Source organism: Trinickia sp., from assembly GCF_036503415.1.
Classification (GTDB): domain Bacteria; phylum Pseudomonadota; class Gammaproteobacteria; order Burkholderiales; family Burkholderiaceae; genus Trinickia.
In genome coordinates this window covers 1-113,841 of the sequence record NZ_DASXWY010000088.1, presented here as the reverse complement: position 1 = coordinate 113,841, position 113,841 = coordinate 1, and the positions used below count along the sequence as shown (strand labels likewise).

Here is a 113,841-nt window from a genome sequence, read left to right as displayed (position 1 = left end):
GTCGGCATCGGAGCATGCTGGCGCATCGTTCCGATATTCAGCGTTCAGCACGTCGCTCGTTGAACGCGATTGCCGCGCCCGCGCTGAGCAGGCAACAGGGCACGACATACCAGGCGACCGACATCGGGTTGGCCGTCCATTTCATCAACGCGGCCACGGCGAGTTGCGCGGTGCCACCGAACATCCCCGCGCCGAGCGCATAGGTCGAGCCGTGTCCCGTTGCACGCACGTTGTGCGGCAAGGCTTCCAAAACCAATACGGTGGCGGCACATCCGCCGAGCACGATCAACGCGGTGATCGAAGCAATGCCTATCAAGAGCCGTGCCGCAGTGGCGGCGGGCGTCATGGCGACGAAGAGCAGATAGACGCCGATCGCGGTCCCGCAGGCGGTGGCGAAAAGCAGAGGTTTGCGCCGCGGCAGCTTGTCGATGACGATGCCGGCCGCCGGAGACAATGCGATCAGCAGCACGGCCGAAAGTGTCGATGCGAGAAAGCCGTTCACCATTGGCTGGTGTATGACGTGCGCCATATACGTGGGCAGGAAATAGACGACCGCGTAAAGCGGTACGGTACGAAAGCCCATCAGCAATGTCGCCATTGCAATGATCCGGCGATGATGCTGAAAGAGCTGCGCGACCGGGCGGCGTCGTGCGTCGCCCGTGGCGGTCCTGTCGGAGATGCCGCCTTCCCGTAGTTTGCGGCGCAGATAGTAGGCGATGCCGATCAGCGGTAGTCCCATGGCGAACGCGACGCGCCAGCCCCAATCGAAGAGCTGGGTGGGCGTCAGCATGCCGCTCAGCAGCGCGCCGAGCGATGCGCCGAAGAGCGGTGCAATGCCGTGGCCGGCCAGTTGGCAACCGATGACGAAGCCGCGTTTCGACGGCGGCGCCGCTTCCATCGCAAGCGCCGCGGCGGGACCGATTTCACCGCCAACGGCAAGGCCCTGCAGCACGCGCGACACGACGACGAGCAGTGGCGCGGCAATGCCGATTTGCTCGTAGGTCGGGGAGAGGGCAATCGCCGCCGTGCCGAGCGTGGCGAACCAGCAGCTCAAGAACAGCGCCGGCTGCCGTCCGCGGCGATCGGCATAGGCGCCCAGCAGCAAGCCGCCTAGCGGGCGCGCGAGAAGACCGACGCCGAACGTCGCCGCGGCGAGTAGCAGCGAAGTCATCGGTTGGGTGAACGGAAAGAATCGATCTCCCATAATTGCACCGAAAAAGGCAAATACGGTGAAGTCGAAGAGTTCGAGGCCATTGAGGAGCGAAGTCGCGAAAACGGCCTTCAGCAGGCGCGCATCGATGCGGCCGTTGCCGGGCGAGGGCGGTCGTTCCCGAGCCGCAACGCTGGCAGGGGGCGGGCTGGCTGTGTTCGGGCGGTTGTCGCGTTCATGAGGGTCCAAAGCGCGCATGTCGTGGTCCCCGAGATTCTCGATAAGTTCGACGTGCAAGTATCCAAAATAAAAATCCAACAAGAAATAAGCACGCGCCGGTTATGACGATTCGTCACGAGCAAAGCTGAAATCAATCGTTCACGCCGAGCGAATCGTTTTCTAGACTGGCTCTTCCGGTTGCGCTCGCAACGGTGCCCTTGTTCCGATCAATTTGCACACCTGAATATTTTGACTGGCGCGTAAAAACGCTCCTTGGGGAATCTATGTCTTCAGAAAACGACGACCAACACGTGGCGGCCCGCCGCCGCTGGCTCAAAGCCGCGGCGGTAGGCGGTGCGATGCTCGCGTCGGGGGCGGCTGCCATCGGCTTCGGTCCCGCCGCATTCGCGCAGAAACCCGCGAAAACATTGCGGATCGGTTATCAGAAATACGGCACCCTGGTACTGCTGAAAGCCCGCGGCACGCTCGAAAAACGCGTCGCGAGCGAGGGCGTCACAGTGAAATGGCTCGAGTTCCCCGCCGGGCCGCAATTGCTCGAGGGCCTCAACGCGGGAGCCATCGATTTCGGCACGGTGGGCGAAACGCCGCCTATCTTCGCGCAAGCGGCAGGGGTCGATTTCGTCTATGTCGCCAACGAGCCGCCGGCTCCGACGTCCGAAGCCGTCGTCGTCCCGCGCAATTCGCCGATCAAGACGGTTGCCGATCTACGCGGCAAGAAAGTCGCGCTGAACCGGGGCTCCAACGTGCACTACCTGCTCGTACGTGCGCTGCGGCATGCCGGTCTCGATTACGCCGACATTCAGCCCGCCTACCTGGCGCCGGCGGATGCGCGCGCGGCCTTCACGCAAGGCAGTGTCGATGCCTGGGTGATCTGGGACCCGTATTTTGCGGCTATCCAGCGACAGGCCGACGCGCGCGTGCTCGTGGACGGAACGGGCCTCGTCGACAACACGCAGTTCTATCTCGCCGCGCGCAAGTTCGCGGCGACCGAGCCGAAGCTCGTGCATGCGGTCCTCGAAGAGCTCGCCAAGGCGGATGCGTGGGCCAAGGCGCACCCGGCGGAAGTGGCGCGAGAGCTTGCGCCGCTCGTCGGCCTGGACGCGTCCACGGTCGAACTCGCGGCTCGCCGCGCGGCTTATGGCGCGACGCCGGTCACCGCTCAGGTGCTGGCCTCGCAGCAGACGATCGCCGATACGTTCGGCGAACTCAAATTGATTCCGAAGCGCATCGCCGTGCATGACGCACAGTGGCTTGCATGAAACCGTGAGACGAGAAGGAGAACGATGATGCGGGTGTTCTGGTTCATTCCGACGCATGGCGATACGCGTTACCTGGGGACGTCCGACGGCGCGAGGGCGGCGACCTACGATTACTTCAAACAAGTCGCGGTGGCGGCCGACACGCTCGGCTACGACGGCGTGCTGCTGCCGACCGGGCGCTCCTGCGAGGATGCATGGGTCGTCGCATCGAGCTTGATCGCGGTCACGCAGCGCCTGAAGTTTCTCGTCGCGATACGGCCGGGGTTGAGTTCGCCGGCGCTCTCGGCGCGCATGGCGGCAACGTTCGATCGCCTCTCGAACGGGCGATTGCTCATCAACGTCGTCACGGGTGGCGACCCGGCGGAACTCGAGGGCGACGGTGTCTTTGCCGATCACGACACACGTTACGAGATCACGGACGAGTTTCTGACGATCTGGCGAGAACAGCTTCGGACGGCCCACGAAGGCGGCACAGTCGACTATCAAGGCGCGCATCTCGCTTCGAAGGGCGGCAAGCTGCTCTACCCGAGCGTGCAGCGCCCGCATCCGCCGCTCTGGTTCGGCGGTTCCTCGCCGGCCGCTCACACTATCGCTGCCTCGCACGTCGACACTTACCTTACTTGGGGCGAGCCGCCGCAAGCCGTCGAAAAAAAGATCGCCGAGGTGCGCGCCAAGGCGCGGGAGCAAGGCCGCGATCTTCAATTCGGCATTCGCTTGCACGTGATCGTGCGCGAGACGGCCGACGAGGCGTGGGCTGCAGCCGACAGGCTCATCAGCCGCCTGGACGACGAAACGATCGGCCGCGCGCAAACGGCCTTTTCGAAGATGGATTCCGAGGGGCAGCGCCGCATGGCGGCACTGCATGGCGGCAAGGGGCGTACAAGGGCGGACCTCGAGATCTATCCCAATCTCTGGGCGGGCGTCGGACTTGTGCGAGGCGGAGCGGGGACGGCACTCGTCGGAGACGCGAAGCAAGTTGCGGCACGCATGAGCGAGTACGCCGAGCTCGGCATCGGGACATTCATTCTGTCCGGCTATCCCCATCTCGAGGAGGCCTATCGCTTCGCGGAGCTCGTCTTTCCGCGGTTGCCCGGGCGCGTTCGGGAACGTATCGAGGCGCCATTGTCCGGCCCATTCGGCGAGGTGGTGGGTAACAGCTATTTGCCGAACGTTTCGCAAAGCTGATGACGGGCCGATAACCGCAACTGCAAACCTGGGAGAAAGCATCGTGAAATGGCAAGGAGTCCTGATCAAACGCGTTGCGCCATGGATCGTGCCGGCGCTGATCGTTGCGCTATGGGAGGCGAGCGCACGCGCCGGGTGGCTCGCTGCGCGCGTGTTGCCCGAGCCGCTTGCAGTGGCCGATGCGGCATGGAGGCTCTGGCGCAGCGGAGAGATATCGGCCGACGTGAAAGTCAGCGCGTGGCGCGCGCTCACGGGGTTCGCGATCGGCGGCGGTGCCGGATTCGTATGCGGCCTGGCCTGCGGACTCTTCAAGCCGGTCGAGGCGGCGCTCGATTCGACCGTCCAGATGATTCGCAACATTCCCGCGCTGGCAATGATTCCGCTCGTCATACTCTGGTTCGGCATCGAAGAGCAGGCAAAGCTTTTTCTCGTCGCGCTCGGCGTATTTTTCCCGATCTACGTGAATACGTTTCATGGCATCCGTTCGGTCGACGCGAATCTCGTCGAAATGGCGAAGAGCTACGATGTCCACGGATTCGCGCTCTATCGCGACGTGATTTTGCCGGGCGCGTTGCCGACGATACTGCTCGGCGTACGGTTTGCGTTGGGTCTCATGTGGACGATGCTGATCGTCGCCGAGACCATTTCGGCGCAGTCCGGTATCGGCTACATGACGATGAATGCGCGCGAATTCATGCAAACCGATGTCGTCGTATTGGGCATCCTGCTCTACGCGGTGCTGGGCAAGCTGGCCGATGTGCTCGCCCGTTGGCTCGAGCGGCAGTTGATGCCGTGGCATCCCGCATTCGCCGCATCGGCGCGCAGTGCCGGCACGCGGCGCCGTGTGTTGCACTGGGCGAGAGCGATCCGGCGGCCATCGGGCGCGTTCAAGGGAGCGAAGGCATGACGGCGACCGCACTGGAAGCCGCCGTCCGGTTGCGCGCGGTGACGAAGCGCTACGGATCGCGCACGGTTCTCGACCATCTCGATCTGACGATCGACAAAGGCAGTTTCATAGCGGTCATCGGCCGTAGCGGATGTGGAAAGTCGACGCTGCTGCGGCTCGTGGCCGGGCTCGACACAGCCGACGACGGCGAAGTCGATATCGGTGCGCGCGCGCAGGACTCGGCGCGCGACGAGGACGGGGCGCCGCCGCGTACCCGGATCATGTACCAGGACGCACGCCTGCTGCCGTGGAAGAGCGTGCTCGGCAACGTGATGCTCGGTTTGCCTCGCGCCGCGCGCGACGATGCGCGCGCGGCGCTCCAGGAAGTCGGGCTGGGCGCGCGCGAACACGATTGGCCGGCGCAGCTTTCCGGCGGACAGCGTCAACGCGTGGCGCTCGCGCGCGCACTCGTTCACCGCCCCGACCTGCTGTTACTCGACGAACCGCTCGGCGCGCTCGATGCGCTGACGCGCATCGAAATGCATGAACTCATCGAGCGGCTTTGGCGCGAATACGGGTTCACCGCGCTGCTCGTCACGCACGATGTTCATGAGGCGGTGGCATTGGCGCAGCGCATCGTGCTCATCGAGCACGGGCGCGTGGCACTCGAGCGAGCAGTCGACCTACCGCGACCGCGGGCGCGCGGCGCCGCCGCTTTCGCCGCGATCGAAAACGATGTGTTGCAGCGTGTGCTGCATCCGGCATTCAAGAGGACATGAGCGATGACGAAGCAATTGAAATTGGTTGCCGTATCCGGCGGACTTCAGCGGCCTTCGCGCACACTGGTGCTCGTCGAAGAGATCGTGGCGGCGTTGAGTGCGGTCGTCGCGCTCGACGTTCGGCTCGTCGAGCTTGGCGAAATCGCTCCCGCGCTGGGACGGACCGTGTATCGCAACCAATTGCCACCGGAGGCGAGGGCGCATGTCGAAGCGATCGAAGGGGCCGATGCGCTCGTGGTGGCGAGTCCCGTGTTCCGCGGCTCTTTCACGGGGCTTTTCAAGCACCTGTTCGATCTGGTCGGCCAGGATGCACTCGTCGATAAGCCGGTGTTGCTTGCCGCCACCGGCGGAAGCGAGCGTCATTCGCTCGTCATCGAACATCAGCTGCGGCCGCTTTTCGCGTTCTTTCAAGCGCTGACGCTGCCCCTCGGGGTCTATGCCTCGGAGCGTGACTTCGATCACTACGAAATAGCGAGCACAGCCCTGCGGCAACGGATTGCGCTGGCCGTGGAGCGCGCCGCGCCGTGGCTCGAAGGAAGGCCCGCGTTGGCTGCGGCCGCGCGCGAAACTGTCGCGGCCTGACGAGTCCCTCTCCAATTCGGCGATCGATTTTTTGCCGCCTCCGGGAGGTAAGCTACTACTTAAATCGATCTAAACGTTCCTTTAGCGCATCGCTATGCCGGCATTGAATGGCAAAGGGCGCGCTATCCAAAAGGATCGATATCGCTATAATGCGGAGCGTTCATTCATATTATGTTTCATGCTCCGAACCCTCCGAATCCTTTGCGCATCGCTGCTTTTGTTCGGCTCTTTCACGCACGCGATTGCTGAGGAGCCCGAAACGATTCGCGCTATCGCCGCTTCGTCGCCCAAGGCACCGGGCGATGCGCTCGCGTCTGCCCCGGCCGCTGCAAGCGATTCGGCCGCCGACAGCGAAACGCACAAGCTATCGGGCATGCTCGTGCGCAAATTCGGTCTTGCGCGAGCCAAGGCGGAGCAGATCGCTCGGGCCGTCATGGCTTCGGCCTCGAAGTACTCGCTGCCTCCGGCACTGGTGCTGTCGATCATCTCGATCGAATCGAGGTTCAAGGAGACGGCCCGCGGCGCGCATGGCGCGACGGGCCTCATGCAGGTCGTTCCCGCGGCGCACCGTCGGCTCGTGCAGCATATCGATCTCACGCAGCCGGCCGCCAATATCGATGCGGGCTCGGCCATCCTGCGCGGCTATATCGAATCCGCTCAGGGAGATGTGGTCGCTGCACTCAAGAACTATGGCGGCTCGACGGCTTATGCCCGCAAAGTGAGCCTGCATGCGCATGATTTCGAATTGAACGCCGGCGCGAGTGCCACAACCGCAAGCGCCGACCGCTAAAACGGCTTTGCGCCGTGGCATTGCCGCGCTTCGCGTTTCGTGTGAATTTCTCGTATCCCTGGATGTCGTGGCAGACCGCTCTGCTAGAATCGGTCGACGTCGTGCGCCGCGCGCATAAGCGAAAAGCAGTAAAAACAATAATTCAATCGACGTACCTGGGCCAATTTCGCACAATCGGAACCACCAATGAAATTGCTCCGTCGATTGCTCGTCTGTCTGATGCCCATGGGCGCCATGGTTCATGCGGAAGCCACGCAGTGGAGCTACCTGTCGGGCGAACGCGATCTCTCCTATGCAGTGGATACCGATAGTGTCGCCACCGACGCCGACGGCTACATCGAATACATCGGAAAGACGACGTGGAAAGTCCCGGAGAAGGTGCAGGGCGCCGCTCAGCCCGTCGCCGTTTCGCTCACCCGCTATCAGATCGATTGCAGCCACAAGCGATGGCGCGCGGTCGATACGCATTATCTCGCCGCGGACGGCACCCCCGCAGGCTTCGTCCATCCCACCAGCCCCGAGTGGACTGCAATCGGTCCCGGCACCGTCGTCGACATCATGTTCCGCAAAGTCTGTTGAGGCGCAGCGCGAACCGTCGGACGGTCTAAGGGCCTAAGCGCGTCGAGAAATGTTTCGGGGTATGGCCTACTATGTGGACACCGCTTCGCGGGCGCGTCGTTCCGGCGTGGGCGGCATCCACTGACAGGAGAACAAGATGGGACTTATGCGCAAACTGAGCATGGCCGTCCTGCTTTCGGCCGCGGCGACGAGCGCCGTGTATGCCGAGGAAGTCGCATATAAGGCGACGCTGACGGGTTCGGCCGAGGTGCCGCCGACAACGAGCCCGGGCAAGGGTTCGGTCGACGCTACACTCGACACGTCGACAAAAGCGTTCAAATGGACGATCAGCTATGAAGGACTGACCGGGCCCGCGACGGCGGCGCACTTTCACGGGCCGGCGGCGGTCGGACAAAACGCAGCGCCCGTGGTCCCGGTGAAAGTGCCGGAGGCGGCATCCGGCAACGTGTCCGGAACGCAGACGCTGACCGATGCGCAGATCGCCGACCTTGAAAACGGCAAGTGGTACTTCAACGTGCATACGGCGAAGAACAAAGGTGGCGAGATCCGCGGTCAACTGCAGCCGTCGCACTGAGCGGTGAATCCTTGAGCTGGCAAAGCCGGGTCGCCTGCTGGCTTCTCGAGCGGCAGTTTCGTCCGGAGACCGAAAACCCGCATGCGAGCGTGGAGCGCGCGCGGGCCAGGACGGCCGCGCGGATATGGTCGCCGCGCGTGCCGGCCGGGTGGCGCTTCATCGACAGCAGCGGGCGCAACCACGCGCCGCTTGCTGGCGAATGGCTCGAGCCGATCGCCGATATGGCCCGCGCGGCACCGGTGCGCACACTGCTTTACCTGCACGGCGGAGGTTATTACTTCTGCTCGCCCAAGTCGCATCGGTCGCTCGTCTTTCCGCTCGCGGTGCACACGGGCGCCCGCACGTTTTCTCTCGACTATCGGCTGGCGCCGGAGCACCCGTTTCCGGCAGCGCTCGACGACGCGCTGGCAGCCTATCGGCAATTGGTCCGGGACGGCATACCGCCGGAATCCATCGTCGTGGCCGGCGATTCGGCCGGCGGCGGCCTCGCGCTGGCGCTGCTCGTGGCGCTGCGCGATGCCGGCGATGCGTTGCCCGCGGCGGGCTTGCTGTTTTCCCCGTGGACCGACCTCGCCGCGACGGGCGCGACGCTCGTCAGCAACGATGGTCTGGATCCGATGTTCCGGGGCGCTGCCATTGCGCGCGCGGCCCGGTTCTATCTCGGCACCACGAGCACCACGCATCCTTACGCCTCGCCGCTCTACGCCGATCTGAAGGGCCTGCCGCCCTTGCTGATCCAGGCCGGCAGCACGGAAGTGCTGCTCGATGATGCGCGGCGGGTGGCCGAGCGGGCGCGCGCGGTGCAGGTCGAAGTGGATTTCGAAATCTGGCCGAAGATGCCGCATGTCTGGCAATTGTTCGTGCCGTTCATCCCGGAGGGGCGCGCGGCGCTCGAGCGGGCCGCCGCGTTCGCGTGCCGCCACGCGAAGGCGTGCCGTGTTCAGCTGCGTGCCGAGCGCTCGATCGCCTCATAGGCGAGGCGCACCGCATCGGAGCCGTATTGCCGTTCGAGGCGGCGCACCGTGAAATGACCGTGGGCGGTCTGCTGAAAGTGATCGATGAAGGCCGTATTGGCGAGTGCGCCGAGCACTGCGCCGATGGCCGGAATCGATTTGGCCGCCACCTGTTCACTGACCTGCACCGAAAAGCGCGCCGCAATGGCGTTGGTGAGCCTCATTAGCGCGGACGCGCCGTGCGCCGCAACCCCTTTCGACGCGAGCTCGGACGACGCTTTCGAGATCGCCTGTGCGAGCGCGCCGCGTGCGATGAAATAGCCGAAATCGGCATCCTCGTCGGTGCTGGCATGCCGCGCCGCACCGCCGCCCAGCCCGAAAACCGATAAGCATTGAAGCCGTGTTTCGGCCGAGTTCAGGTCTTCGCCTTCGCTGCGCGCGATGTCGCAGATCGAGCGAAACATGAGGGCCGTCGTCACCGGCAGTTCCGCTGGCAGCGCCATCAGCCCGAATGCGCCTCCTGCCGCACCGGTCGTCGCTACGGCCACCTTGTGCCAGATGTCCCGCGCGGGCCGGAGTGGACCGGGCGCACCCCGCCCCGATTTGGGGACGCTCGCGAGCGCCACATGAAGGCATTTTTCGAGCGCAACGCGCGTCGCGGCGGCGACCGTATCGTGCGCTGCCGCCGGCAGACGCTCGATCAGCCGCTCGATCGGGGCACCGACGGCAGCGGCAAGCTTCATGGCAAGCGGCTGGCGCTCCAACGCTTCCTTCGCGCGCGCCAAAGCGGCGCGGTCGTCTTCAGTCAGCGCTGTGGTAGCGATTGGAATCGTTTTCATCGTCAGAAAAACTCTTTCGAATACGAGATGGCCTGCGCAAGCGGTGGTCCGCGCGCTCGCAGCGCCGTCGCCTGTCTCATGCTAGCATTACGATATCTTTGACGGATCAACGATTGTATCGACAAAAAATGGCTGTCCATACCGCCGCTCAACATTCACGTGCGCAGGTACTGCCGTTTCGTGAGTCGCTGCTCGCGATGCTCGGCATCTCTTTCGTGACAATGCTCGTCGCGTTCGATCAGACCGTGGTCGGCACGGCTTTGCCTACCATCGTGGCCGAACTCAAAGGCTTCGAGCTCTACGCGTGGGTGGCCACGTCGTATCTGCTCACCTCGGTCATTACCGTCCCGATCTTCGGCCGGCTCGGCGACTATTACGGGCGCAAGCCTTTCGTCCTCGTATCGATCGCGCTTTTCACCGGCGCGTCGGCGCTATGCGGCGCGGCCAACAGCATGCTGTTCCTCGTGCTCGCGCGGGGGCTGCAGGGCATTGGCGGCGGCATGCTCGTCGGCACCGCGTTCGCCTGTATCGCCGATCTTTTCCCCGATTCGGTCGTGCGCCTGCGCTGGCAGGTCATGATGAGTTCGGCCTTCGGCATTGCGAATGCCATCGGTCCTTCGCTCGGTGGTTTTCTCACGCAGTACTGGGGATGGCGGTGGGCATTCTTCGTGAATCTGCCCGTCGGGTTGCTCTCGCTCGTCTTCGTGTGGCGTTATCTGCCGCATCTCCGGCATATCGCGCATACCGTGCGCGTACGGCTCGACTGGGTCGGGGCGCTTTTGATCGCCGTGGCGCTCAGCGCGCTGCAGCTTTTCGTCGAATGGGTCGCGCACGACGGATTCACGCCCAGCGTCGTTGCGCTGGCCGTGGTCGGCCTCGGCTGCGCGTTTGGCCTGCTGAAGTGGGAACGCTCGAACGCCCAACCGATCCTTCCGCTCGACATGTTTCGCAATCGCTCGCTGGCCGCACTGTTCTCGCTTTCGGTGCTCGGCGGTTTTTCGATGTTTTCGCTGCTGTTCTATGCGCCGCTATTGCTGCAAGGCGGCTTCGGCCTTTCGCCGCGCGATGCCGGCCTCGTCGTCACGCCGTTGGTCGTGTTCATCACGATCGGCAGCATCGTGAATGGGCGGATCGTCACGCGCGTTCGCAATCCGAATACGATGCTCTACGTCGGCTTCACGCTCGTTGCGCTGGCGTGTTCGGGCACTGTGCTCGCCACGCGCACCATGCCGCACGCAGTCCTGATGGCATTCATGATGGCCGGCGGGCTCGGCCTGGGCTTCGTGCTGCCGAATCTGACGGTGTTCGCGCAACAGACCGCGGGCCGCGAGCATCTCGGAATCGCGACGGCGCTTTTGCAGTCGTTGCGCATGATCGGGGGTATGATCGGGACCGCGTTTACGGGGACGCTCGTCACGCGGATGTACGAGCATGGCGTGCGCGACGCGCTTGCGACGGACCGTGCCACGGCATGGATCGCCCGATTTCGCGATCCGCAGATCCTCGTGAATATCGATGCTCAGCGCGCGCTCGCGCGAGAGCTGGCCGTTCGAGGCTTCGACGGCGCCGCGTTGATCGAAGCTTCGCGCGAGGCACTCGTCGCGGCCATCCATGCCGGCATCGCCGTCGCAATGGTGGTCGCCGTATTTTCGATCTGGCAGTGCCGGCGCGTGCCGCGCATCAAGATCACGAGGGCCGCCGAGCCGGTGCCCGCCGCAGAATGAATTTGGAAGTCAGCCACCACGCTCCATGGAAGAACACGATTACGTCGCCACCGTCCAGCAATTCGGGCGGACCTACCGCGCATTCATGTCCGCGTTCGAAGCGCAAGTCGGGCATCCGATGACGCGCTGGCGCATCTTGCGCGCGCTGGCTTCGGACGAGGGGGAGTGGTCGCAAAAGCGGCTCGTCGAGCAACTCCGTATCGATCCGGGCGCGCTCACGCGGCAATTGAAGGCGCTCGAACTGCTCGGCTGGGTGGCGCGCAGCACCGATACGCGCGACAACCGTATCACCAACGTCGTGCTGACGCGCGCGGGCGCCGCCGCCGTCGAAGAGAGCCTGCCGCGGCGCAACGCGTTCTTGCGCGAGACGATGGGGGCCCTACCCGCCGATGCGCGGGCCGCATTGTCATCAGCGTTGTGCCAGCTCGAAACGCGCATCGCGCAAACCGTCGAACCGGCTCAGAAGCAGGTCTCCACGACCTCCGTCACACGATAGTCGGCATCGACGACGAGGATTTGCCGCCATTTGTCGAACGTCAGGCACGGATGCGAGATGTCGAATGCAAGCATGTCGCCCACTTTGAGGTCGGTACCCGGCGCAATGCGCAGGTAGGCATGCTGATCCATCATGTTCGTGACTTCGAAGCCTTCCTCGGGCGCGATATCGCGCGGCGCCTGTGTTCCCGGACGGTAGTGGCGCGCGGCAACGGGGGCGCCCGCATCGAACGCCGTATCGCGTTTGCCGAAGCCGACGATCGCGCGATCCGGTTCGGGAATCGATTGCACGTAGGCCCACAGTTGCAGCGCGGGCAGCAACGCTTCCCCCATTTTGCGGGCGATCGGGTTGCGCGCGAGCACACCCGCCTGGGCTTTCGCGTAGACGCCGGCATCGTGCGTCAGATAGCAGCCGGGGCGCAACACCACTTCGACGCGCCCGCTGGCCGATTCGTGGGCGAATTCTTCGGCCACGACGTCGTACCATGCGGAGCCCGCGCCCGAGAGAATGGCCGGCGTGCGGGCGAACCGTCCTTGCGCCGCGAGCAGGCGGGTGGTATCGAGCGCTCGGCGCAAGAACGCGCGCACGGCCTGCTCGTCGGCAAGAATGCCCTCGTAGAGTTCGACGCCCGCGAGCTTGACCGTGTCGGCGTTGCGCTCGAGCGCGGACAATACGGCGTCGCGCTGTGCGTCGTCACGCACGCCCGTACGTCCACGGGGTATGCCCAGCTCCAGCAGCACCGGGAGCGGCTTGCGCACGGAACGGAAGAACGCGCCCAACTGATCGACACCGTCAGCTGAATCGACGAGGCAGAAAAACTCGAAATCCGGATCGGTCAACAGCTCGGCGATCATGGCCATATTGCGTCGTCCGACCAGCTGGTTCGCCATCAGCACGCGCTGCACACCGGCCGCATAGGCCGCGCGCGTCTGGTGCGCGGTGGCGAGCGTAATGCCCCAGGCGCCCGCCGCGAGCTGGCGGCGAAAGAGCTGCGGCGCCATCGTCGTTTTGCCGTGCGGCGCGAGCTTCACGCCGTACTCGGCCATGAAGGCCTGCATCCATCTGAGGTTGTGCTCCATGCGGTCGGCGCGCAACACCGCCGCGGGCAGGCTCACGTCCTCGGCCAACAGATTCCACTCGAGGTTGACGGCCTGGTTCAGCGGCACGCTGGCGCTCGGCACGGAGCCCAGCCCCTTGCCGTAAGGGTCGATCGTGGCGGTTTGGTAGGCGATTTTCATGGCGATCCTGGTGGAGCGTTCGAACGCGGCGCTGGCATGGCTCGAGGCACGCCGCTCAGACGACGATGGTACGAGGCCGGCCGGCGATCCGCCAGCGGAAAAGGGCGCATTGCGTGCATCGGGCGTAATGGTCGAGTACGATCGTGCGCATGGCGCGCCCGTGTCCCTGCCGGCGCCGCATCCGCCGTAGGAGCTCGTTCATGCATTCCCATCCAGAAGCCGCAGATACGCTGATCCTCGGCGCGATGCTTTACGACGGCACCGGCAACCCGCCCGTCGAGCGCGACGTGGCCGTGCGCGACGGCCGCGTTGCCGCGATCGGCAACCTGTCGAACTGGGTTGCCGAGGAGTTCGTCGAGGCCGAAGGGCGCGCACTGGCGCCCGGTTTCATCGACGTGCACACGCACGACGACATCCACGCGATCCGCTCGCCGCAGATGCTGCCCAAGCTGACGCAGGGCGTGACGACGGTGATCGTCGGCAATTGCGGCATCAGCGCTTCGCCCGTCACGCTCGCGGGCGATCCGCCGGACCCGATGAATCTGCTCGGCGGCGCCGACGCCTTTTGCTATCCGAGTTTCGCGGCCTACCGCGCCGCCGTCGATGCGGCGCGGCCGGCGGTCAATGTCGCGGCGCTGGTCGGTCATACCGCGCTGCGCAACAATCACATGGACCGGCTCGATCGCGCCGCAACGCAAGAAGAGCTCGCGGCGATGCGCGCGCAGCTCGAAGAAGCGCTTGCGCATGGCGCACTCGGCCTGAGTTCGGGGCTTGCGTATGGATCGGCCAATGCGGCCCCGACCGAAGAGGTGATGGCGCTCGCCGGACCGCTCGCGGCGGCCGGCGGGATCTATACGACGCATATGCGCAGCGAGTTCGACGCGATCCTCGAGGCATTCGACGAAGCCTGCCGCATCGGCCGGCATGCGCGCGTGCCGGTGGTCATCTCGCACCTGAAATGCGCGGGCCCGCGCAACTGGGGCCGCAGCAAAGAAGTCCTCGCTTCGTTCGACTCCGCACGGCGCTTGCAGCCGATCGGTTGCGACTGCTATCCCTACGATCGCAGCTCCACGACGCTCGACCTCGCGCAGGTGACGGGCGATATCGAGATCACGGTGACGTGGTCGACGCCGCATCCGGAGCAGGCGGGCAAGCGCGTGTCGGCAATCGCGCGCGAATGGGGCGTCAGCGAACGGGAAGCGGCTGCGCGCCTGCAACCGGCGGGCGCCGTGTATCACAACATGTCGGAGGACGACGTACGCCGGATTCTGTCGCATCCCGCGACGATGATCGGCTCGGACGGGTTGCCGAACGATCCGCTGCCGCATCCGCGTCTATGGGGCGCATTTCCGCGCGTGCTCGGCCATTACGCGCGCGACGAGCAGCTGCTGCCGCTCGAGGAGGCCGTTCGCAAGATGACCGGTCTTCCGGCTCGGCGCTTCGGCTTGGAGGGGCGCGGCGAGGTGCGGCGCGGCGCGCACGCCGATCTCGTGTTGTTCGATCCCGCGCGCGTGCTCGATGCGGCGACGTTCGAGCGCCCGCAGCAGGCTGCCGTCGGTATCGATGCCGTCTGGGTCAACGGCGTTGCGAGCTATCGTGGCGGCGAGCCGACCGGGGAGCGGGCCGGCTGCTTCGTCGCACGTGGCCCGCGGGCGACCGGCGACGACGCGCCGCAGGCCTTCTAAACGCCGCGCGCGTCACTGGCGCGCAGTGCGCGCATTGTCCGGCATCGGCTGGTTGTAGTTGGTGCGAAACGGATTGATGTCGAGCCCGCCGCGGCGCGTGTAGCGCGCATAGACGGCGAGCTTGACGGGCCGGCATTCGCGCACGATATCGACGAAGATGCGCTCGACGCACTGCTCGTGAAACCCCGTGTGATTGCGATACGAGATGATGTAGCGCAAGAGCCCGGCGTGATCGATCTGAGGTCCGACGTAATGAATCTGGAGGCTGCCCCAGTCCGGCTGGCCCGTGACCGGGCAATTCGATTTCAGCAGATTCGAGACGAGCGTCTCTTCGACCGGCGCTTCGCCATGCGCCGCCGTCAGCAGCGCGGGCTCGGGATGATAGACGTCGGCTTCGAGATCGAGCCTGTCCAGCGAGAGCCCGTCGAGTTCGTCCATCGCGAGCTTGTGGAACTCCGCCGGTGTGGCGAGACGCACGGACACGCTCGCGCCGCAGGCCGCCGAAACGTCGCGCTTGAGCATGTCGCGCAGCGCATCGGCGGACTCGATGCGGGTTTGCGCGAACGATCCCAGATAGAGCTTGAACGACTTCGATTCGACGATGTTCGGCGATTCGGCCGGCACGAGGAACGTCGCGATGGCGATCTGCGGCTTGCCGCGCGCGTTGAGCCACGAAAGCTCGTAGGCGTTCCAGATGTCCGTGCCGAAAAACGGCAACTGCGCGCCGATGCCGATCGCCTCGCGCGCGAGCGCGCGAGCGATCGGAAACAACAGCGACGAATCGTATTGTTCGGTATAGGCGGCCGGTTTGCCCAGCGGCGATTGGTCGGGAGTCATGACGATGCTCGATACGCGGTGCCCGGCACGCGAAAGCGCGCTCAGGCCAGAAACAGGCGATAAACGGGGTTGCTACTCTCGTCCCAATACGGATACCCGAGCGTCGACAAAAAGCGCACGAACGCCTCGTTGTCCGCAACGGGTACCTGGATACCGACCAGGATCGAGCTGTAGTCCGCGCCCTGGTTCCGGTAGTGGAAAAGGCTGATGTTCCAGTCCGGCGCCATCGACGACAAAAAGCGCATCAATGCGCCCGGGCGCTCCGGGAACTCGAAGCGAAAGAGGCGCTCGTCGTGTGCCAGAGGCGAGCGCCCACCCACCATATAGCGGATGTGCTGCTTCGAGAGCTCGTCGCTGGTCAGGTCGACGGTGGCGAAGCCGTGCGCCTCGAACGCGCGTGCAATGGCGGCCGATTCGTCGCGGCTCTTGATTTGCACGCCGACGAAGATATGAGCTGCGCTCGCGTCGGCGATGCGGTAGTTGAATTCGGTGACGCTGCGCTCGCCGACGAGTTCGCAAAAGCGCTTGAAGCTGCCGCGTTCTTCGGGAATCGTGACGGCGAAGACGGCTTCGCGCGCCTCGCCGACTTCGGCACGCTCGGCGACGAAACGCATGCGGTCGAAGTTCATGTTCGCGCCCGACGTGACGGCGACGAGCGTTTCGTTTTCGATGCCGGTGCGCTCGGCGTATTGCTTGGCGCCCGCAACGGCGAGGGCGCCAGCCGGCTCGAGCAGGCTGCGGGTATCCTGGAAGACGTCTTTGATGGCGGCGCAAAGCGCGTCGGTGTTCACGATGAGAACGTCGTCGAGATACTCGCGGCACATCCGGAACGTCTCCGTTCCGACGAGCTTGACGGCGGTGCCGTCCGAAAAGAGTCCGACTTCGGCGAGCGTGACGCGCTCGGACGCCTTGATCGACTGCGCCATGGCGCACGAATCCTCGGTCTGCACGCCGATCACCTTGATTTCGGGGCGTACGGCTTTGACATAGGCCGCCACGCCGGCCGCGAGGCCGCCGCCGCCGATCGGCACGAAGATCGCATGAATGGGTGCCTGGTGCTGGCTCAGGATTTCCATCGCGATCGTGCCCTGGCCTGCGATCACATACGGGTCGTCGAACGGATGGACGAACGTCAGTCCGCGCGCTTCCTGAAGCTCGAGCGCATGCGCGTAGGCATCGCTATACGATTCGCCGGTTTGCACCACCTCGACGGTCGGGCCCCCGTGGGCGCGCACCGCGTCGACCTTCACCTGCGGCGTCGTCACCGGCACGACGATGACGGCCTTCACGCCGAGGCGCGCGGCCGAGTAGGCCACGCCTTGCGCATGGTTGCCGGCCGAGGCCGTAATGACGCCGCGCGCGATCGCGTCGGTCGGAATATGGACCATCTTGTTGTAGGCGCCGCGCAGCTTGAACGAAAAGACCGGCTGGTTGTCCTCGCGCTTCAGATAGACGCGGTTCGCCAAGCGTGCCGAAAGATTGCGCGCGGGTTCGAGTTCCGTTTCGCGCGCAACGTCGTAGACGCGGGCCGTGAGGATTTTTTTGAGGTAATCGTGGGACGAGGAGGTCATGGGACGGTGCGCGCAAAGCGCTTGCAGTGCCGGCAGAGGCGGAAATAGTCAATGATAGCGCCAACGGCGGTGTTTTCGGCTCTCGGCGCCCCGTCATCTGCCGGCCGTCCGGTCGGTCGAGCAATGCGTGGCGCGGCGCCCGGCGGCGCCGGCCGACACGAGCAGCGGCCCGTTTCATGCGGTAGAATCCTAGTTTGAGACCAGGACCGGAAAATGCGCTGGCAGCCTCGGACCGCCCACTTGATCCCCGCTCCGCGAGAAGCGCGTCCCGCGGCGGAGAAGTATGTCCGTCACGCGCGATCGCGTCACGCATGAGCCTCTGCCCGTGAAGGCTTGCCGGCGCCGCATCGAGCGGCGGCCAACCGCCTTGAAGCCCAGTTTCCAAACATTGCGCGTGACGCGCGCCGCCGTTTGCGTAATCGATCCGATGCGCAAGCCGGCCCATCGATCCGTCCGACCATGAACGCACCACAAGTATTCGACCCGCACGGCGCCCCCGCCGCATTGGCCGCCGATCCCGAACCGCGGCTGCGCGAGATTCCCTACAACTACACGTCGTTTTCCGATCGCGAAATCGTCATCCGGCTGCTTGGCACCGAAGCCTGGAGCATCCTCGACGAGCTGCGCAACGAGCGCCGCACCGGCCGCTCGGCCCGCATGCTCTACGAAGTGCTGGGCGACATCTGGGTCGTGCGCCGCAATCCGTATCTGCAAGACGATCTGCTCGACAATCCGAGGCGCCGCACGCTGCTCATCGAGGCGCTCGAGCATCGGCTCAATGAAATCGAGAAGCGGCGGCACGCCGATCTCGCCGAGCATCGCGACGACGCGGGACGCGAGCGGGCCGCGCGCGTGGAAACATTGGTCGCTGCCGCGCGCCGCGCGGTGGACGCGTTTGCCGGCGAATTCGCGGCGCTCGCCGAGTTGCGCCGCCGTGCGCTGAAGGTGCTCGGACGCTGCACGCAGAAAGACAACATCCGCTTCGACGGCTTGTCGCGCGTCTCGCACGTGACCGATGCGACCGACTGGCGCGTCGAATATCCGTTCGTCGTGCTCACGCCGGACACCGAGCAGGAAATCGCGCGTCTCGTGAAGGCGTGCTTCGAACTGGGCCTGACGGTGATCCCGCGTGGCGGCGGCACCGGCTATACGGGCGGAGCCGTGCCGCTCACGCCGTTTGCGGCCGTCATCAATACGGAAAAGCTCGAGCAGCTGGGCGCAATCGAGCTCACGGAACTCCCCGGGCTCGCACTCAAGGTGCCGACCATCTTCTCGGGCGCGGGCGTCGTCACGCGTCGCGTCACGGAAGCGGCCGAGGCCGGCGGCTATGTGTTCGCGGTGGATCCGACTTCGCTCGACGCCTCCTGCATCGGCGGCAACATCGCGATGAATGCGGGCGGCAAGAAGGCCGTGCTCTGGGGCACCGCGCTCGACAATCTCGCCTGGTGGCGCATGGTCGATCCGGAGGGCAACTGGCTCGAAGTGACGCGGCTCGGCCACAACCTCGGCAAGATCCACGATGCCGACATGGCGCGCTTCGAGCTGAAGTGGTTCGACGGCGAGCACGCTCCGGGCGAGCGCTTTTTGCGTACGGAAACATTGGCGATCGAAGGCCGGCGCTTTCGCAAGGAAGGGCTCGGCAAGGACGTCACCGATAAGTTCCTGTCCGGGTTGCCCGGCGTGCAAAAGGAGGGTTGCGACGGCCTCATCACGTCGGCGCGCTGGGTGCTGCACAAGATGCCCGCGCACACGCGCACGGTCTGCCTCGAATTTTTTGGCCAGGCGCGCGAGGCGATACCGAGCATCGTCGAAATCAAGAACTACCTGTTCGAGACGGCGAAGCGAGGCGGCGCGATCCTGGCGGGGCTCGAGCATCTGGACGAACGCTATTTGCGCGCGGTCGGTTACGCGACCAAATCGAAGCGCAATGCCTTCCCGAAGATGGTGTTGATCGGCGACATCGTCGGTGACGATGCCGACGCCGTGGCCTCGGCCACCTCCGAAGTGGTGCGCATGGCCAACGGCAAGAGCGGCGAGGGGTTCGTGGCCGTGAGCGCCGAGGCGCGCAAGCGTTTTTGGCTCGACCGCAGCCGCACGGCGGCGATCGCCAAGCATACGAACGCGTTCAAGATCAACGAAGACGTGGTGATCCCGCTCGATCGCATGGGCGAATACACGGACGGCATCGAGCGGATCAACATCGAGCTGTCGATCAAGAACAAGCTGCAGCTCGTCGATGCGCTCGAAGCGTTTTTCAAGGCCGGCAAGCTGCCGCTCGGCAAAAGCGACGATGCCAACGAGATTCCTAGCGCGGAGCTGCTCGAAGACCGTGTCCAGCAGGCGCTGGCATTGCTCGCGCATGTGCGTGAGCGCTGGGTCTTCCTGCGCGAGAACCTCGATATGCCGCTTCGCGAGGCGCAGCATACGCTCGTTCAGCTAGGCTACGAGGGGCTTGCCGAGAAGTTCGCCGACCGCGTCGATGGCCAGCCCGATGCAACGGTCTTTGACGTGACGCAGGATCGCACGGTGCGCGTGTCGTGGAAGCAGGAAATCCGCGCCGAGCTGAGGCAGATCTTCAACGGCGGAGAGTTCAAGCCGATCCTCGAAGAGGCGCAGGCCATCCATAAGCAGGTGCTGCGCGGCCGTGTCTTCGTCGCGCTCCATATGCACGCGGGCGATGGCAACGTGCATACGAATATTCCGGTGAACTCGGACAACTACGCGATGCTGCAGGATGCGCACGCGGCGGTCGAGCGCATCATGAAGCTCGCGCGCTCGCTCGACGGCGTGATTTCGGGCGAACACGGCATCGGCATCACCAAGCTCGAATTCCTGACCGATGACGAGATTGCCGAATTCCGCGCCTACAAGGAGCGGATCGACCCGCAAGGCCGTTTCAACAAGGGCAAGCTGCTGCCTGGGGCGGACTTGCGCAACGCCTATACGCCGAGCTTCGGCCTCATGGGTTACGAGTCGCTCATCATGCAGCAGTCCGACATCGGCGCGATCGCCGATTCCGTGAAGGACTGTCTGCGCTGCGGCAAGTGCAAGCCGGTGTGCGCGACCCACGTGCCGCGGGCAAACCTGCTCTACAGCCCGCGCAACAAGATTCTCGCGACGTCGCTGCTGATCGAGGCGTTTCTCTACGAAGAGCAGACGCGTCGCGGCGTGTCGATCAAGCATTGGGACGAGTTCAACGATGTCGCGGACCATTGCACCGTCTGCCACAAGTGCGTGACGCCGTGTCCGGTGAAGATCGACTTCGGCGACGTGTCGATGAACATGCGCAACCTTCTGCGCAAGATGGGCAAGAAGAAGTTCAACCCGGGCACGACCGCGGGCATGTTCTTCCTGAACGCGACGAACCCGCGCACGATCAATCTGGCGCGCACGGCGATGATGGGCGTCGGCTACAAGGCGCAGCGGCTCGGCAACGACCTGCTCAAGCAGTTCGCGAGAAAACAGACCGCGCATCCGCCGGCGACGACGGGCAAGCCGCCTGTCGTCGAGCAGGTGATCCATTTCATCAACAAGAAGATGCCGGGCGATCTGCCGAAGAAGACGGCGCGCGCGCTGCTCGACATCGAAGACAACAAGATCGTGCCGATCATTCGCAATCCGAAGACGACGACGGTCGATTCGGAAGCGGTGTTCTACTTCCCGGGCTGCGGCTCCGAGCGCCTGTTCTCGCAAGTAGGCCTCGCGACGCAGGCGATGCTGTGGGAGGCGGGCGTGCAGACGGTGCTGCCGCCAGGCTATCTATGCTGCGGTTATCCGCAGCGCGGTGCTGGGCAGTACGACAAGGCCGAGAAGATCGTGACCGACAACCGCGTGCTGTTTCACCGGGTGGCGAACACATTGAACTATCTCGACATCAAGACCGTGGTCGTCTCGTGCGGCACCTGCTACGACCAACTGGCCGGCTATGAATTCGAGAAGATCTTCCCGGGCTGCCGGATTATCGACATCCACGAATTCCTATTGGAAAAGGGCATGAAGCTCGACGGCGTGAAGGGCACGCGGTACATGTACCACGATCCCTGCCATACGCCGATCAAGACGATGGATCCGGTCAAGCTCGTCAACGAGCTGATGGGCGCCGAGAAGGACGGGTACAAAATCGAGAAGAACGACCGCTGCTGCGGCGAATCGGGCACGTTCGCCGTGAGCCGCCCCGACATCTCCACGCAAGTGCGCTTTCGCAAGGAAGAGGAGATCAGAAAGGGTGCGGCCAAATTGCGCGCGCTGCCGATCGTCGATGCGAACGCCGGGGCCGCTGCGAACGGCGAAACCAACGTCAAGATTCTCACGAGCTGTCCTTCCTGCCTGCAAGGGCTGAAGCGCTACAACGAGGATGCCGACATCGAGGCTGACTACATCGTCGTCGAAATCGCGCGGCGCACGCTCGGCGAGGACTGGATGGTGAACTACGTGCGCCAGGCCAACGATGGCGGGATCGAGCGCGTGCTGGTGTAATAGCGGCCATCGCCGGCTCGATCGGTGACGATCGGGCCGCAACGACGCGAAAGGACGACCATGGACTGCGTATTTTGCCGTGAGGAAGGGGGAACGGTGCTTTGGCAGGATGACGCCATGCGCGTCGTGCTGACCGACGAGATCGACTATCCGGGCTTTTGCCGGGTGATTTGGAATGCGCATGTCGCCGAATTCTCCGATCTTTCCGCCGCTCACCGCGAGCGTTTGATGCGCGTGGTCTATGCTGTCGAACGAGCATTGCGCACAGTCATGCAGCCGGCCAAGGTCAATCTCGCAAGCCTGGGCAATCAGGTGCCGCACCTGCATTGGCACGCGATCCCGCGTTTCACGAACGACGCGCATTTCCCCTTGCCGATCTGGGCGCCGCGGCAGCGCACCGTGTCCGAGGCGCTGCTCGCATCGCGCCGCGCACAGGCCACGCTGCTGGGCGATGCGGTGCGCCGCGAGGTCGTGCAGGCGTTTGCCTGATACCTGCGGTCCGGGGCGCGCTGCGGGTGCCGGCGGCACTGAACACAACGAATATCGAGGCAGTCATGAGCGGACTCACTCCCGATACCCCGGTTCCGACCGGCGTCGTCGTCCATGCGAAATCGCGTGTACTGGAATTGCAATATGCGGACGGGCAGAGCTACCGGGTCCCGTTCGAGCTGCTACGCGTCTCTTCGCCGTCAGCCGAGGTGCGCGGGCACGGGCCGGGCCAGGAAACGCTCCAGACCGGCAAGCGCGACGTCACGATCGTTTCGATCGCGCCGGTCGGCAACTACGCACTGCAGCCGACATTCTCGGATGGGCACTCCACGGGTCTTTACTCATGGGACTTGCTCCACGATCTGGCCACTCGCCAGGACGCATACTGGAGCGAATACCTGGGCAAGCTCGCCGCGGCAGGAGTGGACCGCGATGCGCCGATGAGCGAGCCCGGCGCTTCCGGTGCGCCGCACGGCCATTGCCACTGAAACCATTGAATAAAAAGCGGAGGATATTCGCGATGAGCAAGACCCACTTCGGCTTCGAAACGGTCGACGAGCGGGACAAGGCCAGGAAGGTCGCGGGCGTGTTCCACTCCGTCGCGTCGAATTACGACTTGATGAACGACCTGATGTCGGGGGGGCTGCACCGGGTCTGGAAGCAGTTCACCATCGCGCAGGCGAACGTGCGTCCGGGCGCGAAAGTGCTCGATATCGCAGGCGGCACGGGCGATCTGTCCAAGGCATTCGCGAAGCGGGCCGGTCCGACGGGCGAAGTGTGGCATACCGACATCAACGAATCGATGTTGCGGGTGGGGCGGGACCGGCTCCTCGATGAAGGTGTCATCACGCCGGCCCTGCTGTGCGACGCGGAGAAGATTCCGTTTCCCGACAATTACTTCGACGTAGTCACGGTCGCTTTCGGGCTGCGCAACATGACGCGCAAGGAAGTCGCGCTTGCCGAGATGCGGCGCGTGCTGAAGCCGGGCGGGCGGCTGCTCGTGCTCGAGTTTTCGAAAGTTTGGGAGCCGCTGAAAAAAGCGTACGACCTGTATTCGTTCAAGGTCTTGCCCTGGCTCGGCAACAAATTCGCCCGCGATGCCGAAAGCTACCGCTACTTGGCCGAATCGATCCGCATGCACCCGGATCAGGAAACACTGAAAACAATGATGGAACAAGCAGGCCTCGACGCCGTCAAATATTACAATTTGTCAGCTGGCGTGGTAGCCTTGCACGTGGCGACTAAATATTAGCGCCGCTAACCGCTTGTTTTTCGTGAGGAATTTCGAGATGTCCGATCCCCTTCCTGTTGCTTCCAAAAACCTTTCTAAGCCCCTTGCGAGGCGGATCGGCTCCGTTGCGCTGGTCGCGGTGCTTGCGGTGACCACCGTTGCTTCGCTCGATGCAGAAGCGAAGCGGTTGGGGGGCGGACGCACGTTCGGGCGCCAGGCCCAGACCACGCAAACGGCACCGTCCACGGCCACGCAGTCGCAGTCGCAGTCGTCGACGCAGCAGAACTCGCTGCAGTCGGCGCAACCGGCCGCCGCCGCGCGCACGCCATCGAGCCCGGCGCAGCCGGCGCCCGCGCGTTCGCGCTGGCTCGGCCCCATCGCCGGGTTGGCCGCCGGCCTCGGCATCGCGGCGTTGCTTTCGCACTTCGGGCTCGGCGGCGCGTTTGCCAGCATGATGGCAAACGTCATCGTGATCGCGTTGTTGGCGATGGCGGGCATCTGGCTCGTGCGTAAATTCATGTCGCGTCGTCGGGAGCCGGTGCCGGCTTATGGCGCCGCAGCGGCGGGGGCCGGTGGCGCGCCGATGCGGGACTTCGGGGTGTCGCGTATGCAGACGGCCGAGCCGGCCGCTTCGAGCGGAGCGATGCCGGGCGCCGCGATGGGCGCTGCGTCAGGCGCGGCGCTGCCAGCCGGTTTCGACACCGAAACCTTCCTGCGCCACGCGAAGGTCAACTTCGTTCGGTTGCAGGCGGCGTGGGACGAGGGCAATCTCGCCGACATCCGCGAATTCACGACCCCCGAAATGTTCGCTGAACTGAAGGTCGATATCGATGCGCGGGGCCGCGAACGCGATCAGACCGACGTCGTGCAGCTCAACGCCGAGCTCATCGGCGTCGAAGATCGCGGCAGCGAATATCTGGCGAGCGTGAGGTTCAGCGGCTTGATTCGCGAGTCGGCCGGTGAGTCGGCCGGGCCGTTCGTCGAGGTCTGGAATCTCTCCAAGGCGGCCCGCACGGGCGAGGGCTGGCTGCTGGCCGGCATCCAGCAGATCGCGCAGCACTGAGTGCGGCGCGTGGTTCGGGTGCGGCGTCGCGGCCGCACCATGGCGCGCGATGCGGCGGCGGCCGTGCGCGAACCGACGTTACAATAGTGGCCCGCGCAGGCAGCCGCCTCGCGCGGGCTTTTTTGTCGACCGCAGTTGCTGCTTCAGCTGTTACTGCGGTCCCGAGCCATGTCGAGCCCGATGATCCTTGCCGCCAAGCCCTTTGCCGCAGCCGTCAATCACCTGCTTGCCCGCGAAGCTTGGGCGCGAGAGCGGCTCGTGCCATATTCCGGGAAAACGGCACGTCTCGTCTTCTCTTCGCTTTCCATCACGTTGGCGGTGCAGCCCGAGGGCTATCTCAATGCGCTCGACGAGCATGAGGGCGCGCTGCCCGATGTCTCCATCGCGGTGCCGGCCGAAGCGGTATCGGCATTCGTGCAGGGTGGGCAGGCTGCGGTCATGAAACATGTAAGGATCGAAGGCGACGCCGAATTCGCGACGCAGCTCGGCAAACTGGCCGAGCACTTGCGCTGGGAGCCGGAAGAGGATCTCGCGCGGCTGATCGGAGACGCCAGTGCTTACCGGATGTCGGCGCTCGTGCGCACGGCCGGCGAGCGGGCGCTGCGTGCGGGACGCAATTTGCGCGACGCGGCGGCCGAGTATTTGCTCGACGAGAACCCCCAGCTCGTGCGGCGCACGTTGCTCGAAAGTTTCAACAGCGAGCTCGCGCGGGCGCGCGATGCCCTTGCGCGCGTGGAAAAGCGTATCGAGCGCATCGAGGCCCAAGCCGGCGCCGGCGGCGCTTCGATTTCGCGCGGCACCCGCTAGCGAGGCCACGGACTTTTCCATGCGTTTTCTGCGCTTTATCAAGATCGTCTATACGGTCATCCGGTTCGGCCTCGACGAAATGATGCTGGCCCGCATCAACGACCGCCGCGTGCGGTTCCTGCTGCGCATCGGCACGATTGGGCGTCGCTTCAAGTCGCCGCCGGCGGTGCGGCTAAGACTTGCGCTGGAGAGCCTGGGACCGATTTTCGTCAAGTTCGGTCAAGTGCTGTCGACTCGGCGAGATCTGCTTTCGCTCGACGTGGCGATCGAGCTCGCGAAGCTGCAGGATCAGGTGCCACCATTCGATTCGGATGTCGCCATCGATATCATCGAAAAATCGCTCGGCGCCAAGGTCGACGCGCTGTTCGACGAATTCGAGCGCGTGCCGGTGGCGAGCGCATCGATCGCGCAAGTGCACTTCGCGAAGGTCAAGGCGGGGCAGCATGCCGGCAAGCCCGTCGCCATCAAGGTGCTGCGGCCGAACATGCTGCCCGTCATCGATTCCGATCTGGCGCTTTTGCGCGACATCGCGGTCTGGGCGGAGCGGCTGTGGGCCGACGGCAAGCGCCTCAAACCACGCGAAGTCGTCGCCGAATTCGACAAATACCTCCACGACGAACTCGACTTGATGCGCGAGGCCGCCAACGGCAGCCAGTTGCGCCGCAACTTCATCGGGCTCGATCTGTTGCTCGTCCCGGAGATGTACTGGGAGTTCTGTACGCAGAATGTGCTCGTCATGGAGCGCATGGTCGGCGTTCCCATCAGCCAGGTCGAGACGCTGCGCGAGGCGGGCGTGGATATTCCAAAGCTCGCGCGCGAAGGTGTGGAGATTTTCTTCACACAAGTTTTCCGCGACGGCTTTTTTCATGCCGATATGCACCCGGGCAACATTCAGGTCAGCCTCGATCCAGCACATTTCGGGCGCTATATCGCGCTCGATTTCGGCATCATCGGCGCGCTGTCGGACTTCGACAAAAACTATCTGGCGCAAAACTTCCTGGCGTTTTTCAAACGCGACTATCACCGCGTGGCGACGCTTCATCTGGAATCGGGCTGGGTTCCGCCCACCACTCGCGTCGAAGAACTCGAAAGTGCGATTCGCGCCGTGTGCGAGCCCTATTTCGACCGGGCCCTGAAAGACATCTCGCTCGGGCAGGTGTTGCTCAGGCTGTTTTCGACCTCGCGGCGCTTCAATGTCGAGATTCAGCCGCAGCTCGTGTTGTTGCAAAAGACGATGCTCAATGTCGAGGGACTCGGCCGCTCGCTCGATCCGGAGCTCGATCTGTGGAAGACGGCGAAGCCTTACCTCGAACGCTGGATGAACGAACAGATCGGCATACGGGGCTGGCTGGACCGGCTGCGCGTCGAAGCGCCGCAGTGGAGCAAGACGCTGCCGCAGTTGCCGCGCCTCGTGCACAACGTGCTGGCCGGCCGCCACGATGGCGCGCGCGGGGCGCAGGACACGGTGATTCAGATGCTGCTCGTCGAACAGCGCCGTACGAATCGGCTGTTGCAGGCGCTGCTACTGTTCGGCGTGGCAATGGGCGTCGGCGCGGTGGCTGCGCGGTTCTGGCTCGTGCTGGCATACGGTGGGTGAGACCGGAGCCTCTCTATGAGCGATTCGACGCAGCCCGGCAGCGAGCCGACCTTCGATTCCCGCGATCCCGGCTCGGCCCACTTCTGGGACGAGCGTTTTCGCAAGGGCTTCACGCCCTGGGATCAGGCGGGGGTGCAGCATGCGTTTCTCGCTTTCATGGCGCGCACCGAACGGCGCCCCGTCTTGATCCCGGGTTGCGGTAGCGCGTATGAGGCACTCGCGCTCGCTCGAGCCGGCTGGACCGTGCGCGCCATCGATTTTTCGGCCGATGCGGTGGCGGCCGCCCGTGCGCAGCTCGGAGAATTCGGCGCGCTGGTCGAGCAGGCCGATTTTTTCAGCTACATGCCGCCGTTCGAGCCGGGGTGGATCTACGAGCGGGCGTTTTTCTGCGCGCTGCCGCCGGCACGCCGCGCCGATTACGTCCAACGCATGGCGCAACTGCTGGCGCCGGGCGGCTTGCTCGCCGGCTTCTTTTTCCTCGGCTCGACACCCAAGGGGCCGCCGTTCGGTGTCGAGCGTGCCCAACTCGAGGCGCTCTTCGCACCGTCGTTCGAGCTCGTCGAAGACGCGCCGGTCGACGACTCCCTACCCGTCTTCACCGGGCGCGAGCGCTGGCTCACGTGGCGCCGCCGCTGAGGCCCTTTCCGGGGCCTTGAATTTCGCGCCGACGCCCCCATCTCGGAACGGCCCGGCCCCCGGCTGCCTGAAATCAGACCGGGGGCCGGTTGCGGTTATAATTCAACGCTTTGTACGCACCGAACCGTTTTGTCGGAATTGCCGGGAAGAGAATCATGCCCATCTACGCTTATCGCTGCGAATCGTGCGGATTCGAAAAAGACGTGCTTCAGAAAATGAGCGACGCACCGCTCACGCAGTGTCCGGAGTGCAAGAGCGAGGCATTTCGGAAGCAAGTGACGGCCGCGGGCTTTCAATTGAAGGGCTCGGGTTGGTACGTCACCGATTTCCGTGGCGGCTCCAAGGGCGCCGGTGCCGCGGCGAATGGCCAGAAAGACAGCGGCGAATCGAAGACGGCGTCGGGTGATTCTGGAACCGCTACGGGAACCGCTTCGTCGGCTTCCGCGACGTCCGCGGCTTCGACGGGCGGGAGCGGCGCGGGCGGCTCGAGCGGCTCCGGTACGACGGCCCCCAGCACGACGGACGCCTGATCCGCTGCATCGCGCCGATCGGTGACCGGGCAGGCAGCCGGGCGGCTTCCGGCGCGCTCGAGGCTGGCCGTCCTCGAATGCGCTTTCGGACGCCGCGCCGAACCTTTTCCGCGGTTTTCTGACGGTATACATGAAAAACACGACGTTCAAATCCGTATTCCTGACCGGTCTGTTGGTTCTCGTGCCCCTGGCGATCACGCTATGGGTGCTCGGGCTCATCATCGGTACGATGGACCAGACGCTGCTCTTGCTGCCGGCTTCGTGGCAGCCCGAAAAGCTCTTCGGCTTCCATCTGCCGGGCATCGGCGCGCTGCTGACGCTGGCGTTCATCTTCATCGTCGGTCTGTTCACGCAGAACTTCGTCGGTCAGAAGCTCGTGACCTGGTGGGACGCCATCGTGCGTCACATCCCGATCGTGGGCCCGCTGTATACGAGCGTGAAACAGGTCTCGGACACGCTGTTGTCGAGCAGCGGCAATGCGTTTCGAAAAGCGCTTCTGATCGAATACCCGCGGCGCGGCTCTTACACGATCGCTTTTTTGACGGGTGTGCCGGGCGGCGATGTCCTCAACCACCTGAACACCGAGCACGTGAGCGTCTACGTGCCGACAACGCCCAACCCCACCTCCGGTTTTTTCCTGATGGTGCCGAAAAGCGAAGTCATCGAGCTCGATATGAGCGTCGATGCGGCGCTCAAGTACATCGTCTCGATGGGTGTGGTCGCCCCCGCGGCGCCGCCCGCGGCCGCCGTGGCGCGCCGGCCCGTCGAACCGCCTCTTTAAATACCGGGCGAAACGCGTAGCGTTCATCGCTCAATCATGCAAACGATAGACGAACACCATGTCGATGAGATCTGAATACTGCGGTCTGGTGACCGAACACCTGCTGGGTCAAACCGTTGCGCTCTGCGGGTGGGTGCATCGCCGGCGCGACCACGGCGGCGTCATTTTCATCGACCTGCGCGACCGCGAAGGCCTGGTCCAGGTCGTTTGCGATCCCGATCGTGCCGACATGTTCAAAGCCGCCGAGGGTGTGCGCAACGAGTTCTGCGTGCGCGTTGTCGGCGTCGTGCGCAACCGCCCCGAGGGAACGATCAACGCGGGCCTGCAGAGCGGCAAGATCGAAGTGCTCTGCCATGAGCTCACCGTGCTCAACGCATCGGTCACGCCGCCCTTCCAGCTCGACGACGACAATCTCTCGGAAACCACGCGCCTGACGCACCGTGTGCTCGATCTGCGCCGTCCGCAAATGCAGCACAACCTGCGTTTGCGTTACCGCGTGGCGATCGAAGTGCGCAAGTACCTCGACGCGCAAGGCTTCATCGATATCGAAACGCCGATGCTCACGAAGAGCACGCCCGAAGGCGCGCGCGACTACCTCGTGCCGTCGCGTGTGAACGCCGGGCAGTTCTTCGCGCTGCCGCAGTCGCCCCAGCTTTTCAAGCAGCTTTTGATGGTGGCGAACTTCGATCGCTACTATCAGATCGTCAAGTGCTTCCGCGACGAGGACCTGCGGGCCGACCGTCAGCCCGAATTCACGCAGATCGACTGCGAAACGTCGTTCCTCTCGGAACAGGAAATCCGCGATCTTTTCGAAAAGATGATCCGGCACGTGTTCAAGGAAACGATCGATGTCACGCTCGACGATCCGTTCCCGGTCATGCAGTACGCCGAAGCGATGGCGCGTTTCGGTTCGGACAAGCCCGACCTGCGGGTGAAGCTCGAGTTCACCGAGCTGACCGATGCCATGAAGGACGTCGAGTTCAAGGTATTCAGCGCACCTGCCAATACGAAGGACGGCCGTGTCGCGGCGCTGCGCGTGCCCAAGGGCAGCGAGCTCTCGCGCGGCGACATCGACGGGTATACGGAGTTCGTGCGCATTTACGGCGCGAAAGGCCTCGCCTGGATCAAGGTCAACGATGCCGCGAAGGGGCGCGACGGTCTGCAAAGCCCGATCGTCAAGAACCTGCACGATGCGGCGATTGCGGCGATCCTCGAGCGCACCGGCGCACAGGACGGCGACATCGTTTTCTTTGCCGCCGATCGCGCGAAGGTGGTCAACGACAGCCTCGGCGCATTGCGTCTGAAGATCGGCCATTCGGAATTCGGCAAGGCGAACGGCCTCGTCGAGCAAGGCTGGAAGCCGCTGTGGGTCGTCGATTTCCCGATGTTCGAATACGACGAGGAAGAGGCGCGCCACGTCGCCGCTCACCATCCGTTCACGAGCCCGAAGGATGAGCACCTCGAGTATCTCGAGACGGACCCGGGCCGTTGCCTCGCCAAAGCTTACGATATGGTGCTCAACGGCTGGGAGATCGGCGGCGGGTCCGTGCGGATCCATCGCGAAGAGGTGCAAAGCAAGGTCTTCCGCGCGCTGAAGATCGGTCCGGACGAGGCGCGTGCGAAGTTCGGCTTCCTGCTCGACGCGTTGCAGTACGGCGCGCCGCCGCATGGCGGGATTGCGTTCGGGCTCGACCGCATCGTGACGATGATGGCGGGTGCCGATTCGATCCGCGATGTCATTGCGTTCCCGAAGACGCAGCGTGCGCAATGTCTGCTGACGCAAGCGCCGAGCCCCGTCGACGAGCGCCAACTGCGCGAGCTGCACATCCGACTGCGCCAGCCCGAGCAGCCGAAGGCGTAAGCTGTTGCTCTCGCGCGGCGTGCCGCGCGGATCATCGGAAAAGGCGCTTCGGCGCCTTTTGTCAAAGCCATGCAAAAACCGCCGAAGATCCCGGAGTCCGTTCTCGTCGTCATTTACACGCCGGAGCTCGACGTGCTCGTCATCGAGCGCGCCGACCGGCCTGGGTTCTGGCAATCCGTGACCGGATCGAAGGACAGCCTCGACGAACCGCTGGCGCAGACCGCGATGCGCGAGGTGGCGGAGGAAACGGGCATCGCCATCGGCAGTGCCGACGTGCCGGCGAGCGCGCTCGTCGATTGGGGCCAGCACATCGAGTACGACATCTATCCGGTCTGGCGCCATCGCTATGCCGAAGGCGTCACTCGCAACCTGGAGCACTGGTTCGGGCTCGAAGTGCCGCGGCGGCTCGAGGTGAAGCTCGCACCGCGCGAGCACACCGCTTACCTCTGGCTGCCCTACGAGCAAGCGGCGGCCCGGTGCTTTTCGTCGTCCAACCGCGACGCGATCCTGCAGTTGCCGCGTCGCTTGCAAGCGCGCGGCGAATGAGCCGTCACGGCGCGCGCCGGTTGGCGCGCTTCGGCGCGGCGCTGGTATCGCGGCGTCGTTCGATCCGCCTTGCCTTCACCCCCGGCAATCGCGTGCGGCTTTTCGGCACCGGCGATGCCTATTTTGCGGCGCTCATTGCCCGCATCGACGCGGCGCAGCACGACGTGGCGCTCGAAACGTATATCTATTGCGACGATGCAGCCGGCCGTCCGGTATCGGAGGCGCTGACGCGCGCGGCCGCGCGCGGCGTGCGCGTGCGCGTGATCACCGACGGCATCGGCACGGGCCGGCTTCCGCTCTTCGACGCGTGGCGTGAAGCCGGCGTCGAACACCGCATCTACAATCCGCACCTGTTCGGCCGGTTCGGCTTTTCGCGCACGCATCGGAAGATCGCTTTCGTCGACGGAATCGCCGCGTTTTGCGGCGGCATCAATATCGTCGACGATTACGATGCCGGCGCTTTGCGCCTGCCGTTCCCGCGTTGGGATTTTGCCGTGGAATTGAACGGGCCCGTCGTTGCGCAGGTACGAGCGGCGTTCGACATCCAATGGCGCCGTCTGGAGATCGGCCATCGGCCGAATCCGCTCGACGCGCTGCGCGCGGGCATGCGGGGTATTTCGTCAGCCCCCGGCGTGCGTGCGCGGCGCGCCGCGCCTTTGACGGCCGGCGAGCCAGCTGTCGCATTCATCGCGCGCGACAATCTCGTGAACCGCCGCGCGATCGAAAAGGCCTACCTCGTGGCGATCGGCCGCGCGCGCCGCGAAATCCTCGTCGCCAACCCCTACTTCATGCCGGGACGCCGAATGCGTCGCGCGCTCGTGCGCGCGGCAAGGCGCGGCGTGGATGTGCGCCTGCTCGTCGGCAGAAAGGAATTCGTCGTACTCGATCATGCCGTGCGCTACCTCTATCGAACATTGTTGATGGCGGGCGTGCGTATCGGGGAGTATGAAAAGACGATGCTGCATGCCAAGGTGGCGGTCATCGATTCGAGCTGGGCGACGATCGGTTCGTCCAATCTCGATGCGCTCAGCCTGGTGCTCAACAATGAAGCGAATGTCGTGCTCGTCGAGCACGACGAAATCGGTCTTTTGCGCCGCGCGATTCTCGCCGCCTTCGACGACGGGAGACCGATCGACGCCGTCCGCTATGCGGCCCGCCCCTGGTACGAGCGGGTCGTGAACCGGGTGGCCTATGTGGTCTACCGAATGGCGATGAAACTGCTCACGATCGGCGGCTACGACTGAGGGCAATCCGCGAAAGCCCTCTATCCCGATACCGGCGAATGCGGCAATACTCCGATCATCGAAACTGTGCCCGGTTAGATCGGGTTTTCTAATAAAGTCCTTGTTTCGACGACGGCTGCGCTCAATAATAGTACGGCCGTTCGTTTTTGGATGGAATCCTATAAGAACGGTATTTGGCCATGCGAAAAGGTGAACAGACGCGCGCCGCGATTCTCGATGCTGCGCTTGACCTGGCGAGCCGCGATGGGCTCGAGGGTCTGACGATCGGGCTTTTGGCCGAGCGTATGCAGATGAGCAAGAGCGGCGTGTTCGCGCACTTTGGCTCGCGCGAGGATTTGCAGGTGGAAGTGGTGCGCGAGTACCACCGCCGCTTCGAGGAAGAAGTGTTCTTCCCGAGCCTGCGCGAGCCGCGCGGGTTGCCGCGTTTGCGTGCAATGCTGAGCCGCTGGATCGAGAAGCGCATCCAGGAAGTGACGACGGGATGCATCTATATCAGCGGCGCGGTCGAGTACGACGATCGCGGCGACAATCCGGTCCGCGAAGAGCTCGTCGCGAGTGTGTCGACCTGGCGTGCGGCATTGCTGCGCGCGATTTCGCAGGCGTTGGCGGAGGGGCATTTGCGTCCGGATACCGATCCGAATCTGATGCTTTTCGAACTGTATAGCTTCACGCTCGGTCTGCATCATGATGCACGCTTTCTGCACCTGCCGGATGCGGTGCGACTGACGTGGGCCGCGTTGGAAAAGACGATCGTCTTGTATCAAAGTCAGAGCGAAAGCCGTTAGCGGGCGCGCGGGCCATCGATACCCGCCCGCGCGACGGCCGAGCTGGTCGCTGCATATCTTGGGAGGGGAGTCATGGGTCAGTACGCCGCGCCGTTGCGGGACATGCAGTTCGTCATGCACGAGCTGCTCGATGTCGAAGCCGAACTGAAAGGCATGCCGAAACATGCCGATCTGGATGCCGATACGATCAACCAGGTGCTCGAGGAGGCCGGCAAATTCTGCTCGGAGGTGCTCTTCCCGCTGAACCAGACCGGCGACCGCGAAGGCTGCGTCTATCACGGCGACGGTGTCGTCACGACGCCGAAGGGTTTCAAGGAGGCCTACGCGCAATACGTCGCGGCAGGTTGGCCCGCGCTCGGCTGCGACCCTGAATACGGCGGCCAGGGCCTGCCCGCATTCGTCAATAACGCGCTGTATGAAATGGCCAACTCGGCCAATCAGGCCTGGACGATGTATCCGGGGCTCTCTCATGGCGCCTACGAATGTTTGCGGGAGCACGGCACGCCGGAGCAGCAGCGCGTCTATCTGCCGAGGCTGGTGGCCGGCACCTGGACGGGCACGATGTGCCTGACCGAGCCCCATTGCGGTACGGACCTCGGCATTCTGCGCACGAAAGCCGAGCCTGCGCTCGACGGCTCCTACTCGATCACCGGCACCAAGATCTTCATTTCGAGCGGCGAGCACGATCTCGCCGAAAACATCGTGCACCTCGTGCTTGCCCGGCTGCCCGACGCGCCTCCGGGAACGAAGGGCATTTCGCTTTTCATCGTGCCGAAATTCGTGCCGAACGCGAGCGGCGAGATCGGCGAGCGCAATGGCGTCAAGTGCGGCTCGATTGAGCACAAGATGGGCATCCACGGCAACGCCACCTGCGTCATGAATCTCGACAACGCGAAGGGTTGGCTCGTGGGCGAGCCGAACCGCGGGCTGCAGGCCATGTTCGTCATGATGAACGCGGCGCGGCTCGGCGTCGGCATGCAAGGGCTCGGCCTCACGGAAGTCGCGTACCAGAACTCGCTCGCCTATGCGAAGGAGCGCTTGCAGATGCGCTCGCTGACCGGGCCCAAAGCACCGGACAAGCCGGCGGACCCGATCATCGTGCATCCGGACGTTCGCCGCCTGCTGCTGACGCAAAAGGCCTATGCCGAGGGCGGGCGTGCATTCACGTACTGGTCGGCACTGCAGATCGACAAGGAACTCTCCCATGCCGACGAATCGGTGCGCAAGGAAGCGGCCGATCTCGTCGCTCTGCTGACGCCGATCATCAAGGCGTTCCTGACCGACAACGCATTCGAGTGCACGAATCACGCCATGCAGGTCTTCGGCGGTCATGGCTTCATTTCCGAATGGGGAATGGAGCAGTACGTGCGCGACGCGCGCATCAACATGATCTACGAAGGCACGAACGCCGTGCAAGCACTCGATCTGCTGGGCCGCAAGGTGCTCGGCGACATGGGCGCGAAACTCAAGAAATTCGGCAAGCTCGTGTCGGATTTCGTCGAAGAGCAAGGCGTGAAACCCGAGATGCAGGAGTTCGTCAATCCGCTGGCCGACATCGGCGAGAAGGTGCAGAAGCTGACGATGGAAATCGGCATGAAGGCCATGCAGAACCCGGACGAGGTCGGGGCGGCGGCCGTGCCCTATCTGCGCACCGTGGGGCACCTCGTGTTTTCGTATTTCTGGGCCCGCATGGCGCGCATCGCGCTCGACAAAGAGGCGTCGGGCGATCCGTTCTATAAGTCGAAACTTGCCACCGCGCGTTTTTACTTCGCCAAACTCCTGCCCGAGACGGCCGCCACGATTCGTATGGCGCGTGCCGGTGCAAAGCCATTGATGGACATCGACGAGGCGCTTTTTTGAACGATGACGGGATTCGCCGACGTCTTCGTTCGACGCGTCCGTTTCATATCGGCCGGCTGCCGCAGGGTGCGCCCGGTGCGCCCACGCGGGGGCCGGCAAACCGCATGACTCCGAGGGAGAATTGACGTGAGCAACCTGATCATTCGCAAGGTGGCCGTGCTCGGTGCCGGCGTGATGGGTGCGCAGATCGCGGCGCATCTGATCAACGCCAAAGTTCCGGTGCTGCTCTTCGATCTGCCGGCCAAGGAAGGCCCCAAAAACGGGATCGCCCTGAAAGCGATCGAGAATCTCAAGAAGCTCTCGCCCGCGCCGTTCGGCGTCAAGGACGACGCGCGCTTTCTCGAGCCGGCCAATTATGAAGACGACATCGCCCGGCTGGGCGAGTGCGATCTCGTCATCGAAGCCATCGCCGAGCGCATGGACTGGAAGCATGACCTCTACAAGAAGGTCTCGCCGCATCTCGCGCCGCATGCGATTTTCGCCACGAATACTTCGGGGCTGTCGATCGGCAAGCTGTCGGACGGATTCTCCGACGAACTCAAAGCGCGCTTTTGCGGCGTGCATTTCTTCAATCCGCCGCGCTACATGCATCTCGTCGAGCTGATTCCGACGCCGCATACACGTGCGCAGATTCTCGACGATCTCGAGACGTTCTTGACGAGCGTCGTCGGCAAGGGCGTCGTGCGGGCCAAGGATACGCCGAACTTCATCGCCAATCGCGTCGGCGTGTTCTCGATCCTGGCCGTGATCGCGGAAGCGCAGAAGTTCGGTCTGCGCTTCGACGAGGTCGACGATCTGACCGGCGCGCGGCTCGGCCGCGCCAAATCGGCGACGTTCCGTACCGCCGATGTCGTCGGCCTGGACACGATGGCCCATGTCATCAAGACGATGCAGGACAATCTCGCCGACGATCCGTTTGCGCCCGTGTATGAAACGCCGGCCGTACTGGCGGAACTCGTGAAGCAGGGCGCGCTCGGCCAGAAGACCGGGGCCGGCTTTTACAGGAAGGAAGGCAAGACCATCAAGGTGCTCGACCCGAAATCGGGTACCTATATCGAAGGCGGCGCCAAGGCGGACGAGCTCGTCGGCCGCATTCTCAAACGCCCGGCCGCGGAGCGGTTGAAGCTGCTGCGCGAATCGGAGCACCCGCAGGCCCAGTTCCTCTGGGCGATTTTCCGCGACGTATTCCACTACATCGCCGTGCATCTCGAGTCGATCGCCGATAACGCGCGTGACGTCGATCTGGCGATCCGTTGGGGCTTCGGCTGGAACGATGGACCTTTCGAAGGTTGGCAGGCGGCCGGCTGGAAGCAGGTCGCCGAATGGGTGCAGGAAGACGTCAGCGCGGGCAAGGCGCTTTCGAAGGCGCCGCTGCCGTCGTGGGTGTTCGAAGGTGCGGTGGCCGAAAGCGGTGGCGTGCATACGAACGAGGGCTCGTGGTCGCCCGCCGCGGGCAAGTTCGTGCCGCGCCCGGCGCTTCCCGTCTACGACAAGCAGGTGTTCCGCGCACCGCTCGTCGGCGAAACCGGGATCGATCCGAAGACCTACGGCAAGACGCTTTTCGAAACCGATGCGGTGCGCGCCTGGGTCGATCCGCGCGCAGGTGAAGACGACGTCGTCATCGTGTCGTTCAAGAGCAAGATGAACACGATCGGCCCGAGCGTGATCGACGGGATCGTGCAGGCGATCGAGCTCGCCGAGAAGGCGTACAAGGCCGTGGTCGTCTGGCAGCCGACCTCGCTCAAGCTCGGGACGCCGGGCGGTCCGTTTTCAGCCGGTGCCAATCTCGAGGAGGCCATGCCCGCTTTCATGATGGGCGGCGCCAAGGGCATCGAGCCGTTCGTAAAGAAATTCCAGCAGGGGATGTTGCGGATCAAGTATGCGAACGTCCCCGTCGTCGCGGCGGTCTCGGGCATCGCGCTCGGTGGCGGTTGCGAGCTGGTTCTGCACAGTGCGAAGCGCGTCGCGCACATCGAAAGCTACATCGGCCTCGTCGAAGTGGGTGTCGGGCTCGTGCCGGCCGGGGGCGGGCTCAAGGAAGCGGCATTGCGGGCCGCCGACGCGGCCGCGGCGATCGGCGCGCCGACGGGCGAACTGTTGAAGTTCATCGGCAAATCGTTCGAGAACGCGGCGATGGCCAAAGTCTCCGGCTCGGCGCTCGAGGCGCGTGCAATGGGGTATCTCAAGCCGTCCGACACGATCGTCTTCAACGTGTTCGAGCTGCTCGATACCGCGAAGAAGGAGGCGCGCGCGCTGGCGGCGGCAGGCTACCGTCCGCCGTTGCGTGCCACGCAGATTCCGGTGGCGGGCCGCTCCGCGATCTCGACGATCAAGGCTCAACTGGTCAATATGCGCGACGGCAACTTCATCAGCGCTCACGATTTCCTGATCGCTTCGCGTATTGCCGAGGTGATCTGCGGTGGCGACGTGGAAGCCGGCAGTCTCGTCGACGAGGAATGGCTGCTGACGCTCGAGCGGCGCGCTTTCGTCGAATTGCTCGGCACGCAAAAGACGCAGGAGCGGATCATGGGCATGCTGCAGACCGGCAAGCCGGTGCGCAATTAACGAGAGTCGCATTCAGGAGCTGCAAATGAGCAAACAGTTGCAAGACGCATATATCGTCGCGGCGAGCCGTACGCCGATCGGCAAGGCGCCGCGCGGCGCATTCCGGAACACGCGGCCCGACGAGCTGCTCGTCCATGCGATCAAGGCGGCCGTGGCGCAGGTACCGGGGCTCGATACGAAAGTGATCGAGGATGCGATCGTCGGCTGCGCGATCCCCGAAGCGGAGCAAGGGCTCAACGTCGCGCGGATCGGTGCGCTGCTGGCGGGCTTGCCGCAATCGGTCGGCGGCGTGACCGTCAACCGGTTTTGCGCATCGGGCGTGACGGCGCTGGCCATGGCTGCCGATCGCATTCGCGTCGGCGAGGCCGATGCGATGATCGCGGGCGGTTGCGAATCGATGAGCATGGTGCCGATGATGGGCAACACGCCGTCGATGTCGCCGCACATTTTCGATCGCGACGAAAATATCGGCATCGCCTACGGCATGGGGCTTACCGCCGAGCGCGTCGCCGAACGGTGGAAGGTGAGCCGCGAGGATCAGGACAAGTTTTCTCTCGAATCGCACCGCAAGGCGATCGCGGGACAGCAGGCGGGCGAGTTCCGCGATGAGATCGCACCGTTTCAAATCGTCGAGCGCGTGCCCGATCTCGCGAGCGGCGAGGTCAGGACCAAAACGCGCGAGATCGCGCTCGACGAGGGGCCGCGTCCCGATACGTCGCTCGAAGGACTGGCGAAGCTGCGTGCGGTGTTCGCCAACAAGGGCTCGGTCACGGCGGGCAACAGCTCGCAAACGTCCGACGGTGCGGGTGCGCTGATCGTCGTCTCCGAAAAGATTCTCAAGCAGTTCGGGCTGACGCCGCTCGCTCGCTTCGTGAGCTTCGCCGTGCGCGGCGTGCCGCCCGAAGTCATGGGCATCGGCCCGAAAGAGGCGATTCCGGCGGCGCTGAAGGCTGCGGGGTTGAAGCAGGACGATCTGGACTGGATCGAACTCAATGAAGCATTCGCCGCGCAATCGCTGGCGGTGATTCGTGAATTGGGCCTCGATCCGGCCAAGATCAATCCGTTGGGCGGTGCGATTGCGCTTGGCCATCCGCTCGGTGCGACGGGCGCGATCCGCGCGGCCACGGTCGTCCATGGTCTGCGTCGGCGCAATCTGAAGTACGGCATGGTGACGATGTGCGTCGGCACGGGTATGGGCGCTGCGGGCATCATCGAGCGGCTTTGAGGGCCGGCACCTGGCCGTATACGGAGTTCGCGGGCTGACGACCGGGTGCTCGCCGCCCGCCCGCGAACTGTTTGTCCGGTAACAATCTTCGAGGAGACGCAGGCAATGGATATTCTGGTCGAGCGCGCCGAAGGCGTCATGACGATAACGTTCAACCGGCCGGAGAAGAAAAACGCGATTACGTCCTCGATGTATCGTGCGATGACCGACGCGCTTGCGCAGGCGCATGACGACGCCAGCGTGCGTGCGATTCTGATTCGCGGCGGCGCGGCAGCGTTCAGCGCGGGCAACGACCTCGAAGACTTCATGAAATCGCCGCCGACGGATGCCGATGCGCCGGTCCTGCAGTTCCTGCGGAGCATCAGCACGGTCGACAAGCCGGTGGTCGCGTCGGTCGCGGGCGTCGCGATCGGCATCGGCACGACGCTGCTGCTTCACTGCGATATCGTCTACGCCGCTGAATCGGCGGTTTTTTCGCTGCCGTTTGCGCAACTGGGGCTGTGCCCTGAGGCCGCCTCGAGCTTGCTGCTGCCGCGTCTTTGCGGCCATCAGCTCGCGGCCGAGAAGCTGTTGCTCGGTGAGCCGTTCGACGCCGACGAAGCGCACAGAATGGGGATCGTGAATCGGTTGCTACCGGCTGCCGAACTCGAAGCCTTTGCGTTCGGGCAGGCGACGAAGCTGGCTTCGTTGCCCGCTTCGTCGCTGCGCGTCACGAAGATGCTGATGAAGCGCGCGCACACGCATGAAGTCGCCGAGCGCATGAACGACGAAGTCGTCCACTTCGGCAAGATGCTGCTTTCGCCGGAGGCGCGCGAGGCGATGACCGCGTTTTTCCAAAAGCGCAGACCCGATTTCAGGCAGTTCGATTGAACAGGTCCTAGGCCGTCGTGTAGTCCACGTAGCCCGCTTCGCGGCAGAAACTGAGCAGGCGAATTCCGGCTTGCCGGGCGATCGAAACCGCCAGCGACGAAGGTGCCGAGATCGTCGCGACCATCGGGATGCCGACACGTGCCGCTTTTCGTACGAGCTCATAGCTCGCGCGGCTCGACAGGAAGACGAACCCGTCCGTCGTATCGGCGCGCTGCAGTATGAGATGGCCGATCAGCTTGTCCAACGCGTTGTGGCGTCCCACGTCCTCGAACGCCGCGACGATCGATCCCTCGCTGTCGCACCAGGCGGCGGCGTGCAAGCCGCCCGTGAGCCTCGTCAGGACTTGATGCTCGGGCAGCTCGCGCGCCGCGCGCGCGATCGCATCGGGAGCCAGCCGCGCGAGAAAACCATGCTCGGGTACTCGTTCGGGGGTGAGGTCGAGCAAGTCGATGCTTTCGATGCCGCAGACGCCGCAGCCCGTACGGCCCGCCAGCGCGCGGCGGCGGTCCTTGAGCGCGACGAATGCCTGCTGAACGACCGTCAGCGCCACCTCGGCGTAGGGAATGGGTGCCGCGTCGGCATGGATGGCAACCTCGATGTCATGGATATCGCTACCGCGCTCGACGATGCCCTCGGAAATCGAAAACCCGACGGCGAACGCCTCCAGATCGCGCGGGGTGCACATCATCACCGCATGCGAAATCCCATTGAATACGAGGGCGACGGGCCATTCCTGGCCGATGCGGTCGGTCACGGACTCGACCGCGCCCGCTCGGTGCCGGCGCACCGGTTGTTCGATGGCGCCGGCTTGCTCGGCGTAGTCCAGTGGGTCGTTCAAGGTCGCTCCTCGGCATGTTCCAGGTGACCGGACGGTGCGTTGCGCCGTTGCCGGTCGAATAAGGTTCTAAAATACCCGAAGCCAGCTCGGCCTGCCGGACGAGGCATTGCCGCCTCGAAACACGAGGACTCGGTCATGGGATTGCACGAATCGCCGCTGATGTTCGATTTCGAAGCCGTATCGTCGGAAAACCTCAAATTCATGCCGATGTCGGTCCGCTTCAATCTGGATCGCTTCGGACTGCGTATTTCCCTCGCCCAGTGGCAGTGCCTGCCCCATGCCGATCGCGTATTGCTGGCGCGGTTTCCCGTCGACGAGGACACGGCCATCGAGCCGAACTTCGACCATGCGCTGTTCGAAATGATGCGTACTCACGCCAACGTCGAGCCCGATTGGTTCGCGCCGGAGCCGAACCCGGCGTGGCGCGAGACGTCGGTCGTGCCCGACGGCGTGCAAAATCAGTGCCGGATTGCCGGACTCGAGCCTGTCGAGGCGCAGCGCTGGGCCGGGCTCGATCCATTCAAGCGGTATGTCCTGACGAAGCTTTCGCGCAAACCCGAGGGCAATCACGATTTCGTGCCTGCGATGCGCGAGTTCGGGCTCGCGGACCTCGCCCGACCGTAGCGCCGGACCTCCTCTGGGGCCGTTTTTTGCGCGCGCCCCTCAAGTTTTCGCGATCGCTGCCGTTATCGATAGGTTGGCACGTCAAAAATTCGATTCACTCGCGGTGCCACCCTATAGGTTGGCGAGCCCGGCGCCGTCGGCGATCGAGGCATGCTCAGCCCCCGTCCGAACGGCGTTCCGAATCCATGACTTCCTTTTTATCGAAGCGGCTGCTGATCAACCTGGTAGTCGTGGCTGCCGCGGTGGGCGCGAATGCGTTCGTCGCCTATACCCAAATTCGCAGCGAGCGTGCGACGAACGAGCGTACGCTGCGCTCGATGAGCGTCAAACGCGATCTCGACGCGTACCGCATGACGCTTGGGGCGGGCCTGGCCGCGCTTGGACGGTTCGAAATCTCCGGCTCGGCCGTGTCGCCGACGCTCGGCGCCGCCCAGGAAGCCCGCCTTGTCGACATCAAGGGGCGGCTTGTAGCCGAACTGGCCGACGAACCGGCGATGAGCACCGCGCTCGAGACGCTTTTCGCAGCTGGCGACGCCGCCGAAGCGGGAACGCTTGCCGCTCTGGAACGCGCGGCGGCCGATGACGATTCCGAAGCGCATGGGTGGGCGACATCGGCGTACGCCCGGCTGGGGGCCAGATTCGATCAGGTGGACGATGCGCTCGCCACGCTGCGGATTCGCGAGGACGAGGCGCTCGAGGCATCGCTTGCCGAATCGACGCGCTCGGCTCGTCTTGCGACATTGCTCGTCGTCCTCACGATGGTCCTCGGCTGCGGCCTGCTCATCTACATGTTCGGCGCGCGTGAAAGCGCCGCACGCGCGAAGCTGCGCGTTGCCCGGGCCATGCGGCGCAGCGACGAGCGGTTTCGCGAGCTCTTCGACGCGCACCCGGTGCCGATGTGGATTTACGACCGGGAAACGCTGCGGTTTTTGGCGGTGAACGCCGCGGCGCTCGAGCAGTACGGCTATACCGAGAGCGAGCTGCTTTCGATGACGATCCGGGATATCCATCCTTCCGACGAACTGCCCCGCCTAGAGACGTATCTCGACCGCAGCGCCACGTTGCCGAGGCGTGGCCGCGTCATGGCGGGTGTCTGGCACCATCAGCGTCGCAACGGCTCGCAGCTGTCGGCCGATATTTCGAATCATGCGCTGAGCTTCATGGGCCGCTCCGCAATGTTCGTGTTGGCCGATGACGTGACCGAGCAGATTCAGGCCGAAGCGGAGGCGCAGCGTTCCAATCAGATGCTCGAAAGCATCATCGACAATATTCCTCAGCGCATTTTCTGGAAGGACCGCGAATCGCGCTATCTCGGCTGCAACATGGCCTTCGCCCGGGACGCGGGGCTCGCCTATACGGAGCAGGTCGTCGGCAAGACCGATTACGACTTGCCGTGGAAGAACATGGCCGAGGCGCTCCAGCGCTCCGACCTCGAGGTGATGGAAACCGGCGTGCCGAAAATGAACGCCGAGTTCGAAGTGATGATCGACGGCGCGCACCGCGCCGGTATCACGAGCAAGATTCCGCTGACGAACGGCGATGGCAAGGTCATCGGCGTACTGGGCTCCTATACGGATGTCACCGATCGCAAGCGCTCCGATCTCGCGCTGCGATTGCAAAGCCGGGCGCTCGACGCGAGCGTCAATGCGATCTTGATCACGGGCGCGGCCGAACGCGGGCACTTGATCGAATACGTGAACCCCGCGTTCAAGCGGATCACGGGCTACGATCCTGCCGAGGTGGTCGGCCAGGATTGCCGTTTTCTCCAACGCAACGACCGCGACCAGGAAGGTCTCGCCGAAATACGCGAAGCCCTGGCGGCAAATCGCGAGGTGAGCGCTGTGCTGCGCAACTATCGCAAGGATGGCGCGCTGTTCTGGAATCAGCTGTTCATCGCGCCGGTGCCGGATCCCGACGGCAAGACGACCCACCATATCGGCGTCATCAACGATGTGACCGAGTTGATCCGCTACCAGGAGCAGCTCGAGTATCAGGCGAACTACGACAGCCTGACGAGGCTGCCCAATCGCAATCTGTTGCGCGAACGTCTGCAGCAATCGATCGCCCGAGGCTTGAGCCTCGCTGTCGTCTTCATCGATCTCGACGGCTTCAAGAACGTCAATGACAGCCTGGGCCACAGCGTCGGCGACCGCCTGCTCGCCGTCGTCGCCGAGCGGCTCGCGCGCAGCGCGCGCCCGGGCGATACCGTCGCACGTCATGGTGGGGACGAGTTCGTGATCGTATTGGCCGACCTCGTCGAAAAAGATGCGCTGATCCATTGGATGGAGCGCGTGCGCGCGACGATCTCCGAGCCCGTCATGCTGGACGGCACGGAGCTCTTTGTCGGATGCAGCATGGGGGCGAGCCTTTACCCGCAGGACGGCGAGGATGTGGAAACCTTGCTGAAAAAGGCCGACCTCGCCATGTATCGCGCAAAGGACATGGGCCGCAATACGTTCCAGTTCTATCAGCCCGAAATGAACACGAGCGTCGGCGCCCGGCTGAACCTCGAAAGACGGCTTCGCCGCGCGTTGCGCGACGGCGAGTTTCTGCTGCATTACCAGCCGCAGGTCGATATCGAAACAGGCCGCATCGTCGGCATGGAAGCGCTCGTGCGCTGGCTGGACCCCGAAGTCGGGCTCGTGCCGCCTTCCGCCTTCATTCCCGTGGCGGAGGAGAGCGGGCTCATCGGCCCGCTTTCGGAGTGGGTGCTGCGCGAGGCGTGCCGGCAGAACAAGGCCTGGCAGGACGACGGGCTGCCGCCTGCGCGCGTCTCGGTGAATCTTTCGGCCCGGCAGTTCCAGCAGCGCGACATCGCGCGGCTCGTCATGTCGGTTCTCGAGGAGACTGGCCTCGAGCCTCAGTACCTCGAGCTCGAGTTGACCGAAAGCGCGATCATGCGAAACGCCGAGGAGGCCGTCGTGATGCTCAATGAGCTGCACGCGCTCGGCATCGGGCTCGCGATCGACGATTTCGGCACGGGCTATTCGAGCCTCAGCTACTTGAAGCGCTTTCCCGTCGATCGCTTGAAGATCGACCGCTCGTTCGTATCGGACATCGGCGCGTCGAGCGACGACGAGACCATCACCTCCGCGATCATCGCGCTCGCCCATTCGCTCGATCTGCAGGTGATCGCCGAGGGCGTCGAGACGGCCGCGCAACTCGACTTCCTGAAAGAGCGCGCGTGCCACGAGATGCAGGGGTATTTCTTTGCGCGCCCGATGCCGCACGACGCGATTTCGCATCTGCTGCAAGCGGAGCGCTCGGGCGCCGCGGTAATCTGAGCGTTCCGCGCGGGGCCCGTTGCGCTACTTGAGATCGGGCAGCTTGCGCGGACGGCGTTCGTGATCGGTCGCCACATAAGTGAGCGTGGCCTCGGTCACCTTGACGACTTCTTCGGCCAGACTCATGCGCTGCGCAAACACTTCCACATCCACGGTGACGGACGTGTTCCCCGTCTTGACGATGTCGGCATAAAAGCTCAGCAAGTCACCGACGAACACGGGCTGCTTGAAGACGAACGAGTTGACGGCGACCGTCGCCACGCGGCCGTTGGCGCGCCGGCTGGCCGGAATGGAGCCCGCGATATCGACTTGCGCCATGATCCAGCCGCCGAAGACGTCGCCGTGGACGTTCGCGTCGGCGGGCTGCGGCACGACGCGTAGCGTGCAAACCTTTTGCGGAAGCAGAGGTGAAGTCATAAAAATACCGTGAAAAAGGAAAAAGGCGCGGCCGTGGACGGCGCCAACGCGCCCGATGCGCTTCTGCGACAATACTCGGTGCGCTGAGTCGAGCGTAGGAATTGTACAGATAACCGCCGTCCCCACGGCCCCCGATACTGCCATGCGCCGTTATTCCGCTTCGAGTGAACTCGCCCCGCCTTCGAGCGCGCCGCGGCGCGATTGGCAAACCATTCGCTCGCTGTTGCCTTATCTGGCCGGCTACAAGGCACGCGTCGCGCTGGCGCTCACTTGCCTGATCGGTGCCAAGGTCGCCAACCTGGGCGTGCCGATCGTCATGAAGCGCATCGTCGATGGGCTGGTCTCCATGCGGCAACTGACCGCCCTCGGCCGCGCGGCGAACGATCCTGCGATCGTGCTGGCGGGAGGAATCGGGTTGCTGGTCGTCGCCTATGCCGTCGTGCGGCTATCGACTTCGCTTTTCACCGAGTTGCGCGAGATTCTCTTTTCGAAGGTCACCGAAAGCGCTGTGCGGGACCTTGCGCTCAAGGTCTTTCGCCATCTGCATTCGCTCTCGCTGCGCTTTCACCTCGAACGGCAAACGGGCGGGATGTCGCGCGATATCGAGCGCGGCACGCGCGGCATTCAGCAACTGATCTCCTATTCGCTGTACAGCATCTTGCCGACACTGGTCGAAGTCGGGCTCGTCCTCGGGTTTTTCATCGTCAAGTACGAGGCCTATTACGCCATCGTTGCGCTCGTTGCCCTCGTCGTCTACATCGTCTTCACCGTGAAAGTGACCGAGTGGCGCACGCATTTGCGCCGCGCGATGAACGAACTCGATTCGCGCGCGAATTCGAGAGCGATCGATTCGCTGCTCAACTACGAGACGGTCAAGTACTTCGGCAACGAAGCGTGGGAAGCACAGCGGTACGACGAAAACCTCAAGCGGTTTCGCGCAGCGGCGATCAAATCGCAGAACTCGCTGTCGCTATTGAATTTCGGCCAGCAAACGGTCATCGGCACCGCGCTGGTTTTCATCCTATGGCGCGCGACGTCGGGCGTGATGGCGGGGCGGCTCACGCTCGGGGACCTCGTGCTCATCAACACGTTCATGCTGCAGCTCTATATTCCGCTGAACTTCCTGGGCGTCGTCTATCGCGAGCTCAAGCAGGCACTTACCGATATGGACCGCATGTTCACGCTGCTCGGCGCGGAGCGCGAGATTCCGGACGAGCCGGGCGCACAGGCGCTCGTGGTGCGTGGGGCCGAGCTCGAATTCCGGCACGTGTCGTTCGGCTACGAGGGCGCGCGGCAGATTCTGTATGACGTGAGCTTTACGATTGCGGCCGGTACGACGACCGCAGTCGTCGGCGCGAGCGGCGCCGGCAAGTCGACGCTCGCGCGGCTCCTGTTTCGCTTTTACGATCTGGACCGGGCGTCGGGCGGTTCCATTCGTATCGATGGGCAGGACATTCGCGATGTAACGCAGGACTCGCTGCGTCAGGCGATCGGCATCGTGCCGCAGGATACGGTGTTGTTCAACGACACGATCTACTACAACATCGCTTACGGCCGGCCGACGGCAACGCGCGAGGAAGTCGTCGCGGCCGCGCGCGCGGCGCACATTCACGATTTCATCGAGGGGCTGCCCAAAGGATACGAGACGCCCGTCGGCGAGCGCGGGCTCAAGCTGTCGGGCGGCGAAAAGCAACGCGTGGCGATTGCGCGCACGTTGCTCAAGAACCCGCCGATACTCGTGTTCGACGAGGCGACTTCGGCGCTCGATTCGCGCTCGGAGCGTGCCATCCAGGCGGAACTCGATCAGATCGCGCGAGGGCGCACGACGCTCGTGATCGCGCATCGCTTGTCGACCGTCGTTCACGCGCATCAGATCATCGTCATGGAGCACGGCCGGATCGTCGAGCGCGGAACGCACGCGCAATTGCTGGCTGCGGGCGGGGCGTTCGCGCAGATGTGGGCGTTGCAGCAGCAGCGCGCGGTTCGCGATGCGGGTTCAGGTGAGCAGCATGACGGGGTGCTTCGACAGGCAGCGGACTAGATCTGCAAGCGTGCGACGCGCTGACACGTCCGGATTCCTTGGGAGGGCCGGCCCGACAGTCCCGTAGGGGACTGCGGGCCGCACGCACGCTGGGTGAATCGACGCATGCCGATCAGTGCTTGCTTGCCGCTGCCGTCTTCTACACTTCCCGCGCGTGGGTGGCGCCCGGCCAGACGCCGCTCATTTCGATCTCGCGACGTCCCGTCAGCCATTGCCCCAACGGGGTGGCCCAATGGAAGGTGTAGTTGTCGTCATTGACCACGCCTTTGAATTTCACTTCGACATGGATGTCCGTCGCATGCAGCGGGATGTTGCTGACGGTCTTCGAAATGCCGCCCGAGAGCGTAAATTCGTTGTCTTGCCGTCCGTGCGGTGTGTCGTAAGCCAGCTTGATATGTGTGATGTAAGTGCAGCCGGGCTTGTTGTTGAAGAAGATCTCGAACGCGCTGAGGCGCGTGATCCAGTTGGGAATCAGCAGTTGTCCATCGAACGATGCGACCGTATAGGCGATCGGTACGGCATCGGGCGCAATCTCTCCCGGCTTGAACGGCCACAGGTGCTGGTCGACGCTTTTATGCTGGTTGACCGAGAGGAACGAACCCTTGCCGTTGACCCCGCCGAGCATGTCCTGCACCGCGCTCGCCGAACCCGTCAGAGCAAGCGACGAGCTGCTGTCCTGGGAACCTGCGTTCACGCCGCTGTGCGCGTAGATCGCACTGGTGATGACGCCGAAGCCCTGCGAGATCTTCCCGTCGGAGCCCATGCTCACCGATTTGGCCTGTTCGGCGAGCCACTTCAGCGTTTCAGGCTTCGTCAGTGAGGTCAGGTCGTTGATGTACTTTTCCGTCTCGATGCTGAATTCCGATGCGATTGCGCCCGCGGACGAAAACTCCCACTTCACTTCGAGGCCGGCCTTGACCTTCGTTCCGGTCTCCGGATCGGTACCCGATCCGTCGAGGTTGACCTGCGTTTCCGAGCGGTGAACGTTGCTCGACGACAGCTTCCACTGATTCGGAATGGTGCGGCTGCTGTGGGCAACGCCCGGAGTTGCCTCCCTGACGAGCGTGAAGTCGCCCGTGTCCGGGGTAATGATGCCGACGGCGCCCGGGGCGAGTTTAGGTGAAAGCGTCCAGTTGCCCCAGTAGGCCGGGCGACCGTTGCGGATCAAATCGGTAAAGGCGCGATTCCAGTTCACAATTAGTTCTCCTAATTAATTTCGAAAGCTCTCGACGAGAAATGCAGTCGCCGTCTCGAACAAAAACTGCTGTTCGATCGCAGGTCCTCGCGCCGGCTCGTGACACTGGGCCGCGCGAAACCATTCTGCAGAGGAATCGGGATCGGCCGCTATACGGCAAATGAGGTATGGGGACGAACGTGCATCGCCGGACGGCCGCGCAGCCGATGGCCAGCGCGTGATTTACGCCCGTGGTGTATGAAGCGGGGGAGCGCTCGAATCTACGGTGTCTGCTATCCGGCGCCGATTGGCAGCTTTTCCGATGGCCGAATTCGCCCGGCGCGGCCCGTTATCGGACGGATCCGCGCTCCCTTAGCCGCCGATCGAGCGCGTCGAGCTGCGCCGGCGTGCCGACGTTCTCCCACAAGCCATCGAAGACTTCGCCGCTTGCGCGCCCGGCGGCAATGGTCTCGCGATAGTAAGGCCTCAGCGCGCGCCGCTCGCCGCGCGCCAGTCCCCGAAACATTCGCGTGTCGTAAAGCCCGATATTGCCGAACGTATAACGTGGCGAACCGTCGAGCGAGAGCGCCCCGTCGACGAGCGCGAAGTCGCCCTCGGGATGAAACGCTGGATTCGGCACCATCACGAGATGCATGCCGGGCTCCTCCATCGCCGCCAATCGCGCCGCGGGCCCGGCGAGCCGTTCGTAGCCGAAGTCGCAGTAGACGTCGCCGCTGACCGCGGCGAAGACCGCGGGCGCTCCGTCCTCTTCGAGCAGCGGCAACGCCTGAGCGATGCCGCCGGCTGTCTCGAGCGCGGCCCCTTCCGCCGAGTAGGCGATGCGTACGCCCCAGCGCGAACCGTTGCCGAGCGCGGCTTCGATCCGGTCGCCGAGCCACGCATGGTTGATGACGATCGTTTCGAAACCGGCCCTGGCCAGCCGCTCCAGTTGCCAGACGATGAGCGGTTTGCCGCCCGTTTCGAGCAACGGTTTGGGACAGGTATCGGTGAGCGGGCGCATTCTCTCGCCGCGCCCGGCCGCGAAGATCATCGCGTGGGTCAAAAGTGGATTCAGCTTCATCGTGCGCGGGGCGTCAAAATGTATAGCCGACTTCGCTCGCACGTCCTTCGAGCTCGTCGAGCAATCGTGCGAATGGCGCAAGCGGCCGGTAGCGCTCGCTTACCTTGCGCGCGTAGCCCATGAAACGCGGTAAGTCGGCGAGATAGCGCGATTTGCCATCGCGATGGTAAAGCCGTGCAAAAAGCCCCAGGACCTTGATGTGCCGCTGCAACCCCATCCACTCGATCTGCCGGTAGAACTCGCCGAAGTCCGCATCGACAGGCAGCCCCGCTTTTTTCGCGCGCTCCCAGTAGTAGACGAAGCAATCGAGCTCGAACTCCTCGTCCCAGCTCAGGAACGCATCGCGCAGCAGCGACGCGACATCGTACGTGATCGGGCCATGGACCGCGTCCTGAAAATCGAGCACGCCGGGATTCGGCTCGCAGACCATCAGGTTGCGCGGCATGAAGTCGCGCAGCATATAGACCTGCGGCTGCGCGCGAGCGCTGGCGATCAACAGCGCGTAGGTGCGGTCGAGGACGCCGCGTATGTTCTCGTCGACGGTGCGTCCGAGGTGCCGCTCGATGAACCATTCGGGCATCAGTTCCATCTCGCGGCGCAAGAACGCCTCGTCGAAAGCCGGCAGTACGCCCTCGCGCGAGCCGGCCTGCCAGCGGATCAACGCGTCGAGCGCGTCACGCATGAGCGGCCGCGCGGCTTGCGGGTCGCCGGGGTCGAGCACTTCGATGTAGGGCGTCGTGCCCAGATCGGTGACGAGCATGAAGCCCTGCTCGAAATCGCACTCGAGTACCCGCGGCACGTGGACGTCCGCACTCGCGAGCAGACCTGCGATCTGAGCGAACTCGCGGCATTTTTCCGGCGGCGGGGCATCGACGGCAATCAGTGTCGGGCCATGCGTGCCCGAGCTTTCGAGGCGAAAGTAACGGCGAAAACTCGCATCGGCGGATGCAGGGGCGAGCGTTGAGAGGTTCAGGCCATAATGAGCCTGGTGTGCGCGCAGCCAGTTGGCAAGCGCGTCGATACGGGCATCGGCCGGACAAGTATTCGTCATAACGGGGGGAGGCAAAACGTCTTGCCATATAATACCCGACGACTTTTCACGATGCGCCCCGTGTCGGCCTTTGCACGGTCCAGTTTGACCGCCCGTCGTCCCGTGCGTCGAGCACGCCGCTCGTGCGCGACGAGACCGCCACCGGATACCGGCGGTGCACGTCGTGCGACGGCGCCGTGCCTGGCTGCCGGGCCGATTCGCCAATCGATACATGCCGCCCAGACAGTTTCTTCGAACGAATTTCTCCGGCGATAGCGCGCCGCGCATGAAACGCCTCGCGGCTGCGCTGATCGCCATGCCGGGCCTGATGCCGTCGGTCTCGCACGCGCAACTGACGGGCGCGGCCGCCCAAGCGCAGCAGCTCGACGCGCCATGGGGCCTGAGACTCGCTCCGCAGATCGAAGAGCATCCGGTCGCGGCCGGCGGCTCGCCTGCCACGTTCGCGCTGGGCGACGACGCGATCGGCACCGCCGATCGCGATGTCGCGGCCAAAGGGTCGGCCGAGATTCGGCGGCCGGCCAACGTCATCAAGGGCGATGCCCTTCACTACGACGAGGATACCGATCACGCCGATGCCTACGGCAACGTGCGCCTGATCGGCAATGGCGTGTCGTTTGCCGGCCCTGAGGCGCATTTGTGGGTCGAGGCGAACGCGGGATACATGCCCGTACCGAAATATCGCTTCACGCTGCGTGGCGGATCGGGCAGCGCCAAGCGCGTCGAACTGCTCGACCGCGAGCGCTCGGTGTTCACCGATGGCACTTATACGGGCTGCCAATGCGAGACGAGGCCCGCGTGGTATATCCGTGGCAGCGAGTTCGATTTCGATACCGGCTCGGATGAAGGCGTGGCCCGCAATGCGGTGCTGTTTTTCCAGGGTGTGCCGATCTTCGCGAGCCCCTGGCTCTCGTTTCCGCTGAGCGGCGAAAGGCGCAGCGGTCTGCTGCCGCCGCTTTTCTCGGTGAGCTCGACCAACGGCATCGAATTCTCGCAGCCGTACTACTTCAACATTGCGCCGAATCGCGATTTCACGCTCACGCCACGCATCATTTCGAAACGCGGCGTGCAAACGCAAGGGTCGTTTCGATATCTTTCGCCGACATACACCGGCACGTTCACGGCCGAGTATTTGCCGAACGATGCGATCAAGCGCAAGGATCGCTACGCGATCTACTGGCAGCACAACCAGAACCTGGGCGGCGGCTTCGGCGCGTACGTGAACTACAACCGGGTATCGGACGACACCTACTCGCAGGATCTCGCGACCGTCGGCAATCAGTTCCTGGTCGGCACGCAGATCATCTACGACCAGGAAGCGGGGATCACGTACAACAACGGGCCCTGGTCCGTGCTGGCGCGCGAGCAGCACTGGCAGACCTACAACGACGCCGCGGCGCCCTACGGCCGCGAACCGCAGTTGAACGTGAAATACACGCGGTACAACGTCGGCGGGTTCGATTACGGCGTGGAAGCCGACTACACCCGCTTCCACATCACGGCCGCCGATGCGACGCAGGGCAACCGGCTCATGTTCAACCCGTACCTTTCGTACGGCTTGATCGGGCCCGGCTATTTCGTCGTGCCGAAAGTGCAGATGCACTTCGCGTCGTACAACCTGACGACGCTCGGCTCGACGGCCCCCGCTGGCCAGCCGAAAAACTTCACCGAGTCGATTCCGACTTTCAGCTTCGACACGGGCCTCATCTTCGAGCGCTCGCTGCGGCTTTTCGGCGAAGACTATATCCAGACGCTGGAGCCGCGGCTTTACTACGTCTATACGCCCTATCGCAATCAGAACTTCGCGCCGCTGTTCGATACCGCGGAGTCCGACTTCGGGCTTGCCGAAATCTTCACGCCCAATACGTTCGTCGGTAACGACCGGATTGCCGATGCGAACCGCCTCACGGCTGGCCTCACGACGCGCTTCATCAACGCGGCGACGGGCGACGAGCGCGCGCGGTTCGTCATCGCGCAGCAGTATTACTTCCGCGATCAACGCGTGAGACTCACATCGAGCGACCCGATTCCGGCCACGAGCCATTCGGACCTGATCGCGGGCGCGTCGATCAAGCTCGGCGCAGGTTTCGCCTCGGAAACGGCGTTCCAATATAATGCCGACAACAACCAGCTGGTGCGTTCGAGCGTCGGCTTCGGCTTCAGCCCGGAGGCGCGCAAGGTCGTGAACGTGGCCTATCGTTACACGCGGGCCAACGACACGCTCGACAATGAGCCGATCAACCAGTTCGTGGTATCGGGCGAATGGCCGATCACGCGCCGGCTCTACGGCGTGGGGCGGTTCAACTACGACCTGGCCGGTCACCGCATCGTCGACGGGCTGGTCGGCTTCCAGTACGATGCCGATTGCTGGACGCTCGGCGTCGGCGTCCAGCGTTACGCCAACGGCATCAATTCGGCAGGCGGAGCCCGCTCGTCGACGCGTATGCTCGCGCAGTTGACGCTGAAAGGCTTGTCGAATGTCGACAACGGACTCACGGCAGCATTCAGGGCCAGCGTGGCGGGGTATACACCGCCGCCGCCCCCGCCGCTGCCGGTTTCGCGTTATTCGAACTATGAATGAAGCGCGACGATGCGGGGCTCGCATGCGCGCAATCGATTTTCGCAAAACGGGGCAGGGCTCGATTTCGGCGGCCCGATATGAATGGAGTAGCTGTGGCAATTTCGAATAAGCTTCGCTGGGCAACGCTCGCGGCCGGTATCGGGGCCGCTCTGGTCTTCATGCCGGCGGGGCCGGCCGCGGCCCAGGCAGTGGCTGCTCCGAGCGGGCAGTCGGTCGACTCCGTCGCGGCCGTGGTCAACGACGATGTCATCACGGAGCGCGAGCTGCAATTGCGGGTCGATCTCGTGGCGCGCCGCTTGCAGCAGCAAAACGCGCCGGTGCCGCCCTCCGACCAGCTGACGCGCCAGGTGCTCGATCAGATGATCCTCGAGCGCATTCAACTGCAGCGCGCGAAGGAAGACGGGATCACCGTGGACGACGCGGCTGTCGACGCGGCGGTGCAGCGTCTCGCGAAGGCGAACAACATGTCGCTCGAGATCTACCGCGCGCGCATCGAGGCGCAGGGCGTGCCGTGGTCGGTGTTTACGCGCGATGCGCGTACCGAGTTGACGCTTTCCAAGCTGCGGGAGCGTGAGGTGGACAGCAAGGTCACCGTGTCCGATGCCGAAGTGGCGAACTACATCGCGAGCCAGCGCGGGCCGGACGCGAAGGTGCAGCAGGACCTGCGCATCGAGCACATTCTCGTCAAGGTGCCGGAGGGCGCGTCGCAGGATGTGCTGGCGGACGCGCAGAAGAAGGCGCAGTCGATCCTCGATCGCGCCAAGAGCGGCACGAAATTCGAGTCGCTCGCGAAAGAGCAGTCACAGGCGGCCGACGCCAAAAAGGGCGGCGACCTCGGTTTCCTGCCGCCTTCCCGGCTACCCGAAGAGCTCGTCAAGGCGACCTCGGCGCTGCGTCCGGGCGAGGTGAGCCCCGATCTCGTGCGCACGGCGGACGGCTTCGAGATCGTGCGACTCGTCGATCGCCGCACCGGTGTCGGCGGTACCGCAAGCGATGCACCGAAGCTCGTCCAGACGCACGTGCGGCATATCCTGCTGCGCGTGGGACCGGGCGGAGTCACCGAACAACAGGCGCGCCAGCAGGAGCTCGATATCCGTCAGCAGATCGAGGCGGGCGGCGACTTCGGCAAATTTGCGCGGACCTACTCGCAAGACGGTTCGGCGTCGCAGGGCGGCGATCTCGGCTGGATCAGCCCGGGCGAGACCGTGCCGGAGTTCGAGCGCGCGATGAACAATCTCAAGGACGGCGAGATCAGCCAACCGATTCGCACCGAATACGGCTACCACCTCGTACAGGTACTTGGCCGGCGCGAGGCGCAAGGCTCGGTTCAGCAGCAAATGGACCTTGCGCGGCAGGCGATCGGCCAGCGCAAGGCCGAGCAAGCCTACGCGGACTGGCTGCGCCAGTTGCGCGATTCCGCCTACATCGAATACAAGCTCGGCGGCTCGCTCGCGCAGCAATGAGTCATTGAGCCATGGTGCGCGCCCCTCACTCCCCGCTGCGGATCGCGATTACAACCGGTGAGCCCGCCGGTGTCGGTCCTGAGTTGACGGCGATGGCGCTCGCCGGTGCCGCGGCGCACTGGCCCGATGCAAACTTCACCGTGTTCGGCGACGCCACGTTGCTCGCTGCGCGCGCGCGTGCGGTGGGCGTCGATTGGGTGTCGCTCGTTGCCGAGGCCGCGCCGGGTCGGGTGGCGTCCGTGTGCGTCGAACACCGGCCGCTCGCCAAGCCGGCGGTGGAGGGGCGGCTCGATGCGGCGAATGGCCCTTATGTGCTGCGATTGCTGGATGACGCCATCGACGGCGCGCTGGCCGGCACGCTCGACGCCATCGTCACCGCTCCGCTGCAAAAGAGCACGATCAACGACGCCGGCGTGCCTTTCACGGGCCACACCGAATATCTCGCCGAGAGGACGAATACGCCGCGCGTCGTCATGATGCTCGCAGGCACGGGTGTGCGGCCGCTACGGGTCGCGCTGGCTACCACGCACTTGCCGCTGAAGGATGTACCGGGTGCGTTGACGATCGATGGCCTCGTCGAAACGCTCGTCATCATCGAGCGGGATCTGCGCCGCGATTTTGGACTGCCGGTACCGCGCATTCTCGTGACCGGATTGAACCCGCATGCAGGCGAGAGCGGCTATCTGGGGCGCGAGGAAATCGATGTGATTTCACCGGCGCTGGCGATTGCGGCGCAGCGGGGGATCGATGCGCGCGGTCCTTATCCGGCCGATACGCTGTTTCAGCCGCGTTATCTCGATCAAGCCGATTGCGTGCTGGCGATGTTCCACGATCAAGGTCTACCGGTACTCAAGTACGCGACATTCGGCGAGGGCATCAATGTGACGCTCGGTTTGCCGATCATTCGAACGTCCGTCGATCACGGCACGGCGCTCGATCTGGCAGGCACCGGCCGCGCCGACGCGGGCAGTCTCATTGCCGCGATCGATACGGCCGTCACGATGGCGCGCAACCGGCGCGGCGGCTGATCGCTTCGGCGGTCCATCCGTCCGGTATCCCCTCGCAATTCATCGTCTTTCATTCGGCGCTTCAACGACGCAATGTCCAACAGCAGCAAACAGCATCAAGGCCATTTCGCACGCAAGCGTTTCGGCCAGAACTTCCTCGTCGATCTGGGCGTGATCGACTCGATCGTTGCGGTCATTCGGCCGTTGCCCGGCGAGCGGATGGTCGAGATCGGCCCGGGGCTCGGTGCGCTGACCGAGCCGCTGATCGAGCACGTGGCCGCGCCCGGTTCGCCGCTTCACGCCGTCGAGCTCGACCGCGATCTCATCGCGCGGCTGAAGAACAAGTTCGGAGACCGCCTGGCGCTGCACGCCGGGGATGCGCTGGCATTCGATTTCGCGACGCTCGTCGACACGCAAGCGCGTCCAACGCTGCGTATCGTCGGCAATCTGCCCTATAACATCTCGAGTCCGCTGCTCTTTCACTTGATGGCATGGGCGCCGATCGTCGTCGATCAGCATTTCATGCTGCAAAGCGAGGTGGTCGAGCGCATGGTGGCCGAGCCTGGGACGAAGGCGTTCGGACGGCTTTCGGTGATGCTGCAGTACCGGTATGCGATGGACAAGCTGCTCGATGTGCCGCCCGAATCGTTCCAGCCCCCGCCGAAAGTCGATTCCGCGATCGTGCGAATGATTCCCTACCGACCGGACGAGCTCGTGCCCGTTGACGAGCGGGCCTTTGGCGAGCTGGTCACCGCGGCTTTTTCGCAGCGCCGCAAGATGCTGCGGAACACGCTTGCAGCCTATCGCGACCGAATCGACTTCGAGGCGCTCGGCTTCGATCTCGCGCGCCGTGCGGAAGACGTTCCGGTCGAGGAATACGTGCGTGCGACGCAGGCGCTGACGTCTTCCTAGGCGGATGTAGTAGGAGCAGCGCCGTTCCGGCGAGCCGGCGCGTTCACGAGTACGATGCCGGCCAAAACTAGCGCCGATGCGGCCAGAAAGCGGGCGCTGAACGACTCCCCCAGCAATACCACGCCAAAGGTCACCCCGAACAGCGGGGTGAGGAACGAGAACACGGACAGGCGCGACGCCATATAGCGCGTCAAGAGCCAGAACCACGTCAGATAGCTCACGAAGGCCACGATGACCGCCTGGTAGGCGAGGCTCGCCACGGCCAGCGCCGTGATATGGATCGTGTGCGTCTCGCCGCGCAGGAGCGCCAGCGCGAACAGTACGACGGCGGAAACGGAGAGCTGATAAAAGAGCGTCTTGCTGGCGCTCGTGTGCGACAGCGACGTAGCTCTCACGACGACCGTCGTCGCGGCCCAAAGGGCCCCGGCCAGTACGCCGAGCGCGTCGCCGGCGAGGCCCGTGAGCACCGCGCCGGCAGCGGGTGCGCGTGCGAAGCCGTCGGCGAACGCGAGCGCCATGCCTGCGAAGGCGACGACGATGCCCAGCCATTGCACGGCCCGCATGCGCTCGCCCGGTACGAAAAAATGGAGCCCCAGCGCGGTGAAACAGGGCGCCGTATAGAGGAAGACCGCCATACGGGACGCGCTCGTCAAAGTCAGGCCGAGAAAGATGCAGACGAATTCGCCGGCAAACAGCAGACCGGCAACGAGCCCGGCACCGAGCGTGCCGTCCGCCGCAAAAAGCCGCGTGCCGCGGGCGCGTGTCCAGCCCCAGACGAGCGCTGTGGCGATCGCCGAGCGCAGGGCGGCCTGCAGCATCGGCCCGATCAATCCGTTCGTCGATTTGATCGCGACTTGCTGGAATCCCCAGATCGCGCAGAGCACGACCATCGTCAGAATTGCGAAGGTATCCGGTGCGCGGCGCAGCGGCGGCGAAGCGGAGGCAGCGAGGCGGGAGGCGGCTGTGTTCATTATGTCCTGTCTGGGCAGGCGCGACGGATCGGCGGCGCGTGCCGGGTAACATATCAAAATGCCGTGGCCGCCGCACTGCGGCCGGCGAGTAACCGTACGCCCCAAAGGGGCAAGGCATGGCCGCCGCATTGTTGCTAGAGTCGCTTTTTTTCAGAGGAGCATGCTATGCGCTTGCTGCACACGATGCTACGCGTCGGCGATCTCGATCGTTCGATCGCGTTTTACACGGAATTGCTGGGCATGAAAGTCCTGCGTCGGCAGGACTACCCGGAAGGCCGTTTCACGCTGGCGTTCGTGGGCTATACGGACGAGAGCGAAGGGACGGTGCTCGAGCTCACCCACAACTGGGATACGAAAGCGTATGACCTGGGCAACGCGTTCGGCCATCTCGCGATCGAAGTCGACGATGCCTATGCGGCTTGCGAAAAGATCAAGGCGCAAGGCGGCACCGTCGTGCGTGAGGCGGGCCCGATGAAGCATGGAACGACCGTGATCGCGTTCATCGCCGATCCCGACGGCTACAAGATCGAGTTCATCCAGAAAAAGCGCTGACGGACGCGCGCCTGAGCGGTGCCGAGGCCCGGGCTAGAGAGCGGGGAGCAGCTCGGGCGGGTGATGCTTGAGCGTGTGCCGCGCTTCGCGAAACTCGGGAAAGATCGATTCGACCGTCTGCCAGAAGCGCGGGCTGTGGTTCATTTCGCGCAGGTGCGCCAGTTCGTGCGCCACGACGTAGTCGACGATCGACAGCGGAAAGTGAATCAGTCGCCAGTTCAGGCGGATGCGCCCGTCGCTCGAACAACTGCCCCAGCGCGTTGCGGCCGACGAGAGTGCGTAACCCTTGAACGAGACGCCGAGTTTTTGCGCATAGACATCGAGCCGCTCGCCGAACACGCGCTTGGCCTCGTTTTGCAGCCAACCCTGCACGCGATCCTTGATCTGCTGGGCATCGACATGGGCCGGCAACGCGAGCGCCAGCACGGCCGCCTCCGGATCGAAGCGAAGCGCGCCGTGCGATGAGCCGAGCGCGACGGTGACCGGTTTGCCGAGAAAGGGGATCTGCGCTCCATCGCGCCACTCGATGTGCGGCAGCGCGCGCTGTTCGGCGCGGGTTTGCCATTCGGACAGCTTCGCGAAGATCCAGCGCTGCTTGCCGGCAATGGCGGCTTCGATATCGGCGAGCGTAACCCAGCGCGGCGCCGTGATGGTCAGGCCGCTGCCGTCGATCGTGAAGCCGATGGTGCGGCGCGTCGAGCGCTTGAGTCCATATTCGAGCGTACGGCCGTCGAGCGCCAGCCGGCGAAGCTTGACGCCGGGGGCAAATTTCGTGGGATCGGGCGATTGAAGGGAGGCGGGCGCCGGTGGCGCTTCGAGGGGCGGTTCGGCGAACAGCGGCAAGTCGAGTTGCCGATTGTCGAGCGCTTTAGCGCGGCTGGGTGGAGCAGGTTTGGGCATCGCTATAGTAAGCATCCGGATCGATACGGCGCATCTCGGTTTCGATCCATGTCTCGACGCGCGTGTTGATCTCATCCGCCGAGAGCCCGACGGTATCGATCGGTTTGCCGATCGACACCGTAACGATACCAGGGTATTTGATGAACGAGTTGCGAGGCCAGACACGCCCCGCATTGTGTGCGATCGGCACGACGCACGCGCCCGCATCCATCGCGAAACGCGCACCACCCGTTTTGTACTTGCCCTGCGTGCCGACCGCCGTACGCGTGCCTTCGGGAAACATGATGACCCACGCACCTTCGCTCAAGCGCTGCCGGCCCTGCTTCACCACCGATACGAAAGCATATTTGCCTTCCTTGCGATCGATCTGAATCATTTTCAGCATGCCGAGCGCCCAGCCGAAAAACGGCACGTAAAGCAGTTCGCGCTTGAACACGTAGCAAAGCGGGCGCGGCATGATCGCCGGCAACGCGACCGTTTCCCATGCCGATTGGTGTTTGGGGAGGAGGACCGCGGGACCGTCGGGCAGGTTCTCCATGCCCTCGACGCGATAGCGAATGCCGTTCAAGTGACGCGCGACGAAGAGCGTCGTCCGGCACCAGCCAACAGCCATCCAGTAGCGCTTGTCGGCCCGCATGAACGGGAATGCGACGAAGCAGGCCGTGGCGTACGGGATCGTGAAGACGATCAAGAAGCAAAAAAGGAAGAGCGAGCGAAGAAAGCGCATCGGAATCGGAGTCTACTCGTCGCGCTCGGCGAGGTAATCGAGCGCGAAATGTTTCAAGTCTTCATGCACCTTGGTGCCCTCCGGCAGGCCGCCCGCGGCAAGCGTTTTCGCGCCTTTGCCCGTCAGCACGAGGTGCAGGTCGAAGCCGAGTACCGCACCGGCCTGGAGGTCGCGTAGCGCATCGCCGACGACGGGCGTCGCCGAAGGATCGATCTCGAAGCGGTCCATGATCATCTTGAGCAGCCCCGGTTTCGGCTTGCGACATTCGCATTGGTCGTCCGCCGTATGCGGGCAGAAGAACACGGCATCGATGCGGCCGCCCACCGCGGCCGCGGCGCGCTGCATTTTCGCATGCATGGCGTTGAGCGCCGCCATGTCGAACAGGCCGCGCCCGATACCCGACTGGTTCGATGCAACCACGACGCGGTAGCCGGCTTGATTGAGCCGGGCAATGGCCTCGAGGCTGCCGGGAATGGCGATCCACTCGTCGGGCGACTTGATGAACGCGTCCGAATCGACGTTGATGACCCCGTCGCGATCGAGGATGACGAGCTTCTTGCTGAAGGTCATGGCGAGCGCTCCCGGCGTCAGGCAGCGAGCTTCGAAATGTCGGCGACGCAGTTCATCTGCGCATGAAGCGCCGCGAGCAAGGCGAGCCGGTTTCTGCGCAGCGCGTCGTCCTCGGCGTTCACCATGACATCGTTGAAGAACGTGTCGACCGGTGCGCGCAGCGCGGCAAGCGCCGAAAGCGCGCGCGTGTAATCGCGCTGGGCGAGCTGCGATTGCACCGTGGGCGCGACCGCGACGAGCGCGTCGCTCAGCGCTCTTTCGGCATCCTCGACGAGCAGGCGCGACTCGATTCCGCTGCCCGACGGCTTCGCGTCGAGTTCGGACTTCTTGAGGATGTTCGAGATCCGCTTGTTGGCCGCAGCCAGTGCTTCCGCCTCGGGCAGTGCCGTGAATTCGCGCACGGCGTCCAGGCGCGCAATGACATCGTCGATGCGCCGCGGCTCGAGGCTCAGCACGGCCTCGATCTCCCCGGCCGAGTAGCCGCGCTCGCGCAGCAGACCGCGCAGGCGGTCCATGAAGAATGCGTAGAGCGGCTTCGACGAATCGGCGACCTGCGGTTCGGCCGCAAAGACGCCGCATGCAGCCTCGACGAGCTCGACGAGATCGATCGGCAACGCGTTCTCGATGAGAATGCGCAACACGCCGAGCGCGTGGCGGCGCAATGCGAACGGGTCCTTTTCGCCGGTGGGCACGAGGCCGATGCCCCAGATTCCGGCAAGCGTCTCGAGTTTGTCGGCGAGCGCGACCGCCGTACCGACGCGCGTGGAAGGCAGCGCATCGCCGGAAAAGCGCGGCTGATAGTGCTCGCTGCAAGCGAGCGCGACATCCTCGGGCTCGCCGTCATGGCGCGCGTAGTAGGTGCCCATTGTGCCTTGCAGCTCGGGGAACTCGCCCACCATATCGGTCAGCAAGTCCGCCTTGGCGAGGTACGCGGCACGCTCGGCCTCGGCGATGTTCGCGTCGACGAACGGAGCGATTTTGCCGGCCAGCGCGACGAGGCGCTCGACGCGCTTGAACTGCGAGCCCAGCTTGTTGTGATAGACGACGTTCGCGAGTAGGGGCACGCGCTCCGCCAGCGGCTTTTTCTTGTCCTGCTCGAAGAAGAACTTGGCATCGGCCAGCCGCGGCCGCACGACGCGCTCGTTGCCCTCGACGATCTCACCGGGCGTTTTCGTTTCGATATTGGAGACGATCAGAAACCGCGAGCGCAATTTGCTTTCGCTATCGGTCAACGCGAAATACTTCTGGTTCGTCTGCATCGTCAGGATCAGGCATTCCTGCGGGACCTGCAGAAACTCGTCTTCGAAACGGCAGGCGTAGACCACGGGCCATTCGACCAGCGCGGTCACTTCGTCGAGCAGTGCATCGGGCATCACCACGACATCGCCGCCCGCATGCGCGCGCAATTGCGTCACGATGCTCGCGCGGCGATCGGCGAAGTTCGCCACCACGTGCCCTTTCGAGCGCAGCGTGGCCGCATACTCGTCGGCATGGAGGATGGCCACGAGACCGTCCGACAGAAACCGGTGGCCGATCGTGGTGTCGCCCGCGTCGATGCCGAACGCGGTGACCGGCACGACTTCTTCGCCATGCAGTACGGTGAGCCGCTGAACCGGGCGAACGAACTGCACGCTCGTGCCGTCGGGACGCTGGTAGGTCATCACCTTCGGGATCGGCAGCTTTGCAAGCGTTTCGTCGAGCGCCGCCTGCAACCCCGCAACGAGCGTGGCACCGGGCGCCGAGTAGCGCAGAAACAGCGCTTCGGCCTTACCGTCTTGCGCACGCTCGAGTTGATCGACGGCGATGTCGGGAAAGCCGAGCGCCGCGAGCTTCTTGGCGAGCGGCGCGCTCGGACGCCCGTTCGCATCGAATGCAACCGACACCGGCAGGACTTTCTCGCGCACGTCCTTGGCCGGTGCGACGCTGCGCACATGCTTGATCGCGACGGCCAGGCGTCGTGGCGTCGCAAAACGCTCGAACGAGGGTTCGCCGGCGATGAGATCGCGAGCGGCCAGCCGCTCCACGAGGCCGGTGGCAAAGGCTTCACCGAGGCGCGCGAGTGCTTTGGGCGGCAGTTCTTCGGTCAGCAATTCGACGAGGAGCGTGGCTTGTTCGATTTGATTCATGTTCTGGGACTAGCTCTGTTCCTGGGTTGGGTCACTGCTCGTCGATCGTACGCTCAACCTTGAGCGGCGGCGCCCAGGCGGGCAGCGCGGCTTCTTGCGCGTCGGTCGTGAGACCGCGCACGCCGTGCACGGGATTGCCGAGCATGGGGAAGCCGAGCTTTTCGCGCGAATCGTAGTAGGCCTGGGCGACGAGGCGCGACAGCGCGCGGATGCGGCCGATATAGGCGGCACGCTCGGTCACCGAGATGGCCCCTCGCGCATCGAGCAGATTGAACGTATGGGCCGCTTTGAGCACGAGCTCGTAGCCGGGCAGCGCCAATTGCGTTTCGATCATGCGCTTCGCTTCCGACTCGTAGCTGGAGAAAAGCGTGAAGAGCAGTTCGACGTTCGCGTGCTCGAAGTTGTAAGTGGACTGTTCGACTTCGTTCTGATGGTAGACGTCGCCATACGTCAGGCGGCGCATCTCGGGGCCGCTCGGGCCCGCTTCTTCCCACTCCGTCCAGACGAGGTCGTAGACGTTCTCGACCTTTTGCAGGTACATGGCGAGCCGTTCGAGCCCATAGGTGATTTCGCCGAGCACGGGCTTGCAATCGAGGCCGCCGACCTGCTGGAAGTACGTGAACTGCGTGACTTCCATGCCATTGAGCCAGACTTCCCAGCCGAGGCCCCATGCGCCGAGCGTGGGGTTTTCCCAATCGTCCTCGACGAAGCGCACGTCGTTTTGCTTCAGATCGAAACCGAGCGCCTCCAGCGAGCCGAGGTAGAGATCGAGGATATTCTCGGGCGCGGGTTTCAGCACCACCTGATACTGATAGTAGTGCTGCAGGCGGTTCGGATTGTCGCCGTAGCGGCCATCCTTCGGGCGGCGCGACGGCTGGACGTAGGCGGCGCGCCACGGCTCGGGACCGACGGCCCGCAAGAACGTGTGCACGTGCGACGTCCCGGCGCCGACTTCCATGTCGATGGGCTGAAGCAGCGCGCAGCCCTGTTGGTCCCAATAGGATTGCAGCGTCAGGATGATTTGCTGAAACGTGAGCATGTCGTGCCTTTTGCGGCGCGCGGCGGACAAGCCGCGGATCGCGCCGATGATTGGCCGCGCGAATGGGATCGGGCGCGGCCGGGGGCGCGGGATGGCGCATCGTTCGCCGCTTCCCGCCTGCTAAAACGATGAATTTTACCGGATTGGGATGCGCGTGCGACTTTCGGGGGGGCGGCAGTGCGCGGATCAGTCTCGCCGGCGCCGCGCGAACGCGACGCAAAGCGCGAGCAGCAGGAGCGAGACGGCCAGCACGACGAGGTTGCCCGTTGCGATGTAGGGCGTCGTGCCCGTCATGCCCTGCACCTGTACGTCGAGCGCGCCGGCCGCGAGCACCGGTAGCTGGGCGATGACGCGCCCCCTCGAGTCGATCGACGCGGTGGCCCCGGTGTTCGTTGCCGCGAGCAGCGGCCGTCCGGTCTCGAGCGTGCGCATGCGCGCCATCTGCAGATGCTGATCGAGCGCGATCGTCTTGCCGAACCATGCGAGGTTCGACACATTGACGAGCACACTGGCCGGTGTCGCCGCTTCGCGCAATCGGCGCGCGATCTCTTCACCGAAAATGTCCTCGTAGCAGATGTCGACATCGACGGTCTGATGACCCACCTGGAACGGCGGCTGCACGGGCTTTCCGTTCGCCAGATCGCCGAGCGGAATGTTCATGAGCCGCACGAACCAGTGAAAGCCCCACGGCACGAATTCGCCGAACGGCACGAGGTGATGTTTGTCGTAACGGTAGAGCACGCCCGAGCGGGGTGTCACGCCGAACAGGCTGTTCGTCGGTTCGGTGATCTGCCCGTCGGGCGCGATCTTCGCGCCGAACGCCCCGAGCAGAACCGATGAGCCCGTGCTGTCGGCGAATTGGCGCACGGCACGGACGAAGGGCTCGGGGAACTGCTGCGGCAGCAGCGGAACCGCCGTTTCGGGCGTGATGACGAGATCGGCCGGCTTGGCCGTGATCATTTTCTCGTAGAGCGCGATCGCCGCCGTGACCCCTGCTTCGTCGAACTTCATTTCCTGCTTGACGTTGCCCTGCAGGATTCGCGCGGAGATCGGTGCGCCGTCGGCGCGGGTCCAGGCGAGTTGCGAAAGCGCTATGCCGCCCGCGACGAGCGCGAGTACAGCGAGCGCGGGCAAGAGAGCCCGCGCTCGCTGCGCCGGCCGTGCCGCGAGCCCTGCGACCGCTTGCACCGCGAGCGCGGCAGCCAGTGCAACGGCCCAACCGACGCCGTAGACGCCCACGAGCGGCGCGAAGCCCGCGAGCGGTCCATCGACTTGGGCGTAGCCGCTCGCAAGCCACGGAAAGCCCGTGAACACCGTCCCACGCAGCCATTCGCCAAGCGCCCATGCGCAGGCGAACGCGAACGCCCCCTGCCAGCCCGGCACGAATCCGCGCTGCGCGCGGGCGCGATTCGAATGGCCCTCGCCCACCGACCAGAGACCGGCGGCGAGCGCCGGATACGACGCCAGATAGATCGAGAACAGCACCAGCGCGGCAATCGCGAGTGGCGCGGGCATGCCGCCGTAGTCGTGCATGCTGACGTAGAGCCACCATACGCCCGTGACGAAGTTGCCAAAGCCGAATGCGGCGCCGGTCAATGCCGCGCTTTTCCAGTGATGCGTGCGCGCGAGGCAGACGTAAAAGAGCATGAAGAGCGCCAGCTCGACCCAGCCGCCCGCGCGCGTCGGCGCGAACGACAGGGTGTTGGCCGCGCCGAGCGCGAGCGCGGCCAGATAGTGCCAATGTGGTATGCCGCGCACGGCCGCGAGCGCTGAGCGATCGGCGTCGCCATGCGTGCGGTACGCGGCGCGCGCGGGGTGTCGCGCGCGAGAGGAAATCGGTTCTGCCATGAACGAGGAGGCGAAAGTGGTGCGGCTCAGGTCTGAACGTGCTGGGCTTCGCGTTCGCGCTGACCGGCCAGCGGATCGCGCCGCACGAGCAGCACATGGATCTGGCGTGCGTCGCCGCGCAGGATTTCGAAGATCAGATCGTCGATGCGAACGCGCTCGCCGCGATGCGGCACGCGTCCGAAGTGATGGGTGACGAGCCCGCCGATCGTATCGACTTCTTCATCCGAGAACCGGGTGCCGAACGTCTCGTTGAACTGTTCGATCTCGGTCAGCGCGCGCACGCGATAGCGGCCGTCGGGCGAGGCAATGATGTTGCCGCTTTCCTCGTCGAAATCGAACTCGTCTTCGATATCGCCCACGATCTGCTCGAGCACGTCTTCGATCGTGATGAGACCGGCCACGCCGCCGTACTCGTCGACGACGATGGCGATATGGTTGCGGTTCACGCGAAAGTCGTGCAGCAGCACATTGAGGCGCTTCGCTTCGGGGATGAAGACGGCGGGGCGCAGCATGCCGCGCACATCGAACTCGTCCTCGGCGTAGTAGCGCAGCAGATCCTTCGCCAGCAGCACACCGATGACGTTGTCGCGATTGCCTTCGTAGACCGGGTAGCGCGAGTGCGCTTTTTCGAGGACGAAGGGGATGAATTGCTCGGGGCTGTCGGCGATGTTGATCGCGTCGATCTGCGCGCGCGGGATCATGATGTCGCGCGCACAAAGCTCGGATACCTGGAACACGCCCTCGATCATCGACAGTGAATCCGCGTCGATCAGGTTGCGCTCGTGCGCGTCTTGCAGGATGTCGAGCAGTTCGGCGCGCGAATCGGGCTCGGGCGAGATGAAATCGGTCAAACGCTCGAGCAGCGAACGCTTTTCGTGCGGCTTGTCGGTCTGTCGTCGACTGGGATAGGAGTCGTTCATGGCGGGGCGCCCGGAGACGGCCGGGCGCGTGGTACACGGAAAGTCAAGGATACACCAGCCGTGCGACACCTCAGCGTACATGCCCTGCTGACGAAGTCGCGCAGCACCGCGTTATTTTTAGGGCAAGCAAATTTTGAGACAAACAAATTTTGAGACAAGCGAGTTTTGAGACAAGATAGCAGCCGTTTTTCTCCACCTTTTTACGAAACGAATATGTCCGAAGAATTCGAAGTCCGGGGGCCGCATGAAGAGGCGCTCGAACATGCGGGCCACGGTGCTCATGCGGGCGGCCATCACGCCGCCCCCGGCGTCGCCCCCGACCCGTTCGCCGGGCGCGTCGCGGTCATGACGGCGATTCTCGCGACCATCGGCGCCGTTTTCTCGTACCAGGGCGGTTCGACGGAGGGGCTCGCGCTCTTTTACAAGAACGAGGCGGCCATCCGGAAGACGGAGGCCGCCAACCAGTGGAGCTACTACCAGGCGAAAGGCGAAAAGCAGAATCTGGCCGAGCTCGGGGCGGCGCTCGCCGCGAGCGACGCGAAAGCCAGCGCGAAATTCACGGCCGACATGGCGAAGTACGCGCAGCAGAAAACCGCGATTCGCGAACATGCCGAGGCGCTCGAAAAGGGAGTGCGGGAAGCCGACGAAGCGAGCGAGCATCAATTGCACTTGCACCATCGCTGGGCGCAGGCGACCACCCTCACGCAAGTCGCCATCTCGCTGGCCGCGATCACGTTGCTGACGCGGCGCCGCTGGCTGCTGGCCGGTGCATTCGGCGTCGCCGTTGCGGGCGTCGCGGTCGGTGGGGCCGCGCTGCTCGGAGTGTGACGACGGCGAAACAGACGGGAAAAAATACGACTACGCCTATCGCCTCAAGCGCGATTTTCCGGCGCTGAATAGGGCGAGGCCCCGAAGTGATCGCTCGCTTCGAATTGCGCGGCCCGCGTTATTCCTCGGCGCAGCGCCTGAGCAGGGCTTCGAGCGCGCGGTCCGGCATGCCGCTTTTGCGCAGCGCGTCGACCGTGCGGCTCACATAGTCGAGTGTCGTGCCGTAGCGTCCTCGCGCGCAACCGAAAACAGCCTTCACGACCGCGTCGGGCAGTTTGCCGGTGTAGGTTGGCACATCGCGGCGCATGATAAACGCCAGCGCGGGGACGCGGCGCCCGTCGGCCAGCCAGCAGGGCAGCCATGCCGGCCGGTAGGAGCCCATCATCATTTCGCGCCGCCAGAGCGCTTGCAGATGCGGCATGGCGTTCGCGCCGTCGAGCCGGAATGCCACGCCCGTGCACGAGCCGCCGCGGTCGAGCGCGAGCACGAGGCCCGGTTGCTCGGGCGTGCCGCGATTGACGCGCGACCACAAATAAAGTCCGCGGTGATAGCCGCGCACACGCGCGTGGATCGTCTCCGCGGCCGGCATGCCCGGGTTCCAGATCAGCGAGCCATAGCCGAACAGCCACAGGTCGCTCGCGCCGTCCCAATGCTCGAGCGTCGAGGCGAGCGAAGCGGCGAGCTCCTCGTCCGAGAGCAGGCGCGCCTCGCCGAGCGACGGCGGATAGCCGCACGCGGGCTCGGGCAGTTTATCGTCGGGATCGGAGCAGACAGCTGAGGACATGGCGTCGAAGCGGAGGTGGCGTTCGCGGGATCGTCAGCGTTCGCGGTATGGGTCGGCGAAGCCGAGCAGGCCGAGAATGCCGGTCTCGAGCGTCTCCATTTCGTGCGCTTCGTCTTCGGTCTCGTGATCGTAGCCCTGCGCATGCAGCGTGCCGTGCACGATCATATGCGCGTAGTGGGCTTCGAGCGGCTTGCGCTGCTCGGCGGCTTCTTTTTCGATGACGGGGCAGCACACGATGATGTCGCCCGAGACCGGATCGTCTTCGGTCTCGGCATACGCGAACGTCAGTACGTTCGTCGCGTAGTCCTTGCCGCGATAGGTGCGGTTCAGCAGGCGTCCTTCCTCGGTGTCGACGAAGCGCAGCGTGAGTTCGCCATCGGCAAAAAGCGCTGCCTTCACCCAGCTCGTCACGCGCGCACGCGTCAGCAGCGTCTTGTGTTCAGGGTAGGCGCCGGCGGCCGGAAATTGCAGCGAGAGCGCCAGGCGTGGAGCGCGATTCATGCGCGTGCCCCCGTGCCGTTCACCCCATGCCGCGGGCTCGGGCGGCGGCGGCTCGCGCAGCGCTTCGTGCAGGACTCGCTCATCACCGATCGTCGGACGCGTGACCGTCCTCTTTCTTCATGTGCTGATCGTAGGCGTCGACGATGCGCGCGACGAGCGGGTGGCGCACGACATCGGCGCTCGTGAAGCGCGTGAGCGCGATACCGCGCACGTTGGCCAGCACCTGCTCGGCTTCGATGAGGCCGCTCTTGGCGCCGCGCGGCAAATCGATCTGTGTCGTGTCGCCCGTCACGACGGCTTTCGAGCCGAAGCCGATGCGCGTGAGGAACATCTTCATCTGCTCGGGCGTGGTGTTTTGCGCTTCGTCGAGAATGATGAATGCGTGATTGAGCGTGCGTCCGCGCATATAGGCGAGCGGGGCGATTTCGATCATCTGGCGCTCGAACATCTTGGCCGTCTTGTCGAATCCGAGCAGATCGTAAAGGGCGTCGTAGAGCGGCCGCAGATACGGGTCGACTTTCTGTGCGAGGTCGCCGGGCAAAAAGCCCAGGCGTTCGCCCGCCTCGACGGCCGGGCGCGTCAGCACGATGCGCTTGACGTGATCGCGCTCGAGCGCATCCACCGCGCAGGCCACGGCGAGGTAGGTTTTGCCCGTGCCGGCCGGTCCGACGCCGAACGTCACGTCGTGCGAGACGATCTGCTTCAGATAGTCGCGCTGCGCGCGCGTGCGTCCGCGCAAGTCGGCGCGGCGCGTATAAAGCTTGGGCCCGAGTTCCTCCAGGTCCTCATCGTCGAGACCGGCGGGTTCGTCGAACGGGTGGTCGGGGTCGTAGCGTGCGCCGGACTCGCTGCGTTCTTCCTCGGATGCGCCCGAGCGGTTGCTCGGATGACGCGACTCGACGAGCGCGAGCTGGATGTCGTCGACGGAAAGCGGCTCGCGCGCGCGGTTGTAGAACGTTTCGAGCGCGCCGAGCGCAAGCTTGGCGCCGCGCCCGCGGATGGCAATGCGATGGCCGCGCCGCTGCAGTGTGACGTCGAGCGCCTGTTCGATCTGACGCAGGTTCTCGTCGAGGGGGCCGCACAGATTGGCCAGGCGGGCGTTGTCGTCGCGCGGTGCGGTGAACTCCAGCGGTTGGGCAGTCTTCAAGGCGAAGGGCGATCCTTAGTCCGGGTAAGCGCTCAATGCACGGCGGCATCGGCGAGCACGAGCTCGCCGCGCAGCGAATGCGGATAAGCATGGTTGATGCGCACATCGATCATTTGACCGATGAGCCTCGAATGTACGGCGAGTGGCGCCGGGAAGTTCACGACGCGGTTATTCGCCGTGCGTCCGGCGAGTTCGCTCGGATCCTTGCGCGACGGCCCTTCCACGAGGATGCGCTCGATGTTGCCGACCATCGCTTCGCTGATGCGCACGACGTTCGCATCGATCGTCGCCTGCAGATGCTGCAGGCGCTTCAACTTGACTTCGCGCGGCGTGTCGTCGTGCAGATTGGCGGCCGGCGTGCCGGGGCGCGGGCTGAAGATGAAGGAAAAACTCGTGTCGTAGCTCATCTCGTCGACGAGCGCCATCGTCTTGTCGAAGTCCTCTTCCGTTTCGCCGGGAAAGCCGACGATGATGTCGGTCGACAGCGAGAGGTCGGGGCGGATGGCACGCAGCCGGCGGATCACGGACTTGTACTCGAGTACCGTGTAGCCGCGCTTCATCGCCATCAGGATGCGGTCCGAACCGTGCTGCACGGGAAGGTGCAGATGCGAAACGAGCTTGTCGACCTTCGCGTAGGTATCGATGAGCCGCTGCGTGAATTCCTTCGGATGCGACGTGGTATAGCGAATGCGTTCGATGCCGGGAATCTCGGCGACGTATTCGATGAGCGTGGCGAAATCGGCGATCTCGGCCGCGCCCGCCGTAATCGGGCCGCGATAGGCATTGACGTTCTGTCCGAGCAGCGTGACTTCGCGCACGCCCTGATCGGCGAGGCCGGCAATTTCGGTCAGCACGTCATCGAGCGGGCGCGAAACTTCCTCGCCGCGCGTGTAGGGCACGACGCAGTAGCTGCAGTACTTGCTGCAGCCTTCCATGATCGAGACGAAGGCACTCGGACCTTCCACGCGCGCGGGCGGCAGGTGATCGAATTTTTCGATTTCGGGGAACGAGATATCGACCTGAGCGCGGCCGCTCGCGCGGCGCGCGTCGATCATCTGCGGCAGCCGGTGCAGTGTCTGAGGGCCGAAGACGAGGTCCACGTAGGGGGCGCGTGCGACGATCGCCGCGCCTTCCTGGCTTGCCACGCAGCCGCCGACCCCGATCAGCAGCCCGGGCTTCGCTTCTTTGAGCTCGCGCACGCGGCCCAGGTCGGAAAACACCTTTTCCTGCGCTTTTTCGCGCACCGAGCAGGTATTGAAGAGGATGACATCCGCGTCTTCGGGGGTGTCGGTCTTGACGAGTCCTTCCGCTTGCCCGAGCACGTCGACCATTTTGTCGGAGTCGTACTCGTTCATCTGGCAGCCGAAGGTCTTTACATACACTTTCTTTGTCATGAAGCTCGCCGTTCGCAGTGGTTGACCTGGGGGCGGTAAATTCGAAGTCGATATCGAAGGAATGAGGGCGCGAGCGCTGTCGGGCGCCGCCCGTGAAACGAGGCCCGCCGAAGCAGTCCGCATAGCTCGGTATTATAGCGGTTCACGATTGCCGCTCCGGGCGGCGGCCTCGCCGGTCTGACCCCGGCCAGTCGGCGCCTGCGCGCCGAGCATCGGCAGATCCGCCCAGGCCGCCTCGGCCTGCGCAAAACGCTCCACGAGAAATTCCAGCAAGGCTTGCACGCGCGCCGGCCGGTACCGGTTGCGATGGAAGAGCGCCGTAATGGGCGAGTCCGCCGCGTAGCGCCACTCGGGCAAGACCACCTGAAGGCTGCCGGCGCGCAATTCGGCGTCGATATCCCAGAGCGACTTCAATACGATTCCGTGACCGCTGAGCGCCCACGTTCGCGTGACCGCGCCGTCGTTGGTTTCCCGCGAAGTGTCGAGCGGCACCGTATAGCTTTCGGTTTGCGCGCCGCGCACGAATCGCCACTCGTTGAGCGGCCCGGAGGCGATCACGAGCACGATGCAGTCGAATCGCGCGAGGTCGGCAGGCGAGGCAGGCGTTCCATGCCGCGCCAGATACTCGGGCGAAGCGACGAGCACGCGCCGGTTAGTGGCCAGCCGCCGGGCGACGAGCGAGCAGTCCTCGCGCGGCGCGCCGAAGCGGATCGCCATGTCGATGTCGTCTTGCAGCAGATTGGAGACCGAATCGGCGAGCGAAAGCGCGAACGTGACCTCGGGGTGCAATGCGTTGAACGCGTCGAGCCAGCCCATCAACAGGTTGCGTCCAAAGTCGGACGTCGTCGAAATGCGGATCTTGCCGCTGACGACGTTGCGCCCGGCGGCGAGGGCCGCCTCGGCGTCATCGAGCGCTTGCAGCGCTTGCGTGGCGTGGCGCAAATAGAGGCGCCCTTCCTCGGTCAGGCGCAACTGCCGGGTCGTGCGCTCGAAAAGCCGTGCGGCAAGCGCCGCTTCCAGTTTTGCGAGCCGGGCGCTCGCGGCGGCGGGCGTCAACCCCAGTCTGCGTCCTGCCGCCGAGATTCCGCCACTGTGCGCGGCCTCCACGAAAAGCCGGATGTCGCCGAGTCTGTCCATGGCTTTATTCGATTCCGTTTGAAAATCATTCAAACGATAGCCCAATTATCAAATGAGCGGCGGCTACGCAGAATACGGACTTCCAATCCTACGCATTGCCGCGTTTTCAGGACAGCCATGCCTCTACCTTTATTCGCGCTCGCACTGAGCGCATTCGCCATCGGCACGACCGAGTTCGTCATCATGGGCCTCTTGCCCGATGTCGCGCGTGAACTCGCCGTGTCCATTCCTCGCGCCGGTCTCCTCGTCTCGGGCTATGCGCTCGGCGTTGCCGTCGGCGCGCCGATACTCGCCGTCCTGACGAGCCGGCTGCCCAGCAAGGCCGCCTTGCAATGGCTGATGGGGGTGTTCGTTCTCGGCAACGCCTTGTGCGCGATGGCCCCCGACTACCGCATGCTTATGATTGCCCGCGTCGTCACCTCGTTCGCCCACGGATCGTTCTTCGGGATCGGCGCTGTCGTGGCCGCATCGCTCGTGCCGCGCGAGAAGCAGGCGAGCGCCATCGCGCTGATGTTCACGGGCCTTACGCTCGCCAACGTTCTCGGTGTGCCGTTCGGCACTTTCATCGGACAAAACTTCGGCTGGCGTACTTCGTTCTGGATCGTCGCGGCGCTCGGCGTGCTCTCGTTCGCCGGCATCGCGGCCCTCGTGCCGAAGAGCAAGGGCGCGGGGGCCGCCGGACTTGCGCGCGAAGTACGTGTGCTGAGGGAGCCGCAGGTCTGGCTCGCACTGGCGATGACTGTGCTCGGATTTGGCGGCGTTTTTGTTGTTTTCACTTATATCGCGCCCATTCTCGAGTCGGTGACGGGTTTCTCGCCGCGTGCGGTGACCCTCGTGCTCGTCGTGTTCGGCGCGGGCCTCACGCTGGGCAACGCGGTGGGCGGCAAGCTCGCCGACCGGGCGCTGATGCCGTCGCTGATGGGTATCCTCATCGTGCTCGCGCTCGTCATGGCTGCCTTCGCGCGGACGAGCCATACGCCGGTACTGGCCGTGCTGACAGTCTTCGTCTGGGGCGTGGCTGCTTTTGCCACCGTGCCGCCACTGCAGATGCGGGTGGTCGAAAAAGCGCGCCATGCGCCGCATCTTGCCTCGACGCTCAATATCGGCGCGTTCAACGTCGGCAATGCGGGCGGTGCGTGGCTCGGCGGTCTGGCGCTCTCGCACGGGTTCGCGCTCGATGCGTTGCCGTGGGTGGCCGCGGCAGTCACGGGCGCAGCGCTCGTCGTGACGGTGCTCGCCCAGCGGTTGGACGGTCGACGTGCAGTGCAACCGCAACGTGCGCCCGAGCGTGTTTGCTGACGACGCATCGTGCGAAAGCGGCCCCCGCTCGGGGGAGGCTGCCCGGGCCGCCCGGGCCGCCCGGGCAGCGTGTCGTGTCGTCAGTGCGCGTGCATGTAGACGAATGAGGCCATGGCGCCGCCGGCCAGCGGTCCGCAAACGGGAATCCAGGCGTAGCGCCAATCGCTGTTGCGCTTGCCGGGGATCGGCAGGATCGCATGCATGAGCCGGGGCGCGAGGTCGCGGGCCGGACTCATCGCATAGCCGGTCGGACCGCCGAGCGAAATGCCGATGCCGAGTACGAGCAGACCGACCGGCAGCGCATCGAGCGCGCCAAGTCCCACCTGGGGCGAGGCGAGATAGAGCACACCGAGAATGAGCACGAAGGTGCAGATCGTCTCGGTCAGCACGTTGTGCCCGACACTGCGAATCGCCGGTGCCGTGCAAAAGCAGGCGAGCTTGATATCAGGGTCGTCGGTCGTCGAGAAATGCTGCCGATAGGCCAGCCACACGAGCAACGCGCCGGCCATGCCGCCCAGCATCTGAGCGACCACATAGCCCGCCACCTTCGACCAGGCGAACTTGCCGGCCAGCGCGAGGCTGATGGTCACGACCGGATTCAGATGCGCGCCGCTGAACGATGCGGTGACATAGACGGCGACGAAAACCGCCATCGCCCAGCCCCAGACGATGACGATCAGATCGGCGCCCTTGCCTTTCGTGCGCGCGAGCAGCACGTTGGCTACGGCGCCATTGCCAAGCAGCACGAGCAATGCCGTGCCGAGGAATTCAGCGATGAGAGGAGACATGGTTGTTACTCCGGAATGGCTAGATTGACGGTGTCGACGTTGCGCGCGGTAAGGCCTGCTCGAGCATCGAGCGGCTGTCCGCGCTGCGGCTATGAAGACGTCAAAACGTTCTCGAACGCACGGCCCGCGCGTTCAAGAAGGCTCAGCTCGCGTCGGCCCAGGCTTTGGCCGCGGTGACGGCGCGCTGCCAGCCCGCGAGGCAGACCTCGGCGGCGCGCGCATCCATGGCGGGCGAGAAGCGCCGGTCGAGCTGCCACTGGCTTTGCAGCTCGTCGATACCGCCCCAGTAGCCGACCGCGAGGCCGGCGAGGTAAGCGGCCCCGAGCGCCGTCGTCTCGCTGATGCGGGGTCGCACGGCTGCCACGCCGAGCATGTCGGCCTGGAATTGCATGAGCAGATTGTTGGCGCAGGCGCCGCCGTCCACGCGCAGCTCGCCGATGCGAATACCGGAGTCGGCTTCCATTGCCTTGAGCACATCGACGGATTGATAGGCGATCGAATCGAGCGCGGCGCGCGCGATGTGCGCGCTCGTGGTCCCGCGCGTGACGCCGAAAAGCGTGCCGCGCGCCCGCGGATTCCAGTGCGGTGCGCCGAGCCCCGCGAACGCGGGTACGAGGTAGACGCCGTCGGAATGCGGCACGCTGGCCGCCAGTGCTTCGATATCGGCGGCGCGCTTAACGATGCCGAGGCCATCGCGCAGCCATTGCACGACGGCACCTGCGATGAAGATGCTGCCCTCGAGCGCATACTCGACGCGCTCGCCGATCTTCCAGGCGAGCGTCGTGACGAGATTGTTCTTCGACTCGATTGGCTTGTTGCCGGTGTTCATGACGAGAAAGCACCCGGTGCCGTAGGTGTTCTTCACCATGCCCGAGCGCGTGCACATCTGTCCGAAGAGCGCCGCATGCTGATCGCCCGCAATGCCGGCGAGCGGAATTTTCGACGCGAATACGGTCGTCACGGTCGGCCCGTAGACTTCCGATGAATCGCGCACTTCAGGCAGCATGCTGCGCGGAATGTCGAGCGCCTCGAGCAGGTCCGCGTCCCATTGCAGCGTGTGAATGTTGAACAGCATCGTGCGCGAGGCGTTCGTCACATCCGTGATATGCAGCGCGTGCTTCGTGAAATTCCAGACGAGCCAACTGTCTACGGTGCCGAACGCGAGCTGGCCGCGCTTCGCTTTCTCGCGTGCCCCGGGGACGTTGTCGAGAATCCAGCGGATCTTGGTCGCCGAGAAGTAGGCGTCGATCGGCAGCCCGGTCTTCGCCCGCACGGTTTGTTCGAGACCTTGCTGCTTGAGCGAGTCGCAAAACGCCGCAGTGCGCCGGTCCTGCCAGACGATGGCGTTATGAACGGGCTGGCCGGTCTCGCGGTCCCAGACGATCGTCGTTTCGCGTTGGTTCGTGATGCCGATGGCGGCAATCGATGTCCCATTCAAGCCGGCGCGCGTGACGGCTTCGGCGGCGACACCGGCCTGAGTCGACCAGATTTCCTGCGGATCGTGTTCGACCCAGCCCGGCTGCGGATAGATCTGGCGGAACTCCTTCTGGGCGGCCGATACGATGTTGCCGTGGCGATCGAACAGCATCGCACGTGAACTCGTCGTGCCCTGATCGAGCGCGAGAATGTATTGGTCCTGCATCGTCTCTTCTCCATGTGTTGTCATAGATTTTGATGCGCCGCGGATAACTCGCTTGCGGCGGGCCCTCGGGTGAAACGTTCATTGCAGCGCCGGTACGAGCCTCTAGCGGGCCTTGGCGCGCTGCTCAGTGCTGCGCCGGCGTCAGCGTGGCCGGCGCGGCGGCCGGCAGGCGTGCGAACCATGCGTCGATCGATGCGCTTGCTTCGGTCAGCGTGCCGGCCGGAAGATGCAGGCCGACCTTGGAGCGGCGCCACAGCACGTCGTATGCGCAGCGCGCCCATTCGGTGTCGCGCAGGTATCGCAACTCGCACTCGAACAAGCCGGGGGCGAGCGGTGCGCCGAGATCCGCGAGCGAGCGCGCTTCGCCGAGCATGCGCACCGCGCGCGTGCCGTACGCATGCGCATAGCGGCGCGCGAGCTCGGCGGGCAGCCACGGATGTTCGCTTGCGAACCGCGTGGCGAACCGTTCGAATTGCGCGCCGGGGATGTCGCCACCCGGCAGCGGCGCGCCGGCAGTCCAAGCCGGTGCCGACCGGCCGAGCGCGTGGGCGAGCCGGTCGACGGCTTCTTCGGCGAGCTTGCGAAAGGTCGTGATCTTGCCGCCGAACACCGACAGCAGCGGGGCTTCACCTTCTCGCGCATCGAGCTCCAGCCGATAGTCGCGCGTCACGGCCGATGGATCGTCCGCCCCCTCCTCCTCGAGCAGGGGCCGCACGCCGGAGTAAGTCCAGCAAACATCGGCGGGCGAGATCTTGCGTTTGAAATAGCGGTTGATCGATTCGCACAGATAGCGTGTTTCGTTCTCGTCGATCGACACGCGCGCCGGGTCGCCGTGGTATTCGACGTCGGTCGTGCCGATCAACGTGAACTCGTGCTCGTATGGAATGGCGAAAATGATCCGCTTGTCCGGGTTCTGAAAGATATAGGCGTGATCATGATCGAACAGGCGCCGCGTGACGATGTGGCTTCCTTTGACGAGCCGAACGGTGTGATGTGCCGCGCGGCCGAGCGCATCGTGCAGCAGCGTGCCGACCCAAGGTCCGGCCGCATTCGCCAGTGCGCGCGCGCGTATCGTGAACGGGGTGCCGTCGGCGCCCGCGAGTTCGGCATGCCATTCGCCGCCTGAACGCACGGCCTTGACGAGCCGTGTACGCGTGGCGATGGCCGCGCCGTGCTCGGCCGCATCCACCGCATTGAGTACGACGAGCCGGGCGTCGTCGACCCACCCGTCCGAGTAGACGAAGCCGCGTTCGATCGAATCCACGAGCGGCGCGCCGGCCGGGTGCCGACGCATGACGATGCCCCGCGAGCCCGCCAGCAGCTCGCGCCGTGCAAGATGATCGTAGAGGAAGAGCCCCGCGCGAATGAGCCACGCCGGACGCAGATTCGGCATATGGGGCATGACGAAGCGCAGCGGCCGAATGATATGGGGCGCGGAACGCAACAGCGTCTCGCGCTCTTGCAGCGCCTTGCGCACGAGCCCGAATTCCTTGTATTCGAGATAGCGCAGTCCGCCGTGAATGAGCTTGGTGCTGGACGACGACGTGTGCCCCGCAAGGTCGTCCTGCTCGACGAGCGCGACCCTGAGCCCGCGCCCCGCGGCGTCGCGCGCGATCCCCGCGCCGTTGATCCCGCCGCCCACGACGAGCAGATCGTATGGGCTGCCTTGCGTCAGTTGCCGTGCTCCCGTGCCCTCAGCGGCCATTGCGACTCCGATTGAAAACGAAACGAACCTATCATGTTCGTTTGCGAAATCTATCGAACATTATCGAAAAAGTAAAGTGCGGTATTCGGTCTCGAATCGAACATGTCGCGTTGCCGATGTGCGCTGCGCGCGGGGAGGCTACCATCACGGGAAACGGACGAAGAGGTGGACGATGCTTGAACGGATTCGACGCGGCGCGGCGGTGACGGCCGTGCTCTTGACTGGCTGCGCGGGGTGGGACGGATTCAGCACGCCGTCGCTGGGCGCGCTCGAGCAGGTGTGCGGCGCATCGGCTGATTACGGCGCGCAGACGGCGACCGTCTATCCGGCCTTACTGGACGCTTATGTGGCCTACCGCCATGGCAGGCTGTCGCAAAACGAGTACTGCGGCTTTCAGACGTCGATCGCCCGCGAGCACGCAACATTGGCCGCAGGCGGGGCGAGCGCCTCCACCGGCTGGGCCGATTTCATCAACGACGCGCGCGCCAAAGCGCTCAGTTGGCGCGCCGCGGTGGACCCGACATTGCGTGGCTGACGTCCAAAGACGAAAGATGCGCCGACCCGTGCCACGCGCTGCGCCGCGCGCAGCGCGGGTCGGGTGCGCTAGGAAAAGCGTTTGATGGCTTTGATGGCCGAGTCGCCCGACTCGGTCAAGCGCCATTCCTGAAGACCCGACGCCAGACTTTCGAGCCGCACCAGTTGTTGTTCGAGCAGTGCATCGAGCTCTTCTCGGGCCATATCGACTTGGTTGGGAGCATCCTTGACGAGCAGCAACGTGGCGAATTCATGCGGACTCAGCATCGTTCTCTCCATGGGCAATCGAATTGCCTCGGCAACCGGCGTTCGGCTGCCGGCGTGCTCAACCTATCGGGAGCAGGTCAGGTGGTACCCGCACCGCGCAGCCATAGCGCGTCGGGGAACTGGAGTGTAGTCAAGCGCCCGTTCTTCTCCAAATCATCCCCTCAAAATTTTCTGTTTGACAATTGCCCGGGCCGGAAGCGGTTCACTCGCGCCCGTTATTTCGCGAAATTACTTCAAGTTTCGCGTGCGTCGCAGCATGGACCGACGCGTTCGGTGTAGGCGCCCGCTCGGCATCCAGGGCGGGCGTGCCATAAGAGCCTTGGCTCACGCCGCGAGCCTTTGCTCACTCATCCGCGGCGACATAGACTTGCGTACCTGCGGCCGAAATCGTTTCCGCCATTTCGGGCGGCGGTGGGGCATCGGTGAAAAGCGCGTGAATCTGGTTCAGGTGCCCCTGGCGAACGAGGGCCGGGCGGCCGAATTTGGAGTGGTCGGCGGCCAACAGTGTCGTACGCGCCTGCTGGATGATCGCTTCGGCCACGCGAACCTCGCGCGTGTCGAAGTCGCGCAACGTACCGTCGGGCTCGATGCTCGAGGTGCCGATGACCGCGAAGTCGACCTTGAACTGACGGATGAAATCGATCGCGAGTTCGCCGACGATGCCCTTGTCCCATGGCCGGACGATTCCCCCGGTGACGAGCACTTCGCAGTCGGGATAGCCGCTCATCATGTTGGCGACGTTCAGATTGTTCGTAATGACGCGCAGCCCGCGATGGCGATTCAATGCCCGTGCGACCTCCTCGGTGGTCGTGCCGAGGTTGATGAAAAGCGAGGCCTGGTCGGGGATGTGAGAGGCGAGCAACGCGGCGATGCGGCGTTTTTCCTCATGGAACATGCGTTGCCGCGCCGTGTAGGAGACGTTTTCCGAGCTCGTCGGCAAACTTGCTCCGCCGTGGTAGCGACGCAGCAGGTTCATGTCGGAGAGCCAGTTCACGTCGCGGCGGATCGTCTGCGGCGTCACGTTGAAATGCGCGGCGAGGTCTTCCACCGTGACGAAGCCATCGCGCTGCACCCAGTCGAGCAGTTCCTGCTGGCGGGCGTTCAGGCTTAAGCGAGGGTCTCGGGTCATGGCGGGGCTGAGCGCGGCGATTGAAGAGGGGGTATTGTAGGGCCTGTTCGCGCTGGTTACAGGCCCTCGAACGAGCCGGGCCGGCTGCAGTGGATCGATCGAGATAAACGCGAATTCCGGAAAACCCAAGATGACGCATTTCGACTGGCACAACCCGTACCCGACACCGCGTCTGCCCGTGTTCGCCCGCAATGTCGTGGCGACTTCGCATCCGCTCGCCGCACAGGCGGGGCTGCGCATGATCTGGGAGGGCGGCAACGCCGTCGATGCCGCATTGGCGGCCGCCGCCGTGCTGACGATTGTCGAGCCCGTGTCGTGCGGCCTCGGTGGCGATGCGTTCGCGCTCGTCTGGGACGGCGAAGCGCTTCATGGGCTCAATGCTTCGGGCGTGGCACCGGCAGCCTGGAGCGTCGACTATTTCAGGCGCCGTCATGGCGAAAGCGCGCGCGGCATAGCGGCGCAGCCCAAGCGCGGCTGGGACACCGTCACGGTCCCCGGCGTGGTGGCCGGCTGGGAAGCGCTGAGCGAGAAATTCGGCGAACTCTCGTTTTCGGACATCATGGCGCCCGCCATCGAGATCGCCGAGCGAGGGCACGCCGTCGCGAACATCGTGGCAAGAAAGTGGGCGGCGGCCGTGCCCGAACTCCAGGGCCAGCCGGGGTTTGCCGAAGCCTTCATGCCGCATGGGCGCGCGCCGTCGCCGAGCGAGCTCGTGCGCTTCGCAGGTCATGCGCGCACGTTGCGCGAGCTGGCCGAATCGGGCCCGCGCGCGTTCTACGAAGGCGAGCCGGCCGAGCGCATCGCCGCGTTCGCGCGCGATGGCGGCGGCGCGCTGACGGCGGCCGATTTGCGCGATTACCGTGTCGAATGGGTCGAGCCCATCACGAAAGACTATCGCGGCTACACCGTGCATGAAATTCCGCCGAACGGCCAGGGCATCGCGGCACTCATCGCGCTCGGCATACTGTCGCGCTTCGACCTGAAGGCGCTTGCACGCGACGGCGTGGATTCGCAGCATATGCAGATCGAGGCGATGAAGCTTGCCTTCGCGGACGTCTACCGCTACGTCGCGGACCCGCGGGCAATGGAGATCTCGCCGGCCGAATTGCTCGACGATGCCTATCTCGCCGCGCGCGCGGCATGCATCGATCCGCGCCGCGCCACGCATCCCGCTTTCGGGATGCCGCGCGCGGGCGGCACCATCTATCTTTCGGCTGCCGACGAGCGCGGGATGATGGTGAGTTTCATCCAGTCGAACTATATGGGATTCGGTTCGGGCGTCGTCGTGCCGGGCACGGGCATCGCTTTGCAAAACCGCGGCTGCGGTTTTTCGATGGATCCGCGCTCGCCCAACGCAGTGGCAGGCGGCAAGCGTCCGTTTCACACGATCATTCCGGCGTTCGTCACGCAGCGCGAGGGCGCTCACGTGTGGCCCGTGATGAGCTTTGGCGTCATGGGCGGCGATATGCAGCCGCAAGGCCATCTGCAATCGATCGTGCGCATGCTCGATTATGGCCAGCAGCCGCAGGCGGCTTGCGATGCCCCGCGCTGGAAGGTCAATCGGGATTTCTCGATCGATCTCGAGTCGACGTTCGAGCCAGAGGTGGCACGCGCCTTGGAGGCGCGCGGCCATCGGATCGCGGCGTTCGACGATCCCTACATGGATTTCGGCTCCGGCCAGTACGTCTGGAAGCTGGAGCACGGCAACGCCGAGCGCGGCTATGTGGCCGCCAGCGATAGCCGGCGCGATGGGCTTGCGGCCGGGTTTTGAGCCGACGGGCCGATCGTCTGTAATACGGCGAAAGATGAGCGAATCGTCCGAAGGTTCTATGGCGGCCTCAGGGCCGGAACCGGAAGATGACTGCGCGGTCACTGTCTGTGTCGAAGCAGTATCGGACAAGTCCGGCTAACATGCCGGGAAAACGGATCGAAAAGTTCAAAACGCCGCATCCGATGAACCGGCTCGAAGCGAGGGCTTCGCGCCGGGCCGATCGCCGGCCGCGATCGGTTCGGGGGACGCGGCTTTCGGAGCGCAACGCAATGTACACCGAATCCAAGCACGCACTGCCTTGGCGTATCGAGGATATCGATCTGACGCGGATCGATCGTCGACGCGCCGCGACGAACGAAGATCTGCTGTTGCTCTTGTGCGCGGCGTCATTCATCGAGAGCGGCACGGACCTCTATACGAGCAACCTCACCGCCTATTTCGACGGAGATCCCGAGGTCTCCGCATGGCTCAACGACGAGTGGGAACCTGAAGAGCTGCAGCATGGGCGCGCGCTGAAAGCCTATATCAACCATGTCTGGCCCGAGTTCGACTGGGATACGTCGTTTCGGAACTTCTTCGAGGAATACTCGACGACTTGCTCGGTCGAGGAGTTCGAAAAAACGCGCGCGCTCGAAATGGTGGCCCGCTGTGTCGTCGAAACCGGTACGGCCACGCTCTATCGTGCCATCAACGAATGCTCCGACGAACCGGTGCTCAAGGAGATCACCGATCACATCCGGACGGACGAAGTGCGCCATTACAAGCACTTTTTCAAATACTTCAAGAAGTACAACGTGATCGAGGGGAACGGCCGCCTGGCTGTCCTGGGCGCGCTGCTGCGCCGGGTCATCGAAATCAAGAGCGAGGATTCGGAGATCGCGCTGCGTCACGTCTTTGCGACGCGCTATCCCGAGCGCGCACACGATACCGAGTACAACCGTGCGCGTACCGCGCGGATCAGCTCGCTCGTGCGCCGCAATCTCTCGGCCGACATGTGCGTGAAAATGCTGCTCAAGCCACTCGACATTCCGGCGCGCATCCAGCCGGGTGTCCATTACCCGCTCGCGAAGATGGCGCAGCACGTCTTCTTCCGCTGAGCCGAGCGCGCGCACCCCGATGTCCGATTCCTCCTCGCGCGAACGTGCGCTCGCAGTGCAGGCGTTCGATGAATGGCCGCCCGTGCTGCGTGCGCTCTTCGATGGCACCGGGCTTGCCGGCAAGGAAGGCTTTACGGCTTGTCTTGTCGTCGCGGATGCCGATGCGCAGGGCCCTCTGCGCACTTCGCTATTGAGCGCGGGCGAGCTCTATGCGCCCGATTCGCGCTCGCTGGCCTTCGCCCTGTGGCCCGCCGCGCGTGCAGCACGCATGCTGGACGCGGCCGCGCGTCGTGGGGGCGGGCGAGCCGCGCTCACGTTCGTTCACGAGGGTGCTTTCTATCAGGTGCAGCTGCGGGTGGACGCGCTCGAGGTCGAGGGGGGCGGACCGCTCGCGTGCTTCATCGCGTCGATCGACTCGGCCGATGCGCAACAAGTCGGCTACGCGAAGCTCACGTCGGGCATTACGTTCGAGCTGCAGTCGCAGCAAAGGCAGGCGGTGATCGATCGCTGGCAGCAGCAGATCGAGCGCTTGCGTCGCGCTGTGGCATCGAGATGCCAAGCGGACCGAGGAGCGGCAAGTCCTTGATTGTCGCGACGAGCCGCTCGCGTCGGGCTCAGCGGCGGCGCGCCCTGTCGCCGGCGGGGCCGGCAGGCGAGCGCGGCTTGCCGCCTAGCAGCGCGCCGGGATCGCCCGAGCGCACTCCCGTGCCGCGTGCCGTGTCGCGCTTGGCACCGGCGGACGGAGCGGCCTGCGCGGCTTGAGCAGCCGGCTCCCGTCGCGCGGCCGATTCGGGTTTGGCGGCCCCGCGCGCGGGCGAACGTTGCCCGCTCTTCGGCGGTTGCCCAGCGGCAGGCCGCGATCCATCGCTTGCTTTGGGCGTCGCGGTACCACTGCGGCGCTCACCGGTGCGGCCTTTGGCGTTGCTGCCATGAGCGCTGTCATTGAGACCGCCGTTACCGTTACCGCTGCCGTTTGCTTTGCCTTTCGCATGGCCTGCAGCGCCGCTCTTGCCCGCGCCACTTTCGCGGCGTGAAGCTTGAGCCGCGGGCGCAGCCGGCGCTTTGGCGCTTTGAGACGTCTCGCGCCGCGGCGCTTGCGCGCGCGGCTGGCGCGCTGCGCCACCTTGACCGCGGCGCTGCTGGATCGGCTCGGGTTTTACGTTCGGGTCCGGCTCGAAGCCCGGAATCACCTCTTGCGGCAATGTCTGCCGGGTCAGCTTTTCGATGTCCTTCAGCAGTTGGCGCTCGTCGACGCACACGAGCGAAATCGCCTCGCCGGTCGAACCTGCACGGCCGGTCCGCCCGATCCGGTGAACGTAGTCTTCGGGAACGTTCGGCAGATCGAAGTTGACCACGTGCGGCAATTGATCGATGTCGATGCCGCGCGCCGCGATGTCCGTTGCGACGAGCACCTGCAGCGTGCCGTCCTTGAACTCCGCGAGCGCGCGTGTGCGGGCCGATTGGCTCTTGTTGCCGTGGATGGCCAGCGCGCTGATTCCGTCTTTCGTCAGTTGCTCGGCCAGCCGGTTGGCGCCGTGCTTCGTGCGCGTGAACACGAGCACCTGGAACCAGGTGTTTTCGCGGATCAGATGCGTGAGCAGTTCGCGCTTGCGATCGCGATCGACGCTGTACACGCGCTGCGTGACAAGTTCGGTCGTCGTGTTGCGGCGTGCGACTTCGATAAGCGCCGGCGCGTCGAGCAGATTGTCGGCAAGCGCTTTGATCTCCTCCGAGAACGTCGCCGAAAAGAGCAGGTTCTGACGCTTGGGCGGCAGCTTGGCGAGCACGCGGCGAATATCGTGGATGAAGCCCATGTCGAGCATGCGGTCCGCTTCATCGAGCACGAGGATGTCGAGATGCGAGACGTCGATCGTCTTTTGCTGCATATGGTCGAGCAGCCGGCCCGGGGTCGCGACGACGATGTCGACTCCGCGCTTGAGCGCATCGATTTGCGGATTGATGCCGACGCCGCCGAACAGCACGGTCGACTTCAGCTGCAAGTACTTGCCGTAGGCACGCACGCTTTCCTCGACCTGAGCGGCGAGCTCGCGCGTCGGCGTCAGGATCAGCGCGCGCACGGCGTGCGGGCGGCGTGTGCCGGCAGCCTGCCCGGCGCGCGGCGCGGCGAGCCGCTGCAGGATCGGCAACGTGAAGCCGGCTGTCTTGCCGGTGCCGGTCTGCGCGCCGGCAAGCAGGTCGCCACCGGCGAGCACGGCGGGGATGGCCTGCTTCTGGATCGGGGTGGGCGAGGTGTAGCCGAGCTCATGAACAGCCCGTACCAGCGGTTCGGACAGGCCGAGGGAATCGAAGGACATAGTTTTCTTCAAATGCGGGATGACGGCTGTCCGTCACGCATGCCGCGTGCCGCGAAGGCGGCCGTGCGGCGAACGTGCGAGCGCGGCGCTGTTGGCGCCGGCCAGCCTGGGTTCCGGCGGGGCCGGTTGGCTTCGCCGGAAATGCGAAGGGCGCGGCCGCGGTAATCCGCATGGCCGCGCCCTTGGTGGTTCATGTGCTCAATCGAGCGGCGCCGAGCGAAGATCCGTCACTTGCTGTGGCGAAATCGCAGAGCCCTTGTTGCCCCACGACTGACGGATGTACGTCACGACGGCTGCGACTTCCTGATTCGTCAGCGCTTGCGCGAACGGCGGCATGCCGTACGGTTTCGGGTTGGCACCCGTGCTCGGCGGATAACCTCCATTCAGCACCATGCGGATCGGATTGACCGCCGACGGCATCTGGATCGATTGGTTGTTCGCGAGCGGCGGGTATGCCGGCGGCTTGCCGAGGCCGTTTGCGGAATGGCAGGTCGCGCATTTGTCGCCGTAGACCTTCTTGCCCAGCTCGAAGAGTTCGCCGCCGAACTTCTCCGACGTCTCGTACTGCATCGTCTCGGGCGCTTCCTTCTTCTGCGGAATGGTCTTCAGATACGTGGCCATCGCACGGACGTCCTCGTCCGACAAGTACTGCAGGCTGTTGTGGACGACCTCTGCCATCGGACCGAACACGGCGCCGCGCTGCGACACGCCGTTCTTGAGCAGATTGGCGATGTCCGTGATGTCCCAGTCGCCGAGGCCCGCTTCCTTGTTCGAGGTGAGCGACGGCGCGTACCAGTTCTGCAGCGGAATCAGACCGCCGGCGAACGCGGCCGAATTGACGGGGCCGCCCATCATGTTGATCGACGTATGGCACATCGAGCAGTGGCCGAGGCCTTCGACGAGATACGCGCCGCGGTTCCATTCGACCGACTTCGTCGGATCGTCCTTGTAGACGCCTTCGCGGAAAAACAGCGTACGCCAGCCGATCAGCAGGTTGCGATTGTTAAACGGGAAGCGCAGTTCATGCGGACGGCTCGGCACGGAGGCCGGCGGCACCGAGCGCAAGTAGGCGTAGATCGCGTCCGAATCCTCGCGCGTCACCTTCGTGTAGCTCGCGAACGGGAAAGCCGGGTAGAGCAGGCTGCCGTCCTTCGAGCGGCCCGTGTGCATGGCGCGATAGAAATCGTCCGACGACCATTTGCCGATACCGTATTGATCGTCCGGGGTGATGTTCGGCGTATAGAGCGTGCCGAACGGCGTGGCCATCGGCAGGCCGCCCGCGAATTGCTGACCGCCGCGTACGGTGTGGCATGCGATGCAATCGCCGGCGCGGGCAAGGTATTCGCCGCGCTTCACGAGCGCAGCCTGGTCGGCCGGCGTGGCTGCCTGGGCCGAGCCGTTGTGCAGGTTATCGCTGCCCGTCCAGAGGACGGAGCCGAGCGCGGCGGCCGTCAGGACGACAGCCGACAGCGCGAACAGTGACTTGCGTTTCATGGGTATGTCTCTCCTCGCGCTTATTGCGGTTCGCTACCGCAGGCAAGCGGAGTCTTCATCGAGCGGGCCGGAGCCGGAACGGGGTTTTTCGGGGCGGGCTGAGTCGAAAGCCACGCGGCGACGGCGTTGACGTCGTCATCGGTCAGGCGCGTCGCGATCTCATGCATGCAATCGGGCGCTTTGGCGTGGCGCGTGCCACTGCGCCAGGCGCCCAGCTGCGCGCTGATGTAGTCCTGGTGCAGTCCGACGAGACCCGGAATCGCCGGCTCCATGCCCGTCAAGCTCTTGCCGTGGCAGGCGGCGCAGGCGGGAATGTTCTTCGAGGCATCGCCGTTCAGCACGATTTCCTTGCCGCGCGCGAGCGTCTCCGGCGACACCGTCGGCTTGGCGGGGGCCGGGTAGGGCGGGCGCTGCTTCGAGAAGTAATCGGCGATCTCGTGCAGGTATTCGTCCGAGAGGTACGTGACGAGGTAGTTCATCGGCGGATACTTGCGCCGGCCCTCGCGGAAATTTTGCAATTGATTGAACAGATACTCGGCCGGCTTACCCGCGAGGCGCGGGAAGTAGTCGTTATCGGTGCCCTGCCCATGGCTGCCATGGCACGCCGTGCAGCCTTGCACGCGCTGTTCCATCGTATCCGGGGCCTTCGGCTGGGTTTGCGCTTGTGCGCTCGTTGCGACGCCAGCACCACCGATCAGCAAGAGGGCGAGTAGCGGGCGGAAAATGCGTCTGGAAGACACGCGTAACTCCATCGTTATTCGGGGACCTGCCGGACTTCGATCGGCCCGGTGCGGTGCTGCGAGCTGGCCTACAGCTCGAGGCAAATTGTTCGACGAATTGTTCGGCGAATTGTTCGGGTTTGCCACACTTGCAGCGGCGACCCGCGGCGTTGCGACGCAGCATTCTATCATCGATGCCTGTCACGAGCTATTTGCCTCAGGCGACGTAAATCCGTCCCGATGCGGCGGCGCGACAATTTGACGCGCATATTCGATGCGCTCCGGGTTGTCCGGCATACACCGTTCGGCCGCGCCAAGGTCCCGTTCCGTTCCCGATATGCACGGCTCGCGTACACTCTCGGCTGCGTCGGACCGGGGCGGCCCACGGATTCCACGGATTCGCGCTTTGCGCGGCATCGTGCGCGCCGGCCGCCCCGGTTTTTTCTCGTTAGCCCCCTCGTTTGTCCTGCCTGCCGATGAAGCGATCCTTCCCCAATTCCCGTATGACCCGATCCCGCCGTTCCAGTCGAGTTGCCGGCCGGCATCCGCATGTTCCCTTCGCGTTCGTGGAGCGTCAGTCCCGATGAGCGCTTCCGGCCTGCTGATCGGTCAAGTCGCGCTGACCGCGCTCGTTCATGTCGCCTTTGCATTTGCCATCGGTTCGGCGCTTTTCGAGCGATGGCTCGCCGCGGACGGTGCGCTCGCGCGGACCGCGCCGTCGCATGCCGCCTGGCATCGGGCGCGCGCGTCGCTGATGGCCGCCGCGTTCGCGCTCGTGCTGGCGGAGGGCGGCTGGTTGCTGTATGAAGCCGGTGCGATGACGGGCGCGGGCGTAGCGGGCGGCTTGGCGGCTTTGCCGGATGTCGTCGGCACGACCCATGTCGGCCATGCCTGGTGCGTTGCATTCGCCGGCGCCGCCTGGCTGCTCATGGCGGCCCTCCTGTCTCGCGGCGGGCGCTTCGGGGCGGGGATGTTCTGGCTCGGCGCGCTCGCCAGCGCGGCCGGCACGGCTGCGATCGGGCATGCTGCCGATGCGGGCATACCCTCGCTCGGCTGGGCGATGCAGGCGGTTCACGTGCTGGCGACGGCCGTCTGGGGCGGCGTGGTGCTGGCCGGCGGGCTCGTGGTGCTGCCCGCGCTCGACACGTCGATCACGCGTATCGCGCTGATCCGCCTTGCGGACCGGGTCTCGAACGTATCGCTCGCGGCTTTTTGCGTTGTGCTGATTTCCGGTCTGGTCGGCGCGCAACGTGGGCTGGGAGGCTCGTTTGCGGCCTTGCGCGGGACTGCATGGGGACACGTGCTGACGCTCAAGCTCTCGCTCGTGCTGCTGGCTGTCGTGCTGGGGGCGCTCAATCGTACGTCGGCGTTGCCGCGGCTGCGCCGCAGCGCTTCGACGCTCGACGCGCATACGTTTCGCAACGTTCTACACCTCGAAGCACTGGTGATGGTCGCGATCTTCGTGACTGCGGCGGTGCTTGGGCTGACACCGCCCGGTCATACCTGATAGCGGCGTCGCGGCCTGGGCCGGCGATGACGATAGGCGCGAGGCCGTCATTCGTAGCCGAGGCGATGGCTGAGGATAGGGGCGCCAAACAGTGCGATCGCGCAGCCTGCCATCTTGCCTTCGAGTTCGGCCATTGCGCCCGGCAAGAAGTAAGAGTGCGACAACAGCCCGACGAGCTGCGGCGCGCAGTAAAGCAGCGCCGCGGCGATACCGGCCTTGTCCGCCCATGCAGCTTCCCAGCCGCGGCGCCAGAGCAGCGCCGCGGCCAGAACGCGCAGCACGCCGAACGTCACGAGCGCGCTGACCGCCATCTGTTCCCGGATCAAATAGTCGGGTAGATAGTCATGCATGGCGGTTTCTCCCTGATGTGTCGTTTTGCGGGGAGATACGCAAGAGCCGGGCCAGTCGTTCGCATCGATGGGGCGGCCCACCGCGAAGCCCTGTGCAGCAATGAATCGGGCTGCGACCGGGCGATTGCCCGATCGGCCGAGAGCGCCCGAAACGGCGGGCGTTACGCGCGTGCCGTTACGGGCGTAACGTTGAACGAACGTAACGTTGGGCGAACGTTACGCGGCATCGCGCAGCGCCGTGCGGCGCTTCGCGGTTACCACTCGGCGACGCTGCCATCCTCGTGGCGCCAAACCGGGTTGCGCCAGCGATGTCCGACTTTCGCCATCTCGCGCACCTTCGCCTCGTCGACTTCGACACCGAGTCCGGGCCCTTGCGGGATGGAGACGAAACCATCCTCGTACTTGAAGACTTCGGGGTTGCGGATGTAATCGAGCAAGTCGTTGCCCTGGTTGTAGTGGATGCCGAGGCTTTGCTCCTGAATGAATGCGTTGTAGCTGACGGCGTCGAGTTGCAGGCACGCCGCCAGCGCGATCGGGCCGAGCGGGCAGTGCAGCGCGATCGCGACGTCATAGGCCTCGGCCATCGTCGCGATCTTGCGGCACTCGCTGATGCCGCCCGCGTGCGAGGCGTCCGGCTGGAGAATGTCGACGTAGCCGCCTTGCAGAATCTGCTTGAAGTCCCAGCGCGAATAGAGCCGCTCGCCGAGCGCGATCGGGGTGTTCGTCTGGTTCACGATGTCGCGCAGCGCTTCGGCGTTTTCCGAGAGCACCGGCTCTTCGATGAACAGGAGCTTGTACGGATCGAGCTCTTTCGCGAGCACCTTCGCCATCGGCTTGTGAATACGACCGTGGAAGTCCACGCCGATGCCCACGTGCGGGCCGACCGCCTCGCGCACGGCCGCCACATTCGCGATGACGCGTTCGACTTTGTCGAAGGTATCGACGATCTGCACTTCCTCCGAGCCGTTCATCTTGAGCGCTTTGAAGCCGCGCTCGACTACCGCGCGCGCGTTGTTCGCCACATCGCTCGGGCGGTCGCCGCCGATCCACGAATACACCTTGATACGGTCTCGCACCTGGCCGCCCAGCAGGGCGTGGACAGGCACGCCATGGTGCTTGCCCTTGATGTCCCAGAGCGCCTGGTCGATGCCTGCGATCGCGCTCATCGAGATGGGGCCGCCGCGGTAAAAGCCGGCGCGATACATCACCTGCCAATGATCTTCGATGGCGAGCGGGTCCTTGCCGACCAGATAATCGGCCAGTTCCTCGACCGCCGTCTGAACCGTATGCGCGCGACCTTCGACGACCGGCTCGCCCCAGCCGACGATCCCTGCGTCGGTTTCGATCTTCAGAAACAGCCAGCGCGGCGGCACGACGAACGTTTCGAGCTTGGTGATTTTCATGGATCCCTCTCCTCCTTTGACTGTGCAGGGCGGTGGCGGCCTGAATGCCTGAATGACGGACAGCCGGGCGCTGTCCGATCGCGCCGAAAACGGTATCGTACCTCAACTTTGTTTAGAGTAATATTAATAGTACTTTTATAGCGGCGACTTCTTGCCCGGATCGACGGCTTGCGCTTTGCGCAGGCCCCGCGATAATCGCGGTCGACGGCCGTGAATCGCAACGGCCGGCGAAAGCAATTGGAAAGGAGAATCATCATCCAGCGTGATCTGCACGGACGCGTCGCCTACCTGCTGGCGACAGGCATTTTGCGGGGCGACTATGCGCCCGAAACGATCCTGCCGCGCGAGGCGGAGTTGATGAGCTCGTTCGGCGTGAGCCGGACCGTGCTGCGCGAAGCGCTGCGCACGCTAACATCGAAAGGGCTCGTGGAATCGCGGCCGAAAGTCGGTACCCGTGTGCGGCCGCGCCATGCCTGGAATCTGCTCGACGCGGATCTGCTCGATTGGTACTCGCAGGTGGCGCCGCCGCTCAGTTTCGCGCTGAAGCTGCAGGAAATGCGCGAGATGGTCGAGCCTTATGCGGCCGAACTGGCGGCGCGCGCCCATACGAGCGAGACGCTCGTCGCGCTCGAGCGCGCCCATGCCGCGATGGTGTCGGCGCGGACCGTCGACGAATGGGTACGCGCCGACCTCGGCTTTCATCTCGGCATTCTGGCCGCCTGCAGCAACGAGCTGCTGATGCCGCTCGGACCGCTGATCGGTCGCACGCTCGAAGCGCAACTGCTGCTCAATGCGAAACGCGCGGAGGTGTTCAACGCGTCGCTTGACGAGCATTCGGCGGTGTTCGATGCGATCCGGCAGCGCGACGCCGATGGGGCGCGGCGGGCCATGGCCGAGTTGCTGGGCACGACGCGCCGGCGCATCGAGGGCTGAAGCCTCCCTCGGCACTTCGCCGGTGCGCGTGCCGGTTGTGTGTGGAATGGGCGTTGCTTGTATACGAGCAAGCCGTCGCGAAGACGAGCGAGTATGGACAACCCATCCAGGAGGACATCATGCCACTACGCAAAGGCACGTCCCGCGAAGACGTTTCGAAGAACGTCAAGACCGAAATGAAGCACGGCAAACCGCAAAAGCAAGCTGTGGCCATCGCACTGAATCAGGCGCGCAAGCACGGCGCCAAGATTCCGAAGAAGAGCGAGAAGTAAGGCGCCGACAGTCCATGTCGCCATGGGCGCCAGGGCGCGAACGGCATTATCGAGTGCGCCCTGGACGGTTGCCCCGCTCCGGACGTTGCACCGCCCCGACGATCGGCCTATAAACGCACTGTTCGCATGTGGGCGGACCGTGCGCGCTCGTCGCGCGCAAAAACAACGAAGGAGACACGTCCCGCCATGGATTACGTCATCGGCATCGATATCGGCACGCAAAGTACGAAAGCTGTCCTCGTCGACGCGAGCGGCGCCATCGTCGCGCAGCATGCGCACGGCTACCGGCCCGACACGCCGCGACCGCTGTGGGCCGAACAATGGCCCGACGTCTGGTTCGACGCAGCGGTGCTTTGCATCGCGGCCTGCACGCGCGAGGCGCGCACGAAGGGCATCGCGGCAAGCGACATCAAAGCGCTGGCGATCAGCAGCCTGTACGGCGGGTCGGGCATCCCCGTCGATGACGAATTTCGCCCGCTTCATCCTTGCCTGATCTGGATGGACCGGCGCGCGACCGATCAAGTGGAATGGGTACGCCGCCATGTCGATGTCGAGCGTTTGCGGGCCATCACCGGTAACGGTGTCGACAGCTATTACGGCTTTACCAAAATGCTGTGGCTGCGAGAGCACAAGCCCGATGTCTGGAACCAGACCCGCTACTTTCTTCCTCCCAATGCTTATATCGCCTACCGGCTCACCGGCGAGCTCGCCGTCGATCACAGCTCGGCCGGCAACATCGGCGGCGTCTACGATGTCGCGCGCCGTAGCTGGTCGGACGAAGCGCTCGCCATGCTGGGCATTCCCGCTGCGCTGATGCCCCAGCGGCTCGTCGAATCGTCGGAAGCGGTGGGCGGCTTGTTGGCGTCATGGGCCGCCGAGCTCGGACTCGCGGCGGGCATGCCGATCGTTGCCGGCGGCGTCGATGCGGCCATCGCCACGCTGGCGGCCGGTGTCACGCGGGCCGGCCAGCATGTTGCGATGATCGGCACAAGCATGTGTTGGGGCTATATCAACCAGACCGTCGATGCGCGACATGGCCTGGTCAGCATGCCGTATGTGCTCAATGGCCGGCGCGATCTCTACATCTTCGGCGGGGCCAGCTGCGCGGGGGCTTGCGTGAGCTGGTATCGCGATCAGTTCTGCCAGGCCGAGGTCGAGGCGGCGCGCGCGCTCCCGCACGGCGACCCACACCAACTGCTCGAAACCGCCGCCGCTGAAGTTCCAGCGGGCTGCGAGGGCGTGATGTTTCTGCCTTATCTGATGGGCGAGCGCAGTCCGATCTGGGACCCGCAGGCGAGCGGTGCATTCGTCGGTCTCAACCTCGTCCATACGCGCGCGCACCTCTACCGTGCCGTGCTGGAGGGCGTGGCGTTCGCGCTGCAGCACAACATCGACGCGGGACGACGAGGCGCGCAGTCGCTCGACGAGCGGCTCATCGTCGTGGGCGGGGCCGCGCATTCGAATCTGTGGATGCAGATCATCGCCGACGTGACGGGCTATCCGGTCTACACGATCGAACAGGAAGTCGAGGCCGCCATTGGGGCGGCGCTGCTTGCGGCGCTCGGTACCGGAATCGTGACCGAAGAGGCCGCCGCACGCGGCTGGGTGACGCTGCGGGAGCACGCACGGCCCGACGCCGGCAGACGCGCGATCTACGCGCAACGGTTCGACGTCTACAAGGCGCTCTACCCCGCGCTGCGCGAATCGATGCACGCGTTGCGGACAGATCAGACAGGCTTGTAGAGATAATCATCACAAGCACTTGTCACGATCGTATCGCCTGATATAGGATGGTTGCCAATCTGCGCTCACGCCGCGTTGTGTGGCGCACCATTCAGGCATCTTTCCATGTCAGAAGCTACATCCCAGGCGGTGGTCGCGCTGCGTGGCGCTGCGCCGCCTCATCCGTTGCGTAATGCGGGCGTGTCGTTCGATGCCGCATGGTTCGATACGCTGCGCGTCAATCAATCGGCCGTCGTGCGCCGCACGGCGACGCTCGGCACTCGCCGCTCGGTCAAGAAGGACGCCCAGGCGGCATGGCTGTTGAAGGCCGTGACCTGCATCGATCTGACGACGCTCGCCGGCGACGATACGGAGGCGCGCGTGCGGCGTCTGGCCGCCAAGGCGCGTCGGCCGATTCGCGACGACCTCCTCGAGGCGCTCGGCATGGGCGACGCGCGGCTGACAACCGGCGCCGTGTGCGTCTATCACCGCTTCGTCGCGGCCGCGGTCGACGCGCTGGCGGGCAGCGGCATTCCCGTTGCGGCCGTGTCGACGGGCTTTCCGGCCGGCCTGATCCCGCATCCGCTCAAGCTCAAGGAAATCGAAGCGTCGGTGGCCGACGGCGCGGCGGAGATCGACATCGTCGTGACGCGTGAACACGTGCTGACCGGCAACTGGCGCGCGCTTTACGACGAAGTGCGCGAGTTTCGCGCCGCATGCGGGGCGGCCCACTTGAAGGCGATTTTGGCGACGGGCGACATCCGCACGCTGTCGAACGTGGCGAAGGCTTCGATGGTCTGCATGATGGCCGGCGCGGACTTCATCAAGACGTCGACGGGCAAGGAAGGCGTGAACGCCACGCTCGACGTTTCGCTCGTGATGACGCGCATGATCCGCGAGTACGGGGAGCGAACGGGCTTCGCCATCGGCTTCAAGCCGGCAGGTGGGGTCTCCACGGCCAAATCGGCACTTGCGTATCAAATTCTGATGAAGGAAGAACTCGGCCGCCCCTGGCTCGAACCCGCGCTGTTTCGCATCGGCGCGTCGAGCCTGCTGGCCGATATCGAGCGGCAGCTCGAACACCACGTCAGCGGCCGCTATTCCGCTTTCAACCGACACCCTCTAGCCTGACCGAGCGCACTGCGATGAGCGTAGCCGAGTACTTTGCTTCGATGGATTACGGTCCCGCACCCGAGGACGATCAGCCGGCGCGTGCGTGGCTTGCCGCACACGAGGGCCGGTTCGGACATTTCATCGGGGGCGCGTGGCGCGCGCCGTCGGCCGGCGAGACATTCGATGTGCTGGCGCCGGCGAGCGGCGAAACGCTTGCGCGCGTGGCCCAGGGCGATGCGGCCGATGTCGATGCGGCCGTCGCGGCCGCTCGCGCTGCACAGCCGGGCTGGCAAGCGCTGGGCGGCGCGGGCCGCGCGCGCCACCTCTACGCACTTGCACGGATGGTGCAGCGCGAGAGCCGTCTCTTTGCCGTGCTCGAAGCGCTCGACAACGGCAAGCCGATTCGCGAGACGCGCGATATCGACGTGCCGCTCGTCGCACGCCACTTCCTGCATCACGCGGGCTGGGCTCAGTTGCAAGACAGCGAATTCGCGGGTTTCACGCCGCTTGGCGTGATCGGCCAGATCGTGCCGTGGAACTTCCCGCTTTTGATGCTCGCGTGGAAGATCGCACCGGCCATCGCGCTCGGTAATTGCGTTGTGCTGAAACCGGCCGAATACACGCCGCTGACGGCGCTGCTGTTCGCGGAGCTGGCCCGGCGCGCCGGTCTGCCCGATGGCGTGCTCAATGTGGTCACGGGCGACGGGCGCACGGGTGCCGCCCTCGTCGAGCATGGCGACGTCGACAAGATCGCCTTCACGGGCTCGACCGAAGTCGGCCGACTCATTCGCGCTGCCACGGCGGGCTCCGGCAAGTCGCTGACGCTCGAACTCGGCGGCAAATCGCCGTTCATCGTTTTCGACGATGCGGACCTCGACGGTGCCGTCGAGGGCGTTGTCGACGCCATCTGGTTCAATCAGGGGCAAGTCTGCTGCGCGGGTTCGCGGCTGCTCGTTCAAGAAGGCATCGAGCGGCGTTTCATCGACAAGCTCAAGCGCCGCATGGCGACGCTACGGATCGGCCCGTCGCTCGACAAGGGCATCGATATGGGCGCGATCGTCGACAGCGTGCAGCTCGCGCGCATCGAGGCGCTTGTCGAAACGGGCCGGCGTGAAGGCTGCACGATCTGGCAGCCGCGAGAAGTCGAGTTGCCGGCGCGCGGCGTCTTTTATGCGCCGACGCTGGTGACCGGCGTCGCACCCGCATCGACGCTCGCGCAGGAGGAAATCTTCGGCCCCGTCTTGACGGTCATGAGCTTTCGCACGCCGGACGAAGCCGTCGAGCTCGCGAACAACTCGCGCTATGGGCTGGCCGCGAGCGTCTGGAGCGAAACGATCGGCCGCGCGCTCGACATCGCGCCGCGTCTTGCCTGTGGCGTGGTGTGGGTCAATGCGACGAATCTCTTCGATGCGGCCGTCGGGTTCGGCGGTTATCGCGAATCGGGCTATGGGCGCGAGGGCGGCAAAGAGGGCATCTACGAGTATTTGAAGCCGCCCGGCTGGAGCGGATTGCCATTGCGCGCCGAATCCGCACCGCGCGCGACATCGCCGGCCGGGGTCGTCGGCCAGCGCGACGACACCATTGCGCGCATCGACCGCACGGCCAAGCTGTATATCGGCGGCAAGCAGGTTCGGCCCGACAGCGGCTACTCGCGCGAGGTTCACGCGCCCGACGGTACCTTCGTCGGCGAAGTCGGCGACGGCAACCGCAAGGACATCCGCGATGCGGTAGCGGCGGCGCGTAGCGCGGACAAGTGGTCGCAAACGAGCGCGCATGGCCGGGCCCAGGTGCTCTACTATCTCGCGGAGAACCTTGCCGTGCGGGCCGAGGAGTTCGCCCAGCAACTCGTGCGCCGCACTGGAGCAGCGCGGCAGGATGCGTCGCGCGAAGTCGAGACATCGATCGCGCGTCTTTTCACCTACGCCGCGTGGGCCGACAAATTCGACGGTGCCGTACATGCACCGCCGCTGCGCGGCGTGGCGTTGGCGATGCATGAGCCGCTCGGGGTGATCGGCATAGCGTGTCCCGACGAAGCGCCGCTGGCGGCGTTTGTCTCGCTCGTGGCACCGGCGCTTGCGCTCGGCAATCGCGTCGTCGTGCTGCCGAGCGAGGCTTGCCCGCTGATGGCGACGGACTTCTATCAGGTCGTCGAAACGTCGGACGTGCCGGCCGGCGCGCTGAACATCGTCACGGGCGCGCGCGCGGCACTGTTGCCCGCGCTGGCCAAGCACGACGACGTCGACGCGCTCTGGTGCTTCGGGCCGGCTGCCGATTCGACGCTCGTCGAGCGCGAATCGGTCGGCAACCTGAAACGGACATTTGTCGACTACGGACGGCAAATCGACTGGTTCGATGCGATGAATGAGGGTTTGCCGTTCTTGCGCCAGGCTGTGCAAGTCAAGAACATTTGGATACCTTACGGCGATTGATTCGCGGCGGCGCGCTCGACGCGCGGGCAATACAATGCCGATGCCTCGCATCGTCAGGCGATAGGAGACAGGAGACAAGATGCTGAAGAATCTGAACCCGCTGTTGAACCCCGATGTTCTTTACGCGCTGAGCGCAATGGGGCACGGCGACGAAGTCGTGATCTGCGACGCCAATTTCCCCGCGGATTCAGTGGCTCGCGATACGAAGCTGGGCCGCCTGCTGCGCATGGATGGCGCCGATTCGGCGCAAGCCGTGCGCGCGGTGCTGTCGATCTTGCCGCTCGACACGTACGTCGAGGCGCCCGCGATGCGCATGGAAGTCGTCGGCGATCCGCAGGCGCTGCCGGCCGTGCAGCGCGAGGCGCAAGCGGAGGTCGACGCCGCCGAGGGGCGCAGCGTGCCGTTCGCGTCCATCGAGCGTCACGCTTTTTATGCCCGCGCGCGCAAGGCCTATTGCGTCATTGCGACGGGCGAGCTGCGCGGCTATGGCTGCTTCGTTTTCGCCAAGGGCGTGATTCTCGCGCCGGATGCCCCGAAGGTAATCCCCTCCGGGGATGCCCCGAAGGCAATCCCCTCCGGGGATGCGACCAAGGCAGCATGATGGGCGGGCGCGTCGTCATCCTCGGCATCTATGTGACGGACCTCGCGTTCCGGGCGTCACGCATGCCGCTCATCGGCGAGACGATTGCCGGCTCGACGTTTGCAATGGGTCCGGGCGGCAAAGGCTCGAACCAGGCGGTCGCCGCCGCGCGCGCCGGTGCCGAGGTCGTGTTTTGCACGCGGTTGGGCAACGACGCGTTCGGCGACATCGCGCGCGCGACCTGGCAGGCGGAGGGGATCGTGGCGCGCGCCACGAGTGTCGAGGGCATGGCGACGGGCGCGGCGCACATCTTCGTCGAAGAGGGAACGGGCCACAATGCGATCATCGTCGCGGCCGGCGCGGCCGGCACGATGGATGCCGGCGATGCGGACGCGATCGAAACCGATATCGCTTCGGCTCAGGTCTTCGTGACCCAGCTCGAGCAGCCGGTGGCAGCCGCCCGTCGCGGCCTCGAGATCGCGCGCCGCCATGGCGTGACCACGGTGCTCAATCCGGCTCCGGCGCTGCCGCTGCCCGACGATATCTTCGCGCTGTGCGACTATGTCACGCCGAACGAGACCGAGGCCGCCACGCTGACCGGCATCGAAGTGCGTTCGCGCGACGATGCGCGCAAGGCGGCCGATGCGCTGCTCGCGAAGGGTGCGGGTGCGGTCATCGTGACGCTTGGCGAGGCCGGCGCGCTCATGCACTCGCATGCGCGCTCGGTCTTCGTGCCGGCGTTCCGATGCGGACCCGTCATCGAGACGGCCGGTGCCGGCGATGGCTTCACGGGCGGCTTCGCGGCCGCGCTTGCACGCGGCGACGATCCGGTCGAGGCGATACGCTTCGGCTGTGCGCTCGCCGGTATTTCGGTCACGCGCCCGGGCACGGCGCCGTCGATGCCGCGACTCGCGGAAATCGAGTCGCTGCTCGGTGCGGCTGCGGCCGCGGGCTGAGGCGGAGCGCGACGCGCACATCGCGTGAAACAGGTTTCGCGCGGCAAACGCGAACGGTCCGAGCAAAAGATTTGGAGGAGCATGTCGTCAACATGAAGCCGTCAATCCGTCCCGCCCAGTGGTTCGCCGACCGGCAGCTCAACTTTCTATTGAGCGTCAACGTGCTCGTGGTGCTTGTCGCGGTAGGGTTTTCGCACGGGCAGTTCGTCGGCATCGACAACCTGCAGTCGATGGGCTCGCAGTTGCCCGAGGTCGGCCTGCTCGCGTTCGGCATCATGCTATCGATGCTCTCGGGCAACGGCGGCATCGATCTCTCGGGCGTGGGTCTTGCGAACCTGTCGGGCATGGTCGCCGCACTCGTCGTGCCGCAGTTCGTCAACGGCGACGATTCCCCGGTGCTCTATACCGCGCTCTTTTGCGCGATCGTCGTGACGATGGGGCTTGCGGGGGGCTTTTTGAACGGATTGGTGATTGCTCGTCTGAGGCTCACGCCGATCCTTTGCACGCTTGGCACGCAACTCGTCTTCACGGGTTTGGCCGTGGCGCTGAGCAACGGCGCGTCGGTGCACATCGATTACATCGAGCCGCTTTCGGACATCGGCAACGGCACCTTCTTTCAGGTGCCCATCTCGTTTTGCATCTTTCTCGCCGCGGCGCTCGTGCTGGGCTGGGTGCTCAAGCGCACGCCGTTCGGACTGCGCTTGTATCTGATGGGTACCAACCAGCGCGCCGCGTTCTATGCGGGCGTGCCGAACGCGCGAATGCTGATTGCCACCTATACGCTATGCGGCCTGCTGGCTTCGCTCGCGGGTCTCGTGAGCGTGACGCACACCATGAGCGCGAAGTGGGACTACGGCAACTCGTACCTGCTCATCGCGATTCTGATCGCGGTGATGGGCGGCGTGAATCCCGCGGGCGGGTACGGCCGCGTCGTCTGCGTGTTTTTTGCCGCGACGGTGCTGCAGTTTCTCTCGAGCCTGTTCAACCTCATGAACGTGTCGCAGTTCTTCGGAGACTGTACGTGGGGATTTCTGCTGCTGCTCTCGCTGGCATTTGCGGGCGGCGAACGCGTACGCGCGATTTTCGGCATCGCGCTGCCGCGCGGCGGCAAGACGCCGCCTCGCCCCGGGGGATGAAGACAGCAGGGACGAAGCGGATCGAGCAGTCGGCGAACACCAAGGCCTCGGGCGTTCGCCGCGGTAGCAAGGGGCATCGAGCGAACAATACACAGGAGACACACGGCATGAAACCGATTCGATTGAGCCTCGCGCTCACCGCATGCGCACTCGGCGCCGGCATCGTATTCGCGGCACAAGCGGCGACGAACGAGACGATCGTCACGGTCGTGAAAGTGACCGGCATCAGCTGGTTCAACCGCATGGACGACGGCGTCAAGGAATTCGCCAAGGAAACGGGCGTGAACGCGTACCAGACCGGTCCTGGCCGTGCCGACGCCGCCCAACAGGCAAAGATCATCGAAGACCTGATCGCCAAGAAGGTGAGCGCGCTGGCAGTCGTCCCCTATGATCCGCCGACGCTCGAACCGGTGCTGAAAAAAGCGATGGATCGCGGCATCAAGGTCGTCACGCACGAGGCGGACAACGCCAAGAACACGATGGTCGATCTCGAGGCCTTCGATAACGCCGCGTACGGCGCCGCGCTCAATGACAGGCTCGCCAGCTGCATGAAGAGCGAGGGCAAGTGGGCGACGCTCGTCGGCTCGCTCGGCAGCCGCTCGCAGGTGCAATGGGCCGAAGGCGGCATCGCCGAGGCGAAGGCGAAGTATCCGAAGATGCAACTCGTCGAGCACAACCTCGAAACCAACAACGACGGCACGCGTGCCTACGAAGTGGCCAAGGAAGTGCTGCGCAAGCATCCGGACATCAAGGGCTTCCAGGGATCGTCGTCGCTCGACGTGCTCGGCATCGGGCGCGCCGTGGAGGAAGCGGGCCTGCAGGGCAAGGTCTGCGTGTTCGGCACGGGGTTGCCGGCCGAAGCCGGCAAGTACCTCGAAAGCGGCGCGATCAACGGCATTGCGTTCTGGGATCCGAAGCTGGCCGGCGAGGCGATGAACAAGATCGCGAAGATGCTCGTCGATGGCAAGACGTTCAAAGTCGGCGATACGCTGAATCTCGGCATGCCCGGCTATGAGAAAGTCGTCTTCAGCAAGGGGCCGGGCAAGGGCCTCATCGCACGCGGCCAGGGTTGGGTGAGCGTCGACAAGACGAACTACAAGCAATACAACTTCTGATCGGCGCGTGAGACGCGCGCCCGGCAGTAGCAGCCGGGCGCGCTTCGTCGTTTCGATTGCGAGCGGGATCACGATGAATGAGCACCAGGCCAGCGAGCCGTTGTTGCAAGTCGTAGGCGTACACAAGCGCTTCACCGGTGTGCATGCGCTGCGCGGGGTGACGCTTTCGTTCGCGCGCGGCCAGATCTATCACCTGTTGGGCGAAAACGGTTGCGGCAAAAGCACGCTCATCAAGATCATCTCGGGGGCGCAGCCGCCCGACGAAGGCGAGCTCGTGATCGAAGGCGCGCGCTATGCGCGGCTTTCGCCGTTGCAGGCGCTCGCGGCCGGTATCGAAACCGTCTATCAGGATCTCTCGCTGCTGCCGAATCTCAGCGTGGCGGAAAACGTGGCCCTCACGGCCGAACTCGCCGAGCACGATGGCCGGCTCGCCCGCACGTTCGACCGGCGCGTGCTGTTTTCGACGGCGCGGCGCGCGCTCGAAGCAGTGGGTCTGCCGAGCGACGCCGAATTCCAGCGCACGCTGATCGAACAGCTGCCGCTCGCGACGCGACAGCTCGTTGCGATCGCTCGCGCGATCGCGAGCGAAGCGAAGTTCGTCATCATGGACGAGCCGACGACGTCGCTGACGCAAAAGGAAGTCGCCAATCTGATCGAAGTGCTCGAGACGCTGCGCGCGCAAGGCGTCACGGTACTGTTCGTGAGCCACAAGCTCGACGAATGTTTTGCGATCGGCGGCGAGGTCATCGTGATGCGCGACGGGCAGAAGGTCGCGCAAGGCCCGATCGCCGATTACTCGAAGGCGCAGCTCTCGGAACTCATGACGGGGCGCAAGCTTTCGGAAGAGCGCTATCGCGACGCGGCCGACTCGCACGCGGAGGTGGTCCTCGATGTGCAAGAACTGGGGCGGCGCGAGCAGTTTCGTCAGGTCTCGTTCGCGCTGCATCGCGGCGAGATTCTCGGCGTGACCGGTTTGCTCGACTCGGGGCGCAACGAGCTTGCGCGCGCGCTCGCGGGCGTGAGCCCCGCCGATACGGGCACCGTCACGCTCGAGGGCCGGCGCGTGACGCTTTCGACGCCGGCCGATGCCAAGCGGCACCGGATCGGCTATGTACCGGAAGACCGCTTGAGCGAAGGGCTCTTTCTCGACAAGTCGATTCGCGAAAACGTCATCACGGCGATGATTTCGAGCTTGCGCGACCGTTTCGGCCAGATCGACCGCAAGCGCTCGCGCGCATTGGCCGTCGATACGGTCAAGGAACTTCAGATCGCCACGCCCGACATCGACAAGCCTGTGCAGTCGCTCTCGGGCGGCAACCAGCAGCGCGTGCTGATCGGCCGCTGGCTTGCGATCGATCCTCATGTGCTGATCCTGCATGGGCCGACGGTCGGCGTGGACGTCGGATCGAAGGACATCATCTACCGGATCATGCAGCGGCTTTCGCAGCGCGGCATCGGCATCTTGCTGATCAGCGACGATCTGCCGGAGTTGCTGCTCAATTGCGATCGAATCCTGATGATGAAAAAAGGCCGCATTGCGGGGGAATATCGTGCCGAAGGGCTGACCGAGGCGGCGCTGTATCAGGCGCTGTTGGCGGAAGCGGGGCCGGCGCAGGCGGAGCCAGTATGAGCATCAATCAAACGATGAGTACCCCCAACACGAACGCACTGGAGTTGTCCCGCAAGGCGCGGGCGGCGAGCTGGCGTGCGCGCCTCGCACGCAACCCCGAGTGGTTCACTGCCGCGTTGATCGCGGTGACCTGTGTCGTCGTGACCTCGCTCAATCCGCGCTTTTTGCAATGGGCGACGTTGTTCGACATGCTGCATTCGGCTACGACGATGTCGCTGTTCGCGCTCGGCACGCTCGTCGTGCTCGCCTCCGGCGGCATCGACGTGTCGTTCACCGCCATCGGCGCGCTGACGATGTATGCCATTACGAAGGCCGTATTCGCGTGGTGGCCCGACGCGCCGTTTGCGTTGATCCTGGTGACAGGCGCTATCGGCGGCGTGCTGCTCGGGTTGCTCAACGGCGTACTCGTCTATCGGTTGAAGGCGCCGTCGCTGATCGTGACGATCGGCACGCAGTATCTTTACCGCGGTGTCTTGCTGACTTTCGTCGGCACGACGTTCTTCATGAACATTCCGCACAGCATGGACCGCTTCGGCCGCATACCGCTCATTGCCTATCGGACGGCCGACGGATTGCACGCGGTGCTGCCGATCTCGGTGATCGCGCTGGTCGTTGCGGCGCTCGCGACGTGGTGGCTGCTCAACCGGACGATGATGGGGCGAGCGGTCTATGCGATGGGCGGGAGCCTCGCCATTGCCGAGCGGCTCGGCTACAACCTGCGGGCCGTGCATCTGTTCGTGTTCGGCTATACGGGTTTTCTTGCGGGCATCGCCGGCATTCTGCACGTATCGAACAATCGGATTGCGAATCCGTTCGACCTCGTAGGCTCCGAGCTCGATGTGATCGCGGCGGTCATTCTCGGCGGTGCCCGCATCACGGGCGGCAGCGGTACGGTCATCGGGACGCTGCTCGGCGTCGTGCTCGTGACGCTCATCAACAATGTGCTGATTCTGATTGGCGTGCCGAGTACGTGGCAGAAGGTCATCGTCGGCGCGTTCATCCTGATCGCCGGGACGCTTTTCGTACTGCGCCGGCGCGGTTGACGGGACGCGGTGCGCGGCGTCCCGCTCACCGCATGCGTCAAGCCTTGCGCTTGCGCAGCGTCTGGCCTTTTTCCGTGATGATCGAATCGAAATCGCCGAGCTGCGAAAAGCGCACGGCTTTGACGATACCGAATTTGCTCGAATCGGCCACGAGGTGCCGCTCGACCGCGTTATCCATCGCCGCTTGCTTCAGCGCGACTTCATGGAAATTCCAGCAGGTGACCCCGCGCGTCTCATCGATGCCGCCTGCCGAAATGAATGCCTTGTTGATCCCCATGCGGCGCAGCATCTCCAGACTTTCGTCACCCGTGAACGAGTCGGAGGAGGGCACGTAGACGCCGCCCAGAAGGATCATGCGTACGTTCGGCATGCGCCGCAGAATCTCGGCAACGTTGAGCGAATAGCAGACGACGGTAATGTGCATCGTGGCCGGTATCAGCCGGGCGAGCGAAGTCAGTGTCGTGCCGCAATCGATGAAGATCGTCTCGTGATCGGCGATCAGCACGGCCGCATGCGCCGAAGCTTGTGCCTTGGCTTGGGCGAAGTGGTCCTTTTCCTGTTCGAGCGAGTAGCCCGCCGCATTCGGCACGTTGACCGCACTGACGATATAGCCGCCGAGATAGGTAAAGCGCTCGGGATTCGCGGCAATATCGCGACGCACCGTCATTTCGGAAACGCCGAGCAGCGAAGCTGCGTCGCGCAGACGCATGACATTGTGCTTGGCGAGCGCGTCGGCGAGCGAGCGCAGGCGTTCGGTCTTGAGCATAGGAGCGTGGGTCTGGGCCGCTGCCGTCGTATTCGTCATGGGCACCGATAACAGGGCGTTATTTTTATATCGGCGGTATGAGCGAATTATAACAATTACGAGCGAGAGTTGGCAGGCAACGGGGGCGGAGGGACGTCGTTCGCTCGGCAGCGGCCGCTATCTCAGCGACCGCTGCCGGTCGACCTGCGGTTCAGGGTGCTGCGATGACATCCGTGGGATTGGCCGTGGTCGTATTGGTCCGCACGAAGAACGGCAAGAACGAGGTTCCCCGCGCGTCGAGTCCTTCGTAGTCGCCCACGAAATACCCTTCCGCGAACGGCGCGAGCTTCAGATCGAACGATCCCGCCAGATGCACTTCATTCCCGAAACTCGCTCCGCCATTGGTCGACGTCGTCTGCCAATAGTCGGTCGGTAGCGTCGTCGTGTTGCCGGCCGCCAAATTGCGCAAGTCGTAATACGTCACGGCGACGGTGCCCGACGAATTGACGCGGACCGCCGGGTTGAACGCGAGCCGCCCCGTCGGCGTATTCACGCGCGCGGGAGCGCTCCATGTTGCGCCGCCATCGGTCGATGTCGAGATCGCGATCTCGTCGTACTGCCCGCCGCTGAAGCGCGCGTCTTGCCAGACGACGTAAAGCTGACCCGTCGCCGGATCGATCGCCGGCTCGGGGATGATATCGCCCGTGCGCAACGGCTCGTTCGTGTTCGGATCGACGACGTCCACCGTGCGCAGATCGGCAATGAGTCGCGGCTTCGTCCACGTCGCGCCATCATCGGTCGACTTGATGAACGCGACGTTATACGGGGTGCCGTTCGAAGGCGAGGTAATCAGATCGAAGAAATCATAGAGCGTGCCGTTGCGTGGATCGACGACGATCTGGTTGCCGATCGTCTGTTGCCGCGACGGCACCGTGACGATCTGGGCAGGTGAACTCCAGGTGAGTCCGCCGTCCACCGTCTTCGAAAAGAGCGCTGGCCCGCGATAGGCCCTCGTATGCAAGTTCGCGTACGGATTGCCGTTGGGCAGTTCGAGCCGATCCCATACGGCGTAGGCCACGCCGGCTTTCGTCGGATTGGCCGTGACCGACTCTTTGTCGTTGAAAAATTGCAGCGACGGCTCGTTATCGGCAATGATCACGCTCAGATTGCCCCATGTCTTTCCGCCATCTTTAGAAACGGCCGCGGCGACTGCATTATTGTTGTTCGATTGATTGAACGAGATCGACACGCTATAAGCCGTTCCGTCGGGACCGATGGAAACCCACGGATCGGACGCGCGCTCGTAGCCCAGGCCGCCGGCGCAGGCGGAGAACGGAAGATTCGTCTGCGCCCAGGTTTGGCCGCCGTCGAACGAATAACCGGCGACGAGGCCGCGCGCACCGCCATTGGACCAGCGGTCCTGTTGCCAGGCACCGATCACATTCGACGGATTGGCCGGATTGACCGCCACCCAGGGTTCCACTTCAGCGTTGACGTAGCTGGTGCCCGGGCCACCGATCGTGCACGAGGCGAATGGACTCGGGCCGGATACCACCACCGGATCGACGGTTGCCGCCGTGGCCGCAGCCGAGGCCACCGCCATCACCACCGCAGCCGGAATGGCGCGAATGAACGTACGAGGCTTGTATTTGAGTCGCATGGAAGACACCCCTCTCGATGCGACCCGCGTCAGCCAGCCGGAGGTGCCGCTACAAAAACGCACGACGTGGCAAGTCCTGCGCCCCGTTCGTCCGAGTTTCGACGATTGCATCCTCGGCGTGCCTCACGTCTTTGTGCTTTTTTGCTCGCCAAACACACTACCGCTTCAACTGCCGCAGGGCCGCAAGCGCTGGAAACGCCAGCGCGTCGGTTGCCGCGTCGTCCAGCCACGGCATGAGTGCCGCGACTGGGACGGACCTGCCGTTTCCGTACGAGCCCGACCTCGCGGGGAACGGCAAATGCACTTTAGGTAATCCGCGGACCCCCATCGTGAGATTTTTGTAACAATTCTTGGGGGCGAGAAAAAGGCGGCCAATGAGGCCGCCTACTACGAAGATACGTAAGATCGCGGCTATTGTGGCAGTGTAGGAATCACCCGATCGCCGCGTATGACTTGTGATAGAGCGTCATGTAGACGGCATTGCAGCCAGCCGCCCCAGCCGATACGGGCCTGTCCGGTTGCGCGCGCCCGCGCGTCGCCCCATGTCTCGAGGCGCGGGCGGCTGGCCGACCGATGGACGGTCTGGTCAATGCTGCTTCAGACGGCGTTTGTACTCGAGCCGGAAGTTATGCAACAGCGGTTCGGTATACCCGCTCGGCTGCTGCCGGCCTTGCAGCGCGAGTGCGCAAGCGGCCTCGAACGCCACCGACGCGTCATACTCGGGCGCCATCGGCCGGTAGTTCGGATCGCCGGCGTTTTGCTTGTCCACGACGACGGCCATCCGGCGGAACGTTTCCTCGACGAACGATCGGTCGATGACGCCATGATGGAGCCAGTTGGCAATATGCTGGCTCGAGATGCGCAGCGTCGCGCGATCCTCCATCAGGCCGATATTGTGGATGTCAGGCACCTTGGAGCAGCCGACCCCTTGATCGATCCATCGCACGACGTAGCCCAGGATGCCTTGTGCATTGTTTTCGACTTCGTTGCGAAGCTCGTCTTCGGACCACGCGGCTTTTTCGACGACTGGAACGGTCAGTAACCCTTCGAGCAACGCGTCGCGCTCGCTCGCGTAATCGACGCCTTCGAGCGATCGCTGGACGGCCTGCACGTCGACCTCGTGATAGTGCAGCGCATGGAGCGTCGCTGCAGTAGGCGAAGGCACCCATGCCGTATTCGCACCCGCGCGCAGTTGAGCGGCCTTTTGTTCGAGCATGGCGCGCATCAGATCGGGCATCGCCCACATTCCCTTGCCGATTTGCGCGCGACCGCGCAGCCCGCAGGCAATGCCGACGAGTACGTTATGGCGCTCGTACGCGGCGATCCACTTCGAGCTCTTCATATCGCCCTTGCGTAGCATCGGCCCCGCTTCCATGCCGGTATGAATTTCGTCGCCCGTGCGGTCGAGAAAGCCCGTGTTGATGAACGCGACGCGGCCGCTGGCCGCGGCGATGCACGCGGCGAGATTCAGGCTCGTGCGGCGCTCCTCGTCCATGATGCCCATCTTGATCGTATGACGCGGCAAACCGTAGAGGTCTTCCACGCGATCGAACAGCTCGTTGGCGAACGCCACTTCGGCCGGCCCGTGCATCTTCGGCTTGACGATATAGATCGCGCCGGTGCGCGAATTCGTCTTGCGCTGGCGGTCGTGCAGCGCGCACAGCGTGGTCACGACAGCGTCGAGGATGCCCTCGGGAATCTCGTTTCCGTCGCGATCGAGCACCGCCCCGTTCGTCATCAGATGGCCCACGTTGCGCACGAACAGCAGCGAGCGGCCATGCAGCGCGAGCGTGCCGCCATCGGGCGCGCGATAGCTGCGGTCCGCATTGAGCCGGCGCGTGAACGTGGTGCCGCCCTTCGAGACGGACTCGGTCAGCGTGCCTTGCATCAGGCCGAGCCAGTTGCGATAGAGCAGGACTTTGTCTTCGGCATCGACGGCCGCGACCGAATCCTCGCAATCGATGATCGTCGTGACTGCCGCTTCGAGCACGACGTCCTTGACATGCGCTGGGTCCGTGCGGCCGATGGGTGCGTCGGCATCGATCTGGATTTCGACATGCAGCCCGTTGTGCTTGAGCAGAATGGCGGAAGGCGATTCGGGCTCGCCCTGATAGCCGACGAACCGAGCCGGCTCGGCGAGGGACGTGACGCCCTTGGCCGTTTCCATGCTCAACTGGCCATCCCGTACGGCATAGCGCGTTACATCGCGATGCGAGCCGTTCGCGAGCGGAGCCACCTGATCGAGAAACGTGCGAGCGTATGCAATCACCTTTGCGCCGCGCACGGCGTTATAGGCACCCGAGCGCGTCGCCCCGCCGTCTTCGGGCAGCGCATCGGTGCCGTAGAGGGCATCGTAGAGGCTGCCCCAGCGGGCGTTTGCCGCGTTCAGTGCGTAACGCGCATTCGAAAGGGGCACGACCAGTTGCGGGCCGGCCTGTTCCGAGATCTCCTCGTCGACGCCGGCTGTGTCGATCTGAAAATGCGGCGGCAGCGGCGCGAGATAGCCGATCTGCTCGAGAAACGCGCGGTAGGCCGCGAGATCGCGCACCGGGCCCGGATGCGCGCGGTGCCATTCGTCGAGCGCCGTCTGAAGGCGTTCGCGTTCGGCGACGAGCGCGCGGTTTTTCGGCGCCAACTCGTGCACGAGCGCCGAAAAGCCTTGCCAGAACGCGGCGGCATCGAGGTCCGTGCCGGGCATCGCCTCGTCTTCGATGAAGCGGCTGAGCGCTTGGGCGACGCGCAGCCCGTGATGGTCGATCGGATTGTCCATGGTCGGTCGGTCAGTATGCGGGTTGACTTGCTGATACGTTGAGAAGAGGGAACCGGCTCAGGCTGCGAGGCGCGCGGCGCCGGCCTTGGCGACTTGCGCGTCCTGATCGGACTTGACGCCCGACACGCCGAGCGCGCCGACGCATTGCCCATTCACGAGAATAGGCACGCCGCCTTCGAGCGTGGCGCTGATCGGCGCGCTGAGAAAAGCGACGCGTCCGCCGTTGATCATGTCCTCGTAAAGCTTCGATTCGCGCCGCCCGAGCGCCGCGGTGCGGGCCTTTTCGGTGGCGAGGTAAGCGCTCGATGGCGATGCGCCGTCGAGCCTTACGAGGCCGAGCGGATGGCCGCCGTCGTCGACGAGCGCGATGCTGACGGCCCAGCCATGACGTTGCGCTTCGCTGCGGGCCGCGGCGAGGAGGTCGTCGATTTCGGCAAGACCGAGTACCGGTTTGGTTTGCATGTCGTGTGCTCTCTGGTGGTTCGTCGTTCAGCTTCGTTTTCGCGGTGCGAGAAGCGTGCCGCGAAAACGTGCAGAGAACAATGTACCGCGATCCGGCCCGCGCCGGGTGCGTTGCGGCCCCGCCGCCTCGTGCGGCGGCAGACGAACAAAGGCCGCCGATGCTGTTTCCAGCGTCAGCGGCCTCAACCACCTGCTACATACAGATACTGCGTGCTGCCAAGCGGCCTTGGGCGGAAACTCAGGTGCCCGCGCCGTTCCCCCGGTTCCAGGATGTAACCCCGTGCTGCTGATTGCGATGATCCGAACTGCGAGCTACGAGCGATGCGACTGCGTACTGTCAACTGCGTATTGCCAACCACGTACTTCCAACTGCCGGTGATGCGACTGCGTACTGCCAACTGCCGGTGATGCGACTGCGGCGATACCACTACGTCGGACAAACTTCGTTGGTGCAACTGGTCTTCAGGTACTTTGAATCGCCACACGAGGGGAGCGTGTGGATGGAGCCAACGTCTCGCTCCATGGAAAACAGTGTAGCCCCCGTCGCGGCAATTCAATTGGCCGAAACGAGCGCTCAATCGCGCCCAATTCGATCAATCGATGCGCGAGTGCCCCCGGGTTTGTCCCGATAGGAGCTCGAGGGCAAACTTGTATGATGACCGCATCACCTGATGATGAGCGACGCATCTTATGTCCCGCCCGATGTTCGAGAAGATTCCTGTGCGTGCCTTGAGCGACACCGTCGCGCAGCAATTGCTCAAGCAGATCGAGAAGGGCTCGTTCGCGCGGACCGGGAAACTTCCGACGGAAGCCGTGCTGGCGCAGGAGTTCGGCGTGAGCCGAACCGTTATTCGCGAGGCCGTGTCGCGTCTGAAGAACGAAGGCGTGGTCGAACCGCGCCAGGGCAGTGGGGTGTTCATCGTCGAGCGGGCCGGCATCCGGCCCTTGCGCATCGATTATGCGGAGGCGGTGGAACCGAGCGCCGTCGTGCAAATCCTCGCACTGAGGCGCGCCATTGAAGCGGAAGTCGCCTCCGAGGCTGCGATGCGCCGTACCGCGGCCGATATGGCAGCTATCGATGCAGCCCTCGCAAAAATCGACGCGGCGGGGGCGGAGGGAAATGATGGCGTCGCGGAAGATGTTGCGTTTCACCGTGCCATCGCCGTGGCGACGGGCAATCCGTACTTTCTCAAGACGCTGACGTTCCTCAATCAATACCTGGAAGCGGGCACGGTCGTGACACGTCGCAACGAGGCGCTGCGCGGCGACTTTGCGCGGCAGGTGCGCGAAGAACATGCCGCGATCGTGGCTGCAATCCGTGCTGGCGACCCGATGGCCGCACGCAATGCCGCCTGCACGCACATGTACAACGCCGCTCGGCGGCTGGCAGAAGCCGGAATCTGCCGCTGAGCTTCACGGCGCGTCGTCAAACGGGCGGCGTGCTTTCAATTCCGTAGGACTCCTGATTTTCTGCAGAGGTCGAGCATGTCGAAAAATGTCGGTGTTATTGGGCTGGGTGCCATGGGCCTCGGCGTGGCCCGATCGTTACTGCGCGCCGGGTTCACCGTGTATGGGTGCGACGTGCGCCGCGACGTGCTCGATGCGTTCGCCGCTGAGGGCGGCGTCGCCTGCGCGGACCCGGCGGAACTCGGGCGCCGTTGCGAGGTGGTTTTGACGCTCGTCGTCAATGCCGCACAGACCGATGCAGTGCTCTTCGGCGAGACCGGTGCCGTACCGGCGATGTCGCGCGGCGGTATCGTCATCGCGAGTGCGACCGTGGCACCCGAATATGCCGTTGCGCTCGGCAAGCGTATCGAGGCCGCGGGGCTGCAGATGCTGGATGCGCCCGTGTCCGGCGGCGCCGCGCGGGCCGCATCGGGCGAGATGACGATGATGACGTCGGGGCCGGCCGCCGCGTATGAAGGCTGCAACGACGTACTCGAAGCGATAGCCGCAAAAGTGTATCGGCTGGGCGCGGCGCATGGTATCGGCTCGAAAATCAAGATCGTCAATCAACTGCTGGCGGGCGTCCATATTGCGGCGGCGGCCGAGGCCATGGCACTGGGTCTGCGCGAGGGCGTGGACCCGGAGGCGCTCTACGAGGTCATCACGCATAGCGCCGGCAACTCCTGGATGTTCGAAAACCGCGTGCCGCATATCCTTGCGGGCGATTTCACGCCGCTGTCGGCCGTCGACATCTTCGTGAAGGATCTCGGCCTCGTGCTCGACACCGCGCGGCGGAGCAAATTCCCGTTGCCGCTCTCGGCCGCGGCGCATCAGATGTTCATGATGGCATCGAGCGCCGGCCACGGAGGCGAGGACGATTCGGCCGTCATCAAGGTGTTCCCTGGCATCGACCTGCCGGCGGGCGGACGCCACAACGACAAGGAGGCCGCGCAATGAGCGGGGCACGGCAAGGGCGTGCGCTGCTGGGGTGCATCGCGGACGATTTCACCGGCGCGACGGATCTCGCGAACATGCTCGTACGCGGCGGCATGCGCACGATGCAAACGATCGGCGTACCCGAGACCCCGGAAGTCGCCGCGGCCGCGCGCGGTGCCGACGCACTCGTGGTTGCACTCAAGTCGCGCACGATCGAGGCGGCCGATGCGATCTCTCAGTCGCTCGCCGCACTCGAATGGCTGCGCGCTCAAGGTTGCCGTCAGTTCTTCTTCAAATATTGTTCGACTTTCGATTCGACCGATGCCGGCAACATCGGTCCGGTGGCCGAGGCGCTCCTCGATGCCCTCGCCGATCTGCCCGGCAGCGGTTTGACCATTGCCTGTCCCGCTTTTCCGGAAAACGGACGCACCGTTTATCGAGGACATCTGTTCGTCGCCGATGCGCTCTTGAACGAGTCGGGCATGGAGAACCATCCGCTTACGCCGATGCGCGATCCCAATCTCGTGCGCGTGCTCGAACGGCAAACCCAGGGCAAAGTCGGGCTCGTGCGCTACGACGCGGTTGCGCGCGGCAGCGATGCGGTGCGCGCCGCATTAGCCGCCGAACAGGCCAAAGGCGTGCGCATTGCGATTGCCGATGCGATATCCGACAGCGATCTGCACACGCTGGGCGCCGCATGCATGGATAGGGCACTCGTGACGGGCGGCTCGGGTCTCGCGCTCGGGCTGCCGGAGAACTTTCGCCGCGCGGGGTTGCTGTCAGCGACGTGCGATGCGGGGGCACTGCCGTGCGTCGATGGCGGTGCGGCCGTGCTGGCCGGCAGTGCATCGAAAGCGACGCTTGCGCAAGTGGGGGCGTGGCGGGCGTCGCGTCCCGCTTTTCGCATCGATCCGCTCGCGCTGGCCCGCGGCGAGCCGCTCGTCGAACGGGCGGTGGCTTTCGCACGAGAGCACTCCGAAGCATCGACACCCGAGCCGGTACTCGTCTATGCCACGGCCACACCTGACGAGGTGCGGGCCGCCCAGCATGAACTCGGCGTCGAGCGCGCGGGCGCACTCGTCGAAGCCGCGCTCGCATCGATTGCCCGCGCGCTTCATGCGCTGGGCGTACGCAGGTTCGTCGTCGCAGGCGGCGAAACATCCGGCGCCGTCGTGCAAGCGCTCGGCGTGCGCGCGCTGCGCATCGGCGCGCAAATCGATCCGGGTGTGCCCGCAACGGTCAGCATCGGACCGACCCCGCTCGCGCTGGCGCTCAAGTCGGGCAACTTCGGCAGCGTCGACTTTTTCGAGAAGGCGCTGCGTCAACTCGGCGGAGCGGCGTCATGACGGTCTCGCTCAATTTGCGACAGGCTGAATCCGCGGCGCGCGAAGAGATTTGCGCGACCGGTGCGAGCCTCTACGCGCGCGGCTATACGGTCGGCACGGCGGGGAACATCAGTGCGCGCCTGGACGACGGCTGGCTCATCACGCCGACCGACGCATGCCTCGGACGGCTCGATCCGGCGCGCATCGCCAAGGTCGATTTGGACGGGCACCCCGTTTCGGGAGACAAGCCGTCGAAAACGCTTGCGCTGCATCGTGCGATCTACGCGGCGAGTCCCGCATCGCGCGGCATCGTCCATACGCATTCGACGCACCTCGTGGCACTCACGCTCGCCCGGCCTGAGGCGGGCGGTGTATGGCGCGATGACGACGTACTGCCGCCGATCACGCCGTACTACGTGATGAAAGTGGGCCACGCGCCGCTGATTCGTTACCGCCGCCCTGGCGACAGCGAAGTTGCGCGAGAAGTCGCCGCGCTGGCGGCAACCGTGCGAGCCGTTCTGCTCGAGCGGTTGGGGCCCGTGGTCTGGGAGCGTTCCGTCTCGCACGCTTCGTATGCGCTCGAGGAATTCGAAGAGACCGCGCGGCTGTGGCTCATGGCGACGCCGCGCCCCGAACCGCTCGACGAAACGGCGCTCGACGAATTGCGGCAGACGTTCGGCGCCCACTGGTAGCGCGTTCGACCCATCTCGTTGCACGTGATGCGCCCTCGACACTGAAAGGAGTCCTATCATGCCGCGCTTCGCCGCGAATCTGACGATGATGTACAACGAGCATGCGTTCCCCGATCGCTTCGCCGCCGCGGCGAGGGACGGGTTCGCGGCCGTCGAGTACCTCTTTCCCTATGATTTTCCCGCGCAGGAATTGAAAGCCCGGCTGGACGCGAACGATCTCGTGCAGGCGCTTTTCAATGCGCCGCCCGGCGACTGGGCCGCGGGCGAGCGCGGCCTGGCATCGTTGCCAGGGCGAGAGGACGCGTTCGCCCGAGGAGTCGATCGCGCGCTCGAGTACGCTGCCGTGCTCGGCAACGACAAGATCCATGTGATGGCCGGGCTAGCCGGCCCCGGGGACGATCGTGCGCGCCATCGCGACACCTATTTGAGCAACCTCGCGCTCGCCGCCGACAGGGCGCGCAGCGCCGGCATCACGATCCTGATCGAGCCGATCAATACACGCGATATGCCCGGCTATTTCCTGAGCCGGCAGGACGACGCCCAGGCGATCTGCCGCGAGGTCGGTGCGCCGAATTTGAAGGTGCAGTTCGATTGCTATCACTGTCAGATCGTCGAGGGCGACCTCGCAACCAAGCTCGAGCGCGATATCCCGGGCATCGGACATATCCAGATCGCGGGCGTTCCCGAGCGGCACGAGCCGGACATCGGCGAGCTCAACTATCCGTATCTGTTCTCGCTCATCGACGCATTGGGTTACGACGGCTGGATCGGCTGCGAATATCGGCCGCGCGCGGGCACCTCCGACGGGCTCGGGTGGTTCGCGCCATACAAGCGCTAGGCGCCATCGCACAGGGCCGCGAATCGTCACGATGCCGGACGAACTGAAACAGGACGACGAGGAATATTCCAGATGAAGGTACTGATCACCGGAGGTGCGGGCTTTCTCGGTCAACGGCTCGCGCGCAGGCTCCTCGATGAGGGCGCGTTGCCCGGTTGCGAGGGCCGCACC

At 64.6% G+C, this 113,841-nt stretch carries 99 protein-coding genes and 1 pseudogene; 63 read left to right on the top strand and 37 right to left on the bottom strand.

Annotated features, from left to right (window positions below):
- Positions 1 to 37: 37 nt before the first annotated feature.
- On the bottom strand, positions 38 to 1,408 hold the full coding sequence (locus tag VGL01_RS12410) for an MFS transporter (protein ID WP_331569659.1): 1,371 nt from the start codon (positions 1,406 to 1,408) through the stop codon (positions 38 to 40).
- Positions 1,409 to 1,653: 245 nt separating this feature from the next.
- On the opposite strand from VGL01_RS12410, the gene VGL01_RS12405 reads away from it, so the two are divergent.
- The 9 genes from VGL01_RS12405 to VGL01_RS12365 all read left to right on the top strand — a co-directional run bounded on the left by VGL01_RS12405 (position 1,654) and on the right by VGL01_RS12365 (position 8,998).
- The gene (locus VGL01_RS12405) at positions 1,654 to 2,649 is read left to right on the top strand and encodes a sulfonate ABC transporter substrate-binding protein (RefSeq protein WP_331569657.1); all 996 of its coding nucleotides are present in this window, start codon (positions 1,654 to 1,656) and stop codon (positions 2,647 to 2,649) included.
- Between the two features lie 27 nt (positions 2,650 to 2,676).
- Complete coding sequence (gene ssuD, locus VGL01_RS12400; protein ID WP_331569675.1) at positions 2,677 to 3,834, top strand: FMNH2-dependent alkanesulfonate monooxygenase; 1,158 nt, start codon at positions 2,677 to 2,679, stop codon at positions 3,832 to 3,834.
- A gap of 43 nt (positions 3,835 to 3,877) precedes the next feature.
- Positions 3,878 to 4,741 (top strand): aliphatic sulfonate ABC transporter permease SsuC, encoded by an 864-nt coding sequence (gene ssuC, locus VGL01_RS12395; RefSeq protein WP_331569655.1) that lies wholly within the window; start codon positions 3,878 to 3,880, stop codon positions 4,739 to 4,741.
- Positions 4,639 to 5,499, top strand: a complete 861-nt coding sequence (locus VGL01_RS12390) for an ATP-binding cassette domain-containing protein (protein WP_414720240.1) — start codon at positions 4,639 to 4,641, stop codon at positions 5,497 to 5,499. The genes ssuC and VGL01_RS12390 overlap by 103 nt, the downstream gene beginning before the upstream one ends.
- A 3-nt stretch (positions 5,500 to 5,502) precedes the next feature.
- Complete coding sequence (gene msuE / locus VGL01_RS12385) at positions 5,503 to 6,081, top strand: FMN reductase (protein WP_331569651.1); 579 nt, start codon at positions 5,503 to 5,505, stop codon at positions 6,079 to 6,081.
- Between the two features lie 178 nt (positions 6,082 to 6,259).
- Positions 6,260 to 6,871, top strand: a complete 612-nt coding sequence (locus VGL01_RS12380; RefSeq protein ID WP_331569649.1) for a lytic transglycosylase domain-containing protein — start codon at positions 6,260 to 6,262, stop codon at positions 6,869 to 6,871.
- Between the two features lie 186 nt (positions 6,872 to 7,057).
- Positions 7,058 to 7,450 (top strand): surface-adhesin E family protein, encoded by a 393-nt coding sequence (locus VGL01_RS12375; RefSeq protein WP_331569647.1) that lies wholly within the window; start codon positions 7,058 to 7,060, stop codon positions 7,448 to 7,450.
- Positions 7,451 to 7,586: 136 nt separating this feature from the next.
- A complete protein-coding gene (locus tag VGL01_RS12370) occupies positions 7,587 to 8,024 on the top strand; it encodes a CHRD domain-containing protein (RefSeq protein WP_331569645.1) in 438 nt (145 codons plus the stop codon).
- Between the two features lie 11 nt (positions 8,025 to 8,035).
- The gene (locus VGL01_RS12365; RefSeq protein ID WP_331569643.1) at positions 8,036 to 8,998 is read left to right on the top strand and encodes an alpha/beta hydrolase fold domain-containing protein; all 963 of its coding nucleotides are present in this window, start codon (positions 8,036 to 8,038) and stop codon (positions 8,996 to 8,998) included.
- Here VGL01_RS12365 and VGL01_RS12360 read toward each other — a convergent pair.
- Positions 8,965 to 9,816: an EcsC family protein gene (locus tag VGL01_RS12360; RefSeq protein ID WP_331569641.1), complete on the bottom strand. Its 852-nt coding sequence runs from the start codon at positions 9,814 to 9,816 to the stop codon at positions 8,965 to 8,967. The genes VGL01_RS12365 and VGL01_RS12360 overlap by 34 nt on opposite strands.
- Before the next feature lie 128 nt (positions 9,817 to 9,944).
- Here VGL01_RS12360 and VGL01_RS12355 point away from each other — a divergent pair, with 128 nt between their 5' ends.
- Together VGL01_RS12355 and VGL01_RS12350 are read left to right on the top strand one after the other, a co-directional pair.
- The gene (locus tag VGL01_RS12355; RefSeq protein WP_331569639.1) at positions 9,945 to 11,540 is read left to right on the top strand and encodes an MFS transporter; all 1,596 of its coding nucleotides are present in this window, start codon (positions 9,945 to 9,947) and stop codon (positions 11,538 to 11,540) included.
- 25 nt (positions 11,541 to 11,565) lie between these two features.
- Positions 11,566 to 12,036, top strand: a complete 471-nt coding sequence (locus tag VGL01_RS12350; RefSeq protein WP_331569637.1) for a MarR family winged helix-turn-helix transcriptional regulator — start codon at positions 11,566 to 11,568, stop codon at positions 12,034 to 12,036.
- On the opposite strand, the gene VGL01_RS12345 is transcribed toward VGL01_RS12350, so the two are convergent.
- Positions 12,000 to 13,274 (bottom strand): amino acid deaminase, encoded by a 1,275-nt coding sequence (locus VGL01_RS12345; protein WP_331569635.1) that lies wholly within the window; start codon positions 13,272 to 13,274, stop codon positions 12,000 to 12,002. The genes VGL01_RS12350 and VGL01_RS12345 overlap by 37 nt on opposite strands.
- Here VGL01_RS12345 and VGL01_RS12340 point away from each other — a divergent pair.
- Both VGL01_RS12340 and VGL01_RS12335 read left to right on the top strand, forming a co-directional pair.
- Complete coding sequence (locus VGL01_RS12340) at positions 13,273 to 13,464, top strand: hypothetical protein (protein WP_331569633.1); 192 nt, start codon at positions 13,273 to 13,275, stop codon at positions 13,462 to 13,464. The genes VGL01_RS12345 and VGL01_RS12340 overlap by 2 nt on opposite strands.
- 10 nt (positions 13,465 to 13,474) lie before the next feature.
- On the top strand, positions 13,475 to 14,959 hold the full coding sequence (locus VGL01_RS12335) for a D-aminoacylase (protein WP_331569631.1): 1,485 nt from the start codon (positions 13,475 to 13,477) through the stop codon (positions 14,957 to 14,959).
- Positions 14,960 to 14,971: 12 nt separating this feature from the next.
- Here VGL01_RS12335 and queF read toward each other — a convergent pair whose 3' ends face one another.
- Both queF and ilvA read right to left on the bottom strand, forming a co-directional pair.
- Positions 14,972 to 15,796, bottom strand: a complete 825-nt coding sequence (gene queF / locus VGL01_RS12330) for an NADPH-dependent 7-cyano-7-deazaguanine reductase QueF (RefSeq protein ID WP_331569629.1) — start codon at positions 15,794 to 15,796, stop codon at positions 14,972 to 14,974.
- 41 nt (positions 15,797 to 15,837) lie between these two features.
- Entirely contained in the window at positions 15,838 to 17,367 is a 1,530-nt protein-coding gene (gene ilvA / locus VGL01_RS12325) for a threonine ammonia-lyase, biosynthetic (protein ID WP_331569627.1), read from the bottom strand.
- Positions 17,368 to 17,826: 459 nt separating this feature from the next.
- Between ilvA and VGL01_RS12320 the strand changes: the two genes are divergently transcribed.
- The 18 genes from VGL01_RS12320 to VGL01_RS12235 all read left to right on the top strand — a co-directional run bounded on the left by VGL01_RS12320 (position 17,827) and on the right by VGL01_RS12235 (position 39,933).
- Positions 17,827 to 21,843: a DUF3683 domain-containing protein gene (locus VGL01_RS12320; protein WP_331569625.1), complete on the top strand. Its 4,017-nt coding sequence runs from the start codon at positions 17,827 to 17,829 to the stop codon at positions 21,841 to 21,843.
- A gap of 60 nt (positions 21,844 to 21,903) precedes the next feature.
- Positions 21,904 to 22,332, top strand: coding sequence for an HIT family protein (locus VGL01_RS12315; RefSeq protein ID WP_331569623.1), 429 nt, complete (start codon positions 21,904 to 21,906; stop codon positions 22,330 to 22,332).
- A gap of 65 nt (positions 22,333 to 22,397) precedes the next feature.
- A complete protein-coding gene (locus tag VGL01_RS12310) occupies positions 22,398 to 22,820 on the top strand; it encodes a DUF971 domain-containing protein (protein ID WP_331569621.1) in 423 nt (140 codons plus the stop codon).
- A gap of 32 nt (positions 22,821 to 22,852) precedes the next feature.
- Positions 22,853 to 23,584, top strand: a complete 732-nt coding sequence (gene ubiE / locus VGL01_RS12305) for a bifunctional demethylmenaquinone methyltransferase/2-methoxy-6-polyprenyl-1,4-benzoquinol methylase UbiE (protein WP_331569619.1) — start codon at positions 22,853 to 22,855, stop codon at positions 23,582 to 23,584.
- Positions 23,585 to 23,621: 37 nt separating this feature from the next.
- The gene (locus VGL01_RS12300; protein WP_331569617.1) at positions 23,622 to 24,626 is read left to right on the top strand and encodes a Tim44 domain-containing protein; all 1,005 of its coding nucleotides are present in this window, start codon (positions 23,622 to 23,624) and stop codon (positions 24,624 to 24,626) included.
- Between the two features lie 180 nt (positions 24,627 to 24,806).
- Positions 24,807 to 25,433 (top strand): ubiquinone biosynthesis accessory factor UbiJ, encoded by a 627-nt coding sequence (locus tag VGL01_RS12295; protein ID WP_331569673.1) that lies wholly within the window; start codon positions 24,807 to 24,809, stop codon positions 25,431 to 25,433.
- A 19-nt stretch (positions 25,434 to 25,452) separates the two neighbouring features.
- On the top strand, positions 25,453 to 27,030 hold the full coding sequence (gene ubiB / locus VGL01_RS12290; RefSeq protein ID WP_331569615.1) for a ubiquinone biosynthesis regulatory protein kinase UbiB: 1,578 nt from the start codon (positions 25,453 to 25,455) through the stop codon (positions 27,028 to 27,030).
- A gap of 15 nt (positions 27,031 to 27,045) precedes the next feature.
- Entirely contained in the window at positions 27,046 to 27,666 is a 621-nt protein-coding gene (locus VGL01_RS12285; RefSeq protein WP_331569613.1) for a methyltransferase domain-containing protein, read from the top strand.
- Positions 27,667 to 27,821: 155 nt separating this feature from the next.
- Positions 27,822 to 28,196 (top strand): FmdB family zinc ribbon protein, encoded by a 375-nt coding sequence (locus VGL01_RS12280; RefSeq protein ID WP_331569611.1) that lies wholly within the window; start codon positions 27,822 to 27,824, stop codon positions 28,194 to 28,196.
- A 130-nt stretch (positions 28,197 to 28,326) separates the two neighbouring features.
- Positions 28,327 to 28,977, top strand: a complete 651-nt coding sequence (locus tag VGL01_RS12275) for a DUF502 domain-containing protein (RefSeq protein ID WP_331569609.1) — start codon at positions 28,327 to 28,329, stop codon at positions 28,975 to 28,977.
- Positions 28,978 to 29,035: 58 nt separating this feature from the next.
- The gene (gene aspS, locus VGL01_RS12270) at positions 29,036 to 30,838 is read left to right on the top strand and encodes an aspartate--tRNA ligase (protein ID WP_331569608.1); all 1,803 of its coding nucleotides are present in this window, start codon (positions 29,036 to 29,038) and stop codon (positions 30,836 to 30,838) included.
- A gap of 69 nt (positions 30,839 to 30,907) precedes the next feature.
- The gene (nudB, locus tag VGL01_RS12265; protein WP_331569606.1) at positions 30,908 to 31,384 is read left to right on the top strand and encodes a dihydroneopterin triphosphate diphosphatase; all 477 of its coding nucleotides are present in this window, start codon (positions 30,908 to 30,910) and stop codon (positions 31,382 to 31,384) included.
- Positions 31,381 to 32,628, top strand: a complete 1,248-nt coding sequence (clsB, locus tag VGL01_RS12260; protein WP_331569604.1) for a cardiolipin synthase ClsB — start codon at positions 31,381 to 31,383, stop codon at positions 32,626 to 32,628. The genes nudB and clsB overlap by 4 nt, the downstream gene beginning before the upstream one ends.
- A gap of 179 nt (positions 32,629 to 32,807) precedes the next feature.
- On the top strand, positions 32,808 to 33,413 hold the full coding sequence (locus tag VGL01_RS12255; protein ID WP_331569602.1) for a TetR/AcrR family transcriptional regulator: 606 nt from the start codon (positions 32,808 to 32,810) through the stop codon (positions 33,411 to 33,413).
- 72 nt (positions 33,414 to 33,485) lie between these two features.
- On the top strand, positions 33,486 to 35,273 hold the full coding sequence (locus VGL01_RS12250; protein ID WP_331569600.1) for an acyl-CoA dehydrogenase C-terminal domain-containing protein: 1,788 nt from the start codon (positions 33,486 to 33,488) through the stop codon (positions 35,271 to 35,273).
- Between the two features lie 126 nt (positions 35,274 to 35,399).
- On the top strand, positions 35,400 to 37,838 hold the full coding sequence (locus VGL01_RS12245) for a 3-hydroxyacyl-CoA dehydrogenase/enoyl-CoA hydratase family protein (RefSeq protein ID WP_331569598.1): 2,439 nt from the start codon (positions 35,400 to 35,402) through the stop codon (positions 37,836 to 37,838).
- Between the two features lie 25 nt (positions 37,839 to 37,863).
- Positions 37,864 to 39,063, top strand: coding sequence for an acetyl-CoA C-acyltransferase (locus tag VGL01_RS12240; protein WP_331569597.1), 1,200 nt, complete (start codon positions 37,864 to 37,866; stop codon positions 39,061 to 39,063).
- Between the two features lie 105 nt (positions 39,064 to 39,168).
- Positions 39,169 to 39,933 (top strand): enoyl-CoA hydratase, encoded by a 765-nt coding sequence (locus tag VGL01_RS12235; RefSeq protein WP_331569594.1) that lies wholly within the window; start codon positions 39,169 to 39,171, stop codon positions 39,931 to 39,933.
- 7 nt (positions 39,934 to 39,940) lie between these two features.
- On the opposite strand, the gene fdhD is transcribed toward VGL01_RS12235, so the two are convergent.
- Positions 39,941 to 40,759, bottom strand: a complete 819-nt coding sequence (fdhD, locus tag VGL01_RS12230; protein ID WP_414720239.1) for a formate dehydrogenase accessory sulfurtransferase FdhD — start codon at positions 40,757 to 40,759, stop codon at positions 39,941 to 39,943.
- A 147-nt stretch (positions 40,760 to 40,906) separates the two neighbouring features.
- Between fdhD and VGL01_RS12225 the strand changes: the two genes are divergently transcribed.
- Together VGL01_RS12225 and VGL01_RS12220 are read left to right on the top strand one after the other, a co-directional pair.
- Positions 40,907 to 41,395 (top strand): nitrate reductase associated protein, encoded by a 489-nt coding sequence (locus tag VGL01_RS12225; protein WP_331569590.1) that lies wholly within the window; start codon positions 40,907 to 40,909, stop codon positions 41,393 to 41,395.
- A 185-nt stretch (positions 41,396 to 41,580) separates the two neighbouring features.
- Positions 41,581 to 44,679, top strand: a complete 3,099-nt coding sequence (locus VGL01_RS12220; RefSeq protein WP_331569588.1) for a sensor domain-containing protein — start codon at positions 41,581 to 41,583, stop codon at positions 44,677 to 44,679.
- Positions 44,680 to 44,703: 24 nt separating this feature from the next.
- On the opposite strand, the gene VGL01_RS12215 is transcribed toward VGL01_RS12220, so the two are convergent.
- Positions 44,704 to 45,096: an acyl-CoA thioesterase gene (locus VGL01_RS12215; protein WP_173255134.1), complete on the bottom strand. Its 393-nt coding sequence runs from the start codon at positions 45,094 to 45,096 to the stop codon at positions 44,704 to 44,706.
- Between the two features lie 142 nt (positions 45,097 to 45,238).
- Between VGL01_RS12215 and VGL01_RS12210 the strand changes: the two genes are divergently transcribed.
- Positions 45,239 to 47,137: an ABC transporter ATP-binding protein/permease gene (locus VGL01_RS12210; RefSeq protein WP_331569586.1), complete on the top strand. Its 1,899-nt coding sequence runs from the start codon at positions 45,239 to 45,241 to the stop codon at positions 47,135 to 47,137.
- A 139-nt stretch (positions 47,138 to 47,276) separates the two neighbouring features.
- Here the strand turns inward: VGL01_RS12210 and VGL01_RS12205 are convergent, their stop codons facing one another.
- The 3 genes from VGL01_RS12205 to VGL01_RS12195 form a co-directional block, all read right to left on the bottom strand.
- Positions 47,277 to 48,332: a hypothetical protein gene (locus VGL01_RS12205; RefSeq protein ID WP_331569584.1), complete on the bottom strand. Its 1,056-nt coding sequence runs from the start codon at positions 48,330 to 48,332 to the stop codon at positions 47,277 to 47,279.
- 328 nt (positions 48,333 to 48,660) lie between these two features.
- A complete protein-coding gene (murU, locus tag VGL01_RS12200; protein ID WP_414720238.1) occupies positions 48,661 to 49,362 on the bottom strand; it encodes an N-acetylmuramate alpha-1-phosphate uridylyltransferase MurU in 702 nt (233 codons plus the stop codon).
- Positions 49,363 to 49,405: 43 nt separating this feature from the next.
- A complete protein-coding gene (locus tag VGL01_RS12195) occupies positions 49,406 to 50,443 on the bottom strand; it encodes an aminoglycoside phosphotransferase family protein (RefSeq protein ID WP_331569582.1) in 1,038 nt (345 codons plus the stop codon).
- 211 nt (positions 50,444 to 50,654) lie between these two features.
- Between VGL01_RS12195 and VGL01_RS12190 the strand changes: the two genes are divergently transcribed.
- From VGL01_RS12190 to rsmA, 4 genes are all read left to right on the top strand, one after another.
- Positions 50,655 to 53,021 (top strand): LPS-assembly protein LptD, encoded by a 2,367-nt coding sequence (locus VGL01_RS12190; protein ID WP_331569580.1) that lies wholly within the window; start codon positions 50,655 to 50,657, stop codon positions 53,019 to 53,021.
- Between the two features lie 92 nt (positions 53,022 to 53,113).
- Complete coding sequence (locus VGL01_RS12185) at positions 53,114 to 54,484, top strand: peptidylprolyl isomerase (protein WP_331569578.1); 1,371 nt, start codon at positions 53,114 to 53,116, stop codon at positions 54,482 to 54,484.
- 11 nt (positions 54,485 to 54,495) lie between these two features.
- Positions 54,496 to 55,512 carry a 4-hydroxythreonine-4-phosphate dehydrogenase PdxA gene (gene pdxA, locus VGL01_RS12180; RefSeq protein ID WP_331569576.1) on the top strand — a complete coding sequence of 339 codons (1,017 nt, stop codon included), beginning with the start codon at positions 54,496 to 54,498 and terminating at the stop codon, positions 55,510 to 55,512.
- Between the two features lie 72 nt (positions 55,513 to 55,584).
- Entirely contained in the window at positions 55,585 to 56,403 is an 819-nt protein-coding gene (rsmA, locus tag VGL01_RS12175) for a 16S rRNA (adenine(1518)-N(6)/adenine(1519)-N(6))-dimethyltransferase RsmA (protein ID WP_331569574.1), read from the top strand.
- Here the strand turns inward: rsmA and VGL01_RS12170 are convergent.
- The gene (locus tag VGL01_RS12170) at positions 56,400 to 57,374 is read right to left on the bottom strand and encodes a DMT family transporter (RefSeq protein WP_331569572.1); all 975 of its coding nucleotides are present in this window, start codon (positions 57,372 to 57,374) and stop codon (positions 56,400 to 56,402) included. The genes rsmA and VGL01_RS12170 overlap by 4 nt on opposite strands.
- A 165-nt stretch (positions 57,375 to 57,539) precedes the next feature.
- On the opposite strand from VGL01_RS12170, the gene gloA reads away from it, so the two are divergent.
- Entirely contained in the window at positions 57,540 to 57,926 is a 387-nt protein-coding gene (gene gloA / locus VGL01_RS12165; RefSeq protein ID WP_173259216.1) for a lactoylglutathione lyase, read from the top strand.
- A gap of 33 nt (positions 57,927 to 57,959) precedes the next feature.
- Here the strand turns inward: gloA and VGL01_RS12160 are convergent, their stop codons facing one another.
- The 7 genes from VGL01_RS12160 to VGL01_RS12130 form a co-directional block, all read right to left on the bottom strand.
- Positions 57,960 to 58,826, bottom strand: coding sequence for a SprT family zinc-dependent metalloprotease (locus VGL01_RS12160; protein ID WP_331569570.1), 867 nt, complete (start codon positions 58,824 to 58,826; stop codon positions 57,960 to 57,962).
- A complete protein-coding gene (locus tag VGL01_RS12155; RefSeq protein WP_331569568.1) occupies positions 58,795 to 59,553 on the bottom strand; it encodes a lysophospholipid acyltransferase family protein in 759 nt (252 codons plus the stop codon). Before VGL01_RS12155 ends, VGL01_RS12160 begins: the two co-directional genes overlap by 32 nt.
- A 12-nt stretch (positions 59,554 to 59,565) precedes the next feature.
- A complete protein-coding gene (gene gmhB, locus VGL01_RS12150) occupies positions 59,566 to 60,123 on the bottom strand; it encodes a D-glycero-beta-D-manno-heptose 1,7-bisphosphate 7-phosphatase (protein ID WP_331569566.1) in 558 nt (185 codons plus the stop codon).
- A 17-nt stretch (positions 60,124 to 60,140) separates the two neighbouring features.
- Positions 60,141 to 62,249: a glycine--tRNA ligase subunit beta gene (gene glyS, locus VGL01_RS12145; RefSeq protein ID WP_331569564.1), complete on the bottom strand. Its 2,109-nt coding sequence runs from the start codon at positions 62,247 to 62,249 to the stop codon at positions 60,141 to 60,143.
- Positions 62,250 to 62,280: 31 nt separating this feature from the next.
- The gene (glyQ, locus tag VGL01_RS12140) at positions 62,281 to 63,288 is read right to left on the bottom strand and encodes a glycine--tRNA ligase subunit alpha (RefSeq protein ID WP_331569562.1); all 1,008 of its coding nucleotides are present in this window, start codon (positions 63,286 to 63,288) and stop codon (positions 62,281 to 62,283) included.
- A 186-nt stretch (positions 63,289 to 63,474) separates the two neighbouring features.
- Complete coding sequence (lnt, locus tag VGL01_RS12135) at positions 63,475 to 65,136, bottom strand: apolipoprotein N-acyltransferase (RefSeq protein ID WP_331569560.1); 1,662 nt, start codon at positions 65,134 to 65,136, stop codon at positions 63,475 to 63,477.
- A 26-nt stretch (positions 65,137 to 65,162) separates the two neighbouring features.
- Positions 65,163 to 66,056, bottom strand: coding sequence for an HlyC/CorC family transporter (locus tag VGL01_RS12130; protein ID WP_173259202.1), 894 nt, complete (start codon positions 66,054 to 66,056; stop codon positions 65,163 to 65,165).
- Positions 66,057 to 66,269: 213 nt separating this feature from the next.
- On the opposite strand from VGL01_RS12130, the gene VGL01_RS12125 reads away from it, so the two are divergent.
- Entirely contained in the window at positions 66,270 to 66,884 is a 615-nt protein-coding gene (locus tag VGL01_RS12125) for a DUF4337 domain-containing protein (protein ID WP_331569558.1), read from the top strand.
- A gap of 118 nt (positions 66,885 to 67,002) precedes the next feature.
- On the opposite strand, the gene VGL01_RS12120 is transcribed toward VGL01_RS12125, so the two are convergent.
- The 5 genes from VGL01_RS12120 to VGL01_RS12100 form a co-directional block, all read right to left on the bottom strand.
- Positions 67,003 to 67,668 carry a gamma-glutamylcyclotransferase gene (locus tag VGL01_RS12120; RefSeq protein ID WP_331569556.1) on the bottom strand — a complete coding sequence of 222 codons (666 nt, stop codon included), beginning with the start codon at positions 67,666 to 67,668 and terminating at the stop codon, positions 67,003 to 67,005.
- A gap of 33 nt (positions 67,669 to 67,701) precedes the next feature.
- On the bottom strand, positions 67,702 to 68,169 hold the full coding sequence (gene ybeY, locus VGL01_RS12115; RefSeq protein ID WP_331569554.1) for an rRNA maturation RNase YbeY: 468 nt from the start codon (positions 68,167 to 68,169) through the stop codon (positions 67,702 to 67,704).
- A gap of 82 nt (positions 68,170 to 68,251) precedes the next feature.
- The gene (locus VGL01_RS12110) at positions 68,252 to 69,316 is read right to left on the bottom strand and encodes a PhoH family protein (protein WP_331569552.1); all 1,065 of its coding nucleotides are present in this window, start codon (positions 69,314 to 69,316) and stop codon (positions 68,252 to 68,254) included.
- A 32-nt stretch (positions 69,317 to 69,348) separates the two neighbouring features.
- Positions 69,349 to 70,710 (bottom strand): tRNA (N6-isopentenyl adenosine(37)-C2)-methylthiotransferase MiaB, encoded by a 1,362-nt coding sequence (gene miaB, locus VGL01_RS12105; RefSeq protein ID WP_331569550.1) that lies wholly within the window; start codon positions 70,708 to 70,710, stop codon positions 69,349 to 69,351.
- A 132-nt stretch (positions 70,711 to 70,842) separates the two neighbouring features.
- Positions 70,843 to 71,847, bottom strand: coding sequence for a LysR family transcriptional regulator (locus tag VGL01_RS12100; protein WP_331569548.1), 1,005 nt, complete (start codon positions 71,845 to 71,847; stop codon positions 70,843 to 70,845).
- 117 nt (positions 71,848 to 71,964) lie between these two features.
- Here VGL01_RS12100 and VGL01_RS12095 point away from each other — a divergent pair, with 117 nt between their 5' ends.
- Positions 71,965 to 73,146 carry an MFS transporter gene (locus VGL01_RS12095; RefSeq protein ID WP_331569546.1) on the top strand — a complete coding sequence of 394 codons (1,182 nt, stop codon included), beginning with the start codon at positions 71,965 to 71,967 and terminating at the stop codon, positions 73,144 to 73,146.
- 80 nt (positions 73,147 to 73,226) lie between these two features.
- Here the strand turns inward: VGL01_RS12095 and VGL01_RS12090 are convergent, their stop codons facing one another.
- The 3 genes from VGL01_RS12090 to glpD all read right to left on the bottom strand — a co-directional run bounded on the left by VGL01_RS12090 (position 73,227) and on the right by glpD (position 77,251).
- Positions 73,227 to 73,934 carry an MIP/aquaporin family protein gene (locus VGL01_RS12090; RefSeq protein WP_331569544.1) on the bottom strand — a complete coding sequence of 236 codons (708 nt, stop codon included), beginning with the start codon at positions 73,932 to 73,934 and terminating at the stop codon, positions 73,227 to 73,229.
- Between the two features lie 142 nt (positions 73,935 to 74,076).
- Positions 74,077 to 75,576 carry a glycerol kinase GlpK gene (gene glpK, locus VGL01_RS12085; protein WP_331569542.1) on the bottom strand — a complete coding sequence of 500 codons (1,500 nt, stop codon included), beginning with the start codon at positions 75,574 to 75,576 and terminating at the stop codon, positions 74,077 to 74,079.
- A gap of 124 nt (positions 75,577 to 75,700) precedes the next feature.
- Positions 75,701 to 77,251, bottom strand: coding sequence for a glycerol-3-phosphate dehydrogenase (gene glpD, locus VGL01_RS12080; RefSeq protein WP_331569669.1), 1,551 nt, complete (start codon positions 77,249 to 77,251; stop codon positions 75,701 to 75,703).
- Between the two features lie 202 nt (positions 77,252 to 77,453).
- On the opposite strand from glpD, the gene VGL01_RS12075 reads away from it, so the two are divergent.
- Entirely contained in the window at positions 77,454 to 77,816 is a 363-nt protein-coding gene (locus tag VGL01_RS12075) for a hypothetical protein (protein ID WP_331569539.1), read from the top strand.
- 68 nt (positions 77,817 to 77,884) lie between these two features.
- Here the strand turns inward: VGL01_RS12075 and VGL01_RS12070 are convergent, their stop codons facing one another.
- Positions 77,885 to 78,082, bottom strand: coding sequence for a hypothetical protein (locus VGL01_RS12070; RefSeq protein WP_173259182.1), 198 nt, complete (start codon positions 78,080 to 78,082; stop codon positions 77,885 to 77,887).
- Positions 78,083 to 78,425: 343 nt separating this feature from the next.
- Positions 78,426 to 79,211 carry a DeoR/GlpR family DNA-binding transcription regulator gene (locus VGL01_RS12065; protein ID WP_331569537.1) on the bottom strand — a complete coding sequence of 262 codons (786 nt, stop codon included), beginning with the start codon at positions 79,209 to 79,211 and terminating at the stop codon, positions 78,426 to 78,428.
- Between the two features lie 130 nt (positions 79,212 to 79,341).
- On the opposite strand from VGL01_RS12065, the gene VGL01_RS12060 reads away from it, so the two are divergent.
- The 3 genes from VGL01_RS12060 (at position 79,342) to VGL01_RS12050 (ending at position 82,665) form a co-directional block, all read left to right on the top strand.
- The gene (locus VGL01_RS12060; RefSeq protein WP_331569535.1) at positions 79,342 to 80,982 is read left to right on the top strand and encodes a gamma-glutamyltransferase family protein; all 1,641 of its coding nucleotides are present in this window, start codon (positions 79,342 to 79,344) and stop codon (positions 80,980 to 80,982) included.
- Positions 80,983 to 81,251: 269 nt separating this feature from the next.
- Positions 81,252 to 82,079: a ferritin-like domain-containing protein gene (locus tag VGL01_RS12055; protein WP_331569533.1), complete on the top strand. Its 828-nt coding sequence runs from the start codon at positions 81,252 to 81,254 to the stop codon at positions 82,077 to 82,079.
- Positions 82,080 to 82,098: 19 nt separating this feature from the next.
- Positions 82,099 to 82,665 carry a hypothetical protein gene (locus tag VGL01_RS12050; RefSeq protein WP_331569531.1) on the top strand — a complete coding sequence of 189 codons (567 nt, stop codon included), beginning with the start codon at positions 82,099 to 82,101 and terminating at the stop codon, positions 82,663 to 82,665.
- A 28-nt stretch (positions 82,666 to 82,693) separates the two neighbouring features.
- On the opposite strand, the gene VGL01_RS12045 is transcribed toward VGL01_RS12050, so the two are convergent.
- From VGL01_RS12045 to VGL01_RS12035, 3 genes are all read right to left on the bottom strand, one after another.
- A complete protein-coding gene (locus VGL01_RS12045) occupies positions 82,694 to 84,394 on the bottom strand; it encodes a DEAD/DEAH box helicase (RefSeq protein ID WP_331569529.1) in 1,701 nt (566 codons plus the stop codon).
- A gap of 198 nt (positions 84,395 to 84,592) precedes the next feature.
- A complete protein-coding gene (locus VGL01_RS12040) occupies positions 84,593 to 85,888 on the bottom strand; it encodes a cytochrome c (protein ID WP_331569527.1) in 1,296 nt (431 codons plus the stop codon).
- A gap of 20 nt (positions 85,889 to 85,908) precedes the next feature.
- Positions 85,909 to 86,640, bottom strand: coding sequence for a c-type cytochrome (locus VGL01_RS12035; protein ID WP_331569525.1), 732 nt, complete (start codon positions 86,638 to 86,640; stop codon positions 85,909 to 85,911).
- 550 nt (positions 86,641 to 87,190) lie between these two features.
- On the opposite strand from VGL01_RS12035, the gene VGL01_RS12030 reads away from it, so the two are divergent.
- Entirely contained in the window at positions 87,191 to 88,114 is a 924-nt protein-coding gene (locus tag VGL01_RS12030; protein ID WP_331569523.1) for a CopD family protein, read from the top strand.
- A 47-nt stretch (positions 88,115 to 88,161) separates the two neighbouring features.
- Here the strand turns inward: VGL01_RS12030 and VGL01_RS12025 are convergent, their stop codons facing one another.
- Both VGL01_RS12025 and dgoD read right to left on the bottom strand, forming a co-directional pair.
- The gene (locus VGL01_RS12025; protein ID WP_331569521.1) at positions 88,162 to 88,464 is read right to left on the bottom strand and encodes a hypothetical protein; all 303 of its coding nucleotides are present in this window, start codon (positions 88,462 to 88,464) and stop codon (positions 88,162 to 88,164) included.
- Positions 88,465 to 88,718: 254 nt separating this feature from the next.
- Positions 88,719 to 89,867 (bottom strand): galactonate dehydratase, encoded by a 1,149-nt coding sequence (dgoD, locus tag VGL01_RS12020; protein WP_331569519.1) that lies wholly within the window; start codon positions 89,865 to 89,867, stop codon positions 88,719 to 88,721.
- A gap of 252 nt (positions 89,868 to 90,119) precedes the next feature.
- Here dgoD and VGL01_RS12015 point away from each other — a divergent pair, with 252 nt between their 5' ends.
- The 11 genes from VGL01_RS12015 to VGL01_RS11965 all read left to right on the top strand — a co-directional run bounded on the left by VGL01_RS12015 (position 90,120) and on the right by VGL01_RS11965 (position 102,796).
- A complete protein-coding gene (locus tag VGL01_RS12015) occupies positions 90,120 to 90,800 on the top strand; it encodes a FadR/GntR family transcriptional regulator (protein ID WP_331569667.1) in 681 nt (226 codons plus the stop codon).
- Positions 90,801 to 90,919: 119 nt separating this feature from the next.
- Complete coding sequence (locus VGL01_RS12010) at positions 90,920 to 91,072, top strand: DUF6496 domain-containing protein (RefSeq protein WP_331569517.1); 153 nt, start codon at positions 90,920 to 90,922, stop codon at positions 91,070 to 91,072.
- A 186-nt stretch (positions 91,073 to 91,258) separates the two neighbouring features.
- A complete protein-coding gene (locus tag VGL01_RS12005) occupies positions 91,259 to 92,815 on the top strand; it encodes an FGGY-family carbohydrate kinase (protein WP_331569515.1) in 1,557 nt (518 codons plus the stop codon).
- A gap of 105 nt (positions 92,816 to 92,920) precedes the next feature.
- On the top strand, positions 92,921 to 93,925 hold the full coding sequence (deoC, locus tag VGL01_RS12000; RefSeq protein WP_331569513.1) for a deoxyribose-phosphate aldolase: 1,005 nt from the start codon (positions 92,921 to 92,923) through the stop codon (positions 93,923 to 93,925).
- Positions 93,926 to 93,939: 14 nt separating this feature from the next.
- A complete protein-coding gene (locus VGL01_RS11995) occupies positions 93,940 to 96,336 on the top strand; it encodes an aldehyde dehydrogenase family protein (protein ID WP_331569512.1) in 2,397 nt (798 codons plus the stop codon).
- 79 nt (positions 96,337 to 96,415) lie between these two features.
- Complete coding sequence (locus VGL01_RS11990) at positions 96,416 to 96,937, top strand: RbsD/FucU family protein (RefSeq protein ID WP_331569510.1); 522 nt, start codon at positions 96,416 to 96,418, stop codon at positions 96,935 to 96,937.
- Positions 96,937 to 97,872 (top strand): ribokinase, encoded by a 936-nt coding sequence (gene rbsK / locus VGL01_RS11985; protein WP_331569665.1) that lies wholly within the window; start codon positions 96,937 to 96,939, stop codon positions 97,870 to 97,872. Before VGL01_RS11990 ends, rbsK begins: the two co-directional genes overlap by 1 nt.
- Before the next feature lie 92 nt (positions 97,873 to 97,964).
- Positions 97,965 to 99,008, top strand: coding sequence for an ABC transporter permease (locus VGL01_RS11980; protein WP_331569508.1), 1,044 nt, complete (start codon positions 97,965 to 97,967; stop codon positions 99,006 to 99,008).
- Positions 99,009 to 99,115: 107 nt separating this feature from the next.
- A complete protein-coding gene (locus tag VGL01_RS11975; RefSeq protein ID WP_331569506.1) occupies positions 99,116 to 100,123 on the top strand; it encodes an autoinducer 2 ABC transporter substrate-binding protein in 1,008 nt (335 codons plus the stop codon).
- Between the two features lie 73 nt (positions 100,124 to 100,196).
- Complete coding sequence (locus VGL01_RS11970; protein WP_331569504.1) at positions 100,197 to 101,753, top strand: sugar ABC transporter ATP-binding protein; 1,557 nt, start codon at positions 100,197 to 100,199, stop codon at positions 101,751 to 101,753.
- Positions 101,750 to 102,796, top strand: a complete 1,047-nt coding sequence (locus VGL01_RS11965; protein ID WP_331569502.1) for an ABC transporter permease — start codon at positions 101,750 to 101,752, stop codon at positions 102,794 to 102,796. The genes VGL01_RS11970 and VGL01_RS11965 overlap by 4 nt, the downstream gene beginning before the upstream one ends.
- A 37-nt stretch (positions 102,797 to 102,833) precedes the next feature.
- Here the strand turns inward: VGL01_RS11965 and VGL01_RS11960 are convergent, their stop codons facing one another.
- The 4 genes from VGL01_RS11960 to VGL01_RS11945 all read right to left on the bottom strand — a co-directional run bounded on the left by VGL01_RS11960 (position 102,834) and on the right by VGL01_RS11945 (position 108,433).
- Positions 102,834 to 103,562 carry a DeoR/GlpR family DNA-binding transcription regulator gene (locus VGL01_RS11960; protein WP_331569500.1) on the bottom strand — a complete coding sequence of 243 codons (729 nt, stop codon included), beginning with the start codon at positions 103,560 to 103,562 and terminating at the stop codon, positions 102,834 to 102,836.
- Positions 103,563 to 103,752: 190 nt separating this feature from the next.
- Positions 103,753 to 105,144, bottom strand: a complete 1,392-nt coding sequence (locus VGL01_RS11955; protein WP_414720236.1) for a sialidase family protein — start codon at positions 105,142 to 105,144, stop codon at positions 103,753 to 103,755.
- 643 nt (positions 105,145 to 105,787) lie between these two features.
- The gene (locus VGL01_RS11950) at positions 105,788 to 107,971 is read right to left on the bottom strand and encodes a malate synthase G (protein WP_331569496.1); all 2,184 of its coding nucleotides are present in this window, start codon (positions 107,969 to 107,971) and stop codon (positions 105,788 to 105,790) included.
- Between the two features lie 57 nt (positions 107,972 to 108,028).
- Positions 108,029 to 108,433 (bottom strand): heme-binding protein, encoded by a 405-nt coding sequence (locus VGL01_RS11945; protein ID WP_331569494.1) that lies wholly within the window; start codon positions 108,431 to 108,433, stop codon positions 108,029 to 108,031.
- 702 nt (positions 108,434 to 109,135) lie between these two features.
- On the opposite strand from VGL01_RS11945, the gene VGL01_RS11940 reads away from it, so the two are divergent.
- The 6 genes and pseudogenes from VGL01_RS11940 to VGL01_RS11915 form a co-directional block, all read left to right on the top strand.
- The gene (locus VGL01_RS11940; RefSeq protein WP_331569663.1) at positions 109,136 to 109,843 is read left to right on the top strand and encodes a FadR/GntR family transcriptional regulator; all 708 of its coding nucleotides are present in this window, start codon (positions 109,136 to 109,138) and stop codon (positions 109,841 to 109,843) included.
- A 54-nt stretch (positions 109,844 to 109,897) separates the two neighbouring features.
- A pseudogene (gene ltnD / locus VGL01_RS11935) lies at positions 109,898 to 110,836 on the top strand (L-threonate dehydrogenase); the annotation flags it as partial.
- A complete protein-coding gene (otnK, locus tag VGL01_RS11930; RefSeq protein WP_331569492.1) occupies positions 110,833 to 112,161 on the top strand; it encodes a 3-oxo-tetronate kinase in 1,329 nt (442 codons plus the stop codon). The pseudogene ltnD and the gene otnK, both read left to right, overlap by 4 nt.
- Positions 112,158 to 112,832, top strand: a complete 675-nt coding sequence (locus tag VGL01_RS11925; protein ID WP_331569490.1) for an aldolase — start codon at positions 112,158 to 112,160, stop codon at positions 112,830 to 112,832. Before otnK ends, VGL01_RS11925 begins: the two co-directional genes overlap by 4 nt.
- Positions 112,833 to 112,890: 58 nt before the next feature.
- The gene (gene otnI, locus VGL01_RS11920; RefSeq protein ID WP_331569488.1) at positions 112,891 to 113,670 is read left to right on the top strand and encodes a 2-oxo-tetronate isomerase; all 780 of its coding nucleotides are present in this window, start codon (positions 112,891 to 112,893) and stop codon (positions 113,668 to 113,670) included.
- 72 nt (positions 113,671 to 113,742) lie between these two features.
- Positions 113,743 to 113,841, top strand: a 99-nt coding sequence (locus tag VGL01_RS11915; RefSeq protein WP_331569661.1) for an NAD-dependent epimerase/dehydratase family protein, incomplete at its 3' end; no start/stop codon positions are given.

What these genes read in the sequence shown, in the direction of transcription:
- rbsK (WP_331569665.1), top strand. Translation starts at nt 96,937, where the DNA reads ATGGGCGGGCGCGTCGTCATCCTCGGCATCTATGTGACGGACCTCGCG.
- VGL01_RS12375 (WP_331569647.1), top strand. Translation starts at nt 7,058, where the DNA reads ATGAAATTGCTCCGTCGATTGCTCGTCTGTCTGATGCCCATGGGCGCC.
- VGL01_RS12335 (WP_331569631.1), top strand. Translation starts at nt 13,475, where the DNA reads ATGCATTCCCATCCAGAAGCCGCAGATACGCTGATCCTCGGCGCGATG.
- VGL01_RS12235 (WP_331569594.1), top strand. Translation starts at nt 39,169, where the DNA reads ATGGATATTCTGGTCGAGCGCGCCGAAGGCGTCATGACGATAACGTTC.
- VGL01_RS11965 (WP_331569502.1), top strand. Translation starts at nt 101,750, where the DNA reads ATGAGCATCAATCAAACGATGAGTACCCCCAACACGAACGCACTGGAG.
- VGL01_RS12095 (WP_331569546.1), top strand. Translation starts at nt 71,965, where the DNA reads ATGCCTCTACCTTTATTCGCGCTCGCACTGAGCGCATTCGCCATCGGC.
- VGL01_RS12060 (WP_331569535.1), top strand. Translation starts at nt 79,342, where the DNA reads ATGACGCATTTCGACTGGCACAACCCGTACCCGACACCGCGTCTGCCC.
- ybeY (WP_331569554.1), bottom strand. Translation starts at nt 68,169, where the DNA reads ATGAATCGCGCTCCACGCCTGGCGCTCTCGCTGCAATTTCCGGCCGCC.
- VGL01_RS12035 (WP_331569525.1), bottom strand. Translation starts at nt 86,640, where the DNA reads ATGGAGTTACGCGTGTCTTCCAGACGCATTTTCCGCCCGCTACTCGCC.
- VGL01_RS11925 (WP_331569490.1), top strand. Translation starts at nt 112,158, where the DNA reads ATGACGGTCTCGCTCAATTTGCGACAGGCTGAATCCGCGGCGCGCGAA.
- dgoD (WP_331569519.1), bottom strand. Translation starts at nt 89,867, where the DNA reads ATGAAAATCACCAAGCTCGAAACGTTCGTCGTGCCGCCGCGCTGGCTG.
- VGL01_RS12055 (WP_331569533.1), top strand. Translation starts at nt 81,252, where the DNA reads ATGTACACCGAATCCAAGCACGCACTGCCTTGGCGTATCGAGGATATC.
- VGL01_RS12225 (WP_331569590.1), top strand. Translation starts at nt 40,907, where the DNA reads ATGGGATTGCACGAATCGCCGCTGATGTTCGATTTCGAAGCCGTATCG.
- miaB (WP_331569550.1), bottom strand. Translation starts at nt 70,710, where the DNA reads ATGACAAAGAAAGTGTATGTAAAGACCTTCGGCTGCCAGATGAACGAG.
- VGL01_RS12120 (WP_331569556.1), bottom strand. Translation starts at nt 67,668, where the DNA reads ATGTCCTCAGCTGTCTGCTCCGATCCCGACGATAAACTGCCCGAGCCC.
- glpK (WP_331569542.1), bottom strand. Translation starts at nt 75,576, where the DNA reads ATGCAGGACCAATACATTCTCGCGCTCGATCAGGGCACGACGAGTTCA.
- VGL01_RS12240 (WP_331569597.1), top strand. Translation starts at nt 37,864, where the DNA reads ATGAGCAAACAGTTGCAAGACGCATATATCGTCGCGGCGAGCCGTACG.
- ilvA (WP_331569627.1), bottom strand. Translation starts at nt 17,367, where the DNA reads ATGACCTCCTCGTCCCACGATTACCTCAAAAAAATCCTCACGGCCCGC.
- VGL01_RS11955 (WP_414720236.1), bottom strand. Translation starts at nt 105,144, where the DNA reads ATGGCGGTGGCCTCGGCTGCGGCCACGGCGGCAACCGTCGATCCGGTG.
- VGL01_RS12065 (WP_331569537.1), bottom strand. Translation starts at nt 79,211, where the DNA reads ATGACCCGAGACCCTCGCTTAAGCCTGAACGCCCGCCAGCAGGAACTG.
- VGL01_RS11950 (WP_331569496.1), bottom strand. Translation starts at nt 107,971, where the DNA reads ATGGACAATCCGATCGACCATCACGGGCTGCGCGTCGCCCAAGCGCTC.
- gmhB (WP_331569566.1), bottom strand. Translation starts at nt 60,123, where the DNA reads ATGACCTTCAGCAAGAAGCTCGTCATCCTCGATCGCGACGGGGTCATC.
- VGL01_RS12380 (WP_331569649.1), top strand. Translation starts at nt 6,260, where the DNA reads ATGCTCCGAACCCTCCGAATCCTTTGCGCATCGCTGCTTTTGTTCGGC.
- VGL01_RS12320 (WP_331569625.1), top strand. Translation starts at nt 17,827, where the DNA reads ATGAACGCACCACAAGTATTCGACCCGCACGGCGCCCCCGCCGCATTG.
- gloA (WP_173259216.1), top strand. Translation starts at nt 57,540, where the DNA reads ATGCGCTTGCTGCACACGATGCTACGCGTCGGCGATCTCGATCGTTCG.
- VGL01_RS12300 (WP_331569617.1), top strand. Translation starts at nt 23,622, where the DNA reads ATGTCCGATCCCCTTCCTGTTGCTTCCAAAAACCTTTCTAAGCCCCTT.
- VGL01_RS11945 (WP_331569494.1), bottom strand. Translation starts at nt 108,433, where the DNA reads ATGCAAACCAAACCGGTACTCGGTCTTGCCGAAATCGACGACCTCCTC.
- VGL01_RS12130 (WP_173259202.1), bottom strand. Translation starts at nt 66,056, where the DNA reads ATGAACGACTCCTATCCCAGTCGACGACAGACCGACAAGCCGCACGAA.
- VGL01_RS12050 (WP_331569531.1), top strand. Translation starts at nt 82,099, where the DNA reads ATGTCCGATTCCTCCTCGCGCGAACGTGCGCTCGCAGTGCAGGCGTTC.
- VGL01_RS12345 (WP_331569635.1), bottom strand. Translation starts at nt 13,274, where the DNA reads ATGAAAATCGCCTACCAAACCGCCACGATCGACCCTTACGGCAAGGGG.
- VGL01_RS12280 (WP_331569611.1), top strand. Translation starts at nt 27,822, where the DNA reads ATGCCCATCTACGCTTATCGCTGCGAATCGTGCGGATTCGAAAAAGAC.
- VGL01_RS12275 (WP_331569609.1), top strand. Translation starts at nt 28,327, where the DNA reads ATGAAAAACACGACGTTCAAATCCGTATTCCTGACCGGTCTGTTGGTT.
- ssuD (WP_331569675.1), top strand. Translation starts at nt 2,677, where the DNA reads ATGCGGGTGTTCTGGTTCATTCCGACGCATGGCGATACGCGTTACCTG.
- VGL01_RS12350 (WP_331569637.1), top strand. Translation starts at nt 11,566, where the DNA reads ATGGAAGAACACGATTACGTCGCCACCGTCCAGCAATTCGGGCGGACC.
- VGL01_RS12155 (WP_331569568.1), bottom strand. Translation starts at nt 59,553, where the DNA reads ATGCGCTTTCTTCGCTCGCTCTTCCTTTTTTGCTTCTTGATCGTCTTC.
- VGL01_RS11940 (WP_331569663.1), top strand. Translation starts at nt 109,136, where the DNA reads ATGTTCGAGAAGATTCCTGTGCGTGCCTTGAGCGACACCGTCGCGCAG.
- VGL01_RS12360 (WP_331569641.1), bottom strand. Translation starts at nt 9,816, where the DNA reads ATGAAAACGATTCCAATCGCTACCACAGCGCTGACTGAAGACGACCGC.
- VGL01_RS12355 (WP_331569639.1), top strand. Translation starts at nt 9,945, where the DNA reads ATGGCTGTCCATACCGCCGCTCAACATTCACGTGCGCAGGTACTGCCG.
- VGL01_RS12190 (WP_331569580.1), top strand. Translation starts at nt 50,655, where the DNA reads ATGCCGCCCAGACAGTTTCTTCGAACGAATTTCTCCGGCGATAGCGCG.
- VGL01_RS12045 (WP_331569529.1), bottom strand. Translation starts at nt 84,394, where the DNA reads ATGTCCTTCGATTCCCTCGGCCTGTCCGAACCGCTGGTACGGGCTGTT.
- otnK (WP_331569492.1), top strand. Translation starts at nt 110,833, where the DNA reads ATGAGCGGGGCACGGCAAGGGCGTGCGCTGCTGGGGTGCATCGCGGAC.
- glyQ (WP_331569562.1), bottom strand. Translation starts at nt 63,288, where the DNA reads ATGCTCACGTTTCAGCAAATCATCCTGACGCTGCAATCCTATTGGGAC.
- rsmA (WP_331569574.1), top strand. Translation starts at nt 55,585, where the DNA reads ATGTCCAACAGCAGCAAACAGCATCAAGGCCATTTCGCACGCAAGCGT.
- queF (WP_331569629.1), bottom strand. Translation starts at nt 15,796, where the DNA reads ATGACTCCCGACCAATCGCCGCTGGGCAAACCGGCCGCCTATACCGAA.
- glyS (WP_331569564.1), bottom strand. Translation starts at nt 62,249, where the DNA reads ATGAATCAAATCGAACAAGCCACGCTCCTCGTCGAATTGCTGACCGAA.
- nudB (WP_331569606.1), top strand. Translation starts at nt 30,908, where the DNA reads ATGCAAAAACCGCCGAAGATCCCGGAGTCCGTTCTCGTCGTCATTTAC.
- VGL01_RS11975 (WP_331569506.1), top strand. Translation starts at nt 99,116, where the DNA reads ATGAAACCGATTCGATTGAGCCTCGCGCTCACCGCATGCGCACTCGGC.
- VGL01_RS11970 (WP_331569504.1), top strand. Translation starts at nt 100,197, where the DNA reads ATGAATGAGCACCAGGCCAGCGAGCCGTTGTTGCAAGTCGTAGGCGTA.
- otnI (WP_331569488.1), top strand. Translation starts at nt 112,891, where the DNA reads ATGCCGCGCTTCGCCGCGAATCTGACGATGATGTACAACGAGCATGCG.
- VGL01_RS12040 (WP_331569527.1), bottom strand. Translation starts at nt 85,888, where the DNA reads ATGAAACGCAAGTCACTGTTCGCGCTGTCGGCTGTCGTCCTGACGGCC.
- VGL01_RS12220 (WP_331569588.1), top strand. Translation starts at nt 41,581, where the DNA reads ATGACTTCCTTTTTATCGAAGCGGCTGCTGATCAACCTGGTAGTCGTG.
- aspS (WP_331569608.1), top strand. Translation starts at nt 29,036, where the DNA reads ATGTCGATGAGATCTGAATACTGCGGTCTGGTGACCGAACACCTGCTG.
- VGL01_RS12410 (WP_331569659.1), bottom strand. Translation starts at nt 1,408, where the DNA reads ATGCGCGCTTTGGACCCTCATGAACGCGACAACCGCCCGAACACAGCC.
- VGL01_RS12255 (WP_331569602.1), top strand. Translation starts at nt 32,808, where the DNA reads ATGCGAAAAGGTGAACAGACGCGCGCCGCGATTCTCGATGCTGCGCTT.
- ubiB (WP_331569615.1), top strand. Translation starts at nt 25,453, where the DNA reads ATGCGTTTTCTGCGCTTTATCAAGATCGTCTATACGGTCATCCGGTTC.
- VGL01_RS12160 (WP_331569570.1), bottom strand. Translation starts at nt 58,826, where the DNA reads ATGCCCAAACCTGCTCCACCCAGCCGCGCTAAAGCGCTCGACAATCGG.
- murU (WP_414720238.1), bottom strand. Translation starts at nt 49,362, where the DNA reads ATGATCTTCGCGGCCGGGCGCGGCGAGAGAATGCGCCCGCTCACCGAT.
- VGL01_RS12195 (WP_331569582.1), bottom strand. Translation starts at nt 50,443, where the DNA reads ATGACGAATACTTGTCCGGCCGATGCCCGTATCGACGCGCTTGCCAAC.
- VGL01_RS12070 (WP_173259182.1), bottom strand. Translation starts at nt 78,082, where the DNA reads ATGCTGAGTCCGCATGAATTCGCCACGTTGCTGCTCGTCAAGGATGCT.
- VGL01_RS12090 (WP_331569544.1), bottom strand. Translation starts at nt 73,934, where the DNA reads ATGTCTCCTCTCATCGCTGAATTCCTCGGCACGGCATTGCTCGTGCTG.
- VGL01_RS12100 (WP_331569548.1), bottom strand. Translation starts at nt 71,847, where the DNA reads ATGGACAGACTCGGCGACATCCGGCTTTTCGTGGAGGCCGCGCACAGT.
- VGL01_RS12310 (WP_331569621.1), top strand. Translation starts at nt 22,398, where the DNA reads ATGAGCGGACTCACTCCCGATACCCCGGTTCCGACCGGCGTCGTCGTC.
- VGL01_RS12210 (WP_331569586.1), top strand. Translation starts at nt 45,239, where the DNA reads ATGCGCCGTTATTCCGCTTCGAGTGAACTCGCCCCGCCTTCGAGCGCG.
- VGL01_RS12030 (WP_331569523.1), top strand. Translation starts at nt 87,191, where the DNA reads ATGAGCGCTTCCGGCCTGCTGATCGGTCAAGTCGCGCTGACCGCGCTC.
- VGL01_RS12340 (WP_331569633.1), top strand. Translation starts at nt 13,273, where the DNA reads ATGGCGATCCTGGTGGAGCGTTCGAACGCGGCGCTGGCATGGCTCGAG.
- VGL01_RS12010 (WP_331569517.1), top strand. Translation starts at nt 90,920, where the DNA reads ATGCCACTACGCAAAGGCACGTCCCGCGAAGACGTTTCGAAGAACGTC.
- VGL01_RS12125 (WP_331569558.1), top strand. Translation starts at nt 66,270, where the DNA reads ATGTCCGAAGAATTCGAAGTCCGGGGGCCGCATGAAGAGGCGCTCGAA.
- VGL01_RS12315 (WP_331569623.1), top strand. Translation starts at nt 21,904, where the DNA reads ATGGACTGCGTATTTTGCCGTGAGGAAGGGGGAACGGTGCTTTGGCAG.
- lnt (WP_331569560.1), bottom strand. Translation starts at nt 65,136, where the DNA reads ATGGCAGAACCGATTTCCTCTCGCGCGCGACACCCCGCGCGCGCCGCG.
- ubiE (WP_331569619.1), top strand. Translation starts at nt 22,853, where the DNA reads ATGAGCAAGACCCACTTCGGCTTCGAAACGGTCGACGAGCGGGACAAG.
- clsB (WP_331569604.1), top strand. Translation starts at nt 31,381, where the DNA reads ATGAGCCGTCACGGCGCGCGCCGGTTGGCGCGCTTCGGCGCGGCGCTG.
- VGL01_RS12370 (WP_331569645.1), top strand. Translation starts at nt 7,587, where the DNA reads ATGGGACTTATGCGCAAACTGAGCATGGCCGTCCTGCTTTCGGCCGCG.
- VGL01_RS12405 (WP_331569657.1), top strand. Translation starts at nt 1,654, where the DNA reads ATGTCTTCAGAAAACGACGACCAACACGTGGCGGCCCGCCGCCGCTGG.
- VGL01_RS12025 (WP_331569521.1), bottom strand. Translation starts at nt 88,464, where the DNA reads ATGCATGACTATCTACCCGACTATTTGATCCGGGAACAGATGGCGGTC.
- msuE (WP_331569651.1), top strand. Translation starts at nt 5,503, where the DNA reads ATGACGAAGCAATTGAAATTGGTTGCCGTATCCGGCGGACTTCAGCGG.
- VGL01_RS11995 (WP_331569512.1), top strand. Translation starts at nt 93,940, where the DNA reads ATGAGCGTAGCCGAGTACTTTGCTTCGATGGATTACGGTCCCGCACCC.
- pdxA (WP_331569576.1), top strand. Translation starts at nt 54,496, where the DNA reads ATGGTGCGCGCCCCTCACTCCCCGCTGCGGATCGCGATTACAACCGGT.
- VGL01_RS12215 (WP_173255134.1), bottom strand. Translation starts at nt 45,096, where the DNA reads ATGACTTCACCTCTGCTTCCGCAAAAGGTTTGCACGCTACGCGTCGTG.
- deoC (WP_331569513.1), top strand. Translation starts at nt 92,921, where the DNA reads ATGTCAGAAGCTACATCCCAGGCGGTGGTCGCGCTGCGTGGCGCTGCG.
- VGL01_RS12250 (WP_331569600.1), top strand. Translation starts at nt 33,486, where the DNA reads ATGGGTCAGTACGCCGCGCCGTTGCGGGACATGCAGTTCGTCATGCAC.
- VGL01_RS12170 (WP_331569572.1), bottom strand. Translation starts at nt 57,374, where the DNA reads ATGAACACAGCCGCCTCCCGCCTCGCTGCCTCCGCTTCGCCGCCGCTG.
- VGL01_RS11980 (WP_331569508.1), top strand. Translation starts at nt 97,965, where the DNA reads ATGAAGCCGTCAATCCGTCCCGCCCAGTGGTTCGCCGACCGGCAGCTC.
- VGL01_RS11960 (WP_331569500.1), bottom strand. Translation starts at nt 103,562, where the DNA reads ATGCTCAAGACCGAACGCCTGCGCTCGCTCGCCGACGCGCTCGCCAAG.
- VGL01_RS11990 (WP_331569510.1), top strand. Translation starts at nt 96,416, where the DNA reads ATGCTGAAGAATCTGAACCCGCTGTTGAACCCCGATGTTCTTTACGCG.
- VGL01_RS12295 (WP_331569673.1), top strand. Translation starts at nt 24,807, where the DNA reads ATGATCCTTGCCGCCAAGCCCTTTGCCGCAGCCGTCAATCACCTGCTT.
- VGL01_RS12075 (WP_331569539.1), top strand. Translation starts at nt 77,454, where the DNA reads ATGCTTGAACGGATTCGACGCGGCGCGGCGGTGACGGCCGTGCTCTTG.
- VGL01_RS12285 (WP_331569613.1), top strand. Translation starts at nt 27,046, where the DNA reads ATGAGCGATTCGACGCAGCCCGGCAGCGAGCCGACCTTCGATTCCCGC.
- VGL01_RS12005 (WP_331569515.1), top strand. Translation starts at nt 91,259, where the DNA reads ATGGATTACGTCATCGGCATCGATATCGGCACGCAAAGTACGAAAGCT.